Here is a 101,612-nt window from a genome sequence, read left to right on the forward strand (position 1 = left end):
CCTTTCTCGGGCAGCGGCACCACCTTGGCCGTGGCGAAGAAGCTCGATCGGCGTTACTTTGGCTTCGAGCTTTCGCCCGACTACGCCGAAAACGTCCGCACGCGGCTCGCCGCGATCAAGGTCGGCGATCCGCTGGTCGGAGCCGCCGAACCAACCGTGAGTGCGCCGAGCACGGCCAACGGTCGACGGCTGGCCGACGTCACCCAGCCCTACGCCCCAAAGAAGTCTCGCGCCAAGGCCGCCCCACGCCAGCAAAAACTCCCCGGCGTGTGAGCCGAACCAACGCGTCGCGAGCGTACGTGTATGAAATTCGCCATCTGCAACGAGACGTTCCTCGACTGGCCCTTCGAGCGGGCCTTTGCCTTTGCGCGCGAGTGCGGCTACTCGGGCATCGAGATCGCCCCCTTCACGATCGATACCGACGCACGCCGCATCTCGGCGGCCAAGCGCGACGAGGTTCGCCGCCAGGCCGCGGCCGCCGATCTCACGGTCGTCGGCTTGCACTGGCTGCTGGCCAAGACCGAAGGATTTTACCTGACCAGCGCCGATCGTGCCGTACGTCAGCGAACGGCGGACTATCTCAGTGAACTGGCGCGTCTCTGTCGCGATTTGGGGGGCTCGATCCTGGTGCTCGGTTCGCCGCAACAACGCAACGTCGTGCCGGGCATGACCATGGACGAGGCCTTCGCGCACGCCACCGATGTCCTTACCGCGGCGTTACCGGCGTTCGAAGCACAGGAAGTCGTCCTGGCAGTTGAACCGTTAGGGCCGGCCGAAGGCAACTTTCTGAACACCGCCGCCGAAGGAGTGAGGCTGATCGAAATGGTCGGCTCGCCCCACTGTCGCCTGCACCTCGACTGCAAGGCGATGTCGAGCGAATCGATTCCGATTCCCGAGCTGATCCGCGAGCATTCCGCGCGGATGGTTCATTTCCACGCCAACGATCCCAACAAGCTGGGGCCCGGGTTTGGCGAGCTCGATTTTCTGCCGATCTTCGAGGCCCTGGGGCAGGTCGATTACCAGGGCTGGGTTTCGGTCGAGGTGTTCGACTACTCGCCCGGCATCGAGCGGCTGGCGCAAGAGAGCATCGACTATATGCGCGCTTGTCTCGAGCAGCTTGCCGAGCGTTGAATTCGCCCTCGCTCAGGGCTGCGGGGCTCAATGCCCCGTGTCATCCGGCGATACGGCCAGCAATCGCTTCGCCTCTTCCAGCAGGAACTTCGCGTCCTGGAAGGGCTCGTAGCCGATGTCCTGCCAGCGGACGCGACCATCGCCGTCGATCAAGAACGTGCCGTGCAAGGGCAACTGCTCGAAGTCGTCGTACGCGCGGTATTGCTTGAACGTGCTCAACGCCGCATCAGAGAGCAAGAGAAAGGGGAACTTTCCCTCTTCGTTCGACTTGGCGAATCGTTCGTGCGACTGGCGCAAAAGTTCTGGTCCGTCGGTACTGATGCCGATGAGTTCGATCCCAGCCGTGGCGTACTCGGGGGCCAACGGCGCGAAGGCTTCGAGTTGCTCGACGCAGTGTAGGCAGCCGATACCCAGGTAGAAGATCACCACGACCGGCTTGCCCCGATAATCGGCCAGCGATATCTCTCGGCCTGCGGCATCGGCCAGTTTCCAGGCCGACGCGAGTTGCGGCTGCCACGTGAAGGGCCCCAGCGTGTCGAAATCGGGACGCGGTCCGACATCCGCCGGCGGTTCGTACGCCGGGCGCCAATCGGAGCCGAAGCCGAGCGACTCGGCAATCGGCTGCAAACGTCGCATGGGCGGGGTCGTCAACTCGACCTGGGCGCCGATCGCCCGCAAACGTTCGAACGCCTCCTTCGCTTCGGCCGAACAACCGGCGCCGTGCAGGACCTCGACCAGGGTCGCCAGCGCGAGAACGTCTCCCTGGTTGCCCTCGACCGCGGCACGAGCTGTTTCGATGGCCTGGTCGTTTTTGCCCGCCGACAAGTACGCGCGAGCCAATCGTTCCTTCGACAGACCCTCGATCTTTTCCAGCTCTGGCAGCGCTTCTTCCGCGCGGCCTTCGGCCAGCGCGAGCCAGGCTTTAATCTCCTGCGCATAACGCTCGACGGTTTCGCGGAGTTGCTTTTCTTCGCGTTCGCGTCGTTCGCGTTCGCGTTTCTCTTCTTCCTGGCGTTTCTTTTCCTCTTCTTCTTGCTGCTTGGCTTCTTCGGGCGAATCGGCGGGCTTTGCCTCGCTCGTCGCAGGGGGCGCCGCATCGGGCGACGACGGGGCAGGGGGCTCCGCCGGCTGGGCTTCAGTCGGATTCGCCGTTTCAGGGGGCGTGGCAGCCGGCGGAGCGATCGCCTCGAGGCTGGCTAGCGTCTCGCGCGACGCTGGCAAGTCGCCCGTGCCGAGTTGTGCCAGCGCGATCAGGTGCCAGCGTCTGGCCTGGTCGGACTTGTCTTCCGTGGGTTCGAGGTAGGAAGTCGTCGTCAAGGCGAGCGCGTCGTTCCATAATTCGTAGCGTGCGAGCAACTCGAGAAGCCGAGCACGGCCGAAGCCCGCCGCGCTGCGGCCATCGCTCACACGGTTGTGCTTCGGGTGTCGCGGCAACTCGATCAGGTTGCGTGCCAACTGCCGCGCGTCGCTCGCTCGACCGATGTGGCTCAAGCTGCGGACGCACCACTCCTGATTGTGCGCGTAGTTGTGAATCTGGTAGGGCATGACGCGGTCGCGCTGTAGGTAGGCGTGATCGACGCGGGCCGAAGCCTCTTGCTGCCAGGCGGCATCGGAATAGCGCTTTAGCTTGTCGTAGGTATGGCCGGCCATATGCCACATGTGGGCGATGCCGGGGGCCGCCGGGCCGATGCCCGCCGCCGCCCACAGGGCACGCTCCGGCTTTTCTTCATCCCAGAGATGCACCGTGTAATGGTGGACCCCGGCGTGGTCCGGCTGGCGCGCGATCACCTGCTGCAGCAGCGCGTCGGTGGCCTCGTGACTGTTGATGGGGACTCCTTCGCGGGCACCTTGCCAGATGGCCCAGGCGAGAAACGCCTGCGGCTCGACCGCCTGCGGATCGGCATGCACGATCTTTTCGAGATCGCGAATGAACGTGCGCCACGTCTCGTGCTTGGGCTGCTTGTCGGGGGGATTCAGCAGGTGGTCGAGCGCGTCGATCCACAACGCTTCGTTGGCCGAAACTTGCGACTTGCGCTGCACGGCCTCGCGCAGGAACGCCTGGGCTCGGTCCGCGTTCTCGCGATTGGCCAGCGCCAGCCCCCAATAGGCCATTGCGCAGTCGGGGTCATACGCCAGCGCCTGGCGAAAGGCCCGTTCGGCCTCGAAGTACCAGAAGCCATGCAACTGGCCGATCCCCTGCACGAAGAACTGTTGCGCGCGGGGATCGTTCGTCGTGATGGGAAAATCGATGCGTCCCGTCCCGGCCATTTCGTAAGCGGCCTGACGCGGCCCTGCATTGAACGAATCGCCATGCAGCGAGTGCCCGGCGGGAGGCTGCGTGACGTCGGGGCTACCTTCGGCGGACGGCGCTTCGCCCGGGGTGGCGGAAACCTCGGCCGCGGCGGGCGGGGCAGGGGGGACCGCATCGGGCGTTTCCGCCGCGCACAGCGTGGTAACGCTGCCACACACACAATAGAGCCAGGCGCGCCAATTGATCGAGTTCATGGACATCAGAGCTCGTGCGGAATCAGGGTTGGTTTTCGAGATAGTCGCGGAATTGGCGCACGCGATCCAGGTCGAGTTCGGCATCGCCATGCTCGAGCAGCCAATCGATGTCGGCGATGGCGCCGGCGCGATCGCCCGACTGGAATCGCAGCACGGCGCGAACGGAGCGGGCCTCTAGCTCGTGCTCGTCGACGATGAGGATCGCGTCGAGATACCCTCGCGCGCGGTCCAACTCGCCCGCCTGCTGGCTGAGCCCCAATAGATTGCGCAGCAGACGCACGAGAATGGCACGATGCGAGGCGGCTTCGAAATACGCCTCGCGCGCCGCGGCGCCGGTGGCCAACTCGACACGATCTTCCGCCTCTTCGCGTGAGATTCGTACTCCGCGTTCGAAGACGTCGATCAACTGCGGCTCGCCCGAACTGGGCACGTAGCGGACGATAAAGTGCCCTGGCAGCGGCACCCCCTCGATCTTCAAATCGAGCCGCCGGCCCAATTCCATGTACAGCACCGCCAGCGTGAGGGGCAGACCTTCGCGGTCGTCGAGCACTTCGTTGAGATAGCTGTTGGCCCGATTGTCGTACTCGGTGCGACTTCCGTGAAAGCCATTTTCCTCGAACAGGTAGCGGTCGAGCGCGGCCAGCCGGGCGGACTCATCGCTCTCGGCCACCAGCGAGGACTTGATCTCGGCCGCCATATCGGCCACTGCTTGCTCGTACGCGGCCACGTCGATTTCATCGTTGTCGAGCCGGGCAATGAGCAACGCCGTTTTGACGAGGTCGATCTCGGCATCGGCATGGTTGGTCGCCCGTTCGAGTACCTGCAAGGCCTCGGCCCGGCGAACGGCGTCGGCCAACTCCTCCAGATGCCTGGCTGATTCGGCCAGTTCGCGCGCACGTCGTCGCAGCAGCATGGCCCCGGCGTTGGCATCGGGAAGGAGTCGCGTAATCAAATCTTCACCAGCTTCTTGACTGGCGGCCTCTTCGATCAGCGGCAACAAACGCGTCAGCACGTCTTCCGTCGGCGCGAGTCGGGGCAACTCGCGTTCGAGGGCAAAGCCTTTGAACTCCGCCGCCGTGTCGCGGAACTTGGCCAAACCGGCCTTGCCGGGGGGGAGCGCAGCCTCGCGCGATTCGATGACGAGTTGATCGTTCACGTAGCACAGCAGCCGATCGCTCTCGCGCCGCACCTTGAGCAGGTTCCAATCGCCGGGCCGGTAGTGGTCCGATTCCTCCTCGGCGAGAATCGTCCAGCTATTCACATCGGGTCCGTTGAATCGCGTCAACCGCAAGCGCCCCGCGGTTGGGTAGAACCCGTAATGGATATCGCCTCCATCCGCATCGAATGCCAGGCCCGCCGCGCCTGACTCGTCGGCCAGCTTCACCGAAACGGTCAGTTCGTACGGGGCCTCGGGCACGTCGCGCACGGCGAGGCATAACGAACGCCCGCCAAATCCTTCTCCCAAGCCATCGACCACCAGGCGCCCGGCCCGCTGCCGCCAACGAGCGCCGAAGACCGGCTGCCATTGATCCGCGCGGAGTTGGCCGATGGTCAGCCAGCGAGCCATGGGAATCGGGTTGGGCTTCTCGATCAACGGGCGCAATTGTTTCACCGCCACGGCAAACCCAAGATTCGCGGTGACGATCGACTTGATCGTCACGATGCCCAAGACGCGTCCTTCGAGATCGACCACCGGCCCGCCGCTGTTGCCCGACTCGATGGGCATGGCGAGTTGAATCATGGGACGACCATCGATCTCGCGCGTGGCCGAGGCCACTCCCGCGACGACGCTACGTTCGAGGCCGATCGGGTTGCCCAGTGCCATGACCGGCTGCCCGGCGCGGACGGCATCGGAATCGCCCAGTTCGAGTGGCTGCAACCCGGTGGCGTCGACACGGATGATCGCTAGATCGGCCTTGCGATCGAAGGCCTGCACGGCGACGGCCTCGAGCTTGCGGCCATCGGCCAACTCGACGCGAATGGGCCGCGCATCGCCAATCACATGATAGTTCGTGGCGATCAAGCCTTCGGCCGAGAGGATAAAGCCGCTACCGACTCCCAAGGGCCTGCCATCGCGGCCGGTGGTGGTGATGACCACGATGGAATCGCGCACCCGCGCAGCCAGTTCGGCCACGTCGGTGGGAACGGTCGCCGCGTCGCTTGTAGAAGGTGCTTGATCGGGCTCGGCGGCAAACAGCGGTGCGAGCAGGCTCAGCCAGGCTAAAGCCCCCATCCAAACGAAAAAGGGACGCAGCATGGCGAGGCGTGCTCCCGGCACGGGTGAAGGGTCCGCACGAACCGGTGCGGACGGTCCCGCCATGATAGGCTTCGGCCGGCGCGGGGAAAAGCTGCGCGGCACGCTTGCGCAAACAGCTCTCCCTGCCCCGCGTCTCGCCCTGCCGAGCGCCGCGGACTAACAGCCTGGGGAAGCATGCCCTCGTGACATTCTTCCCCCTCGCCAAGTTCGCAGGCCGAGGAATACTTCCCTCAGTCTGCTAACCCGGCGACGGCGTGAAGTCGAGCTTCTGAGCGCAAGTCTTGCTGAGTGCCTGGCCGAGCAGTGCTTCGGCCGTCAAGGTCTTGTACTCGGTCTTGTTGAAGTTGGCGATCAACCAGAAGATGACGTCGAAGGTAGCGCCGTCCTGCTGCACGCGTCCTTGCTCGCCCTCGGCGACCTCGAAACCGGTGATGTGATCAATGCCGCGCGAGACGTAGGTGTCGAAGCCCGTGCCTGGGTCGAGGTAATCGCCGCTGTCGATGGTTTCGACGCCCTGGGCATTGAAATCGGCGAAGAGATAGTCATCGCCCGGCCCACCTATTAGCCGGTCCTTGCCCGCCCCGCCGAAGATCAAGTCGGCCAGGTTGCCGCCGGTGAGGGTGTCGTCTCCCAGCCCGCCATCCATGAAGGAATTGGTCTGGGCCAAGTGGCGAATGTGGTCGTTGCCATCGAAGCCATAGTATTGCACGCACTCGATCGCGGTATCGACCGTCAGCCGAGCGCCGGACGATTCATTGTCGACTTCCATCTGCGTACCACGTCCCAGGACGTCGCGGACGACGAACTTGTCGGCATCGCCGGCGCCACCGCGAATGCGCAAGTCGGGGAAGACCGCGTTGATCGCCACCGACATGTTCTGCGGCGGATCGTTCGGGTTCGCCTTCGGCGGGATCGCGAGCGATGCGTCGGCCGGCAGATTGGCCACGATAAAGTCGTTGCCGTTGCCGCCGTCGACGAGCACCGTGTTGCCGGGCCCGATGTTCCGCATGTTGATCGTGACCGAGTCGTCCTCATCCTCGGTGAAGAGGTGTACGCTCTTGGGCAGCGGCGGCGTCCCCGTCGAGGAAACGGTAATGGTGTCCTTGCCACCGGCCGTCGACATTTTCAGGTAGTCGATGCCGGCGTACTTGATCAGCTTGACGTCCTCGGCCGAATGAACCGGACCGAGCAGTGTCTCGATGCGTTCGTTGTTGATGTTGACCACGTCGGCATGGCCACTGCCGGTCGAGACGACGAGACGATCGTCGGCGCCGGTACCGGCCTTGATGTCGAACAGCGTGGCGTTCGTCGGCAGGCCCATGCGAATCGAGATGCTGTCGTTCCCGGCTTGCGTCTCGAGCGTGATGAACGAGGGGAACGTGCCGACGGCGGGTTGGATGACGCTGACCGAGTCGTCGCCCCCCTTGGTGTCGATGTTGACGCGGTTCAGCCCGGCATAGCTGACCGTCTTGAGCACATTGGTAATCGCGCTTTCGGTCATGACGACCTGATCCGCGCTGTCGTTGTGCGTGAAGAGCCGGAGTTCGTTGACGCCGGCGCCACCCACGACATTGAAGCTGGTCGGGCTGGCGTGACGGCCCAGGTTGAGCGTGACGGTATCGTTGCCGTTCTGCCCGTACACGCCGACCACGCGGGGGAACGACGCGGGGTCCGACGTGTGGGCCGGCGCGAGGCTCTCGTTGATCGTGAAATGGTCGTGCCCGCCATTGGACACGACGTTCAAGCCGCTGACATTGGCGTAGTTGATCGTCTTCGTGCCGGGCACGAGCGCCACGACCTGGGCATGGTCGATCGTGATCGTGCTGTTGGCGGCACTGCGCGTGTAGACCGTGAAGGTGTCCCAGTCGGCGTCGACACCGCCGTCGAACGACATCGTGGTCGCGATGCCGGCGCGACCGAGGAAGATCTCGACATTGTCCTGCCCCGTTTCGCCGAAGATATCGACCGTCGGAAATGCGCCCGCGGCCGGCTCGATGACCTTCAACTGATCGTTGCCCGAACCGGCAAACAGGTCCAGGTCGGTGATCGGAATAGCACCCAGATCGCCACGCACATTGATCGTGTCATCACCATCCAGCGTGCTGACCGTCATCGTGCCGATCGAAGCATAGCCGATCCGCTGTTGAGCCACGCCGTTACGGGTATGGGCAATGTGCGTGCCCGTCAACTCGACGAGGTCCGCCGCGAGGACATTGGCAGGCAACGAACTCGGTCGATAGAGGAGGGAGGTGACGGGCTTCGCGAGGAGACCACCCACGTCGTTGGGCGCGTTGGCGGCGTCGTTATCCGCCATCGAGAGATCTTCAAGAATGAGGCTCAAGATGGCGGGCGAGGCGGAGTCGATCTTGAAGCCCACGCCACCATTGCCATTGCCGACGACGCCGGCGGTGACATCGTTCAACTCGACCGTGGTGCCGGGCGCCAGGAACAGATCGATACCGTTCAGCGAGTTTCCGTTGTATTGTCCCCCCTCGAACTTGACGGCGCCGAGGATGATCGTGGACAGGAAGCCGTGACCGCCGTTGTCGCTGGCGGTGACCGAGGTGACGGTCAGATCGAGGATGTTCTCGAAGTGGGCGCCGTCGCCGCCGTTGTTGGAGAGATTTGCATCGGAGACCGTGACCAGGTTCGTATCAACGCCCTTGATCCTCACACCGTACTGGACGTTCGAAGTGGCGACCGTGTTGTCTAGCCCCGAGTTTCCGATCGAGACGTCGCTGGCGATATCCTCGACGAAGAGGCCCGACTGCTGACGTACGGTCAGCGACGCATTCGTATCGCGGAATTTCGCCCCCAGTACGTTCAGCGCACCGCCGATGGCGTAGGCATTGAAGTTCTTTGTGGCCCGCACGCCGTCGCCGGTGCCGTTGCCGTCGAAGTCGTTGTTGTCGGCCACGGTGCGTGTCAGCGTGACGTTGCCGGCGATATCCTCCAAGAGGATGCCGCCGTCGTCGTTGTTGAGGTAGTTGCCGTCGGTGTCGGAGAAGGACGCGGCGCCGATGACGACCATGCCGCGTTTGTTGCCCGAGACGAGGGTGAAGTTGTCGACCCTGACGTTGCCGTTGGCGTCAATCTCGGCGCCATCTCCAAAATTGTTGACGAACGAACCGCCGTCGATCGACACATCGCCCCCGGCGGTGAGCTTCGCACCGTCGCCCCCTAGGTTGTTGCTGTAGGAACCGGCGGTGATTGTGGCGTTGCCTGAGACCGTGGCCTGCAAGCCGTACCCGGCCGTATTGTCGTCAACCGTCACACTGTCGATGTCGAGGGACGCCGACGAAGCGATCACGATACCATTGACGTTCCCGGAGTAGCTGCCGCCGGAGATCGTGATGTTGCTGGTGGGTGAGCTGCTGATATTGAGGCCATCGCCCAGTGCATCGGCATCGACGTTGTTGTTGTCGGCGGTGGTGTTCGTGAGCTCGATCGTGCCGGCGATCGCGATCAAGACGATGCCGCCGTCGTTGTTGTTCGAGTAGTTGCCGTCTGTGTCGGAGAAGGACCCCGCCCCGTTGACCAACAGGCCCGGGTCGTTGCCCTGGGCGGTGACGGAGTTCAACGTCACGGCGCCGGTAATCGAGAGCAGGTGCAGGCCATCGCCGGTGCCGTTGTCGTCGTCGTCGTTATCGTTGGCCGTGATGTTCGTGCCGGTAAACGATCGGGCACTGTTCACCAGAATGCCGTGGTCGTTGTTGTCGCTCGCCGTAACGCTGGTGATGGTCACATCGCCGGTGGCGGCACTGGCGGTGAGCTGGATGCCGTGATCGCCGTTGTCGTTGGCGGTCGTTCCGCCCGTGATCGAGACATCGCCGCTTGAGACATCCAGACGAAGACCGGAGAAGCCGTTACTGTCGTAAGAGCCGGCGGTAATCGTCGCGTTCCCGGTGACCGTTGCCATGAGGCCATAGCCGTCGCTGTTATTGTCGACCGTCACGCTATCGCTGGTGAGCGACGCAGACGAAGCGATCAAGATACCGTTGCGGTTGTTCGAGTAGCTACCATCGGTGATCGTGATATCGCTGGTGGCGGAACCGTTGACGGTCAGGCCATCGCCCACGAAATCGGCGTCGAAGTTGTTGGCGTCGGCGGTGGTGTTGGTGAGCTCGATCGTGCCGGCGATCGCGATCAAGACGATGCCGCCGTCGTCGTTATTCGAGTAGTTGCCATTCGTGTCGGAGAAGGAACCAGCGCCGTCGACGGTCAAGCCGGTGGCGTTCTCCAGAGCGGTGACGTCATCCAACGTCACAGCGCCGTCGATGGAAAGCAGGCGCAGGCCGTTGCCGGTGCCGTTGTTGTCGTCGTCGTTGTCGTTGGCGGTGATGCTCGTGCCGCTGAAGAGGGCGGCGGAATTGACGAGGATCCCGTGGTCGTCGTTGCCGCTGGCCGTGACGCTGGTGATGGTCACGTCGCCGGTAGCGGCGCTAGCCGTGACCTGGATGCCGTGATCGCCATTGGAACTGGCGGTCGCGCCGCCATTGATCAAGACGTCGCCGGTCGTGACGTTCAGTCGGATACCGTCCGTGCCATTGCCGTTGTAGGAGCCGGCAGTGATCGTGGCATTGCCCGTGACCGCCGCGGACAGACCGATGCCGTCACTGTTATTATCTGCGGTCACGCTGGAGCTGCTGAGCGAGGCCGAGGCGCTGATGACGATGCCGTTGCGATTGGCCGAGTAGCTACCGCCCGAAATCGTGACGTTGCTCGTGGCAGAGGTATTGATGACGAGGCCGTCGCCCACACCATCGGCATCCGTATTGTTATTGTCCGCCGACGTGTTTGTCAGTTCGATGGCGCCGCCGATCGTGGAGAGCTGGATGCCACCGTCGCGGTTATTCGAATAGGTGCCGTCGGTGTCGGTGAAAGAGGCGGCCGATGAGATCACGAGCCCCTGCAGGCTTGCGTTCGACGTCACGTTGGTCGCCGTGACATCCCCCACCGTCCCGAGGCTGATGCCGACCTGAAGGCCATGACTCGACGCGTTGACATCGCTCAGGTCCACGGCGCCGGTGGCGGAAGTCGTCAGCGACAGACCGCCGCCGCCATTCACACCGGCATTAAAGTTCGACACGCCGACCGAATCCGCTCCCGAGACGAGCAGCCCCCAGTCGACGTTCGAGATAGCCTCGGAACTGTCGATCGTGAGCGTGCCGGTCATGGCCGTCAGCGAGAAGCCGTCGCCAAAATTATTGTTCGACTTGACGCCGTTGATGGTCAGGTTGGCCACCGACGCGGCACTGATGCCATCCTTGGCATTCGTGACGCTCAGGTCGATGAGTGTCGCATCGTCCGCGGCGACCACCACGCCATCGGCGGTGCCATCGAAAGTGAACTGGAATCCGTCGAGGGTCACGTTCGCATCGCCGATGGTGACGGCGGCGCCGGCACCTTGCGGCACATAGATCGTGGGGTTGTTCACGGTGTCGCGGGTCGCGAAGCCGGAACCCGCTACGTAGCCCCCCTCGAGCTTGAGATTGTCGAGTTCATCGCTCGCGTTCATGTCGATGGCAAGATCGTACACCGCCGAGTCGTAGGTTCCCTCTTCGACCTTGATGTGATCGTCGCCGTCGTCGGTCGTGGCGGCCGCAACCAACGCTGCCTGGATCGAGCGGAAAGGATTCGCCGCGCTGCCGTCGTTCGTGTCAAATCCCGTTGCTTCCGAGACGTGAAACACCGCCAGCAGGGCCCGTTCTTCGAGCGGTTCGATCGACATCCTCGCTCGCGCCGTCAACGATGTGGAGAGAAGCTTGCCGAAGGGCGTGCGACGTGGGCTGCGGTTCGATCGATTGCGACGCGGGAACCAAGGAGCCATGAGTAGACCTTTTCGCGGAGGTTCGTCGTGATGCTGGTCTGGTTGAGCGTGACCCGAACGCACTCAGGGTCGCTCAATGCGAGAACTGCCCGATCCGGCGTCGCAGCATCCAGGGTGCGCACGATTCGCCGTGATATGGCAGCGGAGACTTGCACGGCGTTCCATCCCGTGCAACCAACCTGTCAGGGGGGCGGCCTGCCCGAACCGCCATAGTAGTTTGGGCAGATTCAAAGCGTCAACAAATCGGCGCAAAAAAAGCCGTACAAAACGATTGTGACGACTGAAGCGACTAAGTGTTGGCCGACAAATGCCTTGAACCTGGGTCGTGGAGCAGCCCTTTTGGTCAGTCCGGGATCACCACACGGAAGGGCTCGGGGGGCGTAATGGCCCCTTCTTTCAGCCGCTCAGCGCTCGTGAATTCGATCGAGTACGTGCGTGCCAGCTTGTCGAGCAACTGGGCACGAGGCACCCCTTCGAAGCGGAAGCGGTGACGCACCGACCGGTTCGAGTCGAAATACTGGTGCTGCACGGCCACAGGGGGGGGATTCATGGTGACCTTGACTGGGTCGCGCCCCGTCCCCGACTGCTTGACCGTGACCACCACCTCCGAAACCTCGTCGACTGGATCGCCCACCGCTCCGACTTTGACGTCGAAAGTCACCTCGGGCAGCCCGGGGATCGAGCGTTTGTCGAGCGACAGCCCCGGCTGGTTGGCAACATCGGCCACGTAGACTTCGTGGTCGGGCAGGGTGCGCGTGTACTTGCACCAGAGGGTGACCTCGGCCTCGGCCGCCTCGGACGGCCAGCGGGGGACTTCGAAGCCAAGTACCGGGACGGGGCGCTGCGGTTCGAAGTACGCGTCGAAGAACGTGTAGGTCGGCGCGGGCTGCGTCGACGACTTGAACACGGGCGTAATCTCGGCCCACACTTCGGCCGGCCTTGGACTGAACTTCGTTTCGTCCTGGTTCTGTACCGAAATGAGGAAACGCCGCTCCTCGCCTACTCGAGCAGGCGGCTGATGCGAGCCCAAGAAGATCTCGCGAGGACCTGCCTGGTCGGGGTTCAGCAGGTTCTCGACGGTTTGTCGAATCTCGTGCCGGTAGCGCTTGTGCTCGAGCTTGCCCACGTCGGTGAGCGTCAACTCGATGGCCTCGCCCCCCTCGAGCTCTACGCCGGTCTCGCTCGTACTCTTGTTCACGCGGACCGTGTAGGGAGTTTTCTTGCGCGGCGGGGGATCGATGGGGAGGGGCTTGCCGAAGTCGCCGGGGCCGATTTCCTTGCCGCTGCCGGGAACGACCACGTAGTTGCTCAAGCCGAGCGACTGTTCGAGGCTGTTGAGCAGTTCTTGCGGATTGCTGGCGCGGTGAAACTCACCCCCCGTTTCGCGGGCGATGCCGCGCAGCACGGGCGCCTCTTCGACATGGAAACCGACGATATCGAGCTTCACCTCCTGCCCGGGATGCTGCTGGCGATATTCCTTGAAACGAGCGCTGAGCGTCGCCGCGTCCATACGATCGGCCGGCGGCAGGTCCCGATCTTGATTCTGCTGATCGTTGCCGTCGGTCAAGACGACGATGCGGCGTTCGGCCGCGGCGCCCCCACCCAGGAAATCTTGTTCGAGCGCCTGCGCGATCGAATAGTACAGGGGCGTGATGCCCCACGGTTTGAAGGAGGCATTGAAGAAGAGCTTGCGGATTTCATTCAGCTCGGTCTGCGTGAAATTGCCGATCGGCAGCAGGCGGTCGACGTCGTTGCCGGGACGAATGCGTGCCAGTTTCTGCCGATACAAATCGTGGTTCACATCCTGTGGATGAAGTTCCAGGATGGCCGGATTGCGGCGCACCTGCGGGGGCCGGGTATCGTTGGGATCTTGGGGCACCCACCCGACTCGGTGACCGTAGATTCGCAGCCCCACGCGATAGAGCCCCGTGCCGGCCAGGCGATCGAGCACGCCTCCCTTCTCGTCAACGCCCAGGAGAACCTTACGGGCGATATCGAAACGTTGACCATCGGCCGTGGGCTCCGACATGCTCCCCGAGCAATCGAAGACGAACATCAATTCGCCCGTCTTGAAGCGCGACCGATTGACGAGCACCGTGGGGGGCACGTACGGGGGTGGTCGAAACTCGACCAGCAGGGGATCGGACAACAGCGGCTCTTCGCTGAGATGTCCGCGCAGGTAGGCGACGGCCCGCACTCGAGCGCCGCGCAACGAATTCTTGCCAGGCTCGGGCTGGCGAATGGAGTAGTTGAGTTCGTAGCTGCCATCGGAAGTTGCCGGATTGGCCGCCGTGGGGACCGCCGGTCGGTAATCGGTCGAGTCAAATCCGTTGGCTTCGGGACGAATGAGTTGAAGTCGGGACGTCTCGACCCCCTCACGTTCCAGATAGACCGCCATCTCGCCCGCCGGAAGCCCGGGTTGCGGCACGACGAGCAACTGGTGCTCGATATCGCCATCGCCTGGGGCGAGCTCCTCGGCCTGCGGAAACCGCGCGATCTCGCCCGCCGCCACGCGCCGCTCTTCGAGCAGGGCGAGCTCGCCCAAATTCGGCGCATCGCTCCCGCAGAAGACTTTCATCGCCTGCGCGGCGGCGGCGAGATACTTCGTCGATGCGCGCAGGAAGTAGTCTTCTTCTGGCGCGGGGGAGCCGTAGAAGTCATCCATGGCGCGGCGCGCCTGCCAGCGGAACAGGAAGCAACGATCGAACGCCTGCAACGGCAGGTGTGGATCCTTGCGTTGCGCGTCGAGGGCCGGCCCCAAGGCCGCCACCGTGCGCAGCATGTGGTCGGCCTGGCCGAACCCGGCACGGGCCGTCGAGTTCTTTTGCAACTCGGCATTCTGGCGGAATTTCGCTATGCCATCGGCCTGCGCCGCCGCGGCGAAGTTGCTCACTCCCTGCAACCCCAGGCCCAACCGCTGACGCAGCAAGGCCCCTTGCCGGGCCAGGTCGGACAGCCGATCCGAACCTGCCGTCTCCCAGACGGCGTCTTTATCCGCCGGCAGGGCAGCACGCAACACGGCGATCGCCGGATGGCTTACGTCATCCCATTTCTTGAGGCGCGTGAGCTGGAGATCTTCGCGCTTCGTTCCCTCGGGCCGCGGCGCCGTGGCGGACTTGTCCTTCTCTTTCCAGGCATGGTTGCGTGTCTCGGAGATCAGCTTGTAGTTGGCGCGCAGGCTGGCCCGATCTTGGGCATCGACGAGCGGCACCGATAACACCGCGGCAATGCGCCGCAGCTTGTCGGTATCGTTCTTGCCGCTGTCGCCGGCGAGCACCTTGAGCTCCTGGCACTCGCTGTTGAAGGCGTCTTGCAGCTTGTTGAAGTGCGCGCGAATCGTGGCGATCTCGTCGCTGAGCAACTGCGTGCGCCGGTCGAGTGCCGTCACATCGGCCAGATCTTCGTCCGGCCGCTCGAGCCCCTCGAGGGAAAAGGATCGATAGCGTTCGAGGAGCGGAAAGAAATCGCTCTTGAGCAGATCGTCGAGCTTCTGGGTATAGGTTTCCAGCTTCGCCTCTTCGAGGGCGGCGGGCATACGGCGGCTAAGCCAGGCGGCGAGATAGGGGCCTTTGGCAGCGATGTCGTCGCGCAACTTGTAGGCCGCCGTCATCACGTTGCCGAGCTTCTGTGCGCGCTTGTACAAATCGTCGGCGCGGAGTACGTCGTTTTGCGGCCCCTTGTCTTGCCCCTTGGCGCCGATGAAGAGCTTGTCCTCGGCCAGCCGCCGCTTGTCGTCGGCCGCGGAGACCGCCGGCGCGATCCACGGCGACACGCGAAGATCGGCCGGCGCCGCCACCTGCTCGGCCAGATCACGCAAACGCACGACATTGGTGACCAGGTCCGGCGTACTCCAGTCGTCTGCTGGAAGGTAACTCGACAATAGCCTCAGAAACTGGACTTCAGCGAAGTCGTGGGCGGCGGGCGAGTCTTGTTCGAGCTGGTCGAGGGTCGCGAGGAGGGCGTTTCGCTCGACGCCCGACTGCTGCTTCTTCCAAGCATTGCGCGCGGGGGCGAGCCCCGCGGACGGTCCGCCCAATAACTCGGCCAGCGGAATCGTGGAGGCGGGATACTCCACTTCGGCCGGCCGCAATTGGGCGATCAGCCGCTTCAATTCGGCGAGGTTGCTATTACGAGCATTGCCGTAGTCGCCATCCTGCCCCGCCTCGGCCAGTTGATCTCCCCAGATCAAGCGACGTTCGAAGAGTTCCCAGCCGATCGGGTCGCGGCTCACCGCACTGGCTTCTTCAAGATCGCGGTGCTCCTGCCAGAGGTCGGCCAATTCATCGCTCGCCGCGTCGGGTAGCGTCGTGGCTTCGGCCGTTGGAGCCGCTGACGTGCTTGCTCCGAACCAGTTCGCGAGCCAGGCGAGTAGTCCCCGACTGGGCGTCTGGGCGACGATCCATTGCCGTGCCTCGGCCGGATTGCCGGCCAACAGCAGGGGCGTTTGACGGTCGACGCGGTTTTCGCTCGCCCAGGCATCGCTCTGGGTGCGGACGAAATCCTCCAGTTCGGCCAGCGTGATGTCGCTATCGGCCGAGCCACCCGGTCCGAAGCCATCGGCCTGACCGTGCAACCCCAGACTGACGAAATGGCCGAAGTTCGAACGGGCCATCTCGGGCGAAGCCCAGGCCACTTGTCCCGGCGCCGCCGCAGTCAGCACGACCAGGTTAGGCACCTGCGCCGCTTGGAAAGCATCTTCGAGCGCCGCACCGAAACCGTTGTAAAGCTGTCCCAGCGACCAGTCCGACTCGAGACGATGCGCGTCGAGGATGAGCAGCTTCTTGCGACGGGCGAATTCCTCTTTCTTCAAGAGGGCAAACAGATCGGCCACCGGCAGCCACTCTTTATTGCTGCCGCCGCTCGGTGGTAGCAGGCAGGCACGCGGTTGGTTGCGCTCGTCGAGATCGACGACGCCGTGCATGCTCAGGTAAATCACCAGCGTCTGCTGCCGGGCCAGTCCCACCGTCTTGCCGAGCAACTTGCTCAGGCGATTGATGCCATCGGGCACATTCCGCCAGCTTTGATTCCAGTCCGTCTCTTCGATGCCGGTTCCATCGACGACGACCAGCGATTCGTCGTGCAGATCCTTGAACTGTTCGACGTCTTCCCGCGCGAACGAGTTCGGCGGGATCGGAAAGTCGTACTTCGTGACGGCGATCGGTACAAAGGGAGACTTGCGCGCCGGATAGAACAGGTAGTAGGCGAAGGCCAGCGTCAGCCCCAGGAACAGGCCGCACAGTAAAAGAACCTTGAGGCGATGCCGCAGATTGCGGCGTTGCACCTCGATGTCCTGTTCTTTGGTCCAGTCGCGCTGCCAGCGATGGCGTGCAATCGTCTGACTGCTCGCCGTATTGCCGCGCCAGCTCTTACGTTCTGGGGGGGACGCATCGCCGGGCGAACCTCGGTCATTCGCTCGCGGGTCACGTGGCGGCATATAGACTCCCCATTCGCGGAGTTCGGCTCAGGGGGGTAAAAGAAGTTGCCCTACGACGCGGGGTAGGCAAACCACCCATCCGGCACCATCTAATCAGATGCGTCCGGAACGATCAAGCAACGTGGCCTGATCCGCCACCCGCGTCCACACGTCGACGTAGGAGTGGCTTAAGCGGGTTCGAGCACCTGCAATTGCGTGCTGGTGACCATCGCTTTCACGCGGCCCCGATAGGCCAGCATGTGCGGCGCCATGAGATGCGCCTCCAAGGCGGCCAGATCGCGCCATTTCTCGACGACGATCACCGCGTTCTCGCGCACCGGCCCCTGGGCGGGCAGCAACGTGGGAATATCGATCGCGGCGCCATATTCCACGCAGCCCTCTTCGGCCTGCACCAGCGGCACCAGCGCCGCAAATTCCTGGAGGAACGCCGAACGGCTTCCCGGCGTCAGTTCGATGGTCGCGATCACGTGAATCATGGGGGAGCGTCCTGGGCGCGAAGGTGTCATCCCTGACCGGAGCACTCGCGTCCGGCAGCACCAGTGTATCGCGGGCGATTAATTCCACCACCAGCGATTGGCCGCGGCGGGGGCTTCTTGCGCCGTGCGAACGGCGTCGAGCGAGTCGTTCGTTTCGCTGCGCTCGGTGATCGCCCAGGGATTGATGTCGACTCCGCCCGAGACGCTGATCACGTAGTTGCGCCCCTTCTTCACGAAGCTGGCGACACTGTCCACCTGGCGCGGCGCGGGATACTTGGCCGCGGCGAGATCCGAGGGATCGAGCAGCAGCGGCATGCTATAGCCGGCCTTGGTCGTCAGGTCCTCGCGCGCGACGAGGGCCGCCACGACGGCCAGATCCATCACGTTCCGCAACTCGGCGAAGATCGGCTCGGCCAGGGCGAGCTCGTCGTACTTCTCGGTCATCGTGTCGGCCCAGCGCTGGGCCACGGGACTTGCATGGCCCGTGGTCTGACGCACGCCCTGCTCGTTGAAGAACGCATCTTCCGTCATGGCCTTGACCGAAGCGCCGCGCAGCTCCCAGGCCAACCCGTCGGCGTCGCGCAGCATCGGCTCGTAGTTGGGGGCCATCCACCAGCGTGGCATCATGTTGCCCCCCGGCTTGGCCATCTGCAGAAAGCTCGGCATCCCGGGCACCGGCGAGGGATCGAAGCCCATGCCCAAACGTTTCATTCGGTAGTCGGCAGCCACCAGCACGCGGGCGAAGTGACTGTCGGCCGGCACGCCCCCGACGGAAATCTGTTGCGGGCCGAGTTGCTCTTCGAGCGCCGCCATCGTGACCTGGGGGTTTGCGCCGATCTCGCGCAGCCCCTTCACGAACGTTTGCAATCGTGCCATGCCGTCGGCGGTCGGGTCGATCGAGCAGGTAATGGCCGACGGCGACTGGCGATTCACCGAGCGCAGGGCGACCACGAGATCGTCGAGTTGCATCACGGGCAAACCCGACGTGGCGCCAACGACCGCCCCATGCGGCTCGACGCGCCAGCCTTCGGCCGGACCGGCGAGCACGATGTCTTGCTGTTCGGGATAGACGAACACGTAGCGAATGCGCTGCAAGCCGGCGAGGTACTGCATCTCTTGCGGCAGGGGCTTACCCGTCTTCAGGTGCTCGGCCAGCGCCGCTTCCAGCCGACGCAACGACACCTTACGCAGCTCCGCCGGTTCGTTCAGATCGCCGGGGATTTGCTCGAGGGTCGACTTGCGCAGTTGCTGCAACTTGCCGAGGGCGTCGGTCTCGGCATTGCCGACGACGCCATTGGCATCGACGAAGACACCACCCACGGGCTGCGTTACGAACCCGACGCCGGTCGTCTGCGCCAGGGTCGAGGCCTCGAAACAAGCGCCTGTGAGAAGGGCCGCAAGCGAAGTGGCGGCGAGCCAGAATTTACGGCGCGCACGAGGTGCCGGCGCGAATGCCATGGGTTCGGTCCCTGTTCGATTAGATGGGCGCGCGGTCGTGGGCGCTCTGTTCCGGATAAAACGACCAACTTCAAGGGTAATCACGTCCCCCGGGAGACGCAAGAAAACAGCGTTCCCCAATCGAACCCCCTGTCGCTCGCTAGTCGCCGGCGCCAGCGAGGGATGCGGCCACCGCGGCCACATCCCGTGGGCCGGTATACTTGGGGAGGCGATAAGGCTAAGGTGGATAGTTGGTGGCGTACTTCCGATTTTGATCCACGTTCGGCCGGCCGTAGGAACGTTCGTTCCCGGAACCGGCTCGGCCGGCGAAGCAGAGCCCCGTGGCGCCAGGGCTTACTACTTGTAAGCACGGCGGCCGCATGTCCTGATGCATGTCTATGCTCGCCTATTTGGTGATTCGCGAAGGCACGAAATGGACCGACGTCTACCGGTTGCTCCCCGGTCAGACGGCGACGATCGGCCGCGCGCCGACGAACCAGATCGTCCTCAAGGACGAGCGTTGCAGTCGCCATCACGCCGAAGTGTTTCTCTCCGAGGGGCGCTGGACCCTCCGCGATCTCGACAGCCGCAACGGCACGGCCATCGGCGAGCTGGCCGTGCGCGGCGACCACCCCCTCTCGCCGGGCGAGGTCATTCGGATCGGCAAGTCGCAACTGGCGTTCGTCCACGATCTGTCGAAGGCCTTTGCCGATTCGAGCACCGTGCTCGACTCTCCGCTGAAGGCCTCGCACGTGCTGCCCGCCGCGAAGGCCACGACCCCGCTGCGCCGCACCGTCGACGATGCCAGCGTGTTGTCGCCGCACGAACCGACGACGATCACGCATCGCCGCGGCGAGACACGTTTTCTCGCCGCCGAGGCGCCGTCGTCCGACGATAGCGGCATCTCGCGCGCCGGCCAGGCCGCGGCGCGACTCTGCCGTCTCGGCTTCGAGCTGGCCAAATCCCCCGACGTCGCGTCGATCGCCAATCTGGCGCTCGACGGTTTATTCGAAGCCACCCAAGTCGACACGGGCGCCTTGCTGCTCTTTCCACGCTCGGACGTCGAGGGGCCGACCGGCGAATCGCTCGAGGTCATCTCGGCGCGCACGACGACGAACGAGCCCTACTACCGCGTGTCGAACTTTCTGGCCGACACCGTGCTGCGCGAGGGAGAAGCGGTACTGGCCCGCAACGTGATGGGAGACAGCACGCTCACCCGTCGCGACAGCAAGGGAGAGATCCACGCCACGAGCGTGATCTGTGCCCCGGTGCGCCGCGGCGAGAAGCTATTCGGCCTGCTGCATCTCTACTCGTCCGACGCCGCGCGCGTGCTCGATCCCGAGGATCTCGAATTCACGCTGGCCGTGGCCGAGAGCGTGGCCGTGGCGCTGCACAACCTGGGACGCCGCCAGGAACTGGCCGAGAACCTGAGCGTCGTGCGGGACGAAAACGCGCAGCTTCGCGAACGCCTGGGGGTCGAGAGCGAGATCGTCGGCCACAGCGAAGCCATCATGCGCGTGAACGAGGAGATCGCCCGCGCGGCGCCCAGCCGCGCTACGGTCCTCATCCGAGGCGAAAGTGGCTGCGGCAAGGAGCTCGTTGCCCGGGCCATGCACTACGCCAGTCCGCGGCGCAAGGGGGTCTTCGTTTGCTTGAACTGCGCCGCGCTGACCGAAAGCCTGCTCGAAAGCGAGCTGTTCGGGCACGAACGGGGCGCGTTCACCGGCGCCACCGAGCGCAAGATCGGCAAGTTCGAGGCGGCCCATCGCGGCACGCTCATGCTCGACGAGATCGGCGAGATGAGTCCCACGATCCAGGCCAAGTTCCTGCGCGTGCTCGAGGGGCATCCCTTCGAGCGCGTCGGCGGCAGCGAGCAGGTGAAGGTCGACGTGCGCGTCATCGCCGCCACGAATCGCGATCTCGAGAAGGATGTCGCGCGGGGAACCTTCCGCCGCGACCTCTATTTCCGGCTGGCCGTGCTCGAGATCATCGTGCCGGCCCTGCGCAAGCGGCCCGACGATATCCCCGATCTCGCGCACCACTTCCTGCACAAGTACACCTCGGAGACGGGGCGGCGCATTCGGGGCTTCACTCAAGCGGCGATGGACCTGTTGATCCGCTACCGCTGGCCGGGCAATGTCCGCGAGTTGAAGAACGTCATCGAGCGGGCGGTCGTGCTGGCGCGCAGCGACGTGATCGATCAAGAAGATCTGCTCCTCTCGAAACTCCCCACGGCGGGCGATACCGTCGACAACCCGCCGCAGGTCGAGTCGACCGCCTATGTGCCCCTCTCGCTTGAAGAGGTCGAGCGGCGGCATATCCTGGCCACGCTGCGCTCGACCGGCTGGAACAAGAGCCAGACGGCCACGATCCTGGGCATCGAACGTTCGACGCTCGATCGCAAGATCCGCCGCTACGAGCTCGCCCGCTCGGGCAGCATGCCCGGTGGCCGGCTGCGCGCCGACGAATGGTCGCAGCCCTCGACTGATACGATCTAAAAGCCTTTCTCCTGCGTACCGCGCGCATCCCGGTTCATGCTCGCGTCTCCTGGCGGGCGTCGTTACACTCATCGTCGTGACGTGAAGCAGCATCGACGTGAGGGGACGAGCCATGCGCAAGAAATATCGCGCCGCGGTCATCGGGCGCACCGGTCGCGGTGATTTTGGGCACGGGATCGACGTCGTCTGGAAGGACGTGCCCGAGGTGGAGCTCGTGGCCGTAGCCGACGACGACAAGGCCGGGCTGCGCAAGGCGGCCGAGCGACTCGGCGTTGAGCAGACGTTCACCGACTACCGCGAGATGCTCGACAAGGTGAAGCCCGACGTCGTGTCGATCTGCCAGCGGTGGGTCGACAAGCATCGCGAGATGGTGGTCGAGACGGCCCAGCGCGGGATTCACATCTACCTCGAGAAGCCGCTTTGCCCGACCTTGTCCGACGCCGACGAGATGGTGGCCGCCTGCGAACGCTCGCACGTCAAACTGGCGCTGGCGCATCAGACGCGCTACAGTCCCAAGATCCCGGTGATCAAAGAGTTGCTCGAGTCGGGCAAGCTGGGGCGGATCGTCGAATTGCGCGGGCGCGGGAAAGAAGATGCCCAGCGCGGTGGTGGTGAAGATACCTGGGTGCTTGGCTCGCACATCATGGATTTGATCCGCACGTTCGGTGGCGAACCCGAGTGGTGTTTGGCCTCGGTAACGCAAGAGGGGCGGGCAATCCAAGCGAGCGATGTCATCGAGGGCAACGAAGGGCTCGGCCCCTTGGCCGGCGATGCCGTCCGCGCCATGTACGGCCTGCCCGGCGGTGTCACCGCTCATTTCAGCAGCTATCGCGGGGCAGGGGGGAACCCCTCGCGGTTCGGGCTCGAAATCTGTGGCACCGCGGGAGTGATTCGCCTGGCGACCGGCTACTTGCCCCAGGCGCGCTGGCTCGAGGATGCCAGTTGGGCCAGCGCCGCGGAGGGTACTCCCTGGAAAGACATCACCTCGGCCGGCGTCGACGTCGACGAGCCGCTGCGCGACGGGGGCGCCCAGGCCGGCAATCTGCTCGCCGTCAAAGATCTGCTGGCCGCCATCGAGGAAGAGCGCCAGCCGCTCAATAGCGTGTATGACGGGCGCGCCGACGTCGAGATGATCGTCGCCACGTTCGAAGCACAACGCCGTGGCGGGCTGGTGAGATTTCCGCTCGAGAACCGCGTGAATCCCCTGACGCGACTCACGGGCTAGGCCATCGATCAATAGGGGATTCACTGGGCCACGGGGCGGTTGACACACTGCGCCCCGCCGGTCACTCTGGTCGAATTCCCACCTGCCGCGAGGGCACGCCGCGGCCCACTTGCCAAACCAGACACTCTCCGGGGCTCGGAGCATCACCATGACCGTTCGGAACATTTCTCTGCTCGCACTACTGATTGGCGCGAGCCTGATTGCCTTGGTCTCCTCGGCGCGGGGGGTCGACGTGGGCTTCGCCTCGGGCGATATCACACCCGACGTCCAAGGCAAGAAACCGGTCTGGATTGCCGGCTACGGTCAGAATCGCCGCGCCACGGGGGTACACGATCCGCTCTTTACCCGGGCGATCGTCCTGCGCGACGGCCAGGACAAGATCGCGCTGGTGGCGAACGACGTGGTGGGCTTGCAGTATCCAACGGTCAAGCAGATCCGCGAGAGCTTGAAAGACTTCACCTACGTGCTGGTCGCCAGCACGCACAATCACGAAGGTCCCGACACGATCGGCATGTGGGGGCCTTCGCCCATCGCGAGCGGCGTGGACAAGGATTGGATCGATACGATGGTCGCCCAGACGGTCGAGACGGTGCGGGCCGCCGAAGCCGCCGCCGTGCCCGCCAAGGCCAGCTATGGCACCGCCCAGGACGACACGCTGCTCCGCGATTCGCGCATTCCCAAGGTATACGACGGCGTCTTGCGCGCCCTGCGTTTCAATGCCGTCGACGACGGTCGACTGCTGGGACTGCTCGTGCAGTGGAATTGCCATCCCGAGTGCATGGGCAGCCAGAACACGCAGATCACGGCCGACTTTCCCTGGGCGACGATCAAGACGCTCGAGGAAAAATACAACGACTGCCCGATCGTCTATTTCAGTGGCGCCGTGGGTGGTCTGATGGCCCCGCCGCGCGAAGGACGCATCAAGGACGCCGACGGAAAGACGCTGGGCGAAGGAGACTTCGAGTTCTGCCGTCTGTATGGCGAAGAGGTCGGCCAGCTAGCCGCCCAGGCGATCGAATCGTCGACGCCGCTCGAGCTGGCGCCGTTCACCTTCGCGGCCAAGCCGATCAGCGTGCCGATGCAGAATCCCGTCTACCAGATGGGGCGCATGCTGGGCATCCTCAAGCGTGACGGCTTCGTCTGGACCGGCAACTCCGACGAGATCGGTCCGGTGATGAAGCGGGGCAAGTCGAAGGAATTGCCCGCCGCGGAAACCGAAGTCTCCTACGTGCGCTTGGGCGACCTGCACATCGCGGGGATCCCCGGCGAGGTCTATCCCGAATCGGTGTACGGCCAGTACCAGGAACCGGTCGAGCCGAACGCCGACTTCGCCGACGCGCCGCTCGAACCGTCGATCGAAAGCCTGATGCCGGGCGACAAGTGGCTGCTGATCGGCCTGGCCAACGACGAGTTGGGCTACATCGTGCCGAAGCGTCAGTGGGACAACGAAGCCCCGTTTGCCTACGGCCGCAGCGAGCGGCAATATGGCGAAGAGAATAGCATCGGCCCCGAGACCGCGCCGCTGTTGATCCGTGCCCTCGAAATGCGAGTGAAAGAGGCCAACGCCAAATGACGACGGAACATCTTGCAGGAAGCACCCGTTCGTTCCGCACGGTCCCCCAGCTTTGCTGGATCCTCGGCATCGCTGTTGTGCTCGCGATGAATCTCGATTCGCGCGCCGACGAGCCGGTCGATCCGCATCGGCCCGCGGCCATCGCGACGACCGGCGTGCCGGTGGTGCCCGAGGCGCTCTTCGACCGGCTGAACCAGTATCAGAACGTGCGCGCGGCGGGATTCTCTGGTTGGGCCCCGACCAAGGATGGCCTGCTGATTCAGACGCGGTTCGGCAATTCGATTCAATTGCACCGCGTCTATGAACCGGCGGGGCGCCGCGAGCAGATCACGTTCTTCGACGAGCCCGTCGGCGGCACGTTCATTCCCGAGGCGCGCGACGGCGCGATCGTGCTCTCGATGTCGTCCGGCGGGGACGAGAATAATCAGCTCTATCTGCTCGATCGCACGAACGGCCGCGCAACGCTCTTGACCGACGGCAAGTCGCGGAACCTGCGGGGGCCGATTCTGGACGATGGCCGGCAGATGATCGTTGCCAGCAACCGGCGCAACGGCCGCGATACGGATCTCTACACGGCCGATCCGCGACGGCCCGACTCGATGAAGATGCTCTTCGAGGTCGATGGCCAGTTCTGGAGCGCGACCGATTGGAGCCGCGACGGATCGCTCGTCGGCATGCTGCGTTTCGTCTCGGGAACCGAATCGTATCCCGGCTACCTGCGCGTGGGGGACAAGAAGCTGACGATGTTCGATATCCCCGGCGGCGATACGGCCAGCTCGGGGGGCGTCGTCTTCACGCCCGACGCGGGCTCCGCCTATCTCACGTCCGATGCGCGCGGCGAATTCCACGAGCTCGCGCGAGTAAAGCTCGACACGCAGAAGCTCGACTGGCTCACCGGCGACATTCCCTGGAACGTGACCGATGTCGAGGTTGATCCGCAAACAGGGCAGGTGGCGTTCGTCGTGAACGATGACGGGGCGAGCCGCCTCTATCTGCTCGAGGGCAACAAGTACGCGCCGGTCGAGTTGCCACTGGGCATCATCGCCGGACTCGAGTTCTCGCCCGACTCGACGCGTCTCGGTTTCACGTTGGCGCGGCCCGAGGCGCCGGCCGACGTCTATTCGCTCTCGCTTGGCGACAAGCAACTGACGCGCTGGACCTATAGCGAGATCGGCGGGCTGAACCCACAGGGTTTTGTCGTGCCGACGCGGATTCGCTATCCGTCGTTCGACGGTCGCGAGATTCCGGCCTACTACTTCCGACCGCCGACGGCCTCGAAAGAAAAGCGTGCCCCGGTCTTGATCAATATTCACGGTGGACCCGAGTCGCAGTATCGCCCCATCTTCTCCGGCATGACGCAGTATCACGTGGGCGAGATGGGCATCGCCGTCATCGCGCCCAACGTGCGCGGGTCGGACGGTTACGGCAAGACCTACCTCAAGCTCGATAACGCGGAGCTGCGAGAAGACAGCGTCAAGGACATCGGCGCCTTGCTGGATTGGATCGCCCAACAGCCGGAGCTCGATCCCGAGCGCGTGGCGGTCGCCGGCGGATCGTACGGCGGCTACATGGTGCTGGCGTCGCTGGTGAACTTTCCCGAGCGCATTCGCGCGGGGATCGATCGCGTGGGCATCGCCAACTTCATCACGTTCCTCGAACGAACGAGTGCCTATCGCCAGGACCTGCGTCGCGCGGAATACGGCGACGAGCGCGATCCGAAGATGCGGGCCTTCTTCGAGAAGATCAGCCCAGCCAACCGCGTCGACCAGATTCAATCGGCCCTGCTCGTGGCGCACGGCATCAACGACCCGCGTGTCCCGTTTGCCGAGGCGCAGCAGATCGCCGAAAAAGTCCGCGCGGCCGGCCGCCCCGTGTGGACCGTGTATGCCGACAATGAAGGTCACGGCTTCGCCAAGAAAGACAACGCCGACTACCTGAACGCGGTCGAGGTGCTGTTCTTGGAAGAAAACCTGGTGAAGTAGGCGCGGTGAAGCCTGGTCGATTGCGGTTCGGAATTGAAGTGGGGAACCACCGGGTGGTTGAGCCTCGAGCATCAGCTACAACATCACGCGGTTGGTTTACCAGGTTCAACCGCGCGCAGCTCGTTGAGCAATTCGATGTCCGATAGGATACGGATGCCATTCGCCTGGCAGATGGCAAGCACCTGCGGGTGCAACAGGTGCCGGTCACGGGTACAGAGCACGTCGACTCGTCCGACGATGGAAGTTTGCACCAAGGCCGCGTCCTTCGGGTCGTCGGGGACATATGGCGGAATTGTGGCCGGAAGCTGGATCTCTTCCGCCGCCTCTCGCACGGCGACGACGAATTCCACTACCTCGTCATTGTCGAGTTGCAAAGACCTTTGCACTCGAGGCCGTCTTAGGACATCCTCAATATAGAGCCGCTGGTTGTCTTCAAGCTGGTGTCCGAGCAATGCCTCCACCAGGCGGCGTTGCGATTCGTCGAGAGTCGTCACGTCGCGGATGATCGATTCCATAGCAGACTTATACCACCTGTCCGCTCGATGGGCGCTCACACCTCGCCGAGCGATCCCAGGCTGGAGAGGAACTCGGCCATTTCGCCGGCGGCGTGATCGTTGCCCTGCACGCGGGCCTGCTCGATGCCGATCCGCAGGACGTCGCGGGCCTCGGCGATGCGGCTGAGCCGGGCGAGTTGCTGGGCCGACATGAAGAAGGCCGGCACGTAGGGGGGCTCGTCGGTCATCAACCCGGCGAACTCGGCCAGGCTGCGGTCGTGTTCGCCCGCCTTGTCCAGTTCCATCGCCAGGCTATAGCGCAGGAAGGCGTCTCGGGGATCCTCGGCCAGCATGGCCTCGATCTTTTCGCGTCGCGAGGTGCTCATGCGGCGTATCGTCGCATAACCACCGCGGCTGGTCGAGCCCCGATCTACGGCACGAATTCGGGGGTGGGCAGGGGAGCATCGGCCGCTGCGGGGACTTCTGCCGCGTTGGCGATCGGCGTTTCGTCGAGCGTGGCGGCCGCGACTTCCAGGGCGGGCAGTTCGACCGTGGCCCCACGGAGCTGGCCGTTCCGTTCGACGACCAGATCGAGCGAACCCTCGAGTGACGAGGCCAGCGCGGCGAAATCCTTGCTTGTGAGGAAAGTACGTCCGCCGAATTCGTGGATGCGATCGTTCACTTGCAGTCCCGCCAGATCGGCCGGCGAGCCCGGCACGACGCGGCTGAGGATCACGCAGCCCGGCTCGGCGTCGTCGACACGCCAGGTCACGCCCAGTCGCAGCGGCGAGCCGGCCAACTCGACGGGCAGCTCGAGGGGCTTTTCTTCTCCCTCGCGTTCGATGACCGCCTGGGTCGGGCTTTTCGAGGCGATCACCAAGGAACGCAAATCAACCCCTTCGACCAACGGTTTGCCGTCGAAACCGACGATGCGATCTCCCACCTTGATGCCGGCCTTGGCGGCGGGCGAACCGGGCACGACGCGCGTCACGCGCACGCCGCTGGCCGACTTGTCGTCCGGATCCCACACGACGCCGAAGCGGCCCACGAGGGGCGGCAACGGTCGATCGAGATTACGCTGCAACGAAACCGTCTCTTGCCGCGACTGCGCGCGGAACGGCGGCAAGGCGTCGGCATCGGCCATGGCGCCCAGCGTGCCGACCATGAGCTTGGAGATTTGTTGAACTCCCTCGGCGTTGATCTTTTCGGCATCGTCGCTGGGGCGGTGATAGTCGTCGTGCAGGCCGGTGTGAAGCATCAAGTAGGGAATGTTGCGCTTGAAGAACGAGTGGTGGTCGCTGTTGTCGGCGTTCTCCCAATTGAAGTCGACCTTCACGCCGGCGCCGGCATTGCCGCGACTGATGAATTGGCGATAGCCCGCTCCGGTGCGGATGCCGGAGACCTCGAGCCCCTTGGCTCGCAGTCGACCGATCATGTCCATGTTGATGGCCGCCTTCACGCGAGCGAGCGCGATCGTCGGATTACCGGCCCAATGCTCGGAGCCGAGCAGCCCCTTTTCCTCTCCGTCCCAAAAGGCAAACAGGATCGAGCGCCGAGGTCGCGGTTCTAACTTGCCAAAGGCATCGATCACCTCGAGCAACCCCGAGGTGCCGCTGGCGTTGTCATCGGCGCCGTTGTGGATGAAGCCCGTCGGGCCGTAGCTGTTCGAAGGAGTGCCATAGCCGACGTGGTCGTAGTGCGCCCCGACCACGATCACTTCATGTTTCAACTCGGGATCGCTCCCTTCGAGCAGGCCGAGCACGTTGCGATAGCCATTGCCGAAGACCTGAAAGTAGCCTCCCTTGGCGGCTCCCCCGGCGATGCCGGCCTTCTCGAACCGCTCGCGCAGATAATTGCCGGCGGCATGTCCGCCACGGCTGCCCGCCTCGCGTCCCTCGAAGGTGTCGTCGGCCAGGCGATCGATGTGCGTGCGAACTTCATCGACGGTGACCGAATCGAGCGCCGCGGCGTAGGCTTTGGCTCGCGCGGCGGTCGTTTCGGCCGACTCGGCGGCCAACGACCAGGACGCGATGCCCGAGACAACAATCGCCAGCGACAGTGACAAGAGGTGACGCATGATGGATCGCGGGGCAGGGGGTGCGGGGGCTGGCTCGAGTGCGTCGTTCCAGGCCGGGAAATCGTTACGCGCGGACCTTGAGCTTCCAAGTATACGCCAGAAACCGAGCCTGACCGCGCCCCCTTTCCTACGCGGTAAATCCGGTATCCTGGGCAGACTTCTCCGGCACCTTCCCCCCTGATCGCTCCCCGCATGTCCACGCACCACCGCGACCATTCTGCATCGGACGCACGGCGCCCGCTGCTGGCGATCGACATTGGTGGCGAAGGCCGTCACGCGCACGCCTGGAACGTGAATACCGCCGGCACGAAGACGATCGGCCGCGAGCGTGGCGAGCCCATTCCGCGGCTCATCGTAGCGCACGCCTCGCGTCTACCCTTCGCCAAGGCAAGCGTCGACGAGGTGTTCCTGGAACGAACGCCCCTCACGCGCGCGGCGCTGTTGGAGATCGCGCGGGTGGTACGAGTCGGCGGACGTGTCGTCCTGCGACACGTACCGTACGACGACCGCGATCGTCATGCGTTGGCGATCCGCCTCATCCCTGGCGCCGTCACGCGCGGCGCGGCCACCCTCGGCAGCCAGACCGTGCTCGAAACGATCATATGTGTGGCCGAGCTCCTCACGTAACACGGGCTTATTCCATTCGTTCGAGCGTCACCGCCATCTCGGCGATACCTCGAATCACGGGCGACCACGAAACGACCCGCTGACGAACTTCGGCCAATGCGATATAAGTGGCAACTTGCCTGCCTCAACCGCCATCCCCCCCGTCGCACGCCATGAATTCCTCGACACGCATCGTGCTCTGCTACCCGATCGAACGACGTCACTTCGACGCCATCCAACGTGCGGCCGGCGAGGCCGAAGTGGTGGATGCCGGCCAGGAGGGGATCGCCACCGAGATTCACGCGGCCGATATCTTTTGTGGACATGCCAAGGTACCGGTTGATTGGGAGGCGGTCGTGCGGCAGGGGCGATTGAAGTGGATCCAGTCGTCGGCCGCGGGGCTCGATCACTGCCTGGTGCCGGCGGTGGTGAGCTCCGACATCATCGTCACGAGCGCCTCGGGCGTGCTGGCCGATCAGGTTACCGAACACACGTTGGGCTTGATCCTAGCGTGGCTCCGCAGCCTGCCGGTTTTTCACCGCGCGCAGGCCAAACGCGAGTTCATCCGCCGACCGACGCGCGATCTGCACCGCAAGACCATCGGCATCGTGGGGTTCGGCGGCGTCGGTCGCCGCCTTGCCCAGGTGCTGAGCTCGTTCAAAGTGCGACTGCTGGCGACAGATGTCTTTCCGGTCGATAAGCCCGACTACGTCGAATCGCTGTGGCCGGCCGATCGACTCGACGATCTCTTGCCGCAGGTCGACATCTTGATTCTTTGCGCGCCCCTGACCTCGACGACGCGGGGCATGATCGGCGCCGCGCGACTGGCAAAGCTGCCACCGCATGCGTTGCTGGTGAACGTGGCGCGCGGACCGCTGGTCGTCGAGGCCGATCTCGTCGCCGCGCTCGAAGCGGGCAAGTTGGCCGGGGCAGTGGTCGACGTGACCGAAATCGAGCCGCTACCCGAGTCGAGCAAGCTGTGGGATCTACCCAACGTGATCATCACGCCTCACGTCGGCGGCCAGAGCGCCCGGCGGGCAGACGACATGACCGAGTTCTTTGTCGAGAATCTTCGCCGCTGGCGGGGGGGGGAGCCGCTGAACAATCTGGTCGACAAGCAGCTTGGGTTTCCCGTGAGATATGCCGCGGCGACCCAACGGCAGCGTCGCTAATCTTCGTCGCATCGTCGCGCGAGCAGGGGCGCCGGCACTCCGGCGTGCTACGTCGATCTCCTTTGAATCGAGTGCCACCCACCACCCTTGACCAAAACCTCAAGGGTTAACGGGGCAGTTTGGAACGGGGTGGCCGAACGTCGATCTGGACTCCGTTCGCCAAAACGGTGTAAATTGCCAGCGTCTTCCTGGCAGGGAATTGCCGGTTCGCAACAAGGCGGATTGCAACATGGTTTCGACGACGTTTCATCAGGAACATCCCACGCTCACGCTCGAGGGACAGCCGGCCGAACGCTGTCCCGATGAGCTGCTCGAGAGCTACTCGGCCATTGTCGACGAACAACGGCTGAGCTGGACGGTTCACCACCGTCTGATTCGTCGCTTGGGGGCCGGCGGACAGGGGGTGGTCTATCTCAGCGAGCGGCGCGGAACGGATCAGTTCACGCTGCCCGTGGCGCTGAAGATCTTTTCACCCCAGCGTTACCCGGACGCGCGCACCTACGAAGAAGCGATGGCCCGCATCGCCGACGTCGCCGCGCGCGTGGCGCTGGTGCAGCAGGATCACCTGCTTGACGTCCACAACTTCGTCGACCGCAATCGCATCCGCATGATGGAGATGGAGTGGGTCGACGGCTACGACCTGAGCCGCCTGCTGACGCCGACGATGCTCGAGCACGTGCGTCACCGCGTGAGCAACCGGCGCTGGGAATACCTGAACAACGTCATCGTGACGGCGGGGCCGGTACAGCCGAGATTGAAGCCCGGCATCGCCATCGCCGTGATTCGCGATTGCCTGGCGGCGCTGGCGGCCCTGCATCGCGAGGGGATCGCGCACGGCGATCTGAAGACGTCGAACATCATGCTCAAGCGCACCGGCAGTGCGAAGATCATCGACATCGGTTCGGCGTTCGACATGGACAACGCGCCGCAGCGACGCACCTGCACGCCGAACTACACGGCGCCGGAGATTCTCGAAGGGGGCGATTACTCGCCCCGCGCCGATCTGGCCAGCCTGGGCTACGTGCTGGTCGAGATGCTGGCCGGCGCGCCGCTGTTCACGCATTGCACGAATTTTCGCGAGCTGCTCGAGGCGAAGCGCCTGCTCGTGCAACGCTTGCCCGAGATTCTGCCGTACGAGGTCGTCTGCAACGAGTTGCTGATGAACTTCTGCCGTTGCCTGATCGCTCCCGATCCGATGCGCCGCTTTCCCAATGCCGAAGCGGCCGACCTGGTGAAGGAAGGCGCGGCGAGCTTCCACCGCCAACTGGTGAAGGGGGATCTCGCCAGCGAATACGACAACGAAATCCGACTCTGGCTCGAAGAGTTGGAGTAAGCACGCCTGGAACGATGCCGAACGGATGCGGCCCGCCTGCAAGGTCACCCCCCTCAGGGAATGCTGCCATGTTGTCGCGTCGCTCGATGGGGTTGTTGGTCTGGTCGTTGCTCGCCCTCGCAGAAGGTCTACTTGCGAGTACGGTGTTCGCGGCCGAACCGACATCGCCGCCGTTCTATCCCGACAAGACCCGTCTGCTGGTTTGGCGCGACGCGCAGGGGAAAGAACATCCGATCTCGTCCGTGGCGGACTGGCAGATTCGCCGCGCGCACATCCGCGCGAACATGGAGCTCGTGATGGGGACGCTGCCCGACGCGTCCCGAGCGGTCCCCCTCGACGTGCGTGTCGTCGAAACGATCGATAAGCCGGGCTATCGCCTGCGGAAGATCACCTTCGCGCCCGAAGCGGACGATCGTGTTCCCGCCTGGCTGCTCCTGCCGAACGATGACGCGTGGGAGCCGGGAGACAAGCCCGCCCGCAAGCCGGCGATTTTGTGCCTGCACCAAACAACTCGCCAAGGCAAGGATGAACCAGCAGGGCAGGGGGGGCTCTCGAACCTGCACTACGCGCAAGAATTGGCCGAACGAGGCTACGTCACGCTGGCCGTCGACTACCCGAACTTCGGCGAATATACGTTCGATCCCTACGCACGCGGTTACGCCAGCGCCACGATGAAAGGGATCTGGAATCATCGCCGCGCGATTGACTTGCTGCAGTCGCTCGACGAAGTCGATCCCGAGCGCCTCGGCGTGATCGGGCATTCGCTCGGGGGCCACAACAGCATGTTCGTGGCCGCGTTCGACGAACGGATCAAGTGCATCGTCTCTTGCTGCGGCTTCTGCAGCTTCCGCCGTTACTACGATGGTGACCTCGCCGGCTGGAGCCACCAGGGGTACATGCCGCGCATCCGCGAGGTGTACCACACCGACCCGGCGCGCATGCCGTTCGACTTCACGGAAATCGTCGGGCTGTTGGCGCCGCGCGCGTTCCTGGCGGTCGCACCGGTGGAGGATGGCAACTTCGCGGTGGCAGGAGTCCGCGAGTGCATCGCGGCGGCCCAACCGGTCTACAAGCTGTATGAGGCCGAGGAGCGGCTCGCCGCCGACTATCCGCCAGGGGGGCACGACTTTCCGCCCGCCGCGCGCGAACGCGCTTACCGGTGGTTCGACAAACACCTGCAAGCGCCGCAATAACAGCACGTAGGTCAGGTACGCCGTACCTGACAACGTTCGACGTAGCCAACTCGAACAATTGTCAGGTACGGGGTAGCTGACAATGCCGGGTGCCACTGGCTCTGCCGAGTCGAGCAGCCGTATTCCAAGTCTGCAACGGCAGCCGCGCGCCAGGCTCGACTCGAACGATCGAAGAACCTCCTCGCTTCAATTCACCAGACACTGGCAGAGCCCGTGGCACCCAGTGCCGAGCTCCGCTCGTCCGAAGAAATGTCAGGTACGCCGTACCTGACAATGCTCGACGTCGCTAACTCGAATGATTGTCAGGTACGGCGTACCTGACCTACGGAAGCTACATTTCGCCCTGCACGTAGGTTCGATCGAAGCGTTCGATGAACGTCTGTCGATAGGCGTTGCCGGGATCGTGGAGCGCGCGGAAGAAGCGTTTCACCCCCGAGCGGAAATCGATATCGAGCGCCCAGGGATCGACCATCAACATGCCCTCGCGTTCGAGGAAGAGCCGATTGCCGAGCTTCTCGAACCCGCCATTCTTGACGTAGATGCCGTGGGCCAATCCGTTGCGGAACGAATCCCAGACCCACTTGGCGTACGATTCGGCGCCGGGGGGGGGCTTCAAAGCGCGCCCGCGCCAGGCGGGATCCATGAACGCGTTGACGAAGGTCAGAAACGCGTGCGCGTTCGTCGAGGACTCCGGCGTGAGGAAATGCCCCAGCGCCTCGGTGGTGCAAAGAAGGGCATTGCCCCAGATCAATAAGACCGAGGCCTCGCGCCGACCGCCATGCCGCGGCGCGTCGAGCTCGTCCATCAACACGGCCAACGGTTCCAGCACGACGAAAGCCAGGCGGCGCTCGAGATACTCGAGCCGGCCGTCGGACGAGAGCATGGCCAGGCGCGGCCGATCATAATCGACGAACAGACTCAACGGCTGCCCTTCGATCACGGCGCGAATGCCATGGTCTTCTGGTTGGTTCGACATGAGTGCCGGCCCGCTTCTCGACTGCCGCAAGGTTCTACCGACGATCTTGTTAACACGCCGGACTCGACAGGGCTAGCGCCAAGGATCGTAATCGGTCTCGTGGCGATCGAGTTGACGGATCAACGCCGCCCACTGGAAGGGATAGCGACCGGGTTGCGTCAGCACGCTGCGCGACTGGCGCGCCACCTCGGGCGGAACGAGCTTGAGCGGCGCTCCGGCGGCCATGGCCCGCAGGTTCACGTGGCACGTGCGCTCCATGTCGATCATGTCGATCAGGGCTTGCTCGACGGTGCCGGCGCAGGTGAGCAGTCCGTGGTTGATAAGGACGAGCGCTCGTTTGTCTCCGAGCGCCTGGGCGATGTCGCTCGCCTGGCCGGGGTCGACCACGACACCGGTGTATTCGTCGTAGAGGGCGTGGTCTTCGAAGAAGGAGCAGCCGGTCTGATCGAGCGGGTCGAGCAGCCGGGCCAGCGAGCTGTAGGCGCTGCCTCCCGGCGGATGCGTGTGTACGGCGCAGTTCACATCGGGGCGGGCATGGTGGATGGCCGAGTGGATGCAGAAGCCGGCAAAGTTGATCATCGCCCCGCCGTCGATGATCTCGCCGGCGCTGTTGACCAGGACCAGGTTGTCGGCCCTGACCTCTTGGAAGTAAAGGCCAAATGGATTGACCCAAAAGTAGTCGGGGGCCCCTGGCACGCGCAGGCTGATATGGCCGGCCAGCCCATCGTCGAGCCCCAGCCGCGCCAGGATGCGATAAGCGGCCGCGAGCTTGACGCGTTCGGAGCGTGCCTGCGGCGTGTTGGCAAGTTCGATCACCCGTTCGCGTTCGGTCGAGGCCGAGGCTTGCTTGTTGTGCAGGATGACGGTGGGGTCGATGGTGGCCATCGGCGAAGCTCCAAGGAGAAGGTGCGTACAGGTATCGCAAATCATGCGAGAGTGGCGGATCGATTCTCTTGCCGCCCCCCCCCACGCCTGCATGGTAAGGCTCCGCGTTGGCGGCGGCCAGTAGGGGCATCGAAGTTGCCCGATGGGGAGCGATTCGGTGGTGAAATTCGCGAGCCGGGGACTGCCTGACGGAGGGGTGCGGAAAGTCAGAAAATGCTTGACACAGTAACACGTTGCGGTAAACTGCGGGGGAGGTTGGAGCAGAGTCTCGTCGCACCATTGGCAGCCCGAACGACTGGCACCTAGAGGAGAGTTCTTCTTCTCGATAGAGGCGGGTGCAAGCGGTTTGCCGTTCCCGAGCAATGTGCGTGGTATTTCGCCAAACGCATTGGCCGTTGGTGTTGGCGGTCGCTGTTTCCGCGAAACGCACGATGGCCGTTGCGGTTTCGGCGTGGGAATCTGATCTCATCGGCTGAATAGCTTCCGGATTTGGAACAGTCCCGGAACTCAATCCAATTCGAGTATTCTATGGGCCATCCGCCCAGCTCTTTTTCTTTTCATCTTTTCCGTTAACGAGGACGGTCCTATGGCACACCGATCGAAGAGGCGCGGCTTTACGCTGGTAGAGCTGCTCGTCGTGATCGCGATCATTGGCATTTTGATCGCGCTCCTGTTGCCCGCCGTCCAGGCGGCACGTCAGGCAGCCTGGAAGGCGCAGTGTACGAACAACATGAAACAGTTGGGCGTGGCGCTGCACAATTACCACTCGCAGTTGAACTCGTTCCCGTCCGGTCTGTCGATCGGCCTGGCCCCGTTGCGCACCATCGCGACTGGTGGTGACGCCAACGCGACGATCAACTTCAATGCCTACGCGAGCCTGCTGCCGTTCATCGAGGCGGGCACAATCACGACGACCTACGACAAGAACCGCAACTGGTGGGATCAGCCGCCGTTGCAGACCAGCCCGACGGTCATTCCGAACCCGACCTACGGAGCGGTCATTCCGTCGATCATCTGCCCGGCGAACGGTAACAAAGACAATCCCGCCTCCGATCCGTTTATCGACCAGGGTTTGAATTCCCTGGGGACGACCTTTGGCGTCACCCTGGCGAACTACCTCGGCCCGCAGCCGTGGCGTTTTGGCGTGGCTGACTACCTGTTTTGCAAGGGTGCTGGCGACGGTTGGTGTGCCACGCCGGGACGTATCGAAGCGGGCAATAGCAACGCTGTTTCTCCACTCTCGCGGGGCATGTTCGACATCTCGCTCCCCCGCAACTTTGGTGTGGCGGGAACCGACTTTGCCTGCAAGATCTCGATGATCACCGACGGTACGAGCAACACGATCGCCATGGGCGAAGGGGCCCAGGGGCCCAACTGGCAGATCTGCCAGAACTCCAGCTCGTGGTTGCGTCCTTGTCCCTCGGGGGGCACCTTCCCGGTGGCCGAGCCCGATCCGTTCGATCCCACGCGCTCGATGCCCATCTACCAGGCCTGGCACATGCCGCCGAGCTTCACGGCCGTGGCAGCCGAAGGCATCTACTTGGGTAGCATCTTCGGCTGCACGCTCGAGAGACTGAACAAGAACCCCGTCACGCAGACGTTGGTCGAACTCGATATTGAGAACCTGAGCCTTGAGACCGTTGAGACGGTGCTGGACTGCTCGGACTCGATCGATCTCGCCGCCGGATTGAGCGACGACGTGACCCCCGAGAGCGGAGACCGCGTCAGCAATTTCCGCAGCGACCACAAGGCGGGAGCGAACTTCCTCTTTGCCGACGGCGCTGTTCACTTCATCAACGATTCGATCGACCGCGAGGTGTACCGCGCGATGTCGACCATTCAGGGGGGCGAAACCTTCAACGCCCCGTTTGAATAGTCGGCCCGGCGGTTCTTGCCTGACAGTAACAACGGCCCGGAGAAACCTCGCTTCTCCGGGCCGTTGCTTTTGGACGGGCGTTAGTGCTCGCGAGGCGTCAAAAGAAGCCAAAAACCATAGACGGCAGTGCTTTCCAGTCGCCCGTGCGTCGGTTATTTTAGGCGGTTTCAGCCTCGCTCGAGGATGCCCGTTCGCGACCTTTCTCAGGCCCCAGTGACTTCGAACCGTGCCCACGCTCGCAGACCGTGGCACTCGATCAAGGATTCCAACATGAAGAGACGATTGGCTCCGCGTTTGCGATTCGTTGCCGTTGCTTTGGCTGGCCTGATGCTGATCGTGGGCTGCGGCCAATCGAAGGCCCCTCTAAACACAACCTTGCCCGTGGCCCAGGACGTGCCGAAGCTGATGCAGATGCTCGAAAGCAAGAAGCGGACCGATCGTGCCGCAGCAGCGAGCTACCTGGCTGCCTTGGCCGAGAAGGGCCAACTGGGGGATCAATCGCAGGCTGCGCTGACGAAGCTGCAGGAGCTGGCGCAGAAAGACAAAGAAGAAACGGTCAAAAGGGCGGCTGCCGACGCGATCGCCAAGTTTCAAGGCTCGGGCGGTTGATCCCGCCGCTGGCGAGCGGTCTTCGCCTGTCAATTGCCAGGGGAGTGCGAACGGGGCGACAACATCCCGTGCCCCTTATCTTGCGCGCCAGGAATTTCTTTGACACCGCTAGCACTCTGGCATTAACATCTACCGATGTGAGTGCAGGTCGTTCCGGTGTGCCGACTTAAGTGTGTCCGACGCCGCCCGAATGACCGCGTGGCGCGCGCCTGCTGCGTTCATCCCACCGACATCAGAACTGCCCTCCCCCCTAGCTAGCGCTCGTTCATCGGTCTGCCAGCGGAACGGCCCTTTGCGCTCCGACCAGGCGATTGTTGAGACGGCCGCGGCCTCTGAGGACTTCGGCTTTATGAAGCAGGTCGCCTCGTACTTCACCCTCTTCGCAATGTTGGCGGTGGCCCTGCCCGTCTTCGGGCAAGCTCCTCCCACGCTGGGTTCCGCTTCGCCCACTGCGATGGCGCCTGGCCAGGGGACGAACGTCACGCTCTCTGGCGGCAACCTGACGGGCGCGACCAAAATTTGGCTCAGCTTTCCCGCGACTGCCGAGCTGGCTGCCGACGTGGCGAACAACGGCCAGGATGCCGGGCAGACCACGTGGCGAATCACGCCGGCCGCCGGCCTAGGGCCGGGGATTGGCGCCGTGCGCGTCGCCGGTCCGGGAGGAATCTCTCCGCCGATGCTCGTCGCTGTCGATGATCTCGCGACCGTCACCGACAACGGCCAGAATAAGACTGTCGAGACCGCGCAAGAGATCACCCTACCGACGGCCATCGACGGCGTCTGCGAGGCCGAGAGCTTCGACTTCTATCGTTTCGAGGGGCATGCAGGTCAGCGTGTCTCGGTCGAGGTTCTCGCGCGACGTCTCGGCACGCCGCTCGACCCGGTCGTTCGCTTGCTCGACGCGAGTGGCCGCGAGCTGGCCTACAGCGACGATGAACCGGGGCTCGGCTCCGATTGCCGCTTTGCCTACGAGCTGACGGCCGACGGAACTTACTACCTCGAGATTCGTGACATTCGCTATCAAGGTGGGGGCGCCCACCGCTACCGCCTGCGCGTGGGCAACTTCCCTCTTACGACAGGCACGTTTCCCGTGGCGGCTCAGAAGGGGACCACCCCGCGCATCGAGTGGGTGGGTCCGGCCGTGGAGGGACTGGCGTCCGCGAGCGTGAACGTGCCGCGCGACACGGCGTCTCCCACCGTTTGGACGGCCGCTGCCTATCCTTCCGGACAGGGATCGGGATGGGCGAGCTTGTCGGTCTCGAGCGGCGTCGAAGCCATCGAGTTCGAACCGAACGATACGGCGGAACAGGCCTCGCCCGTCGAACTGCCGGCGGGCATCAATGGCCGCTTCGCCGCGCCGCGCGATCGCGACTTCTATCAGTTCGCCGCCAAGGGGGGCACTCGCTATACGTTCCGAGGCGAAACGCGCGAGCACGGATCGCCGACCGACCTGTACCTGCGTCTCTACAAGGCCGATGGCAGCGTGCTGGCCGAGGCGGAAGATTCGGCCGGCAACGAAGAAGGGGTGCTCGACGTCACCTTTCCGGAAGATGGCACCTATCGCCTGGAGGTGGAAGATCTCCTGCGCCGTGGCGGATCCGATCACGTCTACCGCATCGACGCACAACCCTATCAGCCCGGCTTCACGCTGGCGATCGAAGCGACCACGCTGAATGCACCGCAGTCGGGGGTCTTCGTGGCCAAGGTGACGAGCGCTCGGCGCGACTACAACGGTCCGATCACGCTGTCGATCGAAGGGGCCGGGGAAGGAATCGCGCTGGCCGACCACGTGATTCCCGAAGGGAAGAACGAAACCACCTTCCGCGCCACGCTGCCGGCTTCGCTCGCCGCGGGGACGCTCGCAAATGCACGCATCGTGGGGCGCGCCAAAGTGGGAGAGGCCGACGTCTCGGCCGTGGCGCATACGCTCCCTACGCTGCGCGGACAATTCAACGGCTTGCCTTATCCGCCCGCCGAACTCGATGGCGTGGTGGGGATCGGTGTCGGACCGGCATTCGCCGATTTCTTCAAGCTGGCCGTCGATGGCGACCTGGTCACTTTTCCGCAATTGATCGGCACGACCTCGTTCGAGGTGAAAACCGAACGTCTGAATGGCTTCGATGAGGCCGTGGCGTTGGCCATCGAGGGGCTGCCCGCGGGCTTCTCGGCCGAGGTCAAGCCGATCGAAAAAGGTCAGGCATCAGCGGCCATCGCGGTGAAGGGGCCGGCGACGATCGCCGAGGGGGATTATCCGCTCGTCATCCGCGGCTCGGGTAATTTCCAGAATCAACCTCGCACGGTGACGCTAGAGAGCGTGACCTTGCGCGTCGGCAAGCCGCTGGGGATTACCGCCGCGGCGGCAGGCCCGCTGGTCACCGGCACGACCCAAAAGCTCAAGCTGACGGCCCACCGCTTCGGCGAGGAAAAAGGGGCCATTCAACTGGCGCTACAGGGCCTCCCCTTGGGGGTCTCGGCGCCGACGGAGATCACCATCGCCGAGGGACAAAACGAAGTCGAGATCGATCTTACGGCGGCGGCTGATGCGATGCTGGGTCAGGCTCAGATCACCGCCATCGGCAGCACCACCGTGCAAGGCCGTGCGATCTCGGTCACTAGCTCTCCCGCGCCGCTCGAGGTGAAGATGCCTTGATCGGCGCCCCGCCGAGGTTCCCGCCCAGAACAGTCGACCTTCCGACGAGGACGAACGACGCGTCCTTAGCCAAGCCACGCGAGGAAGTCATGGAATCGGACAAGCTTTCTGCTCCCGCCCGCACGAACCGCCATCCGTTCTCGATCGGGCAACACGGGGTCATCGCTTTGACCTGTGCAGGTTTGTTGTTCGTGCTCGGCATGCGGGGACTGGCCGCCGAAGAGATGCCCCCCGCGGGGGACGAAACCGCGCTCGAGGCGATCGTCGTCGGAACGCCCGAGCGGATCGAAGTCTTTCCGTCGAGCTTCAAGCTCGATACCGTTCGTCGCCGACTGCACCCGGTCGTCACAGGTTATTACGCCGACGGCAACGTCCAAGACCTGACTCGTGCGGCGGAGTTCGTGGCCGAGGACCCGACGTTTCTCCGCCTCGAAAACGGCGTGGTGGCGCCGCTCGCCGACGGCTCGACGAACCTGATCGTGCGTGTGGGCGGGCACGAAGCGCGCGTGCCGGTCGAGGTCTCGCATCAGCAAGAGGCCGATCCCGTTTCGTTCGAGTATGGCGCACTGGTCGCGCTCTCGAAGCAGGACTGCAACTCGGGGGCCTGCCACGGTTCTCCGAGCGGCAAAGGAGGCTTCCGCCTGTCGCTGAGGGCCTACGATCCCGTGCTCGACACGTTGACCCTGGTGCGCGAATCGGCCAATCGGCGCACGAATGTGGAAGAGCCCGAGGCGAGCCTGCTGCTGCGCAAGCCGTTGATGGAAGTGGCCCACGGCGGCGGGCGGCGGATGACCAAGGATTCGCCCGCCTATGAACTGCTGCGTGATTGGATCAGCGAAGGCTTGCGTCCCGACGCGCCGGAGGCCCCCCGTTGCGAGCGTATTGAAGTCTATCCCCAGCAGCGCATTCTGCATCGGCCGGCGCACACGCAACAATTGTGCGTCTTGGCGCATTTCTCCGACGGCACGGTGCGCGACATTACGGAGATCGCCAGCTTTTCGAGCTCGGACGAGGCGGTGGCCAAGGTCGATGCCCAGGGCTTCGTCGTCGGCGTCGATCGAGGCGAAGCGGCGATCCTGGTGCGTTATCTCGAGTTCATTGAGACGTCGTCGATCACCTTTCTCAAGCAGATCGAAGGGTTCGAGTGGTCCAGCCCCTCCAGCGCGAACGAGATCGATCGGCTCGTGTTCGACAAGCTGCAGCAGATGCAGATCGCTCCCTCGGAGCTGTGTACGGATGAAGAGTTCGTGCGCCGCGTGCATCTCGACGTATTGGGCCGGTTGCCGACGATCGCCGAGTCGAGCGAGTTCCTGGCCGATGCCTCGCCCACGAAGCGCGACGAGTTGATCGAGCGCCTGTTCGACGCCCCCGAGTACGCCGAGTTCTGGGCGCTGAAGTGGGGGGACTTGCTGCGTTTGAACAACAAGAAGGTGACCGCGGCCGGCGTGCCGAAGTTCCATCGCTGGCTCGTCGCCGCGGTGCGCGACAACATGCCGTACGATCAATTCGTGCGGGCCTTGCTGACCTCGACGGGGAGCACGTTCGACAACCCGCCGGCGAACTATTTCCGTTCGGCGGCCGATACGAACGATTGCACCGAGACCACGGCGCAATTGTTTCTGGGCATTCGCATCCAATGCGCGAAGTGCCACAACCATCCGTTCGAGCGTTGGACGCAGGACAACTACTACGGGATTGGCGCGTTCTTCAATCGGGTGCAACGCAAGCCCGGCACGCAGGCCGAAGAGCAGGTCGTGTTTGTCGCCCGCAAGGGCGAAGTGACTCAGCCGCGCACGGGCAAGCAGATGGCGCCCTGGCTGCCGCTCCGCGGCGCGGCCGAAGTGCCGGCCGAGGAAGATCGCCGCGCGAGCCTGATGGCCTGGCTGGTCGAGCCGGACAATCCTTTCTTCCCCCAGGCCGAAGTGAATCGCATCTGGGGGCACCTGCTGGGACGCGGCATCGTCGAGCCGGTGGATGATTTCCGGGCGTCGAATCCGCCCTCGAACAAGCCGCTGCTGGAGTGGCTGGCCAAGGACTTCGTCGAGCACGGCTTCGATCGCGAGCACGTGCTGAAGACGATTCTCAAGAGCCATACCTATCAGCTCAGCTCGCGCAAGAACGACTTCAACAAGGACGACGCGAAGTATTTCTCGCATGCCAAGACGCGGCTGCTCTCGGCCGAGCAATTGCTCGACGCGATTTGCCAGGTGACCGGCGTGCAAGAGAAGTACGCGGGGTTGCCCTCGGGCACGCGTGCGGCCTCGCTCCCCACGCCCGACGTGGCGAACGACTTCCTCAAGGTCTTCGGCCAACCGGCGCGCGAGATGGCCTGCCAGTGCGAGCGTTCGAACGAATCGAACCTGTCGCAGGCGCTGCAGATGATCAATGGCCCGCTCGTTCACGGCAAGCTCACCGCCGAGAACAATCGCCTGCGGCAGCTCGCCGCGGCAGGGCGCACGAACGAGGAGATCGTCGACGAGCTCTACATGTCGGCCCTGGCGCGCAAGCCCAGCGAGCCGGAGATGGCGGCCGCGATCAAGCACATTTCGGCGCAGCCTGACCGTAACGCGGCGCTCGAGGATGTCTGCTGGGCGCTGCTGAACGCCAAGGAGTTCTTGTTCCAGCACTAACAGCCTGGGAACGTGCTTCCGTTGCTCGGCAGCCCCGGCGCGGGGCCTCCCGAGCTCTGATCCAGGCGTTGGCAGCCTGCGCGTGGCGGCGCTACGGAGCAGCCGGCTCCGTGCCGAAGTCGATCAGTTCGAGCGTGCTGCGTCGCACGAGATGTCCCTCGGCATCGAGTTCCTTGGACCAGCGGGCCACCACGCCACCGGGAATCTCGCCGCTGCGCAGCGTGAGCGATCGCTCGATGGCCCCCTTCGACTTGCGTGCCGTCTCTTGCCAGACCGCCACGTGGCGCGTTTCTCCGGCCAGGGTGCGATAGGGCATGTCGAGCGCGATGACTTCGCCGGTCGACTGGCTGGTGGTTTCGCCCCGGTCATCGGTCGTGGTGACTTCGGTACGCAGCACGTGGGGATACTGCGTGGCCGAGTAGTAGATCTTGGCCTGCGTGCGTCCGGCCTTTTCGACGATTTCGGCCTGTTCGATCTGGCAAGGAATCTGCTTGCCTTCGATCGTGACATGGCCGTCACCGAGAGCTTGCAACTTGACCTCGGCGGTCGCCTTCACGCTTTGGCCGCCGAAGAGCTGACGCACCGTTTGCGAGGGGGCGTCGAACGTCTTGCCGGCCACGTCGACCTTGGCATCGACCTTCAATTCCACGCTGCTGTCGCCGATGCTCACGAGCGTCGTCGTCTGCAACGAGGTGCTCATGTCGGAGACGGCGCCATCGGGAGCGATCGTCTCGATGACGATTTTCAGGCGGCTCCACGCCCCGGGCTCGAAGCGTCCCCAGGCCGTGCTCGACGGCGCGAGGACGCTCGACGGCGACTGGGCGCGCGCGTGCGGCGCGAGGGCCAGGCTCAGGCACGCCAGCAGCAAACCAACTAGCTTCCGCACCACATTCTCCCACTGCCGTCGCGAAGACAGCGCGGCTCCGCCGTGTTGACCGGTCCGAACACCGGTCGCGTCGCGCCGGACTCCCGTCCGCACGCCCGCGGCCGGATGAATCACTCTAGCTCACGGGTCCTGCGCCGGTCTCCCCGTGGGCCCCGAGACCGTGACGGTTGTGAGCTCTGTAACAGTTTTGCCCATTTCGGCCGCACGATGACGCTAGCCATACCAATCGAGCACGTGTACCCCATCCAGCCCGCCGTCGAGGTGGGGACGGTACTTCTCGAGGATCGCGACATGATCCGGATGAGGCAGGTACACGTCGCGCGTGGCGGCATCGGCAAACGTCATCACGAAGCCATGCGTGTAGCCTTGCGACAGACCGTCGAGGCTGCAATCAGCTCCCCCGGTGAATCCGCTGATGCCGGGCAGCTTGTCGACCAAGGCGCGCAGATCGGCGAAGAATTCGTCGATCGTGCGCTGCGGCGTGCCGACGGCGAACTTGACGAGTACGCAGTGCTGGATACAAGGCATGGAAAGTCTCGAGACGGAATGGCCCGCGTTAGACGCGCGGAATCTTGATCCGCACGCCCCCCTTCATGGCCGATTGATGCGCGCAGATGCCGGTCATCGTCCAGTTGGCGCTGGTGCGCGCGTCGGGACGAGGGGGACGCTTCTCGACGATCGCGCGAATGAACTCGTGCGCCATGTGCGGATGCGAACCGCCATGCCCCGAACCCTGCGTGAACGACAAATGCTGCGACTCTTCCGAGTCGTAGACCCCTTTCGTCGTGAAGCGGCGAATCGCCTCGGGCAGGCGATAGGCGAAGTCGGGCACGTCGACGCGCTCGGGCGACTCGCCCCGATGCATCACCGGCTGCTCGTGCTCGATCCGCGACCACTCGAAGCTCACCTTGTCGCAATAAACGTCGAAGCTTTCGATGTACTGCCGGGCCGTCTCGAAGAGGCTGCGCGTCACCTCGGCGCACAGATTCGAGTCGGCCAGCTTGATCGTGGCGGTTTCCACGGCGAAGGGAGAACCGTACTTGGCCGTGAGCTCCTCGCTGATCTGACCCGATCCGTGGCAGACGACCGATTCGGCCAGCTTGTCGGGCAGCGCCAGGCAGGGGCTCACGCAGTGCGTGGCGTAGTGCATGGGGGGCAGGCCTTCCCAGTAGCCGGGCCAGCCCGCCATCTCCTGCTGGTGCGAGCCGCGGAGAAACTGAATGCGGCCCAGTTCGCCTTCGTCGTAAAGCTGCTTGATCAGGAGGAACTCGCGACTGTAGACGACCGTCTCCATCATCATGTAATGGCGACGCGCACGGCGTTGGGCTTTGACGATCTCCTTGCATTCTTCGATCGTGGTGGCCATCGGCACCGTGCAGGCCACATGTTTCTTGGCCTCGAGCCCCTTGATGCTCATCCAGGCATGATCGGGAATCGGCGAGTTGATATGCACCGCGTCGACCGCCGGATCTTCTAGCACGTCTTCGTAGCGGGTATAGCGCTTTTCGACCCCGAAGGCATCGCCGATCTGATTCAACTTCTCGGCACTGCGCTGGCAGATGGCATAGATCTCGGCTTCGGGATGGTTTTGATAGATCGGGATGAACTCGGCGCCGAAGCCCAGCCCGATGATCGCTACCCGTACCTTTTTCCTGCGTGACATAGTCGCGGTGCTCCCTCGCGATGGTGAACGGTCGCAGACGTGCCTCACGGCCAGCGCACGAAGCCAGCCAGGCACGACTGGAACGAATCAGGTCTCCCCGAAAGAGCCGTATGGTACCGGCACGGAGGGGACGGGGCAAGAAACGCGCTTCTACGGCCCCACGACCGCCGGCAGCGTCTCGCGCAGCCAGGCGAGAATCGCCTCGGCGGCCAGGGCGTGCGCTCGCTCATTCGGATGCGCATCGAAGGCATTCACGATCAGGCCTTCTTCCACATGGGGATAGAGCGCCGTCCGCAGATCGAGATACGGAATATCTTCGGCCCGACAGAAGGCCTCGAGCTTCGCATAGGCTCGATCGTAGGGCCCCATCTCGCGCGGATCGATAAAGGGAAACATGACGATCGCCAAGGGTGTTTCGCGCTCGCGGCAGACTGCGACCAACTCGCGCAGGCGCGCTTGCTGGCGGTCCCACAACTCACCTTCGTAGGCAGCGGCCAGATCCTGGTAGTGATTCGTCGAATCGGGATCGGTGGCCACGATCCAGCGGCAGTGCCAGATGTCGATCGCGTAGCTGTTTCGCAGCGCGCCGATGCTCGCGGCCCGGGCACTCAACCGCTCGACCTGCCCCGGCAATTGGGGCAGCAGGTCGATGAGATCGTTCGCGCAGTAGATGAGGACGACCGCGTCCGTCCGATAACCGCCGTCGAAGCCGCGGCGGAGCATGTCGATTTGAGGTCCCGTGTCGAGCCCGTTGCGTGCCAGGCAGTGGACCTCGCAATGCGGGGCCAGCTTGCGCCGCAGGATATTGGCAAAGCGGTCTTCGACCCGGCGCATGCCGTGGCCGGCGGTGAACGAGTCGCCGACAAAGCTCAGGCGACGCACCCCGGGAGGCTTTTCCGAATGGTACTCGACATTGTCGCGCAGCCCGGCCTCGTTCATCCGGTAGTAACGATCGAACCAGCGTTGCGATGAAAGGCTCAACGACGATGCGTCCGATTCATCGTAGAAGTAGCGGTAGTAGGTTTCGGCCGCCAGAAAAATCACACCGAGCGAGGCGAGCAACACCGCCAGATTGCCCAATACCAGCCAGAACCAGTGCCGGCGCACGCGATAGCGCAACATCGCCATGCGCAGCACCAACAGACACACGGCCGCGATCGTAAGAGGGATCAGGTAAACGACGAAGGTGGACACCCTCTCAGTATAATCGAAGCGAGAGGAGATGCTTCGAGCGAGGGACGAGGGACGAGGGAGAAATCCTCGTCGAGCGACGGGCGGACGACGGCCACCGTCTGACCTCAGGCCATGATCTCGCGAATCACGCGGCCGTGTACATCGGTCAGACGTTCGTCGCGCCCCTGGTGGAAGTAGTTCAGCCGTTCGTGATCGAGCCCCATCAGCGCGAGCAGCGTGGCGTGAATATCGTGCAAATGCACGGGATTCTCTTCGGCCGCGAAGCCAAATTCGTCGGTGGCGCCGTACGATGTTCCCCCGCGGACGCCACCCCCGGCCACCCACATCGTAAAGCCATAGGGATTGTGATTGCGTCCGGGGGCGCCTTCACCTTCGGCGAAGGGCATGCGGCCGAACTCTCCGCCCCAGAGAATCAGCGTGCTCTCGAGCAAGCCGCGCTCGGCCAGGTCAGTGAGCAGCGCCGCGATCGGCTGATCGGTTTCGCCGGCGTGGCGGCTGTGATTCTTTTCGACACTTTCGTGGGCGTCCCAGGTCTCTTCCAGATGCCCGCCACCGCTGTACAGTTGCACGAAGCGCACGCCGCGCTCGACGAGTCGCCGCGCGATGAGGCAATTGCGGCCGAATTCGTCGGTGGGCGCCTGGCCGACACCGTAGGCGTCGAGCGTGGCCTGGCTCTCGCTGGCCAGGTCGACCGCCTCGGGGGCTTCGGCCTGCATGCGAAAGGCCAACTCGTAACTTTGGATCCGCGCGGCGAGTTCGTCACCTCCGCTGCGCGTGGCAAGGTGCTCGTCGTTCAGTCGCGCGAGCAGGTCGAGCTGAGCGCGCTGCGCATCGCGATCGACATGGGCCGGTCCGCGCAGGTCGAGCACCGGATCGCCCGTCGGTCGAAAGAGAGTGCCCTGGTAGCCGGCGGGCATGTAGCCTGCCGACCAGTTCGGCTGACCGCTGATCGGACCGCCCCGTTTATCGAGGATCACTACATAGCCGGGCAGGTTTTGATTCTCCGTGCCCAGGCCATAAAGGGCCCAACTGCCGAGCGACGGCTTGCCGATGAACGTGCTGCCGGTATTCATCGCCACGAGGGCGGACCCGTGCGCGTGACTATCGGTATGACACGAGCGGATGAGCGCGAGCTTATCGGCGTGCTCGCGGATGCGGGGAAAGTAGTCGGAGATCATCAGGCCGCTCTGACCGCCGGGGCGAAACTCGCGCCAGGCCGGGGTGAGAAAGCCCATCTTCCGTCCGCCGGAATTCGTAAACGACTTGTCCGCCGGCAACGACTGACCCGCGTACTTGGCGAGCGACGGCTTGTAGTCGAAGGTATCGATGTGACTCGGCCCGCCATTCATCATCAAGAAGATGACGCTGCGCACCGGCGACTTGAAATGCGACTTTCGCGGCGCGAGAGGACCTTCCGATGACAACTCGGCGGCCAGACCGTGCCGCGCGAAGAAACCATCGCCGGCCAGCAAGGTCGAGAGGGCCAGTCCGGCGAAACCGGCTCCCATTTCCCAGACGAACTCGCGGCGTGTCTGGCCGCAGGGAAACAGTCCCTTAGGGCGCGCGGCCGAGCTTCGCGGGGCGGAACTCGAAGGGAATGATCGCTGCGACATCGCGTGTGGCTCACTCAGTCGACATAGACGAATTCATTGGCGTTCAGCAACACATGCGTCAACGACGCCAACGCCAGATGCCGCGCGACGGAACCTGCTTCGGCGGCGGCGACGGGAGCGGATGGCGCGGCCGCGTTCGATTTCGTGTAATGCGCTTCTTGCGACGCCAAATGCGCAAAGGCTGCCTCGCGTTCCGTTTCGCTCGGAGCGCGGCCGAAAGCCAGCCACCATGCTCGTTCGACCTGGGCGCCGGGATCGGAACCTACTTCGCGCTCGACGCGGCGGGCCAAGGCCTCGCTCTGCTCATGGACGAACGGATTGTTCAATAACGCCAACGCCTGCGGCGCCACGGTGGTCACGCTGCGCTGGGCGCAGGGCTGAGTCGTGTCCGCCAGATCGAACACCGTCATCAGCGGCAACAGCAGCGAGCGCTTGGTGAACATGTAGATGCTGCGGCGGCGCTGTTCCTCTGGCGGCGACGCCGTCCAGGCGGCTTCTTTCTTCGACAGGCCTTCGAGCGCTTCGACGCTGACCGTGGGCACAAAGCCGGGGCCGCCGGCCTGGAGGTTCAAATCGCCGCTCACGGCCAGCAGGCTGTCGCGCAAGGCCTCGACATCGAGGCGGCGGCGGTTCGCGCGCCACCACCGCTCGTTGGCAAAGTCGCGCTCGGCGTATTCGTCGTGCGCGGGATGGGTCGAGTCCATCTGGTACGTCCGCGACAACAAGATCAGCCGGTGGATGTCCTTCATCTTCCAGCCGCGCTCGATCACTTCGGCCGCGAGCCAATCGAGCAGCTCGGGATGCGTCGGTTCATCGGACATGACGCCAAAATTGTCCGGAGTGCGCACCAGGCCCTGTCCGAAATGGTGCTGCCAGAGCCGATTCACCAGCACGCGTGGCGTGAGGGGGTTCTTCGCATCGGTGATCCACTGGGCCAGTTGCAGGCGGCGGCGCGTCGTCTTCGCCTCGGCCGGGGGTGGTTCGACGGCCCGCGCCAATGCCGGCACCAAGGTCGGGAACCCCGCCGGCACCTCGTCCCCTTCGGCACGCGGATCGCCCGATTTCAAGAGATGGATCACCGGCGCATCGCGACTTGCGTCGGTGTAGCCCAGCACGTCTCCTTCGGCCGATTTGCCCGCGCTAAAGAAGTTGAGAAACGAGTAGTAGTCCGTCTGAGGAATCGGATCGAACTTGTGATCGTGGCAGCGGGCGCACTTGATCGTGAGCGCCAGAAAGGTCGTGCCCGTGACGTGGACCAGGTCGTCGAGCTGCTCGTACTTGTACTGCAGCGGATCGTTGGGTTCATCGTCGAAGGTGCCCACGCGGAGCATGCCAGTGGCGACGAGGGTCTCGGGCGTGGCATCGGGGATCTCATCGCCGGCCAACTGCTCGAGCACGAAGCGATCGTACGGTTTGTCGTCGACCAGCGACTCGATCACCCAGTCGCGGTACTTCCAGGCATGCTCTTTAACGGCGTCCCGTTCGTAGCCGTTGGTCTCGGCAAAGCGAACCAGGTCGAGCCAGTAGCGGGCCCAGCGCTCACCAAAATGCTGGTCGGCCAGCAGACGCTCGACCAGTTGGGGATACGCCTCGGGCGAATCGTCCGCCACGAAGGCAGCCACTTCTTCGGGCGAAGGGGGGAGTCCCCAGAGATCGAAATAGACGCGACGAATCAGTTTCGCGCGCGAAACGTCAGGCGCGGGCTGCATTCCCTCCTGCTCGAGCCGTGCCAGGATGAAGCGATCGATCGGGTTGCGGCACCAGTCGGTGTCTTGCACCGCGGGGGGCTCGGGACGCACGACGGGGGCCACCGACCAGATGGCGGGGGCTTCGTCGCCTGGAGAAGCCTCATCGGCCAAAAGAAAAGGGGAGGTGACGCAGCTCCACACGATGAGCCAACTCAAGCACCGGCCGCCGCGGCGAATGCCAATCCCACGCCACATCGAGCATGCCTCGCACCGCAACTACCTGGCCGTGACGACGGCGAAATGGACCGCACTCTCACGCAGATCAGGGCTTCATCGTAGCCCTGGCCGAATCTGGCGGCAAATTTATTTGGCGTCCGGCCGGAAGCAAAAAGAAGGTCGCGGCGGTACGCCAACGACTCAGGCCGAAGCGGGCCAAAGCTGCCAGACGACGACGGCGATTCCGACCGGGATGCACCAGTAGGCGAACTGGTAGAAACGCCCCTTTTGCAACCAACTGCGGAGCCAAGAGAGGGCGACCACGCCGGTGACGAACGAGATGAATGCTCCCACGCCCAAGTGGAACCAGGGGATCGTGCTAATCTCGTTTTGCGTTGCGTCGTGCAGCACGAGCACGCACGCTCCCGCGACCGCCGGCAGGGCGAGCAGAAAGGAAAACGTGGCGGCCGCCTCCGGCGCCACCCCCAGGAACAACGCCGTGGCGATCGTCGAACCGCTGCGCGAGGCGCCCGGCAGGATTGCGAACGCCTGCGCCGCGCCAATCAGCACCGCCTGGCGATAGGTGAGATTGACGTAATCCGTGTTGCCGGGTGTCGTGCGTCCGCTGGTCCAGAGCAGGATGCCCGTCACGGGCAGCATCAACCCGGCCAGCAGCGTGCTCTCGAGGACCGGCTCGCAGTACCACTTTAAGGGGAGCCCGACGACGACCGCCGGAATGGTGCCAGCCACGACGAGGCCGATCACGCGCCGATCCGAACCCAGCAGTCGCCAGATACGATTCCAGTACACGACCAGAATCGACAAGAGGGTGCCTCCGTGCAGGGCCACGTTGAGCGTGAGGGGATCTTCCAGATGAATGCCGCTGAACTTCTCGAGCAGGGCCTCGGCGATCAGCAAGTGGCCGTCCGAGCTGATCGGCAGAAACTCCGTGATTCCCTGCACCACGCCGACGATGATGACGGTCAACCAATCCATGCCGGCGGCTCAGTCAGAGAACAGGGACAAGAGAGCAATGCTAGCAGTCGAACGGATCGTATCGAACGACGCTGCCCAGCAGGGGACCTGGGCCGAAAAGTATAGCTCACCGTGGCGGAGTGGCCCGGCGGTCTGACCGATTCCCGCGTTTCTAGGTCCGTTCGGCGATAAACGCTTCGGCACCACGGTTGTGGAGTTCGCGCGTTTTGCCATAATGAGGGCACAGCCGCGCCCTCGGTGCAGTTGTCCCACCTGATCGAGCGTCTCGCACGCCATGTCCCGCGGAGTGCCCCATGTTCAAGAATCTGAGTACGCAAGTGCTTGGCACCAGCGCCTCGGAATCAGAGGTCATCGAACTTTCTCTGTCGCACGGGTTTCGTGGGCTCGAGCTCGACCTGGTCGAGTTCGCCGCGCGAGCCAAATCAGGCGGCCTCGACAAGGCCCGCCGCCTGTTCGACAGCGCCAAATTGAAGCTGGCCTACTTTCGGCTCCCGGTCGATCTCGAGGCCGACGAGGCCACGTTTCGCAAGCAATTGACCGAGTTGATCGATCTGACGCCGATCGCGGCGCAGGTCGGTTGCCTGAGGGCCGTGACGACGATCTCTCCTGGCAGCGACGAGCGTCCCTATCACGAGAACTTCGAGACGCACCGCAAGCGGCTCGGCGAGATCGGCAAGCTGCTGGCCCCGCACAATATTCGACTCGGCGTCGAGTTCGTCACCTATGCCGAGCTGCGCCAGGCGAAGTCGTTCGAGTTCATTCACGGGCTCGAACCGCTGCTCATGCTGCTGGGCATGGTCGGCCAACCCAACGTCGGCGTCGCCATCGACCTGTGGCACTTGCACGTCGGCGGGACTCCGCTCGAGACGCTGCGCAAGTTGAAGGGGGAGCAAATCGTCACGGTCGCGCTGGCGGACGTTCCGGCCGACATGCCGCTCGACCAGTGTGGCGAGAACGATCGGCTGTTGCCGGGAGAATCGGGCGTGGTCGATACGACCGCCGCGCTCGTGGCGCTGGCCGAACTGGGCTACGATGGCCCCGTCACGCCCGCCCCGTCGCGCTCGCGCATCAATGGTAACTCGCGCGACGCGATCGTGAAGGCCGCCGGGCAGCACTTGGACAAGGTCTGGAAAGCGGCCGGTCTCTCGCCGACAGGCAAGCTCACCGCCACGGCGCGTTAGCGGCTCGTCGAAAATCGCGTCTCTAGGACAGTGCGTGCGCGGTTAGCTTTCCGAGGCGCTCGTGTTTCACTTCGATGGCCAACTGCGACTGACGAAAGCCGATCTGGCCGTCGATGCTCGCCGCCGTCAGGCGCAGTCGTTCATCTCGCACGCGCACGCCGATCACATGGGACGGCACGAGCTCGCGCTGTGTACGCCCGAGACGGGCAAGCTCTACCACTTTCGGCTCGGGCGACGGCGCATCCTCGAGATGCCCTACCGGCAACCGATCGACTTTGGCGGCCTGCGACTCACGACGTATCCCGCGGGGCACTGTCTCGGTTCGGCCATGTTGCTGGCCGAAGATGGAGACGAGTCGCTCCTTTATACCGGCGATTTCAAGCTCACCGCAGCGGTGACCTGCGAACCTGCCGAGTTGCCCCGGGCGAAGATTCTCGTCATCGAGTCCACCTTCGGCGATCCGTACTACCGCCTGATTCCCCGCGCCGAGGCCATCGGCAAGTTGTGCGAGTTGCTGCAGCAAACGCTCGAAAGGGGAGCCACCCCCGTCATTCACGCCTACACGCTAGGCAAGAGCCAGGAGATTACTCGCCTGCTGTCCGATGCGGGCTTCTCGGTGCTGCAGCATCAACTCGTGTATGAGATCAGCCGCCTGTACGAGGAATGTGGCGTGTCGCTGGGCCGCTACGAGTTGTATCCCGGCTATGCCAAGTTCGGTCACGTGATCGTGGCACCGCCGCGCAGTCAGAAGTCGTGGCGTTTGCCGAAACTGACGAACGTCGTGTCGTTTGCCGTCACGGGCTGGGCCCACGACGAATCGGCCCGCTATCGCCTGGGGGTGGATCACGCGATTCCGATCTCGGACCACGCCGACTACGACGAATTGCTCGAAGCGATCGCGCGGGTCGAGCCCCGCGAGATCTACTGCACCCATGGCCCGGTGAGCTTCGTCGATCGCCTGCGCGACGAAGGGCTGAATGCCTATCGTCTGGGGACCGCTCCGCAGTTGCGTCTGTTCTGACGCAGCGGTTCTTTTCGCCGGTCGACAGCCGTGGGTCCGCACGCGGGATTGCGCTGTCCGATCGTCGCCGCACGCTCGTCCGGAGCCCGAATTCCGCATTTTCTGGACGGATGGTACGGCCGCAATAGTTCATCCACGAGTATGGATTGTAGCGGCGTCCCCCGGTCGGGCTGTACGAGGGGTAACGTGTTTACCGAGGCCGCGTATAGCGGTAGATCGGACCGCAACGTCACGCCTAGTTTTGTTACGGGCAGACTTTCCCCCCGGACGATGGCGGATGCAGAGCTTTTGCACGGAACGGCAAGAGCTGCCGCCGCCACCACGGATTGGGGCCTAGAGCCATGCGGTATCTGTTGCGCGCCTTTTTCACCGGGTCCAGTGCCCTCGGCCTCGCGATGGTCGTGGGCTGCGGCGCTGCATCGGACCAGGCCACCTCGTACGACGCGTCGGGCGAGTTCCATGTGCCTCGGTCGATATCGAGCGCCGAGCCAAGACGCCTGGCCAGCGACGATCAACTGGCGATGGCCATCGCCTACGCCGACGAGTGCTCGCGCGTCTCCGACGCGGAGTTGAACGTCTCGCCGGTTGCCGCGCGTGAGGCGTTGCCCCACTCGGTCTTCGTGGTGCAGCCGGCACAGCCGATCTCCGAATATTCCCAACCGGCCCCCGCGACGCCGGTCGCCAAGCTCATCCTTCCCCCCACCGATCGCGGATTCGCCACGGAGTTGCCCGACGTGGAAGAGGCGCCCGCTCCTCACGACACCGTGGGCATCTGGACTCCTCCCCCCGCCACCGGCCAGCCGGCCGAGCAGGGGACGCCGGTGATGCGTATTCCTCCCGCCCCGCGCGACTGGGCCCTCGAGCAACGCCTCGCCGATGCTCGCGGCCGGTCCGCTCCGCTGGCGCCTCCGACGCCACCGGCGCATCGTGCGCCGGTGACGGCGGCGGCGCCGCTCGTCGTGCCCGCGCCCGAGCAACAGGTCGACGCGCCGCAATCGCTGCTGCCCAGCGAGATCCCGTACGACGCGTTCCCCGATCCGGTTGCCGTGCCGACCGCACCGCCAACGGCAGCCCACACGGTCGAGCAGGAGCATGTCTCGCCGATCGATGCGCCGCTGGCGGAACCCACACTCGATCAGGTCCCTCAACTCTCCGATCCCCCACTGATGCCGGCCAACGTGCCCGACTTCATCGGGCAGGAGAACGTCGAGGAGCCCGTCCTCGTCCCCTCTCGACCGATCGACGAACCGGCACCGGCGGCGGAGGAAACGCCGTTCGATCAAGACGATCTCGCGCCGCGGAATCCGATCCTGCTGACGCCCGAGTCGGATGGCCCCGACTCGCATTGGCCGTCGACGCTGGTCCCGCTGCCGCCGACCGAGGGTATCCCAGAGTTTGCCCCCGAGGCGCCCTTGCCGCAGCAGGCCTCGGCGCCTGTCCCAGCAGCGCCGCACGTACCGGTTGCGCCACTCGCGTCTCCTCCGGAGAGCCCACCGCCGGCGCGTCCGCTCGCGTCGGCGCCGGTGGCGCGCCCGATTCCTGGCGCGGCGCCCCAGCGTACGGCCGAGATGGAAGCAGTCTCGCGACTGGCCTTTGCACGCGTGCAAGGGGGCTTCTCGCTCGCCCAACGTGGTGCGCTCTTCGCGGCGCGGAGCGAATTCATCAGCACGGTGCGCTTGCTGGCCCAGGCCAAAGACACCGAACAGCACACGAACCGGCATAGCCAGGCGCTGGCTGCCGGTCTGCGAGCCCTCGAGGAAGCCGACTCGCTATTCCCCAACGGTTCGCGTGTCGAGGCGGATATCGACGTCGAACATGCCATTGCCGGACACCGCACGCCGGTGTTGCACGGCGTAGATGCGTCGAACATGACCGTCACCGTGGCCTTGCAACAGTATTACACCTACGCTCAAGAGCAGCTCGCGCTGGCGGGGGATGGCGAGCCGGTGGCGTCGATGGCGCTCTACGGCCTGGGCAAGATCCACGCCTCGCTCGCGCGGCAGCCTTCGACGAACGTCAAGGCGCCCGAGCCCAAGGCGATGGTCTTCCATCAGGCCGCCCTACTGATCGACGGGCGCAATTTCCTGGCGGCGAACGATCTTGGCGTGCTGCTCGTGCGCTTGGGACGTTTGCCCGACGCTCGCGAGGCGTTCCAGCACAGCCTGTCGCAACAGTCTCAGGCCCAAACGTGGAAGAACCTCTCGGCGGTGCATCGGCAACTGGGCGAACCTCAGCTTGCCGATCAGGCGCTCCAGCGAGGGGAACTGCTCGCCAGGCAAGGGACCAAATCGAGCGAAGCGGAGCTCGCGGCGACCGAGCCGAACGCCGTGCGATGGGTCGATCCGAGCGAGTTCTCAGGGGGCGCATCGCAAACGGCCAAACGCCCCACGCCCGGGGAAAAGGAACGGCTCAAGCCGATTCCCGAGTCGCGCGAGACCCCGGTGCTCGAACGCATCTTGCCCTGGACCGCGAACAAGAACACCAACGACCGCAAATAGCCGGTACGAGAAACTGCTCTCATGGATGACAGAACCTTGCAATCAGCACAACAAAGGGCGGCACGCCACGGATGGGGGCGGCGCGGCGGATTCCTGCTGCTGGCAGCCGCAGGCTGTGCCGCTTTGAGTTATGGCTTGTTCGCGCCGCGTGTCCCGAGCGCCATCGCCCAGGCACCTGCTTCGGCGGAGCCAGAGTCGACCACGGCGGAAGACGTTGCCTTCACTCGCACCGACTGGCAACTCGTCCCGGTGCAATACCTTTCTCCCGCGCAGCCGCATTGCATCACCGGTATCGATTGTGCCGAGGGGGGCAACTGCGGCGAGTTCGGCTGGAAGGCGACGAGCATCGTGCCGTTCCAGGTCTATGCCCAAGGTGAATATGTCGGCCACGATCGTATTCCGCACGTGCCCGAGTATCGCCTGCGCGTCGACGACCGATTGGAATTCGTCTATCGCGTCACGCGCAATGAGAGCCCCGAACCGTACCGGCTCAACGTGGGGGATATCGTCGACGTTGAATCGTTCACCGACGAAGGACTGAATCGGGAGCTGGTCATTCAGCCCGACGGCACGATCACCCTGCGTTTGCTGGGCCAGGTCAAAGCGGCCCGGCTGACCGTGACGCAGCTCACCGAAGAGCTGAACAAGCTCTACATGAAATACTACAAGGAGCCGGCGATCACGGTCACGCCGCTCAAGGTCAATACGAAGCTCGAAGACCTTCGCGCCGCGGTCGATGCGCGGGCAGGGCAGGGTGGTCAGAATATTCGCGTCCGAGTGACCCCGGAAGGCACGATCCAGCTTCCCGTGCTGGGCTCGGTGCCGGTGCATGGGTTGACGCTCGACGAGGCGCGCCGCGAGTTGAACGAGCGTTACGCGCAGGAGATCGACGGCATGGAGATCACGCCCGTGCTGCAGGAGCGTGCCCCCCGCTACTGCTACGTGCTGGGCGAAGTGAAGGAGCCGGGTCGCTTCACGCTCGAAGCGCCCACCACGGTCATGCAGGCGATTGCCCTGGCGAAGGGCTGGAACGTGGGCGCCAATCTGCGGCAAGTGGTGATCTTCCGCCGCGGCGACGACTGGCGGTTGATGGCCACGATGCTCGATCTGCGCGGGGCGCTCTACGGCAAGAAGCCCTGCCCGGCGGACGAGATCTGGCTCAACGATACCGATCTGGTCGTCGTGCCGAAGAGCCCGGTCCTGGTCTTCGACGACATGATCAACCTCGTCTTCACGCGAGGCGTCTACGGAGTCGTGCCCTTCTCGACCTCGGTCAGCTATACGAACGTCGGCACGGTGTTCTAAGAGCGAGCGTCGAGTGTCTTACTCGACGGCGAAGACGCGCGTGCTTTCTTCCTTGGTGACCGGCGATTGCAAATCGTCGGTCAGCAGTTGTACCTTGATGCGCAGGTCGCCCGGCCGCAGGCTCTGCGTCCGAATGCGATACGTCGTATCGGCCTTGGGAGCGAGTCGCGAGAGGCTGTCGAAGGTGACCGTCTGACCGTCGAACAGGTGACGCGTCGGTCCTTCGGCCCCGACGGCCTTCATCTCCTCGGGCAGGATCGCGCGCACCTGGACGTTGGTCGCTTTGCTCGTGCCCTGATTGACGACGCGGATCTCGTACGTCGTTTCGCCGCCGACTTCGATCGGATCGGCCACGTCGACGACCTCGAACAAGACGGCCGGGATGCCTTCGACCTGAATGTTCTCTTCGCGCTCGGCGGCGAGCCCCCGGTCGCCTCGGCTCTGAATCAGCAGCTTGTGATCGCCGGCCTCGATCGGTACCGCGGTGAACGAAACGCTGCCCGACTCGTTGGCCGGCAGTTCTTCGAGCGACCAGTGTACGGCGCGCGATTGCGGATCGAACTCACCATAGTTGTCGGCCGAGACGAACTTGAAGCCTGCCGGCAAATAAGTCATCAGCTCGATGTTCTTCGCCGGCGCCGTGCCGGGATTCGAGAGGATTACGCTGTAAGTCGCTTCGCGTTCGAGGAAACGGCGCTTCGCTCCGTCGAGCGCCACCTGCAGCGCCGGGGCCACTACTTCGATCTGCCAATCGTCCTCGATGCGCAAATCGCCGTCGGCGCGGGCCAGCATACGGTTGGCCGTCGGTCCGGGGCGCGCGGCGGTCAGCATCAATTGCACCTCGCGCGATTCGCCGGGCGCGAGATCGCCCACTTCGTACTCGATCTGGGCGCCCGAGGGATGTGCGAATTGCTGCGGCAAGGCCTGCTCGACGACGACCCCGGTCGCCGCGCCCGTCCCCTCGTTGGCCACGCGAATCGTCACGACGGCATCCTCTCCCACGAGTACGTCGGGGGCGGACTTCACCTCGAGCACCAACTCGGGCCGCGTGGCCACGGTGCGCACCGACGCATCAGCATGGAAGCGGAGGGTCGCCAGCGAGCCGATCTCTCCCTCGGCGCGAGGAATGATCTGCATCTCGACCGACGTTTCGTCACCCGGGCGCATCGCGCCGAGTCCCCACACCAACTCGCCGGCGGCGCCGACCTGAGCCGGCGGAGTCGTACTCACCAGTTCCGCGCCTTGCGGAACTTCGTCGTGTAGCTCGACACCATGCACGGGCACGTCGCCCACGTTGCGCACCACGACTTTGAACGTCGTCGCACGCCCGACTTGAACCTCGGCCGGAGCGATCTTTTCGATCGATAGCGCCGGGGCCTGGCTCCCTTCGCGTTCCTGGGGACCGGGACGCCCCGAGCCCTGCGCGCCGCTACTGCCGGTGACGGGGGGAAGTTGCTGATCGCGTTCGAACCCCGTGAGGCGCGAGCCAGATTGCGACGAGGCCTCCGCCGGCAGGGCCGCCGCGGGTTGCAGATCATCAAAGGCATCGAAGCCGCGCGGCCGAGTGGTGGCAGAAGGAGCCGCGCGCGGTGTGGCGGGATCGATGGGAGACCCCTCGACCGGCGGCGCAACGGCCGCCGATTCCGCGACGGGAACATCGGCGTCGGCCGGCCCGGCAACCGCTGGCTCCGCGTAGCGGGGTTGAACATCGGCATAGCGAGGCTGTGACGTCCGCGCGGCAGCCGGCTGTGGCTCGCGCAAGCTGTTCGGTCTTGGTTCGGCGTAGGGATCTTCGGGCTGCGACTCGGCCGCGTAGGGATCGGCCGGAGGTGCCGTGGCAGACGTGGCGAACGGCTCGCCGGGCAACTCCGCGGGGGGCTGCGTTTCGTCCGCATACTCCTCGTCGCTCAGAGGCACTTCGGCTTGCGCCGGAATCACGGCGGTCGGCGCTGGGCCAAAGGGATCGGAAACGCCCGCGGCATCGGGAACTTCCTGGTAGCCGACCTGCACCACGCGTCTCGGCGGGACGATGCCCAGAGCATCGTGCGCGGCGGGAATTTCATCGTCCTCGACTGGTTCTGCGTAGCGTGCCGTCGAACGCGAAGCCGGACGCGCCACGTTGCTCTCGAGCGACGAAGCGTCCAGGGCTTGGATCGGTTCGAGGGCCTCGTCGCCCAATTCGGCGGCGTCGGCCGAGGCATCGGCGTCGGCAATCTCTTGCGGATCGGCAGGCGCTTGCAGACTGCGTTGAGCCTGCGCAATCGCCAAGACTCCCAAGACGACCACCGCCGTCAACGCGGATACCCGTAGCACGATCCGTTTCATCGGCCTCTCCCCGAACGGGATGTGTCGCATCGGTCGCCTTGGTTCGCCGCGTGAAGGCGCGGCGACGGACCGATGGATCGCCCTTGCAATCGAAGAAGTGAATCCGCGCCCTCACAACCGGCGAACGCCTGGAAGCGCGCGGGCGTGACGTGTACCAAAACGGCGGGAGGCGGCAAAGGTCAGTTGCGCGAAGAGCGAGCCGGGGTGGCCGCCGCGACGGCAAATCGCCAGATCTAGGTGACCTGGTCGATGGTTGGCGCCGGCAAAAGACTGCTAGCGCAGCACGTGCCGGCAAGCGTTGCTAGTTCGGCTCCCGTACGTCCTCGGGGCCGTAGCGGCCGCGGAACTCTTCGACGGGATACTTGCGGCGATTCTTCACCATCTTCTCCGACATGGCGCGGGCTACGTCGATGCCCAACTCGTTGGCCAGGGCCAGAGCGTAACAAAGGACGTCGGCCAGTTCCTCGGCCACGGCCGAGAGTTTCTCCGGCTGGGCGGCCACGGCGCGCGACTCGGCCGGTTCGAGCCATTGAAAGTGTTCCATGAGCTCCGCCGCCTCGATGGCCAGCGCCATCGAGATATTCTTCGGCGTGTGGAACTGTCGCCAGTTGCGCTGGTCGACGAACTCGCGCACCAGGGCACGCAGTTCGGCCACGCGCGTGTCGTCGTCGTTCATGACTGTTGCACTCAGAAAAGACGGGCTCGATATCCGCACGAGCGCGTGTCAGCGCTAAGCAGCGAAACCTGGCAACCAGCGTTGTTCGGCCGGTACGTCTAGCTGTTCATACCGGGCGCGATAGCCCTCGGCAAGATGCACCATGACCTCGAGCACCAGGAGATCGGCACGATTCATCACGTGGCGCGAGCTGCGGCTGCCGAGCCCCGCCAAGACCTCTTCGAGCGCCAGCACGTGCAGTTCGAGGCATTGCGGAGCCGTAAGACCCGCCGAGGCGAGCAGATCTGCCAGCGACGTCATTTCGGCAGCCAGACTGCCCGAGCCCATGATGATCGAGGCGCGCAACAGCTCGCGGTAGTGGACGATCAGACTCGTCGGCAAGATCGGTGCGGCATCGCCCGAGCGTGTGTTGTTCGGTCGTCGCGGCGTCTGGGTTTCGGCGGCCAGATGCTCGAGCTCGTCGACGAGTGCCCGCTGGTCGGCCAACAGGCGTTCCGCCTCGTTGTGCTCTTGTCGCAGACGCTGCAGCTCGGCCTGCTTGAGCCGGTGATTCTCTTGCACGAGCCGATGCCGCTCGGTCGCCCGCGCCACGAGCCAGATCAACGTGCGGGTCATGGTCGTGTTGACGCACACATAAGCGTCCGCGCCGACCTCGAAGCAGAGGGCCGCCATTTCCTGCTCGCTCTGCGCGCCGAGCACGATCACGGGCTCATCGGCGCCGCCGCCGCGCAACCCCTCGATCAGTTCCAAGGCATCGAGCTGCCCCGGTTCGTGGCTGATGAGCACGGCGTCGAACGCCTCTTCGCGCAGGCGCGTCACGCCCGCAGTCGCGCCGGCGGCCTCCTCGAGGAGCACTTCCGAGGCGCTGTCCGAGGCGAAGGCCTCGGCCAACCAGGAGCCGGTGCGCTGCGCACCGCTGATATAGAGGACGCGCATCCGAGCGGGCAGGGTGCCCGACGGAGCAGGCGGTGGCGTCGCTTTGGCCTTGTTCTTGCGTGTCGGGGTGATGGCCATCCACGCGAACCTGCGCGAGGGTTACTTGGCGCGCACGTTCTCTTGCCGTGCGACGGGGGTGGCACTGTAGCGAGGCTGCGAAACAGGGTCAATCTCGCCGGGCGCGAGGCTCATTCTTGGAGAGGAGCCGCGCGTCGGCCCGCCTTGCCCCAGCCGCCGCGGCGCTGGTAGCTTGTCGGCGTCGGGGGGTCGCGCGCCAGCGCGATGCTAGCGGTACTGGCAGATTCTTACACAACCGGCGGAACCATGTCTCGAATTGCGTATCTCGATTGCCTCAGCGGTATCAGCGGCGACATGACCCTGGGAGCTTTGGTTGACGCTGGGGTCGAACTGGCCGCGATCGCCGACGGCATCGATTCGCTGGGGCTGCCCAGTTGCCGGCTGGTGGCCAACGAAGTCAAACGCCACGGCTTTCGAGCCACGCACATCACCGTCGAGCACGAGCCGGAACACGCGCACCGCCACTTGCACCACATCACCGACATGATCGATCGCAGCCGGCTCTCGGCGCGACAGCAAGATCTGGCCAAACGCATCTTTACCCGGTTGGGGGAGGCTGAGGCAAAAGTCCACGGCACGACGATTCGTAAAGTTCACTTTCACGAAGTGGGCGCCGTCGATTCGATCGCCGATATCGTGGGGGCCGCGATCGGTTGGGATCTCCTCGGTGTGGATCGCATCGTCTGTTCGCCCGTGCCGACGGGGCGTGGCACGATCGAGATTGCACACGGTCGTTGCAGTGTGCCGGCCCCCGCGACGGCGGAACTGCTCAGCGGCATTCCCCTGGCGGCCTGCGATATCGAGTGCGAGCTGACCACACCGACGGGAGCGGCCATCGTGGCCACGCTCGTCGACGAGTTTGGCCCACTGCCGGCCATGAAGATCGAGCGGATCGGCTATGGCGCCGGAACGAAGGATCTCAAGGAACAGGGCAACCTGTTGCGGCTCTTCGTCGGCGAGAGCGTTACAGCCCCCGCCGCCGACGAAATCTGGATCCTGGAGACGAATCTCGACGACGTGCCGGGTGAGGTGATCGGACACACGGTCGGCGCGCTGTTCGAGAAGGGCGCGCTCGACGTCTATACCTCGGCCATTCAGATGAAGAAGAATCGGCCCGGCGTCAAGCTGACGATCCTCTGCCAGCAGGCACAGATCGCGAAGCTCGAGTCGATCGTCTTTCGCGAAACCTGCACGCTCGGCATTCGCCGCTGGCTCGCCAGCCGTCATAAGCTGGACCGTCGACCGCACCAGGTCGAGACCCCCTGGGGCATGGTCGCAGGGAAGTTGGCCAGCCTGCCCGGCGAATCGCCTCGCTTCACGCCCGAGTACGAGGCCTGCCGCCGTATCGCGGAAGAACGCGGCATCGCCCTGGCCGAGGTCGATCAAGCGGCGCGGCGGGCCTTCAACCCGGAGAGCGTGTAAGCCGCGCGAACGGAGTCGTACCGTGCCGAACTGGGAACAACTCGCTCAGCCATCGCTGTTGATGACGGCGGGCATGGCCCTGCTCGTCACCGTGTTTTTACGATTGGCCTGGCGACGCATGGCACGGTCCCGGCCTGCCAACGAGGCTCCAGCACGTTCGGAGCTGTCGTCGTTCGCACCGGCAAATCATGGGGCGAAATCGAGTTCGGCCGAAGCGTACGAAGCGCAGCTCCACGAGACGGCGCGCGCACTGTGCGCCCAAGTCGACAGTAAGGTCATCCTGCTCGAGCAGTGGATCCGCCTCGCCCGGCTCGAGGCCGAGCGGCTCGAGCGGGCGGTTGCCGCGGCCAGGGCGCAGGGCTTGCTCGACGAGGCAACGACCGATCGGGCGATTCCTTCTGCCGAGCACCTGCGATGAGCAAGAGCCGCGGTTCGACGCCATGGACGAATCTTTTACCCTGCCGGCCGATGCGACGGCCTGCTACGGCGGCGTCCGCACGTTGGATCTTTTGCGCGACTGGTACGATGCGGCCGAAAAGAAAAACTCGACCGGCCGACAGTCCCGGAATACGCCCGAATCGACGGTCGCCGTGCTAGATTTGATCGATGTGATTTATCGTTCGAGTGCCGCCGGCCGGCGGCTCGAATGTCGTATCGAACCAGGCTGATTGCAGAGACCGAGATTTCCGGATGGCGCATGTTGCCTGGTTGACTGATATCCACCTCGACCTGCTCAAGCCGATCGAGCGGAATGGCTTCTACTACGATGCCGTCGAGAGTGATCCCGAAGCGGTACTCCTCGGGGGGGACATCTCCGAATCGCGTTCGCTTCTCGAACGTCTTACCGAGATGAACCGCGTCTGGGCCTGTCCGATCTACTTCGTGCTGGGGAATCATGATTATTTTTATGGCTCGATCCGTGAAGTGCGTGCCGAAGTCGACGCGCTGGTGGCCAAACACCCGCAACTCGTCTACCTGACGCACAGCGAAGCGATCGAGCTGAATCCACGGACGGCCCTCATCGGGCACGATGGCTGGGCCGACGGCCGTTTGGGCGATTTTGTCCGCTCGCTCGTGTCGATGCTCGACTATTCGTTGATCGCCGAGTTCGCCGGTCTGAACAAAGAGCGTCGCTGGAAACTGATGCAGGCGTTGGCAGACGATGCCGCCGACGAAACTCGCCCCAAACTCGAAGCCGCGCTGCATCGCTACGAGCACATCTACCTGCTCACGCACATCCCCCCTTTTCGCGAGGCGTGCTGGCACGAAGGCCGGATCTCGGGGGACGAGTGGCTGCCCCACTTCACGTCGAAGGCGATGGGCGAGATGCTGCGCATCGTGATGCAGGAGCATCGCGACCGCCGGCTGACCGTGCTCTGCGGACATACGCACGGCGCGGGCGAGGCACAGATTCTCGACAATCTGCGCGTGGTCACCGGGGGGGCAACGTATGGCTTCCCTAGCGTTCAGCAGTTGATCGAGATCTGATTGGTGAGGTGGTGCTGTTTCGTTGCCGAGGGGCGTGCCCCCCGCTACGATTAGCTCCGACGGTCGAGTGAGACCGTCGCGACGCACGAAACAAATCCTCTTGTTGCTGCGCAACACCGACCATCTTGCGACTCGCACGGCGAGCTAGTGGCACGCCCATTCCGCAAGATGATCGGTGCTACCCGGTTATTTGAATTTTAGTTTCTCAGGACTCTCGCCCGATGCTCATCTTCGACGCTCATTTGGATCTCAGCATGAATGTGCTGGAGTGGAACCGCGACCTCACGCAAACGGTCGCGGCGATTCGCGAGCGCGAGCAGGGGCGCCGCGACAAGGTGGACCGTGGCGCTGGCACCGTGGCGCTGCCCGATATGCGTCGTGGCAAGATCGGCCTGTGCGTAGCGACCCTCATCGCGCGCTACGTGAAGCCGTCGAATCCGTTACCGGGCTGGCATTCGCAGGCCGCGGCCTGGGCGCAAACGCAGGGGCAGCTTGCCTGGTATCGCGCCATGGAAGAAGCGGGCGAAATGGTGCGGATCACCGACGTCGCCGGCCTGCGACGCAGCGTCGCCGCCTGGCAGAACGGCGCCACCGACAAGACGCCGATCGGTTACGTGCTGAGCCTCGAAGGGGCCGACTCGATTCTCACCCCCGGCCATCTGGGGCGCGCCTGGGAACAGGGACTGCGTGCCATCGGACCGGCGCACTACGGGCCGGGCATGTACGCCTTCGGCACGCATTCCACGGGGGGCATCGGCCAGCATGGCCGCGAACTACTCGCCGAGATGGACCGGCTCGGCTTCATTCTCGACGCGACGCACCTGTGCGACGAAAGCTTCTGGGAGGCGATGAAGCACTTCGAAGGACCCGTCTGGGCCAGCCACTCGAATTGCCGCACGCTGGTGCCGCACGAACGGCAATTCGACGACGATCAATTGCGAACGTTGATCGAACGTGGCGCCGTGATTGGCGGCGTGCTCGACGCCTGGATGGTGGTGCCTGATTGGGTTCGCGGCAAGACGTTGCCCGCAGAGGCCGGCGTCAAGCTGGCCCACGTCGTCGAGCACATCGACTATATCTGCCAGATGGCGGGCAATGCGAATCACTGCGGCATCGGCAGCGATCTGGACGGCGGTTTCGGCCGCGAGCAGTCGCCCGCCGATCTGGACACGATCGCCGATCTGCAAAAGATCGGCGGGCTGCTCCGCGAGCGCGGTTACTCCGAGGCGGACGTGGCCCGCATCATGCACGGCAACTGGATCAACTTCCTCGAGCGTGCCTGGAGCTAGGCACGCTGGCGAGACATGCACAGGCCGGCGGCCTAGGCCACTTCGCCTCGATGAAAATCGAAACGGCTACCCCGGGCGGCGTCGTTGCTGCTGTTGTTGCGGCTTGCCTGGCGGACGTACTGGCGCCGGCGGCTTCTTGTTGGACGGCTTCGCGCTGGCCGGCGGCTTGGCCGCGACGGGCTTCTGCGGTGGAATCGGAGCCGGGCCCGCCTTCGGCCGCGTCGCGGTGGCCGAGCGCGAGGGGAGCAACTCTTCGGTGAAGCGCATCACGTAGTGCAACACGCTCGCCTCGCCGGCAAAGCCGTGGACCTTCTTGTCGAGATCCATCTGCTGGCCTACCACGCGCCCCGACACCATGTCGAAACGCACCTTGCCGTTCGATTCGCGCTGTACCAATTGTGCTTCGATGCCGGGATCGTTGATCGGCGTGAGGATCTGCGTCTCGACGCTGATCGTGGCGATATCTCCGGTAACGTCGTCGAGCTTGAATCGCTGACGCGTCTTCACCTGGACGACGCGGCCATTCTTGTCGGCCAAAGGCAACTCGTACGGCGAAGTCCAGGTATCGCCCACGCGGACGGGCTCTTTGGCGAGCGGAACCGTGATCTGCCCTTCATTCGGATTGGCCTGCGCTTGCTTGTTCTCGCGCGAGACGACCTCGCCCGTGGGATCGAGCGTGATGACCGACAACACGACGCCGACATTCTTGGCCGCGTCTTCGAACCCGTGGGGCGGTTCTTTATCGGTAAGGCTGTTGTAGCGTACCTCTTCGCGGCCGGTGAGTTGCTGGCGCATCTCGACACTTTCGACGGAATGCTCGAAGCGGGCCGCGCCCGTCTTGGGATCGACGGAAACGACGCGCCACAACTTCACCGACTCGCTATCGGTTTCGGCGGTTTGCGAGGTGCCGGAAACGGTCGTCGCCACCTTCGCCTTGTGGATGACCTTCCAGCGTACGGTTTCGCCCGGTTGGAACTTGTAGCGCAGTGTGTAGGTCGGTCCTTCAGCGGCCACACCCTGGGCCGAGAAACAAAACAGGAGGCCGCCACAGAGCGCGGCCATCGATCGAGAAGGTCTCATCGTCGCACTCGCATCCTTTCGAGTCGAACGAGGTTTTCAGTTTGGGAAATCGTGGCTGCGGCCGAAACGGGGCCGGCAATCCTACGACTTGGCGTTCAGGCGACCGCTCCACCCCAGCTTCTCGCGCAGGGTGCGGTAGTAGGTGTGTCCTTCGACCTGGACCAGTTGGAACCGGGGCTTGGCACGCACGACGCGGACGCGATCGTCCGGCGCCAACTCGTGCAGCACGCGGCCATCGACCACGGCACAGGTCCGCTCGTTCGGTCGCGTCACGACCAGCTCGTAACTCCGCTCGGCCGAATCGACCACCGGCCGATTGGTCAACGTGTGGGGACTGACCGGAGAGATCACAAAGGCCTGCAAGTCCTTGCGCAGGATCGGTCCCCCCGCGGCCAGGCTATGCGCCGTCGAACCGACGGGCGTCGCGACGATCAGGCCGTCGCAACTATAGGTAGTCGCCAATTCTGCGTCAACGTAGAGATCGACGTCGATCATCGTGAACGGAAAGCCCGCGTGCAGCGCGACTTCGTTCAGGCCGAGCTGCTCGGCAAGAACCTCTCCGCCGCGCAACACGCGACACTCGAACATGAGATGGTCGACGACGCGGAACTCGCCGCGGCAGACGTCGGGCAAACGCGAGGCTAACTCTCCCGGCGAGAGATCGGCCAGGAATCCCAGTTTCCCCAAATTCACTCCGAGAATGGGGATCTGGCGGTAGCCCATCTGGTGCGCCGCCCGCAGGATCGAGCCATCGCCTCCCAAGACGATGGCCAGATCGGCCTCGAGCGGGGCAAGATCCTCTTCGAACTTGTCGTCCCAGACGACGACCTCGACCAGCTTCTCGATCGTGGGACGCAGCCGAGCGGCCTGGGCCTCGATGTTCGGGCGATCTCCTGCCGCCAGCACCATGACGCGTGGTCGCATCCCGGCCCGGCAGCGGCTGGCGGCATCGACGGCGGTTGGTTCATTAGCCATGCCGCGCATGATAGGCGGCGGTCCTAAGTGCCAGCAAGAGGAGTGCCAGCGGTCTATTTGCCCCGGGACCAGGTACTTTTGGCAAGCTGCGGTGGAAAACTAGCGAAACTTTTCCGCGTGCGTTGATTTTAATGAAAGTTCCGATTGTAGGGCTTCCGATAGAGACGCCAGCCCGAGAGTGCAATGCGCACCGCTCCGGCTCCTGCATCCCTAGAGGACTATCCGAGGTGAGCCCGATGAGATCGGCCATTCAACTGCGGACGCTTGGACGCACCTGCTGCCTGACACTCCTGGTCGTACTGGCGGCGGCCGGTTCGGCCCGTGCTCAGACGCGAAGCTATCGCCCGGTGTCTCCGGCCGAGAGCCGACAAAGCGAGGCGGAGGAATCGGGAACGGTTTCGCGCCCGCCGGTGATGAACACCTCGGCGCGGACGTACAAGTCTCCGCAATACACGGCTCCGAGCCAGGTGTCGTCGGGGAAGACGATTCCCCTCGAGCAGGTTCGGCAGCAACAGCAGCGTTCGAACCGCCCGGCCCGCGCGCCGGAACCGCGGCCCATGTCGCCACGAACGGCCTCGCGCGAGGCCGCGCCGGCTCGCGAGATGACTCCGGTCGAGCAGGTACGCGCGGCCGAACGTCGCCTGGCGGCGCAGCGTTCGACCGAGCTGGTCTATCACGACGAAGACGTCCGCCCGGCCAATTATCGCAGCCGGCAATCGTCGGCCTATCGAGACACCAACGTCCGCCGCGCCCAGTTCGAAGAAGGCCCCATGATGGCGGATGACTTCGCGTATCAAGAGGGCTTCGAGAATGGTCCGCGGGGGGACTTCCAGGGCATGCGTGGCCCGGCCGATGGCTGGCACCGCTACCCGACCGGCCCGTGCGAACCGTACGGAGTGTGCGAGAGTGGCTGCGGTTCTTGCAATTCGTGCTGGGGCCTGTTCGACGACTTCTCGGTCTTCGCCGGCACGCACGGCTACAAGTCGCCCCTCGACTTTGGCAACGGCAACTTCGGTTTTCAGGAAGGTTTCAACTGGGGCGGGCCCTTGTGGCAGTCGTTCGGTCTGGGCTACCAGTTCGGCTTCCAGGCGTTGCAGAGCAACCTGTCGGGTGACAACACCACCGGCCAGAACAACGGCAACGATCGCAATCAGTATTTCATGACGTTCGGTCTCGTGCGTCGGGTGCGCGACTGCCGCCCCCATGAGCTTGGGTTCCAGTGGGGCGTGGTCGCCGACTGGCGTCACGACGAATACTACACCACGGCCGATCTGTTCCAGTTGCGTGCCCAGTTGAGCGTCTTCTTCACGCCCTGTGACGAATTCGGCTTCGAACTGGCCGCCAACTCGGATCGCGAGGAAGTCTTCGTGCCGATCGGCAGCACGACGAGCAATTTGATCTGGGACGTGACCGACCAGTACCGCTTCTTCTATCGCCGGCAGTTCGATTGCCGCGGCGAAGCACGCATCTGGGGTGGTTTCACCGAGAACAGCGACGGCATCGTGGGTGCCGACTTCCGCGTCGCCTTGGCGTCGAAGTGGGCCCTCGAGGGTGGTTGGAACTACATCATTCCGAAGCAAGGCGCCTCGACGGGCGGCAACGAGCAAGAGTCGTGGAACCTGGCGATGAATGTCGTCTGGTACCCGGCCAAGACGGCCCTCCGCTCGAGCACGAGCAAGTGGCGTCCGCTCTTCCCGGTGGCCGACAACGGCAGCTTCGTGGTCGAGTTCAAGTAGTCCCAGCAGGCTAGGTGGCCATGGCGCGCGTCGTCACGTTCGGCGAGATCATGCTGAGGCTGGCTACGCCGGGGCATCAGCGGTTCAGCCAGGCGAATTCGTTCGAGGTGACGTACGCGGGGGGCGAGGCGAACGTCGCCGTGTCCCTGGCTGCCTTCGGGCACGAGGCCGCCTACGTCTCGGTGCTGCCGCGGCACGCCGTGGCCGATGCCGCACTCGCCTCGCTTCGCTTCCACGGCGTCGATACGTCGACCGTGCTGCGGAGCGACGAAGGACGCCTGGGCGTCTACTTTCTCGAAACCGGCGCCGCACAGCGTGCCTCGCAGGTGCTCTACGATCGCGCCGGTTCGGCCATCGCGATGGCCCCGGCTTCGAGCTACGACTGGCCGCTGTTGCTCGCCGACCGCGATGCCTTTCATACGACGGGCATCACTCCGGCACTCGGCGAGCAACCGGCACTCGCCACGCGGACAGCGCTCGAAACCGCCAAGCAATTCGGCCTGACGACCAGCTTCGATCTCAACTACCGCGCGAAGCTGTGGAGCCACGAACAAGCGCGGACAACGGTCGAGCCGTTGCTGGCCAACGTCGATCTGTTGGTCGGCAACGAAGAGGATGCCGCCAACGTGCTCGGCATCAAAGCCGAGCGCACGAACGTCGCCCAGGGGAAACTCGACGCCAAAGCCTACGAGGGGGTCGCCCGCGCGATTCGCCGTCGCTACGGCGTCGACCGGGTCGCGATCACCCTCCGCGAGTCGGAGAGCGCCTCGGTCAATCACTGGTCGGCCTGCTTCCTCGACGGCAACGAATTCCATCTCAGCCGGCGGTACACGATTCAAGTGGTCGATCGCGTCGGCGCGGGGGATGCCTTCTGCGGCGGACTGCTGGCCGCGCTGCTTGGCGGCATGAGCGCGGCCGATTCCCTGGAGTTCGCCGTGGCCGCCTCTTGCCTCAAGCACTCGATTCCCGGCGATTTCAACCGCGTCAGCAAAGAGGAAGTGCTGCGACTCGTCGGCGGCGACGCCTCGGGCCGCGTGCAACGCTAGTGCCAATCAATACTCGTGGCTTTGCTTCTTCGCACCAGTGACCTCGGCCGCCAGGGGCTGAATCGTCTGGCGAATCTTGCGCGAGTCGCGCTCCTCGACCAGCCGGGCGATGGCATCGTCGAGTGGCATGGCGCCTTGATCGCCGTCGATGCGATCGCGGACCGAGACGGTGCCCGACTCCGCGTCGCGCTCGCCCACGACCAGCATGTAGGGAATGAGCTTGAGCTGCGCGTCGCGAATCTTGGCCCCCAGCTTGTCGGGGCGATAGTCGCCCGTCACGCGCAGTCCGACGGTGCGCAACTTCTCTTCCACCTTGCGAGCGTAATCTTCCGACTTCTGGCTCACACAGAGGACGCGCACCTGCTCGGGAGCGAGCCACAGCGGGAACGCCCCCGCGAAGTGCTCGATCAGCACGCCGATGAAGCGTTCCATCGAACCGAGCGGCGCGCGATGGATCATCACCGGCCGATGGGGCTGGTTGTCGGCGCCGATGTACTCGAGCCCAAAGCGCTCGGCGCTCGGCAGATTGTAGTCGAGTTGCACGGTGCCGAGCTGCCACTCGCGGCCCAGGCAATCGGCGACGACGAAATCGGCCTTCGGCCCGTAGAACGCCGCTTCGCCGCGTTCCACTTCGAGATGGGGCAGGTCCAGCGAGCGGCAGACTTCCTCGAGTGCCTTCTCGGCGCGATTCCAACTCTCGGCGCTGCCGACGTACTTATCGCTCTTGGGATCGCGGAAACCGAGCCGCACGCGGTAATTGTCGAGTCCCAGGGTGCGCAGCACGTGCCGGGTCATCTCGATGCAGCCGCGGAACTCGTCGGCCACCTGCTCTTCGGTGCAGAACAGGTGCGCGTCGTCCTGGGTGAAACCGCGCACGCGGGTCATGCCGTTCAACTCGCCCGACTGCTCGTAGCGATAGACGGTGCCGAACTCGGCCAGCCGCAGCGGCAGGTCGCGATAGCTGCGCGGCTTCGACTTGTAGATCATGATGTGGTGGGGGCAGTTCATCGGCTTGAGCAGATAGCGTTCCTGCTCATCCATCACGATCGGCTTGAACTGGCTGTCGGAGTAGTAGGGGAAGTGCCCCGAGGTCTCGTACAACTCGACGCGGCCGATGTTGGGGGTGTAGACCGGCTCGTAACCGCGGCGGATCAACTCTTCGCGGACGAACAACTCGAGTTGCCCGCGGACCACGGCCCCCTTGGGTAGCCAGAGGATCAACCCCGAACCCACCATGGGGCTGATGTGAAACAATTCGAGATGCTTGCCCAGCACGCGGTGATCGCGGCGCTGTGCCTCGGCCAGGCGATCGAGATGGGCCTGCAGCTCGGCCTTGTCGAAGAAGGCGGTCGCGTAGAGCCGCTGCAACTGCTCGCGCGAGGCGTCCCCCTTCCAGTAAGCGCCGGCGACCGACAACAACTTGACGGCGCCAATGGCGCCGGCACTGGGCACGTGCGGTCCGCGGCAGAGATCGACGAACTCTCCCTGACGATAGAAGCTCACCGTGGAGTGTTCGGCCAGCCCGGTCTCGATGTGCTCGACCTTGAGGGGCTGGTGCAGATCGCGACAGAGCGTGGCGGCCTTGGTCCGGGGCTCCTCGAAGCGTTCGAAGGGCTCATTCGCCTTGATGATCTTGGCCATCTCGGCCTCGATCGCCGGGAAGTCGGCCTCGCTCAACGAGTGTTCGAGCCCCATGTCGTAGTAGAAGCCGTTCTCGATCGTGGGACCGAACGCCAGGTTCACCCCCGGATAGAGCCGCATCACGGCGCGCGCCATGACGTGCGCGGCGGAATGGCGCATCACGTCGAGGGCCTCGGGATCCTTTTTCGTGATCAGTCGCAGCTTGACGTCCCCCGCGACCGGCAGTGGCACGTTGGCCGAGACGATTTTGCCCTCGACTTCCGCGGCCAGCGTGGCCTTGGCCAGGCCGGGGCCGATATCGGCGGCAACTTGCAGGGGGCTAACAGCGGAAGAGTATTCGCGAACGCTACCGTCGGGCAGATGAATTTTGAGCATGGTTCTCGCGCGTGTTGAGGGCCGGCAGAGGGGCGTCGATACAAAGGACACCGGTCGGAACTAGGAGTTCGCCGACCGCCAAGCGTGCAAGTATAGGCGGAAGCGTCCGAAGCGCAAAGCGCGGACCGATGAACAAGAGAAGCTGGTGGCACCAGGCTGTCAGCCTGTGCGTGACGAGCAAAGTGCCAGAGTTCTAGCAGTTCTGAGCCTGCCTCAGCACAGGCTAGCAGCCTGTGCCACTTTCCAGACGGTTCTGACAACCTAATCTATCACTCGTCGAGTTCCAGATCCCCTTCGGTCAGCATGGTAAAGCCCTTGGCGGCCAGGGTCTCCATGCCCATCTCGAGATTGTCGACCAGCAGCGCGACGGCCGTTTTGCCGTGCGGGTGGCTGAACAGGGCGTAGGTCTGCAGGATGTTCACTTCGGCCTGCAACAGGGCCGTGCAGACGCGCAACAGGGGTTGCTGGCCATCGGGGAGTTCGACAGCGATCAGGTCCGATTCGATCATCGCCAGTCCGGCGCGTTCGAGGATCTCGCGTCCCTGCTCGGGATGGCTCAACACAAAGCGAACCAGCGCGCACTCGGCGGCATCGACGATCGACAGCGCCACAATGCGCACGCGGCTTCCTTCGAAGCGGCGCACGACCTCGAGCAATTGGCCGACGCGATTCTCGAGAAAGACGGTGAACTGGCGGATCGTGGGATAGTTCCGCCCGCGCATCGTTTCGAAGTCCGTTCCTGTTCCCTCACCAGTGCTCATGCGCGATCTCTTGGGTACGTGCGTGGAACGCCGCGCCGCGAGCGCTGCCCTGCAACAGGTGCGGCGGGGCGAAATCGGGGCCAAAACGATGCGAAATCCCGACCGAATCAATCTACGGAATGCCCCGGCGACGGTCAACGCAAGGGATGCTCGCTGCCGTACGTAGACGATCCGCCTTGGTCGCGGGTCTCGCAATTCGTAAGATACGGATGCCGTGCCGGTTAGGATAACCACGCAGAAACGGAAACTTTCCCTCGCGGACGCTTCGGGTTGGGATGCAGGCCAATCCCAACCCGAAGCGTCCGCGAGGAAGAGCAAGGGCAAGCGTGCTCTCCTGGCGGCACGGTAGATCCCCAGCAAGACACCGTCTGAGCCGAGCCGACCTTGCCCATGCTTCTGCACACGCACGAAATCGAGTTCCGCGTGCGTTACAAAGAGACCGACGCCATGGGCGTGGTCCACCACGCGAACTATTTGACCTATTTCGAAATGGGACGCGTCGAACTGTTGCGCGCCAATGGCGGCGATTATCGCAAGATGGAAGAGGAGGGGCTCTTCCTGGTCGTGGCGCGCATGAATTGCAGCTTCCATCGCCCGGCCCGTTATGACGATGTCGTGCGACTACGGACCACGACGACCCGCGTGACCGGCGCCAAGATCGAGCACGAGTACCAACTGTTCCGCGGAAACGAGCTGCTCTGCAAGGCCAACAGCGTGCTCGCCTGCATCGATCGCTCGGGCGAGGTGCAGCGAATTCCCGAATGGCTGCGCACGGACGACGATGGGCTGGCTCGACCGCGCGATTAAGAACACTCCTCACACGACTCCGCGCTAGCGCTACCTCAGACCGGCCTCGCGCATCAATCGATCGGTTTCGCGATAGGCCTCTTCGACCCACTCGACGATTCTCTCCGGCTCGGGCGAATACTCGAGCTCGATCGAAATGGCGCCGTCGATGTCAAGCGCCTTGATCTCGCGCAGGTAGGGCTCGAACGGGACGACGCCGCGCCCGGGGGGCAAGTCGCCATGCCGGCGGCCGTCGCAGTCGGAAAGATGCACGTGCGCCGTGCGTCCTTTGAGGCGGCGAAGTTCCTCGGGCGCCACCCGCGACAGCACGAGATGCGACACGTCGATGTTCGCCTTGACCGCATCGAGGCCGACATCGTCGAGAAAACGCACCATCGTGTCGACGTTGTTCACGAGCGACAACGGAAACGGCTCCAATTCCAGAGCGATTTCGAGACCGAGTTCCGCGGCATAGCGTCCCAGCTCGCGCACGCTATCGACGCCGAGTTGCCACTGCTCGGCCGGCGGAATCACCTCCTGGTTCCAGATGTATTCGCCCAGCACCAGCAACACGTTCCGCGCGGCATACTCGTAGGCTAGATCGAGATAAGCTCGCATCCGCTGGAGGTGGAACTTGCGCACGCTGGGATTGAAATCGATCAGCCCCACCGCGACGCAAGGAAGCGAGACGATCGGCAGCCCCAGCCGGTCGCACTCGTCCTTGATCAGCCGCCGCTCGCGCACGTCGATCTCCAGCGGATCGGTGAAGATATCGATCGTGTCGAAGCCGATCTCCTTGGTCTTCCGCAGGCCAAAGACCGTGGGTTGCTGCGCCTGCACCCAGGCCGAGCTGATCAGACCAAGCTGCATGAAATCGACCTTTCGTCCTTGCGTACTTTCGCGAATCTGACCCGCGCCTCTCGACGGTGGCAACTCGTCCCACGACGGCGTCACCACTGGTGCGTGGGTCGTCACCGCGCCGGGCAAGCATCGACCGGCAACTTCGTTGCGTTTTTTTTGAAATCGCCCACGGCGGCGGGTGCGCATCGCGTCACTCGGCGTTGCGACTATCGCGCTTGCCTTGCGCTCGACGACCTCGTGCGCTCACGTGTCCGCGCACGCGACTCGTCAGGCCACTCTTGGCCACGCGTCGCTGCTTGGCTGCAACGGTCGCGGCTTGCTGATGAATCTGGCCGTCGGCCAGTTTCTTTTGAATTCCGGAAAGCGCCGGCTGGGGAGCACGACGCTGCCGCGGGGCAGGGGTCTTCTGAGCGGGCACGGAAACGGCCTGCTCCGCGCCGCGTGCCGCTGACTTTGACTTCCGCGGCGCGGCCGTCCCTTTTGTCTTGGCGGCCGGGGCCGGCTTGGCTTTCGCAGCCGGCTTGATCTTGGCAGGCTGCTTGCTCTTCTTGGTCGCTTTGAGCACCAGCTCCTTCTCCGCCAATTCGGCGCGCACTTCGGCCCGTGAGGCACGATGTCCTTGCGCGCGGGCCTTCTTGCTGGGCGCGCGAGAGGCCTTCGGCTGGCTCCCCTTGCCCGTTTCGGTGAGCTGTGCCAGTCGCGTCTCGAGGCTGGCCAGGGCATCCTGGAAGATCTGCACCTTGTCGTGGGTGCGGGTTTTGGTATCCGGCGAGCCCACCTTCCGAGCTTGGGTGCGGGATTGCGTGCGCTCCTGGTCGCGCCACTTTTCGAAGAGCTTGCGGGCACGCTGCGTGAAACTCTTCGCCTGCGCCAGGGTCAACTGGCCGAGGCGCGGACGGCGACTGGCCTGCACGACCGCCAACTCCGATTCCGAGCAGAGCGTTTGGACGCGAGACATGGGGATGGCCATGGTATTTTTCTACTCCGCCTGAGGATTTTTGGCTCGATTGCGGCGCAAGGCACACAGCGCTCGAGGCACTGAATGTGGTGCCGACGCTCAAGTCTAGCATTTCAACTCCACCGCGCCGAACGAACGGTGGTCCGATGTTCGCATCGCCAGCAGTCGTCAACGCTGTCCACGTCCTGCTTTACGACTTCCGTGTTGTAAAGAGGTGACTCCACGACGCTCAAAAAACGAAGGCTCGTCGACGAATCTCACAACAGGCTCCAGAGAAGGTAGCTGCATGCTGGGACACATCCAGCCTCCGCGATTGTGGCCAACAAATCGCATCCGGGTGGGGCCAGCGGTATAGTCTTTACTATGCGCCGCGCTTTTTTTGCCGTCATTGCCTTGCTTGTCGTTTCGTGGGTGCTCCTGCAACTGGGGGTGCTGCCGGCTCCGCTTGCGCGCGTGCTTTGGCCGGTGGTGAACACCGCCTGGGGGTTGGCCTGCCCCCTTTTTTTCCTCTCGCTCTGGATCGCGCCAGGCATCTACCAGGAGACACTCGGCGACTATCGGCAGTTCTGGGAGCGGCTGCGGGTGCGGCGGCACGAGGTGGGCGATCTCGAGCGCAAGGTCGCCACGCTCGACAAGCCTCACCACATGGTCCAACTGGGCAGCTTGTACCTGCGGCAGGGGCGCATCTCGCGCGCCATTCCGCTGCTCGAGAAGGCCCTGGCGCGAGAACCCGACACGATCGAGGCCCAATACCGGCTGGCGCTCGCCTATCTCGACCGGCATCGCTACGCCGAGGCTGCCGACTTGCTCGAAAAGGTGCATGCCGCGACCCCCGCCTACGACTACGGCACGGCCTATTTGCGCCTGGCCGAGGCGCAAACCCGGCTCGGCAACACGGCGCGTGCCCGTGACATTTACGAGGCGATGCTCAAGTTTTATCCCGGCCAGCCCGAATGTTGCTATCAATTGGGCTTACTGCTGGCCGAGGCAGGCGAACGCGAGCAGGCCGCCAAGCTGATGCGCGAGGTGATTTTTACGTTGCGCCACAGTCCCCCTTTCCAGCGCCGGCGCAACGGACATTGGGGTTTGAAGGCACGCTGGTGGTTGTGGAGACATGGATAAGCGGCGCCTCTGGCAATTGGTCGGCGGGACGATCCTTGACACTCCGGGTATCAATCCCTAGATTGCCCGGGAAGCAAACCTAATCTATTGCGCTTGTTGCGACGATTCTCGCCGGTGTCGCAGGCACTGGTGTGCAACACGATGGCCATCCAGCCCAGCATTGATCTTGTCTCGATAGCGCAAGCCTTGCGCCTCAGCCTGCCGCAGGTACAAGCGGTTATTGCGCTGTTGGAAGCCGGAAATACCGTTCCCTTCATCACGCGCTACCGCAAAGACCAGACGGGCGGACTCGACGAAGAACAGATTCGTGACGTCCAGGAGCGCTATACGCAACTCAAGCTGCTCGCCGAGCGCAAGCAAACGATCCTGCGTTCGATTGAAGGGCAGGGGAAGCTGACCCCCGAGTTGGCCACGGCCATCGCCGAGGCGACCTCGACCAAACGGCTCGAGGATCTTTACCTGCCCTATAAGCCCAAGAAGCAGACCCTGGCCACCGCGGCCCGCGAGCGCGGACTGGAGTTGCTGGCCAACGAGATTCTCGCCGCCGATGCCGCCGCGGCCGATCTCGACCGTCGGGCGCAGGATTTCATCGATCCCGATAAAGGGATGCCCACGGCCGCCGATGCCCTGCTCGGGGCGGGGCACATCCTGGCCGAGCAGTTCAGCGAGCGGGCCGCCCTGCGGCAAAAGCTGCGCGAGATTCTGCACCGCACGGGCCAACTCGTCAGCACGCGCGTCGAGAGCGAGCCGGCTCCCCCCCCCTCGCCCGAGCAACCGCAGGACGAGAAGGCCAAGGCCAAGCAGAAGGAACGCGAGAAGCTCGAACAGCTTTTCCGCGACTATTACGACTTTCGCGAGTCGTTGTCGCGCGTGCCCCCCCATCGCGTGCTGGCGATCAATCGCGGCGAGCGGGCCCGCGTGCTACGCGTACGCATCGAGTCGGACAACGCGGCCCTCGAACAGGCGACCGACGAATTGCTCGTGCCGGCCGACCATCCGCATGTCGACTTCCTGCGCGGCTGCGGTCGCGACGCGCTCACGCGTCTGGTGCTGCCGAGTCTCGAGCGTGAAATCCGCCGCGAGATGACCGACCGCGCCGATCAGCACGCGGTCGAGGTCTTTGCCCGCAACCTGCGGCACCTGCTGCTGCAGCCTCCCGTGCGTGGCCGGCGCCTGCTGGCGGTCGATCCCGGTTTCCGTAGCGGCTGCAAGCTGGCGGCGCTCGATGAGTTCGGCAATTTGCTCGATCACGGCGTGGTGCATATCGTCGGCAAGGCCGAGCGCCGGGCCGAAGCGCGGACGAAGATCGCCGAGCTCGTGCGGACGCACCACCTCTCGGTTGTGGTCATCGGCAACGGCACCGCCTGCCGGCAGACCGAAGAAGTCATCGCGTCGATGCTGAGCGAAGAGCTGGCCGATCTCGGCACGGCCTATGTCATCGTCAACGAAGCGGGGGCGAGCGTCTACTCGACGAGCCGGCTCGGCCGCGAGGAGTTCCCCAAGTACGACGCCACGCTCCGCGGCACGATCTCGATCGGACGCCGCCTGCAAGACCCGCTCAGCGAGCTGGTGAAGATCGATCCTGGCAGCATTGGCGTGGGGCTCTATCAACACGACGTGAAGGCGAAGCACCTCCGCGAATCGCTCGAAGCCGTGGTCGAGTCGTGCGTGAACTACGTCGGCGTCGATCTGAACACCGCCAGCCCGGCTTTGTTGCAAGCGGTGTCGGGCTTGAATCAACTCACGGCGCGCCGCTTGTACGATTACCGCGTCGAGCATGGCCCCTTCCGCAATCGCGAACAGTTGAAGGAAGTGCCGGGCTTTGGCGAGGCGACCTTCACGCAGGCGGCCGGATTCCTCAAGATCACCGGCGGCGACAATCCACTCGATGCCACCTGGATTCACCCGGAAAGCTATCCCGCCGCGACGCGCGTGCTCGAACGCCTGGGGGAGTCGACCGCAACGCTAGCCGATCGCGCGGCGGTCGAGAGTCTGTCGTCCAAGGCCAGCGAGGTAGACGCCACCGGTTTGGCGCAAGAGCTGGGCGTCGGCGATCTGACGCTCCGCGACATCCTGGCCGGCTTGGTGCGTCCCGGACGCGACCCCCGCGAAGACCTGCCCCCGCCGATCTTCAAACGGGGCGTGCTCAAGCTCGAAGACTTGACCGTCGGCATGGAGCTGTCGGGCACGGTGTTGAACGTGGTCGACTTCGGCGCCTTCGTCGACATCGGGCTGAGCGACAGCGGACTCGTCCACATCAGCCAGTTGGCCAACAAATTCGTGCCCAACCCGCACGAGGTGGTGGCCGTCGGCGATATCGTCAAGGTGTGGGTCCTGTCGGTCGATAAGGAACGGCGGCGTGTCTCGCTGACGATGATTCCTCCGGGGAGCGAGCGACCCAAGCCCGTGGCGCAGGCCCCGGCCCAGGCGAGTGGTGGCGAACGGCGCGAGCGACCGCCGAAGGCGGGACGCCGGCCGGATCGCAAGTCGCAGCACAAACGCCGCGATCAGGGGCATGCCGCCGCGCAGCCCCCCGCCACCGGCACAGCGCCGGCCACCAAGCCCCCGGCACGCCCAAAGCGCGAAGGCCGCCAGGCCCCCGTCGTGCTGACCAAGGCCAAGCGCGAAGGCCGCGAGCCGTTGCAGACTTTCGGTGAACTGAAAAAACTGTTCGAGCTGCGCGATGAGGGAGACGCGCCGAAATCGAGCTAGGCGGTCCAAGGCAGAAGACTCATCGCAGGCATGGATTTCGAACAGCGATTGCAGAAGGCGATTCAGCGCGGCCAAAGCGCCAGCGATGCCGAGGCGCGCGCGCGTGCCGAACGCGCCATGGGCGAAGAAGAGCTCAAGCGGCTGCACTCGCAGTACCGGCTCGAGCTGTCGGACTACATCGAGAAGTGTCTGCGCAAGCTGCCGCAGTATCTGCCGGGCTTTCAGTTCGAAACGGTCGTGAGCGATCGGGGCTGGGGGGGCAAGGTGAGCCGCGACGATTTCGCCCGCCATGCCGGCTCGCGCGATAGCGTCTTCAGCCGGTTAGAACTCGTGGTGCGCCCGTTCAGCTCTGCCCACGTGCTCGAGTTGCAGGCCAAGGGGACCGTGCGCAACAAGGAGATTTTCAACCGCTCGCAGTACCATCCGCTGCACGAGACGGATATCAATACCTTCGAGCATACGGTCGATGTCTGGGTGCTCGAGTTCGCCGAATTGTATGCCGCCCGGAGCTAGTCGCGTGCCCTCTCAGGATGACGCTCACAGCGTGCCGGCGGTTCATCATCAGCGATTCTTGCTCGGTCTGCCCGTCGCCCTGGTCGTGGCGGCGATCCTGGTGACCGGCTGCTACCTGTGGGTCGATCGTCCGGTGGCGTGGTACGTCCACGATCACGGCTTCGCCCAATGGGATCGCGAGCACGGCAACGTGCTCAAACGCATCACGAACGTGCCCGACTGGGCCGAAGAGGCGGCCCCGGCGGTGATCGTCGTTGGCGTGTTGCTCATGCTGGCCCGCCCCGACTGGCATTGTCCGCGGGCGGTCGGCACGACGGCGATCGTGTTCTTGATCTCCGATCAAATCAAGGAGCAGTTGAAATTCGTCTTCGGCCGGACCTGGCCCGACACGTGGATCGACAACAATCCGTCGCTGATTCAAAACGGCGCGTACGGTTTCCATCCCTTTACGGGGGGCATCGCCTATTCATCGTCGCCGTCGGGGCATACGACGGTCACCGTGGCGGCGATGAGCGTGCTCTGGGTGGCGTACCCCAAGCTGCGCGTGGTGTGGGTGGCGCTCGCGGTCGCCGAAGGCGCAGCCCTCGTGAGCCTGAACTATCACTTCGTCGGCGACGTGGTCGGCGGCGCCTTTCTGGGCGCGATGATCGGTCTCAGCGCAGCGCGCCTTGCCAGGCTTTAGGCGGCGATGCCACAGATCCGATGCGGGCCACAAGACCGCCGGCCTGTGCATTGAGCTTCACTTGATCCATGCTGAGCTCGAGTTCCCCAAAAACACCGGCTGGCAGCCGGCGCCACCTTGCCTGCTCCACGAACCCCACTTACCCTGCCGGCGCCAGCACCAACTCGCGCAGAGCCGCCAGGCTGGCCAGCACGTCGTCGGGCGAGACTTCCGCCCAGCCGGCCGTCTTGTGCCGCAGAATTGCCAGCTTGAACGATTCGAGCGCGTCGGCCAGATCGTCGGGCAACTCGGCGAGCGATTCGAAGGGGCGCACGGTGGCGGTCGCCGGCTCGCCCTGCTCCCTCGCCTCGGGATCGAACGAATCGTCGAATGGTGCCTCGGTGGTGCCCGATTCGTACTCGGCCCGGCTGCTGCGTTCAACCGCTTCGCGTGCCTCGTCGTTGCCATCGTCGTTCGAGAGGGTCTCGGTCGTGGGATAAATCGCGGTTTCTGCGGCGCTCGGCGCGGCGGCGTAATCTTCGTCGACCTCCGAGCTGACGATATCTTCTTCGCGCGGCTTCATCTCGGCCGGCGCGCCGATCGCCTCCCAGCGTTGACGGCGCATCTGCGAAACCGACCAATCGTTCTGCACGGCGCCTTCGAGCCACATTTCGGCGTCGTTCCAGTCGAGCGCCGCCTGGAAATGGCTCCAGTAGAGCCCCTGAAAATCGTCGCGCACGGCGGCAAAGCGTTCGGCCACGCGGCGCAGGCGGCCGACGTGTTGCGGCGAGACGGCCCCCACCTGCTGGCTCCAGGTTTCGTCCGAGTAATCGCTGGCCGACGCGCCCGCGTCGATCAAGGCGGCGCGCCACTCGAGAATGATGCGTCCCTTCTCCCAGTTCGTGGTGCTGATCAGCCGGTTCCAGCGACCCAGGTATTCTTCGGAGGTCGCGTCCCAGGCAATCGTCTCGCCGCTCGTGCGTTCGTCCATCGCGCCAACTTCCTTTCCTCGGGCCGCGAGCCGGTCGCTGACGGATTTCGAGAATCCGGTCGACGACGCGCGCAACCGTAACCATTTTTCCTGTGCGTGGCTGCCACACTTCCGTGTGAGGCGAGCGAGAGTGCTCGTCCAAGCGAACCTGACCCGAATCGCCGTCAAAGAGGCGGGAACAGCCGTGATCCCTGGCGAGGTCGGGGAAGGGATTTTACCGCGACGATGGTCCTGCTGCCAGACGCTCGACACGACATTCGCGGGTCGGTAGGGCGTGCGACCCACTGCTTGACAGGCGCCGTTCGCCTTCTGAGAATTGTCGACTCACGTCGCACAATCGACAAGTTTTGCACAGGTTACGCACCTCGCACGAAGAGTAGCGCGGATGACGGCATCGACCGCAGAAAAGGGGCGTGTCGCGCATATCGTGCGTCAGTTGGCACGCGATTATCCCGACGCTACCTGCTCGCTCAATTTCAAGAATCCATTGCAGTTGCTGATCGCGACGATTCTCTCGGCACAATGCACCGACGAGCGGGTGAACCTGGTCACGCCGGCCTTGTTCAAGAAGTACCCCACGGCGGCGGCGCTGGCCAAGGCGCCGATCGCCGACCTGGAAAAAGCGATCCAAAGCACCGGTTTCTTTCGCAACAAGGCGAAGAGCATTCAGGGATGCTGCCAGCAACTCGTCGCCAATCATCGGGGGCAGGTACCGCAGGATCTCGACGCGCTGGTCAAGCTGCCCGGCGTGGGGCGCAAGACGGCGAATGTCGTGCTGGGCACCGCCTTCGACATCCCCTCGGGCGTGGTGGTCGATACCCACGTGGGGCGCATCACCCAGCGGCTGGGCATGACCACCGCCACCGATGCGGTGAAGATCGAGCAAGCCCTGATCGCGCAACTGCCGAAAAAGGAGTGGATCGCCTTCTCGCACCGACTGATCCAGCACGGTCGCAAGGTCTGCATCGCCCGCAAGCCCAAGTGCGAGGCCTGCCACCTGCTCAAGTGGTGTCCTCGCGTGGGGGTGAAAGAGCCGCCACCTCGTTGACGGCGGGGCGGGCGTGCGGGATGATCGTTTCGGCGGCGCTGGTCCTTTCGTCCGGCGATCCAGGACAGAATTCCTTCCTCGAACAGGATGTTGCCGCGATGATTCTCTCCGGGCACGAAATCCGCCGGCAACTCGGCTCGAATATCATCATCGATCCGTTCGACGAAGCGAATCTCAATCCGAACAGCTACAATCTCACGCTGCACAACGAGTTGATGACCTACGAAGAGGTCGTCCTCGACATGCGGAAGCCGAATCGGGTGCGGCGTCTCGAGATTCCGCCCGAGGGGCTCGTGCTCAGCCCGAACCAACTCTACCTGGGGCGGACGGTCGAGCGCACCGAAACCCACACGCATGTGCCGATGATCGAGGGGCGCTCGTCGGTGGGCCGCCTGGGCCTGTTCGTCCACGTCACGGCCGGCTTCGGCGACGTCGGCTTCTGCGGCTACTGGACGCTCGAGATGTTCGCCGTGCAGCCGATCCGCATCTATTCCGGCGTGCCGATCTGCCAGATCTTCTACCACGGCATCAGTGGCAGCTTCACGGGCTACTCGAGCGACAAATACCAGCACAATCGCGACATCCAACCGAGCCTGCTCTTCAAAGAGCTCAATCCCTCGAGCGAGCAGGACCGGCAAATGAAGCTCGAGTTCGGCATCGAGCTGTCGCACAAATGAGGCACGGCTTCCTCCCCTTGCTTGCCGAGAAGCAGCTCAAGGTCTCGGGCGACCATTCGCCGAGGTCGATGCGGAAATCCGCGCCACGCATAAGTTAGGCCGCAATGGCTGAGCTGCGCGTGGTCGTTATGCCACAGGCACAACGTCAGATCGGCCCGATTGATCCTGTAGCTCACAGGTTTCGCAGCAGTTGCGGCACGTGCGGAAAGCCGATCACCTGCTCGCACCATGCGGCGGCGGCAAGCAGATTCGCCTCTTGAAAGGCGCGCCCGGTGAGCTGGACCCCCAGCGGCAGTCCTCGATCATCGAGCTCGGTCGGCAGCGACACGGTCGGCAGGCCGGCAAAACTCCAGGGGGCGTTGAAGCGAGGGTCGCCCGTGGTGTCGATCCCCGGCGCCGTCGTGACTGTGGCGGGCGTGAGCAGCACGTCAACTTCAGCCAGCAGCGGCTTGAGTTGCGATTGGAACAAATGCCGATGGCGCAGCGCGGCGGTGTAGTCGCCGGCGCTCGTGGCCAGCCCCTCTTCGATGAGCGCCGCGATGTGCGGCCCGAATTGCCCGCGATGCGCGGGGTAGAGCTTGTGGTGCGTCTCCGCGGCCTCGACGGCCATGATCCGGCGGTGCATGAGGATGACTTCTACAAAGCTCTCCGGCAGGCTCAGCCGCTGTACCTGTGCCCCCGCCGCTCGGAAACGCTCGAACGCATCGAGCGTTCCCTCGTGGATCGCCCGACCGCAGACGTCGAGAAAGAAGCCTTCGAGCAGACCGATGCGGGGTGCCCGCGGATGGGCGAGGCCCGCGAGGTAGTCGTCCGTCGGCAATTCGCTGCAAAGCGGGTCGAGCGGATCGGGGCCGGCAATCACTTGCAGCACGAGCGCCAAATCGGCCACGTGCCGCGCGATCGGGCCGGGATGGTCCAGATGGAAACTAAGGGGCACGATGCCATGCACGCTGACGCGGCCGATCGTCGGCTTGAGCCCCGCCACGCCGCAAAACGAAGCGGGCCGTGTGATGGAGCCCCCCGTCTGCGAACCGATCGCGGCGGCACAGGCCTCGACCGCCACGGCGGCCGCCGAACCGCTGCTCGAGCCCCCTGGCGTGTGCTCGAGGTTCCAGGGATTTCGCGTCGGCGGCGGGTCGAAGCTGGCGAACTCGGTCGTGACGGTCTTGCCCAGGATGATCGCCCCCGCGCTCCGCAGGCGGTCAACGATCGTGGCATCGTGCGCGGCCAGATGGCTGGCTCGTAGCGGCGAGCCAGCCTGGGTGGGCCAGCCAGCCACGTCGACGATATCCTTGATGCCCAGCGGAATGCCATGCAACGGGCCACGCCATGCGCCGCGCAGAGACTCTTGACCGAGGGCCAGGGCGGCAGCCCGGGCGCCGATCGTATCGACGGAGACCCACGCCTGAAGCCGATCTTCGAGTGCCGCGATCCGCTCGAGCGATTGCTCGACCAATTCCAGGGGACTGGTTCGCCCGGCGCGCAGGGCTCGAGCCGCACTCAGCAGGTCGCTTTTTCCGGCAACCACGGGAAGGGATGCCTCATTCGCCGCTGAACTCACCAAGCTCCTCCCGATGCACTGCCGCAAAAGTTTGCGGCAGGACCTGGTCGCCTGCTACTCGAAGGGACTGATAAATGGCTTGCCGTCTCGCTTGGTAAGATAGGCTCGAATGAGCGCGCCGGCTACCTCGGCCAGCTCTCGACGGCTCTCGAGCACGACCTGCACGCCTGCCAGGCACATCTCATCGGTGCTCTTTTGACCGTACTTTACGATCTCGGGGGGAGAGTGCGGGTTGACAGGGTTATCGGCCGAGTTGTCGTAGATCGCTTCGACTTCGAGCGACGTCCCTTTCGGCAGTGGAATGCCTTCGCGCAGTTGGTACTTGTCCTGCCAGTTGAAATCCCAATCGTCGATCGCAATCAACGGCACGACGTTCCCGTCGGGAGCAATCGCGGTCACACGCATCTTCTTGCCCAGGTAGTGCATGTGTGGATTCAGACCGATCACGGTGCCATCGACCGGCAAGACGAACGACGCATGCACCGCGTAGGCGGCGTCGCCGGCGGGGATCTCAAACGAGTTGTTCATCACCGGCAGCGTCGTGACCGGATGAATCGCCGTACCCCGTTCGGCCAGATGGAGTCCGATGCGCGAACGATCGCGCTCCGTCTTGCCGGTGGGAGAATAGTGCATCTGCAGCGCCACCACCGCCTGCCGCGGCAGCCAGATGCCGGACTGTTCGGGCAGGAATCGGGCCGAGTAACCGGGTGACCAGCTTCCCAGGAAGCCCGCTGGCAGAAAGCCTGGCCCACCAAAGCTCTCATAGCCGGGCTGGGGATCGCGTGCATCGAGTCGCGTGGCCGCTCCTGTAACGTCGAAGAAGATCAAACTATGGTGTACGATCTGCGGATTTCCCGGCTGGAACTCGACGGCCGAGACCATGCGGTCGTCGGGCAGGTTCACCGGAATCGCAAACCAGCGAAAAAGGTTCTCGCCATCGGGTGGAATCTCGAACTCCTCGGGCATTTCGAGCACGAGATCGGGCTCGCCGAGTTGCCAGCCATCGTGGAAACTCGGCAGTGGGGGAAGATCTGCGGGCGAACCCTCCGGAGTATCGGCTTTCGCCCATCGCTCGAGAAGATCGAGCTCCGCTTTGCTGAGACGCCGCTCGCCCAAGAAATGGCGGATCGACGGATCGACCTTCCAGGGAGGCATGCGACGCGATTGGGTCACGTCGACCAGGTGCGCGGCGCGTTTGGCCGCGTCTTGGTAGGTGGTGAGGGAAAAGGGAGCGACCTGGCCAGGGCGATGACATTCGACGCAATGCGTCCACAGGATCGGTGCGATGTCGCGACAGAACGTCACTTCATCCGTCGAGGCAGGGGTGGAAAGTGCCAGCAGCAACCATCCGAACAGACACGCCAACAGCCTTGCGGAACGCATCGCGTTTCTCCTGGGAACCCTCGGAGATTCATTCCCCCCCTGACCACGCGCTGACCTATGCCGACCGATTCTATTTCGGCCATCGTTCGTTTGCCAAACTTTCTCCGCCGGGCAGAGAGCCGCACGCTGCAAAGCCGGCCTGAATCGATGGGCGCCACTCGCCCGCGACGTTGGGCCGAGTAGAATGGGAACCTCGTCACCCCCAGGTGAGAGCCGCGCAACATCCGTCCTCCGCTTTGCCAGGGAGGGGCCCTTGAAAATTCGCCAGGAGCCGAAGGCCCATGCCCATTCCAGCCCTGACCTTGTTAAGTATCGCGCTCTTTGCCGCGGCGCCCGTGGATGAAATCGCGCCAGGCACCGTGCTCGCGTATCGTGGGCAGGTGCGACAGCGGTCGACGGAAGGCGAAACGCCCCCCGAGAAGCAGTTCGATTTGACGCTGCTCGTCGCCGAGAAAAACGACCAGTCGCACGACGTCTATTGGTTGATCGACGAAGCGGGGCGCGGGGGCTGGCCCTGGATCGAGCGCTGTGGCCGCGTCACGGCGGATGCATACGGTCGCGAGGCCGACGACCGCGCTCCGTCGTTGCTCTACGAACTCGACGAGGACGTGGCGGTGATTCCCCTGATCGTGCCCCTCTTGCGTCCACCGGTGGCCGCGATGGCCGATGCGAACTGGACGGCCGACAAGCTCACTTACACCTTTGTTGAGGAAGCGGAACTGGACGGGCGCGCCATCTGGAACGTGCAGGTCAACAACGCCTACGGCACCAAACGTCGATTGGCCTTGTCGAAGAGTAGCCCGCTTGTCACCGCGATCGCCGAACGCGTTTTTATGGGCATGGGAACCGAGTACGAATTGTCGTTCAAGCTGGTCAACGTCGAGCAACTGCCGGTCGAACGTTTTGACGCCGAGCGCCGTGCGTTCGACGCGTTGCTCGAACTTCGTCAGGCACTCAATCGACCCGCACGGACACAGACGGCCGCGTGGAGCGAGTCCGATCGCAAAATCCTCGCCGAGCGTTTGCCCGGCGTGCAAATGGCCGCGGCGACCACGCGCCTGCAAAGACTCGCCGAGGGAGCCGGTCGCGACGTCGCCCGACAGGACGAACGGGCCGTCAGCGTCGAGCAGCTCGTCGAGAAATTCGAAGGCCAGCCGGTCGAGGATTTCCAGGTCGGTGGGCTCGATCGCACACGTGCCTACTCGCAGGACATGCGGGGCAAGCTCACCCTGTTGCACTTCTGGGAGTACCGAGATGCGCCCCTCAAAGAGCCATACGGACAGGTGGGCTACCTCGAGTTCCTGCAGGAACGCCACAAGTCGAACGGACTGGCGGTGTATGGCGTGGCGGTCGACAGCCGCCTCGACGATCCGCAGTACCGAGGGGAGGCAATTCGCGGCGTGCGCAAATTGAAGCAGTTCATGAACCTGAGCTATCCGATCCTGCTCGACGGCGGCGCGTTGATTCGCCAATTCGGAGATCCCCGCACCGCCGGCGCCGAATTGCCGTTGTTCGTGCTGATCGACAGCGAGGGCAAAATCCTCGAGTACCACGTCGGGCATTACGAGGTGGATCGCGAGGCGGGCCTGAAGGAACTAGATGCCGAGGTGCAGCGGGCCGTAAAGCGCAACAACTAGACCGCAGTGCCTCGTGCCGGTTTGGTCCGCGACGAGAAGCCCCCGCGAAGTTCCCTCCGACCGTGGCCGAGCGATTGGCTATCAGGCTGCTGAAAAAGTCAGCAGCCTGCTAGGATCGCCTGGATGCGATCACAAAATAGCGACGGAAGTCGTTCTTTTGCGAGCGGTGCGGAGTTCAACTCCGCACTTCGCGAGGTTGAAAAAGGCCACGACGGACCTTTTTCAGCAGCCTGCTAGAATACAGGCATAGGGTTCCAGACCATCTCCGATCGATTCCTGGGAACAAGGCTCAAGCAGCAATTCACCATGCCCATCTACGAATACACCTGCGAGAAGTGCCGAGTCGATTTCGAGACGCTCGTGCGAGGCAGCGAGAAGCCCGTTTGCCCTGATTGCGGCAGCGTGAAGCTGACCAAGCGTTTCAGCGTACCCGCCGCGCACACGTCGAGCTCGTCGAGCCTGCCGGTGTGCGAACCGCTGCCGCGCGGCGGCAACTGCGGGCTGCCGCAATGCGGCATGGGGGGCTGCCAGTTCGACGGTTGAGCCGTCAACGCTCGGGCTTGAGTGGCATAGGCAACCGGCCTAGGCACTCCACCATTCGAGTTGATGACATTTCAACTCAAAAGGCACAGGCAAGACTGCCTGTGCCTTTTTGAATTTGTCGAGTTCTTTGACCGTGCCCGATTCTTACGGAATCAGGAACACGCCGCCAACCCAGGCACCCGCTTCGAGGACGGCGCCTCGCAGGCTGATGGGAATGGGATAGATCATGTAGGGCGCACAACTGCCGGGGCGGTAGTAGCCCAGGTCGTAGATGCACTCACACGGCGGCTCCACGCCCATCAGGTAAGGCAGGATGGGGAGCGTCACGAAGAAGTGCGCACCGGAGACGAAGGGCTGCGTGAGGGGGCCCGTCGAGTGACCGTAACGCTCGAGCGCCATTTCTTCAAAGTACAGTGGCTTGTGACACAGGGCCGACGCCTTCCAGGTGAAGGTCGTCAGCGGCCAGGCACGCGGCTCGAAGATCGAGTCGCCCAGGCCGCACTCGCGCGGGAACTCGCCCGCCTCGGGCGTGATGTTGTTGGTGATATCGCCGATCCGCTTGAGCTCGTCCGGTTTGGGGCAAGGCTCGTCATATTCCTTGCGGCGGTCGGCCAATTCGCGCTCGATCGGCGGCGGCGTTTGCATCACGTCGTCGGTCGGCAGCAGATCGGTCGGAACATCATCGATCGAGGGAATGGCCGGTTGAGCCCGAGCGGCCGGCCTCGGCTCGTCTTCGGCATCGGTGGGCTGCTCGAGAAACAGCTCGACGGCATTCGCCGTGAAATCGGCCTGTTGCACCGCGGAATCGCGGAAGGGATCGGCCCCGGGCTTGGTCTTGTTGGCTTTGCGTGGGGCCTCGAAGGCAGCCGGCTGAACGGCCGAGTCTTGGATGGGGGGCTGCGCGGCATTCTCCGTCGCGGTGGTCTCGACCTCGGCAGCCGCGCGGCTGGGACGCCACTTGAGCTTCGACTGCTGCGCCCGCGGAGCGGATTCTTTCGCGGCGACGCTCGTGAGGGGCTTGGCCGATTCGGTCAGTTGTCGATCGATTTCGCGTGCCAACTCGTCGTTGCTGGCCGAGCGATCGGTGACCGTCTGCCTGGGCACAGGGCGCGTGAAGCGCCGGCCACCGGTGGCGGTGTCGCGGACATCGGCCAGCGACGGCGCTGCCATCGAGAGGAGCAACAGGGCGGTCGGAAGCCCGCGTCCCGCCGCACGCCACAACCACGTGGCGGTGGGCTTGCTCGTCCCGCGCGTGGGCGCGAGCGCGCACGCGGCGTTATGCGCCCTCTCCGGACACATACTGCGTGCTGTAGTTTGGTGCTTCCTGCGTAATGGCGATGTCATGGGGATGACTCTCCCGGACACTGGCAGCCGAGACTTGTATGAATTGCGATTCCGTTCGCAGTTCTTCGATCGAGTGAGCGCCGCAGTAGCCCATCCCGGCCCGCAAACCACCTACCAACTGGTAGACGAACGGTCCGAGTTGACCCTTGAACGGCACACGTCCTTCAACCCCCTCGGGCACGAGCTTTTCGGATCCGCGTTCGGCGTTCCCCTGGCGATAACGTTCGCTGGAGCCCTGCACCATGGCGCCCAAAGAGCCCATGCCGCGGTACACCTTGAACGTGCGACCCTGGTACAGGATCATCTCGCCCGGACTCTCGGCCAGACCGGCGAACAAGCCGCCAATCATGATCGAGTGCGCACCCGCGGCGATCGCCTTGGTGATGTCTCCCGAGTAGCGGATGCCGCCGTCGGCGATGATCGGCGTGCCACTGTCGGCGGCCGCTTTGGCCGCGTTCCAGATGGCCGTGATTTGGGGCACACCCACGCCGGAAATAATCCGCGTGGTGCAGATCGAGCCGGGCCCGATCCCCACCTTCACCGCGTCGGCTCCTGCTCGAATGAGGTCGCTTGCACCCTCCCGCGTGGCGACGTTGCCCGCCACCACGTCGATGTCCCAACGTTGCTTGATCTCGCGAACGGTTTCCAGGACGTTCTTCGAGTGGCCGTGGGCACTATCGACCACCACCACATCGACATCCTTGGCGATCAGGCTTTCCACTCTCTCGTATTCGTGGACACCTACCGCAGCCCCGACACGCAACCTCCCTTGCCTGTCTTGACAGGCATTCGGGAAGCGTCGCATCTTGTCGATGTCCTTAATCGTAATAAGCCCGGTCAGTCTGTAGTTTTCGTCCACCAATAGAAGTTTCTCGACCTTATTTGCCATCAAAATCTTTTCAGCTTCCTCAAGTGTCACGGTCCCCGTAGCCGTCACGAGGCTGTCGCGGGTCATGACCTGGGAGACTTTGAGGCTGTTGTCTTCGAGAAACCGCAGATCGCGGCGGGTGAGAATGCCCACCAGGCGTCCCTGCTCGGTGATGGGGACGCCCGAGACGTTCTTCCGCTCCATCAGCTCGCGGGCCTGGGCGATCGTCGTATCGGGGGGGAGCGTGACGGGATCGAAGATGATGCCGTTGGCGCTCCGTTTGACCTTATCGACTTCCTCGGTCTGGCGTTCGATCGACATGTTCTTGTGGATCACGCCCAGACCGCCCGCCTGAGCCAAGGCGATGGCCATCTCGTGCTCGGTGACCGTGTCCATGGGTGAGCTGAGCAGCGGCACATTGAGACGGATGCGTTTGGTCAGCATGGTGCTGACATTGACATCAGCCGGCACGACATCGCTGGCACGAGGGGCCAGCAACACGTCGTCGAAAGTGACCCCTTGGTAGGCAATCTTGTCAACCATCGCACAGCCCTCTCTGGCGGCCAATTGGGAATCCCGGATTATGGCGCGCTGGGAAGAGATTGGCAAACGGGGGCAACCGGCAGGGTGGAGCGGGGGATTTCGGTCTGTAATCGGTCTATTCGAGGGGTACGCGTTCATTGATAATGTCCCCGTGCTAGGACTCGGCAAGACAACTTCCAGGGAGGGACGGTCCGTGCTGACGACTCAAATCGATCCAGAAGCAAAACGACTGGTCATCGCCATCGGAGTCCATGTTGAACATTGGGTCATGAACCATGCTCGATTGGCGGCTGAGCGACGACCCCGGACTGACGGTTCACCGACCGTTTTGCCCGACGATATTCGCGAAGCGTTGAACGCATTTCTCCGCGACGGTGCCAGCGATCTCAATACGGCAATCGATTACGAACAAGGCGCGACGAGCGCGTCCTAATTGCGAGAGGGACAGCGTACTGGATGGGGCAACAATCGAAGAACCCACTCGGGCCAGACGATATTCCGTCGATCATTCTGCTGCGTAGTGAACTGGATGGGGCTTTCCTGGCAGTCGCGAGACGCTACCAACTTGCGGGGCTAAGCGAGGACGAGGCTCGCGACTATGCCTCCACCTTCATTCTCGCCGCGCTCAAACGACTCACGTTCGAGACCGAGCCGCCTCGCGAAGATGCTTCGGTAGCAGAACTGTGGTTCTACATGAAGCAACAGAAACCGCGTGTCTGGTGGGTTCTACTCTCGTCTTTCGCAGCAGCGATGCTTGGTGCGTTCTCATTGGGCGCATTGCTTGGCTGACAAACCCAGGATCCGACCAGCGCCTCGCGGATCCGAGTGCGATAGAAGCGCTGGCAATCGACGGAAGTATCTAATCCAACGCTGTGCCCGAACAAAGACCGTTGAGGTACTCTTCAAGGTTCGTATAGCCGTCGCGGTCGCGATCGGCCGCGCCGTCGGCGGCTGCCTCGGGATCGAGATGGTGTGCCTTTTCCCAGGCGTCAGGCATTCCGTCGCCATCGGTATCTGGTGGTGGAGGCAGGCTGGCGAGCGGTGGCCAGCCGCCGACCTCTCGTTGCGAGTCGATCATGCGATGCGTGCCGGCTCGCACTCCCTCGACGAGCCGCCGATCGACGCTATCGCGAGGATGATCGGCGCCCGCGTTCCGCAGCACGCGCTCGTAGGCGATTTCCGCGGAATCGGTCGCGGGGCGCGCCTCGCCGACGTCGAACTCGTGCTCCGCGCGGATTTCTGCCAAGGATGTTTTCAGATAGTTTCCTTTCGACCAGCGGCTTCTTCAGTTCGATCGTACCTGACAGATCGAACACGATCGTGCGAGGCCCCTGCGCGCTTTCGATGCCGTGGCGTAACGAGCCGAGTCCGGCGTCGGCCAGCGTCGTCACGTGATAGACATCGCCGCCACGACCGCCGCGAGCAAAGCGACCGAAACCTTCGGCACCGGGAAACGCCAACTGATCGCCAATCGCCGTCGTGCTCAGCACGACGGCGATTCCAAGGGCAACGAAGCTGGAAAATGCGCTCGTGTGTATTCTGAAGCGAATCAAATGGTTCTCCTTTGGTTGGCCATTTCTACCTCTGCCGCACCGTCGCGTGTGAAACGCCAAGTTGAATTGAATTTCTCGGATGCGAACGTGGCGGCAAAGTTGGAGCGGAGTCTTGCCGGTTTTTACACCGCTCGCCAGCGTGGATGTACCGACGTCACCGCGCGCACGTGCATCGACGGGTGCAGCATGGTCGAGCAGCCATAGAGAACGCCTCGATATTCGCACGTCGCCCCAGTCCGAGGATCTTGCATTCCGGCCACGAGGCGTCCTGCTTCGCAGACTCACGGCTTCGTGGCCGTTGGCTCGGGCTGCACGCGGTTCGAGAGCAGGAAGCTCAGCAAGTCGTAAAACTCCGCCTCGGTGACCAGGTCGGGGACGTTGGCCGGCATGGGCGAAAGCTTCGACACCTCGCGCTCGTCGATCTCGTCGAGCGGCACGCGGACCTCCTTGCCTTGGTTGTCTGCCAGCACCAGCACGCTGCCTTCCTCGCGCAGCACGAGTCCGGACAAGACTTGCCCACCCGTCGTCGCGATCTGCGTGCTGCGGAAGGCCTGATCGACGTTGCGACTGGGATCGAGCACGTCTTCGAGCAAACGCTCCACGCCGCGCTGACCGATGCCGTCGAGCTCGGGCCCGATCTTGGCGCCCGCTCCGCCGATGCGGTGGCAGCCGGCGCAGATCTTGGTGAAGACCGCGCGGCCACGTTCAATATCTCCCGGAGCGGTCTCGTAGCCTTGTCGGCGTGCCGCGATGAGTTGCACGATGCGTTCATCGTCGGCAGGAAGGTCGGCAGTCAACTCGGCGAGCCGCGCGGCGAGGTTCTCGATCTTCGAGGCGTGCAGTCGCGCGTCGACGTCCCGTTCGCGGAGCACGCGGGGCGAGGCCTTGCCCGCCGCCACCGCCGCCAGCAATTCTTCGGCGCCGAGAGCGCTCCCCGCCAGGCCAGCGGCGATTCGCGCGGCGAGCCGTTCCGGCGCGGTTGCGAGCGCCGCGACCAATAGGGCACGGGTCTCCTCGCTGTTCAGATTGGCCAGGACCTCGGCGGCACGCTGGCGCATTTCCATGGCATCGGCTGGATCGCCCACCATGCCCGCCAGCACGGCGACCGATCCGGGTGCGTCGATCGCCACCAGGGCCTCCATGGCGGCGGGGCGCAGGTCGGCAAAGGTCGAATTCGCGGCCAGCACGGCCAGCACGGCCTCGCGCGACGAAGTGAGTCGCATCTCGCGCGCCAAGTCGAGACAATCGCGCACGCGATCGTGCTCGCCGGTCGTGTAGAGCTCGCCCGCCAGTTGCACGCCCCACTCGCTGACGTTCGCTGGCAGCATCAGCGCGCGTTCTTGCGTGGCCCGCTGAACCGCGCGCACGATCTCGAACTGTTCGGCCGGACTGCGCTCCCGGAAGCGCTCGGCCAATTGGAACGCCTCGGCCAGCCGGTCGTCGTCGGCAAACCGGAGCACGTGATGGAGGTAAAGCTCGACTTGCGCCGTGGTGGGATTGGTGCGCGCCAGGTGGTCAGTCAAAAACGCCGCGGACTGAGCGTTGTGTACGCCCAGGCTCACGTCGGCCAGCTTCGTGTCGTTGTCGGGGGTGGCCGCGGCGAGCTTCTCGGCCTCGGCATACATACCCTCTTGCAGCAGATGGTCGCGCAGCGCCATGCGCACGACGTGTACGAGATGCGTGTCGTCGCCCGGCGTCGCGCGCCACAGTTCGAGCAAGGGAGCCAACTGATCGGCACGGGGATGGCGATCCAAGGCATCGGCCGCGACGCGTCGCGCAAAGGGATCATCGTCTTGCAACCTGGCCACGACCAAGGCGCGAATATCGAGCGGCGCCGACGACCATTCCGGTCGCTCGGCCAAGGCCCGCAGCAAATGCACGCGCACCAGCCGATCTTCATCCCCGGCCAGTCGCTCGACCAGGGCATCGTCGAGCAGTCCCTGTCGTTCGAGCAGCCAGAGGGCGTGGGCACGCTGGGGTGCGTTCTTGCTTTCGACGACGGTCTTGAGCACGAGGTCGGCAGGCGCCAACTCCGTCCAGCGATCGGCCAGTTCGTTCGTGGCCAGCGTACGGACCGTGAGATTCTCATCGGCCAGCAGGGCGACGAGCGGCTCCGCCGCGGCGATTTGCTTCAAGTTGGGCATGGCTCGCGGCGCAGGCACATTCCCTTGTTCTCCCTTGTAGACCACGCGCCAGATGCGACCTCGCTCGCGATCGCGTCCCGGGTGCGTGATGGGCACCTCGTAGTGGCCAATGATGCGGTTGTAGAAATCGGCGATGTAGAGCGCTCCGTCGGGCCCCATTTGCAGATCGACCGGACGGAACCAGGGGTCATCGCACGAGATGAAGTCGGGCAACTCGACGGCCTTGTAGGTCGAACCGTGCTGTTCGAGCCGGTCGTGGTTGATGCGTCCGGTCACCGGATTGCCGATCAGGATCGTATCGCGGAACTCGGGCGGAAAATGATCGGCCGTGTAATAGACGACCCCCGCGATTCCCGTCGAGTTGTGCAGATGTCCGATCATCTCCGGACCAAAGCCCAGCCCATCGTGTGGTTTGCCAAAGCTGGGGTACCACGCGCCGCGTAGCAGCATGTAGACAGGCAGCGTGTGGCAATCGGACGAGTACATATTGCCCAGTGGATCGAACGCCAGCCCGAACGGATTCACCTGTCCGTGCGTGAAGTACTCGATGTGCGAGCCATCTTCGCGCAAGCGGTAGGTGTTGCCCGAGTGCATGACGACCGGCTGGCCATCGGCGCCGGCGATCTCGGAGTTGTTCGCGAAGCCGTGACAGCCATAGATCCAACCATCGATCCAGCGACGGAAGGAACTGCCCATGCCGTGCGTATCGACGAAGCCGAAGGTCCCGTAGTAGGGTCGGCGCTCGTCCGCACGGTCATCGCCGTTGGCATCGGGAAAGAACGAAATGTTGGGAATGCTGTAGGCGAGCACGCCTCCCTTCACGGGCAGCACGCCAATCGGAATGTTGAGTTCTTCGGCAAACGTGGTCACCGAGCCGGCTCGGCCGTCGGGTCCCAGGCGATCGAAGATCTTGATCACGTCGCGGTGTGGGGCGCCATCCTTGGCCGGAAAGGGGTATTCGACCGATTCGGTGGCGTAGAGCCGCCCCTGGGCATCGAAGTTCAAGTTGATCGGCTTGCGAATCTCGGGCTCGGCGGCCACGAGCTGAATCTCGAAACCCGGGGGCAGGTGAAATTTTGCCTGTTGCTGCTGTGCTGTCAGCGGATCGGTCGAGGCGACGAGCTCGACCTCGGCCTGGGCAATCGACGCCGCAGCTAGCAACCAGACGACGCCTGAAATCAAGGCAGCAGCGCACGCGGCGCGCGGTTTCCACGCAGACAAAGGGGGCAATCGAAACATGCGGGCGAATCCTGGCGGGAATAGGGCAGGGGGGTGGGTTCCAGTCTAGAAGGGGCCTCCACGAGCTTCAAGGATTCGTCAAGTTCACTCCCTTCCCTGGCCGACCTTGACCCCCTGAGAAGGCACGGCTATTCTCCCGCCTCGCATTTCCAGGCCCCGATGCCGAGGGCCGATACCGCGCGCATCAAGGAGGGTGCAGGCGGCCGATGTCGTATGTCGAAATGGTGGCTACCGCACTGGCGGCCTGGGCCGTGGTCCAGACGCTGCTCGTGCTCTGGCAGATTCACGAAAACCTGCGCTTCGTGCGCAGCCGTCTCCGCTTGCCCCCTGCGCACGACGCGGGGCGCCGCGTGGCACTCATTGCGCCCTGCAAGGGTCTCGAATTCGAGCTCGAACGCAATCTCGCGCCCCTCTTCACGCAAGACTACTCGAACTACGAACTGCTGCTCGTCGTCGAGAGCGAAGCCGATTCGGCCGTGGCTGCGATTCGTCGCCTGATCGCCAGGCATCCGCGCCGCGCCGCGCGACTGGTCGTCGCAGGCCTGGCCACCGACAGCGGGCAGAAAGTCCATAACCTGCGCGTCGCCACCGAGCATCTTCCGGCCGAGGTCGAAGTTCTTGCCTTCGTCGATTCCGATGCCCGACCGGCAAGCGGTTGGCTGCGGCAACTGGTCGAGCGTCTCGATCGCCCCGAGGTGGGAGCGTCGTCCGGTTACCGCTGGTTCATTCCGGCTCAGGATAGTTGGGCCGAGCATGCCCTGACGGCGGCCAATGGCGCGGTGGCTGCCATGCTCGGCGGCAAGCGAATTAACATGGTTTGGGGCGGATCGTGGGCGATTCGCCGCGAGACGTTTGAGGAAATCAAGCTGCGCGATGCCTGGCAGGGAACGTTGAGCGACGATCTCGTCGCCAGCGAGATCCTGTACCGCGCGGGCAAGCAGGTGAATTTCGAGCCGCGCTGCATGGTGGCGTCTCCCTTGGAGACGACGCCCGCCAGCGCCAGCGAATTCGCCAGGCGTCAGTACACCATCGGCCGTTTCTATGCGCCATCGCGGTGGGCGATTTCGACCGTTGGTATCAGCCTGGCCAAGCTTGTCGGAGCGAGCGGAATTGTGGCAATGGTCCTTTATCTGGTCGGACATCGCAGCCTGTGGTGCTCTGGCCAGATCGCGGCGCTCGTGGCCCTGTGCGTGTTGGGTTTCGTCCGCGCGGCCTATCGGCAGCGACTGGCCGTCCTGTGCCTGTCGGCGCAGACCGATCGGTTGGCCTCGTCGCGTCGTAGCGACTTTCTGGCCTGGCCACTCTTTTCGCTGGCGAACTGGGGCTGCCTGCTCGGTTCGCTGTGGAACGACACCGTGACGTGGCGCGGCAATCGATACCAGATTCGGCGCGGCGGTCAGATTCGCCTGGTCGAGCGCGAGACGGCCGACGCGACGCATGTCGAGCGGCAGGCTCCGCGGCCTCCCCATTTCCCACGTGGCGCCGGAGAGCGCAAGAACCAGCGGAGTCGTTCGGCCCGCCGGCGCTAGTTCGCCTTGTGCGGGGGGCGAACGTCTCGCCAGCCAAATCACATTCCAGCAAGCGCGAAGGAGTCCACGATGCACGTCGTTCTCTGGGACACACGCAAACTCGACGTCTCGAAGGATTTTGCCGGCGGCTTTGGCGTGGGGCAGTACCCCGGCGGCGGCGGCATGCGCGGACGCGTCATTCGCTGGGGTTACAAACGCGACTATCGCCCGGTCGCATTGAACTTTGCCTATCTCGGCGCGATCCTGAAGAACCTGGGCCACACGGTCGAGTACGCGCTCGATGAGATCCCCTCGGGGGCGGACCTGTACGTCTTCAATCCCTCGCTCATCACGCTGGCGCTCGAACGGGCCACGATGGCCGAGGTGATCTCGCGCAACCCGCACGCACGGGTATTCGTGATCGGGCTCGTGGGCTATACGCTGCCCGAGGCCTTCGCCGGGATGAAGAACGTCACCGTCATCCGGGGCGAGGCGGAACAACTGCAGTGGAAGCTCGACGAGGTGCTGGCCTCGGATCAGCCGACCGTCGACGTGGGCAGCGTGCGCGACCTCGACACGCTGCCGTTCCCGGACTGGTCGCTGTTCGATTACCGCAAGTTCCGCATCGCGTACGATTTCTGGAAGTATCCGACCGGGCTCGTGCAGCAGAGCCGCGGCTGCACGTTCAAGTGCAACTATTGCCCCTATATCATCGTCGAGAACACGACGCGTTTCCGCAGCCCGGCTTTGATCGCGGAAGAGATGCGCGTCGGCATCGAAAAATATGGCTTCCGCTCGTTCAAGTTCCGCGATCCGTTGTTCGGATTGGATCGCAAGCGGGCCCTGGAGCTGGCCGAGCACATTGGCCGGCTGCCGCGCAAGATTCAGTTCTCGATCGAAAGCCGGATCGATCTATTGCGTCCTGAGACGCTCAAGATGCTGCGCAGCGTGGGGCTGGTGAGCATCACAGTCGGCATCGAGACGCCGAACGAGACCACGTTGAAGCAGTACAAGCGTGCCCCGATCAAGGACGACAAGCAGCGCGAGTTCGTCGAGTTGTGCCGGGGGCTGGGCATTCGCACGGTGGCCGGCTTCATGATCGGGTTTCCCGAGGACACGCCCAGCTCGATTCGCGCCGTGCTGCGCTATGCGAAGGCGGTCTGCCCGACCTATGCCAACTTCAACGTCGTGACGCCGTACCCTGGCACGGAATTTTTCGAGCAGGTGAAGCACGAGATCGCCGACTTCGACTTTACGAAGTACTCGGTCTACACGCCGGTGATGAAGTATCAGCAGCTCACGCCGCAGCAAGTCTCGGAATTGCACGCCAAGTGCTTCACGAGCTACTACTTCCGCTGGCCGTATCTGTTCCAGAACGCGCACCTGATCTGGCCGCTGCTGCAACGATTCGGCATCGGCCTGAAGGCCGTCGCGACCGACGCGGAAGGGCCGCACAACTCGCCGCCGAAGCCGCACGCCGGCGCGTCGAAGCCGACGGCCAGCCTACCGGTTGTCAACACGAACGAGCATGCCTGCAATCACGAGCATTAGTGGTCAGTGGTCAGTGGTCAGGGGTTTGTGGGCAGGGGGCTGGTGGTTAGGGTTTGTCGTCATGCGCAACAGGCATACTGGCTCATCTCTTGGCTCGTGGCTGTCCGTGGGCCGAATTCGCGGGATTTTGCGTTGGTTTGCGCACCACGCGCACCCGTCGGTGATGCTGCGCGGGTGGACTCCGTCGTATGTTCTGCGGTGCTTGGCGGTTGCGCTGTGGCAGCAGGATGGGTGCGTGGGGTCTTGATGACGCTACGGATGGTGATTTTCTGGTGCGCGGTTCGCGCACCGCTTGGCTGTCTCGCCGGGGTTTTTTAACGCGAAGGCGCCAAGGACGCGAAGAGTTGCGACCAGTCGTGGAAGCTTCTGTTCTACTTTACTGGCTTGCGGGGTGGGGGGCGAGGTTCGTTTTCGGCCGCGGTGCTTGCCTGCGGATTTCCGCGAGTCGCCACCCCCAGATCGAATAGCGCAACTTCAAAAAGTGTCCGTGAGGATGTGCCTGGACCGCTCGATTCCCACCTGAAACGTGAGCGACTAATCGATTCGAACGGTATTACCCTGGAGTGAGGCGTGCCGATTCCGGGTCATACCGGAAGTCACCGATCGTGCCATCCTTGATTTTTTGAATCGCCTCGTCGATCACGGGGAGCGGCACGAGAAACCACTCTTTCGGCTCGACTTGCGAGCCGAAGCGGTCCTTCAACTCCAGGTCCAGTCGAGCGCTGCCGAAGAACCTTTGCAGCAGCGCTTCGAGCGCTTTCCGGTTGACGTTCGCCAGCTTGAACGTCGCCACGACCTCCACATCGGCCAAGAGAAATGTCGGATCCTTTTTCGCGTTGGCGACGCGGCCCTTCACACTGCCGCCGGTGACGCCGATTTTGTGCAAAACCGTCCTGTGCTCGGCGACAAAGGGATGCTCCGATTTGCTCCTCAGCACATAGATGTGCCCCGTCGCCAGGTCATCCTCGTCCTCGAGATCCGAGAAGAGCGGTTCCGCGCGTGGCTCGGTGATGCGGCGGCTCGCTTTGTCCTTGTACAGCGCGCGCTGGAGCGATCGCAGCAGCAGATCGCTCTCCGTGCCGTTGTCATAGACGACACGAAGCCTGCGGTCCGGGCGACCGTAGTCACTGACGAATTCGTCGCCCAACTCGGCCACCAGCACCTTCTGACCATCCAGGATGAACAAGTCCCCCTTTGTAAAGTCGGCGTACTCTTTGTATTTCAAGGTTTTCCGCTGGCCTGTCTTTAGATCGCGCTGCACCTGGTCGAAGATTGGCGCGAACTGGTCGAAGTCTTCGCATGCGGTGCGCTTCGCGATTTCCTCCGCAACGCGGATATCCTCGCGCGAGCGCACATGCACCAGCTTTGTCACGTCGTTTTCTGGCGAGTCTTCCGCTCCCAGTGCAGCCAGCAATTCCTCGTCCGTGGATTCCGCTTCGCCCGTGGTGGAACCGCGGTGCGCGGTGGTGTCCAGCAGTCCGCGCGTATCGATGTCCTTCAACACTTCGCGGCACTCGGCCGATTCCCGAATTCGATCCAGCCTTACCGCGTAGAGCCGCTCGAAGATATCGCGGTTCTCGCCATGCTGTGGGGCACGTCCGTGTTCCTCGACGAACCTCAGAATGTCCTCGAACCCCGCAATGATGCGCTGCTCTCGCGCAGTACGACCGCCCTTGGCGACGGGCGCGGTGTCCACGCCCAGCTCTCCCAGCAGGTCTAGATCTTCGTCCGTGACGCGTTCAGCCATGGCGCTCGTCCCTCGCTGCTCGCTGCAAGAAGGCGATCCCCTCCGCCATGCGCTTCTCCCACGCGTCCACGGCAGTCAGCGATGGCAGTCTTCCTCGCTCCGACTTGAATCGCAAGGCGCGCTTTGCCAGCTCGCGAGCCTCGTCCAGCGTCATGCTGGCGCGCTTGGCCGCGATCACCGCCGCCACCTGCTTGAGGCGTTCTTCCCCCATCGACTTGGCCAGAATGGCGTACGCTTCGCTGAAGGGATTGATCCGGTCGATCAGGTCGATGTCGAGTTCGCGCACCGATAAGGCAAACTTGCGCACGCCATCGATGAACGACGTGTTCTTTACTTCTTCTCCGTTGGCCGCGTCGAGCAGTTTCTTGGCCTGCTGCATCAGGTTCAGCGCGGCGACGGCGTGCTGCCGAACCGCTTCCTGGTCCTCGTCGTCGAGGTTGGGGAATTTTTCCTTGACGATCTTGCCCATGCGCACCTGCGTCAATTCCTCGGGGGCCAGCTCGTCGTCGAACATTCCTCGCTCGATCGTTTGCCGATCCTGCACGAAGGCCGTGACCAACTCGGTCAAATCCTCGCGGCAGATGCGTTCCGCCTCCGGACCCTTCGGCGCGGCCAGCCCCTTGATCTCCAACTGAATCAACCCGGTCTGGCGATCGACACCCACATTGCACCGGTCCGGGTCATATCCGCCGTCGCCGTAGTCCAGGCCAGGCGTGGCGGCGTT

The 101,612-nt window shown here is 64.0% G+C and carries 73 protein-coding genes and 1 pseudogene (1 of these 74 cut by a window edge); 38 read left to right on the plus strand and 36 right to left on the minus strand.

The features are described 5' to 3' along the window. Together KF708_07325 and KF708_07330 are read left to right on the plus strand one after the other, a co-directional pair. Positions 1-273 carry the 3' end of a site-specific DNA-methyltransferase gene (locus tag KF708_07325; GenBank protein ID MBX3412481.1) on the plus strand. It extends 672 nt beyond the left edge of the window, so 273 of the gene's 945 nt are visible here — the last part of the coding sequence; the start codon falls outside the window, past its left edge; it ends in the stop codon at positions 271-273. 30 nt (positions 274-303) lie between these two features. Continuing rightward, on the plus strand, positions 304-1,131 hold the full coding sequence (locus KF708_07330) for a sugar phosphate isomerase/epimerase (protein MBX3412482.1): 828 nt from the start codon (positions 304-306) through the stop codon (positions 1,129-1,131). 27 nt (positions 1,132-1,158) lie between these two features. Here the strand turns inward: KF708_07330 and KF708_07335 are convergent, their stop codons facing one another. From KF708_07335 to KF708_07360, 6 genes are all read right to left on the minus strand, one after another. After that, entirely contained in the window at positions 1,159-3,636 is a 2,478-nt protein-coding gene (locus KF708_07335) for a redoxin domain-containing protein (protein ID MBX3412483.1), read from the minus strand. A gap of 22 nt (positions 3,637-3,658) precedes the next feature. Next, positions 3,659-5,893: a trypsin-like peptidase domain-containing protein gene (locus KF708_07340; GenBank protein MBX3412484.1), complete on the minus strand. Its 2,235-nt coding sequence runs from the start codon at positions 5,891-5,893 to the stop codon at positions 3,659-3,661. Positions 5,894-6,131: 238 nt separating this feature from the next. Beyond that, positions 6,132-11,624 carry a hypothetical protein gene (locus KF708_07345; protein ID MBX3412485.1) on the minus strand — a complete coding sequence of 1,831 codons (5,493 nt, stop codon included), beginning with the start codon at positions 11,622-11,624 and terminating at the stop codon, positions 6,132-6,134. A gap of 442 nt (positions 11,625-12,066) precedes the next feature. Then, positions 12,067-17,157, minus strand: a complete 5,091-nt coding sequence (locus tag KF708_07350; GenBank protein MBX3412486.1) for a hypothetical protein — start codon at positions 17,155-17,157, stop codon at positions 12,067-12,069. A 167-nt stretch (positions 17,158-17,324) separates the two neighbouring features. Continuing rightward, positions 17,325-17,633 (minus strand): antibiotic biosynthesis monooxygenase, encoded by a 309-nt coding sequence (locus KF708_07355; protein ID MBX3412487.1) that lies wholly within the window; start codon positions 17,631-17,633, stop codon positions 17,325-17,327. Positions 17,634-17,711: 78 nt separating this feature from the next. Further along, positions 17,712-19,091 carry a DUF1598 domain-containing protein gene (locus tag KF708_07360; protein ID MBX3412488.1) on the minus strand — a complete coding sequence of 460 codons (1,380 nt, stop codon included), beginning with the start codon at positions 19,089-19,091 and terminating at the stop codon, positions 17,712-17,714. A gap of 377 nt (positions 19,092-19,468) precedes the next feature. On the opposite strand from KF708_07360, the gene KF708_07365 reads away from it, so the two are divergent. The 4 genes from KF708_07365 (at position 19,469) to KF708_07380 (ending at position 26,348) form a co-directional block, all read left to right on the plus strand. Further along, complete coding sequence (locus KF708_07365) at positions 19,469-21,568, plus strand: sigma 54-interacting transcriptional regulator (GenBank protein ID MBX3412489.1); 2,100 nt, start codon at positions 19,469-19,471, stop codon at positions 21,566-21,568. A 112-nt stretch (positions 21,569-21,680) separates the two neighbouring features. Then, positions 21,681-22,793: a Gfo/Idh/MocA family oxidoreductase gene (locus KF708_07370; GenBank protein ID MBX3412490.1), complete on the plus strand. Its 1,113-nt coding sequence runs from the start codon at positions 21,681-21,683 to the stop codon at positions 22,791-22,793. A 148-nt stretch (positions 22,794-22,941) separates the two neighbouring features. Beyond that, entirely contained in the window at positions 22,942-24,366 is a 1,425-nt protein-coding gene (locus tag KF708_07375; protein ID MBX3412491.1) for a neutral/alkaline non-lysosomal ceramidase N-terminal domain-containing protein, read from the plus strand. Further along, positions 24,363-26,348: a S9 family peptidase gene (locus KF708_07380; protein MBX3412492.1), complete on the plus strand. Its 1,986-nt coding sequence runs from the start codon at positions 24,363-24,365 to the stop codon at positions 26,346-26,348. Before KF708_07375 ends, KF708_07380 begins: the two co-directional genes overlap by 4 nt. 83 nt (positions 26,349-26,431) lie before the next feature. On the opposite strand, the gene KF708_07385 is transcribed toward KF708_07380, so the two are convergent. Genes KF708_07385 through KF708_07395 form a run of 3 tightly spaced genes read right to left on the minus strand, consistent with a single transcriptional unit; the run spans position 26,432 to position 28,919 of the window. Then, positions 26,432-26,863, minus strand: a complete 432-nt coding sequence (locus tag KF708_07385) for a hypothetical protein (protein MBX3412493.1) — start codon at positions 26,861-26,863, stop codon at positions 26,432-26,434. Positions 26,864-26,898: 35 nt separating this feature from the next. Beyond that, positions 26,899-27,228, minus strand: coding sequence for a hypothetical protein (locus KF708_07390; protein MBX3412494.1), 330 nt, complete (start codon positions 27,226-27,228; stop codon positions 26,899-26,901). Between the two features lie 44 nt (positions 27,229-27,272). Then, positions 27,273-28,919 carry a M20/M25/M40 family metallo-hydrolase gene (locus tag KF708_07395; protein MBX3412495.1) on the minus strand — a complete coding sequence of 549 codons (1,647 nt, stop codon included), beginning with the start codon at positions 28,917-28,919 and terminating at the stop codon, positions 27,273-27,275. A gap of 192 nt (positions 28,920-29,111) precedes the next feature. On the opposite strand from KF708_07395, the gene KF708_07400 reads away from it, so the two are divergent. The 4 genes from KF708_07400 (at position 29,112) to KF708_07415 (ending at position 33,223) form a co-directional block, all read left to right on the plus strand. Further along, entirely contained in the window at positions 29,112-29,546 is a 435-nt protein-coding gene (locus KF708_07400) for a methyltransferase domain-containing protein (protein ID MBX3412496.1), read from the plus strand. Positions 29,547-29,698: 152 nt separating this feature from the next. Further along, entirely contained in the window at positions 29,699-30,697 is a 999-nt protein-coding gene (locus tag KF708_07405) for a D-2-hydroxyacid dehydrogenase (protein ID MBX3412497.1), read from the plus strand. A gap of 229 nt (positions 30,698-30,926) precedes the next feature. Beyond that, positions 30,927-32,030, plus strand: coding sequence for a serine/threonine protein kinase (locus KF708_07410; GenBank protein ID MBX3412498.1), 1,104 nt, complete (start codon positions 30,927-30,929; stop codon positions 32,028-32,030). 68 nt (positions 32,031-32,098) lie between these two features. Then, positions 32,099-33,223, plus strand: a complete 1,125-nt coding sequence (locus tag KF708_07415) for an alpha/beta fold hydrolase (GenBank protein MBX3412499.1) — start codon at positions 32,099-32,101, stop codon at positions 33,221-33,223. A 331-nt stretch (positions 33,224-33,554) separates the two neighbouring features. Here KF708_07415 and KF708_07420 read toward each other — a convergent pair whose 3' ends face one another. Both KF708_07420 and KF708_07425 read right to left on the minus strand, forming a co-directional pair. Next, entirely contained in the window at positions 33,555-34,199 is a 645-nt protein-coding gene (locus tag KF708_07420) for a hypothetical protein (GenBank protein ID MBX3412500.1), read from the minus strand. Positions 34,200-34,271: 72 nt separating this feature from the next. Beyond that, positions 34,272-35,084 (minus strand): class II aldolase/adducin family protein, encoded by an 813-nt coding sequence (locus KF708_07425; protein MBX3412501.1) that lies wholly within the window; start codon positions 35,082-35,084, stop codon positions 34,272-34,274. A 586-nt stretch (positions 35,085-35,670) separates the two neighbouring features. Between KF708_07425 and KF708_07430 the strand changes: the two genes are divergently transcribed. The 4 genes from KF708_07430 to KF708_07445 all read left to right on the plus strand — a co-directional run bounded on the left by KF708_07430 (position 35,671) and on the right by KF708_07445 (position 42,849). Continuing rightward, a complete protein-coding gene (locus tag KF708_07430) occupies positions 35,671-36,960 on the plus strand; it encodes a DUF1559 domain-containing protein (GenBank protein ID MBX3412502.1) in 1,290 nt (429 codons plus the stop codon). Between the two features lie 270 nt (positions 36,961-37,230). Further along, positions 37,231-37,569 (plus strand): HEAT repeat domain-containing protein, encoded by a 339-nt coding sequence (locus KF708_07435; protein ID MBX3412503.1) that lies wholly within the window; start codon positions 37,231-37,233, stop codon positions 37,567-37,569. 349 nt (positions 37,570-37,918) lie between these two features. Further along, positions 37,919-40,219 carry a PPC domain-containing protein gene (locus KF708_07440; protein ID MBX3412504.1) on the plus strand — a complete coding sequence of 767 codons (2,301 nt, stop codon included), beginning with the start codon at positions 37,919-37,921 and terminating at the stop codon, positions 40,217-40,219. An 89-nt stretch (positions 40,220-40,308) separates the two neighbouring features. Beyond that, complete coding sequence (locus tag KF708_07445) at positions 40,309-42,849, plus strand: DUF1553 domain-containing protein (GenBank protein ID MBX3412505.1); 2,541 nt, start codon at positions 40,309-40,311, stop codon at positions 42,847-42,849. A 91-nt stretch (positions 42,850-42,940) separates the two neighbouring features. Here KF708_07445 and KF708_07450 read toward each other — a convergent pair whose 3' ends face one another. The 7 genes from KF708_07450 to KF708_07480 form a co-directional block, all read right to left on the minus strand. Next, on the minus strand, positions 42,941-43,735 hold the full coding sequence (locus KF708_07450) for a hypothetical protein (GenBank protein ID MBX3412506.1): 795 nt from the start codon (positions 43,733-43,735) through the stop codon (positions 42,941-42,943). Between the two features lie 213 nt (positions 43,736-43,948). Further along, entirely contained in the window at positions 43,949-44,263 is a 315-nt protein-coding gene (locus KF708_07455; GenBank protein ID MBX3412507.1) for a Dabb family protein, read from the minus strand. 28 nt (positions 44,264-44,291) lie between these two features. Further along, complete coding sequence (locus KF708_07460) at positions 44,292-45,398, minus strand: Gfo/Idh/MocA family oxidoreductase (protein ID MBX3412508.1); 1,107 nt, start codon at positions 45,396-45,398, stop codon at positions 44,292-44,294. Positions 45,399-45,548: 150 nt separating this feature from the next. Beyond that, positions 45,549-46,592 (minus strand): SGNH/GDSL hydrolase family protein, encoded by a 1,044-nt coding sequence (locus tag KF708_07465; GenBank protein ID MBX3412509.1) that lies wholly within the window; start codon positions 46,590-46,592, stop codon positions 45,549-45,551. Between the two features lie 104 nt (positions 46,593-46,696). Next, positions 46,697-48,205 (minus strand): DUF1501 domain-containing protein, encoded by a 1,509-nt coding sequence (locus KF708_07470; protein MBX3412510.1) that lies wholly within the window; start codon positions 48,203-48,205, stop codon positions 46,697-46,699. Between the two features lie 14 nt (positions 48,206-48,219). Beyond that, a complete protein-coding gene (locus KF708_07475) occupies positions 48,220-50,148 on the minus strand; it encodes a DUF1553 domain-containing protein (protein MBX3412511.1) in 1,929 nt (642 codons plus the stop codon). 162 nt (positions 50,149-50,310) lie between these two features. Further along, entirely contained in the window at positions 50,311-51,105 is a 795-nt protein-coding gene (locus KF708_07480; protein ID MBX3412512.1) for an undecaprenyl-diphosphate phosphatase, read from the minus strand. A gap of 293 nt (positions 51,106-51,398) precedes the next feature. On the opposite strand from KF708_07480, the gene KF708_07485 reads away from it, so the two are divergent. From KF708_07485 to KF708_07500, 4 genes are all read left to right on the plus strand, one after another. Further along, a complete protein-coding gene (locus tag KF708_07485) occupies positions 51,399-52,286 on the plus strand; it encodes a sugar phosphate isomerase/epimerase (GenBank protein MBX3412513.1) in 888 nt (295 codons plus the stop codon). 61 nt (positions 52,287-52,347) lie between these two features. Further along, a complete protein-coding gene (locus tag KF708_07490) occupies positions 52,348-53,307 on the plus strand; it encodes a hypothetical protein (protein MBX3412514.1) in 960 nt (319 codons plus the stop codon). 341 nt (positions 53,308-53,648) lie between these two features. Further along, on the plus strand, positions 53,649-55,805 hold the full coding sequence (locus KF708_07495; GenBank protein MBX3412515.1) for a hypothetical protein: 2,157 nt from the start codon (positions 53,649-53,651) through the stop codon (positions 55,803-55,805). A gap of 21 nt (positions 55,806-55,826) precedes the next feature. Then, a complete protein-coding gene (locus tag KF708_07500; GenBank protein MBX3412516.1) occupies positions 55,827-57,110 on the plus strand; it encodes a polysaccharide biosynthesis/export family protein in 1,284 nt (427 codons plus the stop codon). An 18-nt stretch (positions 57,111-57,128) separates the two neighbouring features. On the opposite strand, the gene KF708_07505 is transcribed toward KF708_07500, so the two are convergent. The 3 genes from KF708_07505 to KF708_07515 all read right to left on the minus strand — a co-directional run bounded on the left by KF708_07505 (position 57,129) and on the right by KF708_07515 (position 61,125). Next, entirely contained in the window at positions 57,129-59,435 is a 2,307-nt protein-coding gene (locus KF708_07505; protein ID MBX3412517.1) for a DUF11 domain-containing protein, read from the minus strand. Between the two features lie 301 nt (positions 59,436-59,736). Next, the gene (locus tag KF708_07510) at positions 59,737-60,111 is read right to left on the minus strand and encodes a nucleotide pyrophosphohydrolase (GenBank protein MBX3412518.1); all 375 of its coding nucleotides are present in this window, start codon (positions 60,109-60,111) and stop codon (positions 59,737-59,739) included. A gap of 54 nt (positions 60,112-60,165) precedes the next feature. Then, complete coding sequence (locus tag KF708_07515) at positions 60,166-61,125, minus strand: response regulator (protein MBX3412519.1); 960 nt, start codon at positions 61,123-61,125, stop codon at positions 60,166-60,168. 246 nt (positions 61,126-61,371) lie between these two features. On the opposite strand from KF708_07515, the gene larC reads away from it, so the two are divergent. From larC to KF708_07540, 5 genes are all read left to right on the plus strand, one after another. Continuing rightward, positions 61,372-62,547: a nickel pincer cofactor biosynthesis protein LarC gene (larC, locus tag KF708_07520; GenBank protein ID MBX3412520.1), complete on the plus strand. Its 1,176-nt coding sequence runs from the start codon at positions 61,372-61,374 to the stop codon at positions 62,545-62,547. A 22-nt stretch (positions 62,548-62,569) separates the two neighbouring features. Then, positions 62,570-62,965, plus strand: a complete 396-nt coding sequence (locus KF708_07525) for a hypothetical protein (GenBank protein MBX3412521.1) — start codon at positions 62,570-62,572, stop codon at positions 62,963-62,965. Positions 62,966-62,987: 22 nt separating this feature from the next. Further along, complete coding sequence (locus KF708_07530; GenBank protein MBX3412522.1) at positions 62,988-63,215, plus strand: hypothetical protein; 228 nt, start codon at positions 62,988-62,990, stop codon at positions 63,213-63,215. 22 nt (positions 63,216-63,237) lie between these two features. Beyond that, positions 63,238-64,035, plus strand: coding sequence for a metallophosphoesterase family protein (locus tag KF708_07535; GenBank protein MBX3412523.1), 798 nt, complete (start codon positions 63,238-63,240; stop codon positions 64,033-64,035). Positions 64,036-64,256: 221 nt separating this feature from the next. After that, a complete protein-coding gene (locus tag KF708_07540) occupies positions 64,257-65,324 on the plus strand; it encodes a membrane dipeptidase (protein ID MBX3412524.1) in 1,068 nt (355 codons plus the stop codon). 66 nt (positions 65,325-65,390) lie between these two features. Here KF708_07540 and KF708_07545 read toward each other — a convergent pair whose 3' ends face one another. Both KF708_07545 and KF708_07550 read right to left on the minus strand, forming a co-directional pair. After that, positions 65,391-66,404 (minus strand): hypothetical protein, encoded by a 1,014-nt coding sequence (locus tag KF708_07545; GenBank protein MBX3412525.1) that lies wholly within the window; start codon positions 66,402-66,404, stop codon positions 65,391-65,393. Positions 66,405-66,485: 81 nt separating this feature from the next. Further along, positions 66,486-67,379: an NAD(+)/NADH kinase gene (locus KF708_07550; GenBank protein ID MBX3412526.1), complete on the minus strand. Its 894-nt coding sequence runs from the start codon at positions 67,377-67,379 to the stop codon at positions 66,486-66,488. A gap of 236 nt (positions 67,380-67,615) precedes the next feature. Between KF708_07550 and KF708_07555 the strand changes: the two genes are divergently transcribed. Continuing rightward, positions 67,616-69,115: a hypothetical protein gene (locus tag KF708_07555; GenBank protein MBX3412527.1), complete on the plus strand. Its 1,500-nt coding sequence runs from the start codon at positions 67,616-67,618 to the stop codon at positions 69,113-69,115. Positions 69,116-69,135: 20 nt separating this feature from the next. Continuing rightward, entirely contained in the window at positions 69,136-70,161 is a 1,026-nt protein-coding gene (locus KF708_07560; protein ID MBX3412528.1) for a sugar kinase, read from the plus strand. 6 nt (positions 70,162-70,167) lie between these two features. On the opposite strand, the gene thrS is transcribed toward KF708_07560, so the two are convergent. Further along, positions 70,168-72,177 carry a threonine--tRNA ligase gene (gene thrS / locus KF708_07565; protein MBX3412529.1) on the minus strand — a complete coding sequence of 670 codons (2,010 nt, stop codon included), beginning with the start codon at positions 72,175-72,177 and terminating at the stop codon, positions 70,168-70,170. Between the two features lie 269 nt (positions 72,178-72,446). Further along, a complete protein-coding gene (locus tag KF708_07570) occupies positions 72,447-72,938 on the minus strand; it encodes an acetolactate synthase (protein ID MBX3412530.1) in 492 nt (163 codons plus the stop codon). A 390-nt stretch (positions 72,939-73,328) separates the two neighbouring features. On the opposite strand from KF708_07570, the gene KF708_07575 reads away from it, so the two are divergent. Further along, a complete protein-coding gene (locus KF708_07575) occupies positions 73,329-73,745 on the plus strand; it encodes an acyl-CoA thioesterase (protein ID MBX3412531.1) in 417 nt (138 codons plus the stop codon). Between the two features lie 30 nt (positions 73,746-73,775). Here KF708_07575 and KF708_07580 read toward each other — a convergent pair whose 3' ends face one another. After that, complete coding sequence (locus tag KF708_07580) at positions 73,776-74,594, minus strand: sugar phosphate isomerase/epimerase (protein MBX3412532.1); 819 nt, start codon at positions 74,592-74,594, stop codon at positions 73,776-73,778. Between the two features lie 181 nt (positions 74,595-74,775). Then, positions 74,776-75,543 carry a hypothetical protein gene (locus tag KF708_07585; GenBank protein MBX3412533.1) on the minus strand — a complete coding sequence of 256 codons (768 nt, stop codon included), beginning with the start codon at positions 75,541-75,543 and terminating at the stop codon, positions 74,776-74,778. 363 nt (positions 75,544-75,906) lie between these two features. Here KF708_07585 and KF708_07590 point away from each other — a divergent pair, with 363 nt between their 5' ends. From KF708_07590 to KF708_07605, 4 genes are all read left to right on the plus strand, one after another. Beyond that, on the plus strand, positions 75,907-76,665 hold the full coding sequence (locus KF708_07590; GenBank protein ID MBX3412534.1) for a tetratricopeptide repeat protein: 759 nt from the start codon (positions 75,907-75,909) through the stop codon (positions 76,663-76,665). Between the two features lie 141 nt (positions 76,666-76,806). Further along, the gene (locus KF708_07595; GenBank protein ID MBX3412535.1) at positions 76,807-79,377 is read left to right on the plus strand and encodes a helix-hairpin-helix domain-containing protein; all 2,571 of its coding nucleotides are present in this window, start codon (positions 76,807-76,809) and stop codon (positions 79,375-79,377) included. A gap of 30 nt (positions 79,378-79,407) precedes the next feature. Then, positions 79,408-79,890, plus strand: a complete 483-nt coding sequence (locus KF708_07600) for a hypothetical protein (GenBank protein MBX3412536.1) — start codon at positions 79,408-79,410, stop codon at positions 79,888-79,890. Between the two features lie 4 nt (positions 79,891-79,894). Beyond that, positions 79,895-80,572, plus strand: coding sequence for a phosphatase PAP2 family protein (locus tag KF708_07605; GenBank protein MBX3412537.1), 678 nt, complete (start codon positions 79,895-79,897; stop codon positions 80,570-80,572). A gap of 139 nt (positions 80,573-80,711) precedes the next feature. On the opposite strand, the gene KF708_07610 is transcribed toward KF708_07605, so the two are convergent. Then, the gene (locus tag KF708_07610) at positions 80,712-81,542 is read right to left on the minus strand and encodes a hypothetical protein (protein MBX3412538.1); all 831 of its coding nucleotides are present in this window, start codon (positions 81,540-81,542) and stop codon (positions 80,712-80,714) included. Between the two features lie 385 nt (positions 81,543-81,927). Here KF708_07610 and nth point away from each other — a divergent pair, with 385 nt between their 5' ends. Then, positions 81,928-82,590 carry an endonuclease III gene (nth, locus tag KF708_07615; protein ID MBX3412539.1) on the plus strand — a complete coding sequence of 221 codons (663 nt, stop codon included), beginning with the start codon at positions 81,928-81,930 and terminating at the stop codon, positions 82,588-82,590. A 98-nt stretch (positions 82,591-82,688) separates the two neighbouring features. Next, on the plus strand, positions 82,689-83,267 hold the full coding sequence (locus KF708_07620; GenBank protein MBX3412540.1) for a dCTP deaminase: 579 nt from the start codon (positions 82,689-82,691) through the stop codon (positions 83,265-83,267). 172 nt (positions 83,268-83,439) lie between these two features. Here KF708_07620 and KF708_07625 read toward each other — a convergent pair whose 3' ends face one another. Continuing rightward, a complete protein-coding gene (locus KF708_07625) occupies positions 83,440-84,795 on the minus strand; it encodes an amidase (protein ID MBX3412541.1) in 1,356 nt (451 codons plus the stop codon). Between the two features lie 87 nt (positions 84,796-84,882). After that, on the minus strand, positions 84,883-86,211 hold the full coding sequence (locus tag KF708_07630) for a hypothetical protein (GenBank protein ID MBX3412542.1): 1,329 nt from the start codon (positions 86,209-86,211) through the stop codon (positions 84,883-84,885). A gap of 281 nt (positions 86,212-86,492) precedes the next feature. Between KF708_07630 and KF708_07635 the strand changes: the two genes are divergently transcribed. Further along, a complete protein-coding gene (locus KF708_07635) occupies positions 86,493-87,848 on the plus strand; it encodes a TlpA family protein disulfide reductase (protein MBX3412543.1) in 1,356 nt (451 codons plus the stop codon). 306 nt (positions 87,849-88,154) lie between these two features. Further along, complete coding sequence (locus KF708_07640) at positions 88,155-88,391, plus strand: zinc ribbon domain-containing protein (protein ID MBX3412544.1); 237 nt, start codon at positions 88,155-88,157, stop codon at positions 88,389-88,391. A gap of 144 nt (positions 88,392-88,535) precedes the next feature. Here KF708_07640 and KF708_07645 read toward each other — a convergent pair whose 3' ends face one another. Together KF708_07645 and guaB are read right to left on the minus strand one after the other, a co-directional pair. Beyond that, positions 88,536-89,690, minus strand: coding sequence for a hypothetical protein (locus KF708_07645; GenBank protein ID MBX3412545.1), 1,155 nt, complete (start codon positions 89,688-89,690; stop codon positions 88,536-88,538). After that, the gene (gene guaB, locus KF708_07650) at positions 89,668-91,146 is read right to left on the minus strand and encodes an IMP dehydrogenase (GenBank protein ID MBX3412546.1); all 1,479 of its coding nucleotides are present in this window, start codon (positions 91,144-91,146) and stop codon (positions 89,668-89,670) included. The genes KF708_07645 and guaB overlap by 23 nt, the downstream gene beginning before the upstream one ends. Before the next feature lie 193 nt (positions 91,147-91,339). Between guaB and KF708_07655 the strand changes: the two genes are divergently transcribed. Together KF708_07655 and KF708_07660 are read left to right on the plus strand one after the other, a co-directional pair. Next, positions 91,340-91,579, plus strand: a complete 240-nt coding sequence (locus KF708_07655) for a hypothetical protein (protein ID MBX3412547.1) — start codon at positions 91,340-91,342, stop codon at positions 91,577-91,579. Positions 91,580-91,602: 23 nt separating this feature from the next. Further along, positions 91,603-91,935 (plus strand): hypothetical protein, encoded by a 333-nt coding sequence (locus tag KF708_07660; GenBank protein MBX3412548.1) that lies wholly within the window; start codon positions 91,603-91,605, stop codon positions 91,933-91,935. Positions 91,936-92,005: 70 nt separating this feature from the next. Here KF708_07660 and KF708_07665 read toward each other — a convergent pair. Together KF708_07665 and KF708_07670 are read right to left on the minus strand one after the other, a co-directional pair. Then, positions 92,006-92,684 (minus strand): annotated as a pseudogene (locus KF708_07665) (hypothetical protein). Positions 92,685-92,980: 296 nt separating this feature from the next. Beyond that, positions 92,981-96,082: a HEAT repeat domain-containing protein gene (locus KF708_07670; GenBank protein MBX3412549.1), complete on the minus strand. Its 3,102-nt coding sequence runs from the start codon at positions 96,080-96,082 to the stop codon at positions 92,981-92,983. 206 nt (positions 96,083-96,288) lie between these two features. On the opposite strand from KF708_07670, the gene KF708_07675 reads away from it, so the two are divergent. Next, the gene (locus tag KF708_07675) at positions 96,289-97,611 is read left to right on the plus strand and encodes a glycosyltransferase (protein MBX3412550.1); all 1,323 of its coding nucleotides are present in this window, start codon (positions 96,289-96,291) and stop codon (positions 97,609-97,611) included. A gap of 69 nt (positions 97,612-97,680) precedes the next feature. Further along, the gene (locus KF708_07680) at positions 97,681-99,141 is read left to right on the plus strand and encodes a radical SAM protein (protein MBX3412551.1); all 1,461 of its coding nucleotides are present in this window, start codon (positions 97,681-97,683) and stop codon (positions 99,139-99,141) included. Between the two features lie 553 nt (positions 99,142-99,694). Here the strand turns inward: KF708_07680 and KF708_07685 are convergent. Together KF708_07685 and KF708_07690 are read right to left on the minus strand one after the other, a co-directional pair. Further along, complete coding sequence (locus KF708_07685; GenBank protein ID MBX3412552.1) at positions 99,695-100,888, minus strand: GIY-YIG nuclease family protein; 1,194 nt, start codon at positions 100,886-100,888, stop codon at positions 99,695-99,697. Beyond that, the coding region (locus KF708_07690) for a hypothetical protein (GenBank protein ID MBX3412553.1) at positions 100,881-101,612 on the minus strand (732 nt) is incomplete at its 5' end. The genes KF708_07685 and KF708_07690, both read right to left, overlap by 8 nt.

Source organism: Pirellulales bacterium (assembly GCA_019636335.1).
Taxonomy (GTDB): domain Bacteria; phylum Planctomycetota; class Planctomycetia; order Pirellulales; family JAEUIK01; genus JAHBXR01.

Excerpts from the sequence above, each read along its gene's own strand:
- KF708_07500 (MBX3412516.1), top strand. The coding sequence starts at position 55,827 with ATGGATGACAGAACCTTGCAATCAGCACAACAAAGGGCGGCACGCCAC.
- KF708_07360 (MBX3412488.1), bottom strand. The coding sequence starts at position 19,091 with ATGGCATTCGCGCCGGCACCTCGTGCGCGCCGTAAATTCTGGCTCGCC.
- KF708_07515 (MBX3412519.1), bottom strand. The coding sequence starts at position 61,125 with ATGGCCATCACCCCGACACGCAAGAACAAGGCCAAAGCGACGCCACCG.
- KF708_07340 (MBX3412484.1), bottom strand. The coding sequence starts at position 5,893 with ATGCTGCGTCCCTTTTTCGTTTGGATGGGGGCTTTAGCCTGGCTGAGC.
- KF708_07440 (MBX3412504.1), top strand. The coding sequence starts at position 37,919 with ATGAAGCAGGTCGCCTCGTACTTCACCCTCTTCGCAATGTTGGCGGTG.
- KF708_07585 (MBX3412533.1), bottom strand. The coding sequence starts at position 75,543 with ATGTCTCGCGTCCAAACGCTCTGCTCGGAATCGGAGTTGGCGGTCGTG.
- KF708_07435 (MBX3412503.1), top strand. The coding sequence starts at position 37,231 with ATGAAGAGACGATTGGCTCCGCGTTTGCGATTCGTTGCCGTTGCTTTG.
- KF708_07620 (MBX3412540.1), top strand. The coding sequence starts at position 82,689 with ATGATTCTCTCCGGGCACGAAATCCGCCGGCAACTCGGCTCGAATATC.
- KF708_07405 (MBX3412497.1), top strand. The coding sequence starts at position 29,699 with ATGAATTCCTCGACACGCATCGTGCTCTGCTACCCGATCGAACGACGT.
- nth (MBX3412539.1), top strand. The coding sequence starts at position 81,928 with ATGACGGCATCGACCGCAGAAAAGGGGCGTGTCGCGCATATCGTGCGT.
- KF708_07570 (MBX3412530.1), bottom strand. The coding sequence starts at position 72,938 with ATGAGCACTGGTGAGGGAACAGGAACGGACTTCGAAACGATGCGCGGG.
- KF708_07395 (MBX3412495.1), bottom strand. The coding sequence starts at position 28,919 with ATGCGTCACCTCTTGTCACTGTCGCTGGCGATTGTTGTCTCGGGCATC.
- KF708_07350 (MBX3412486.1), bottom strand. The coding sequence starts at position 17,157 with ATGCCGCCACGTGACCCGCGAGCGAATGACCGAGGTTCGCCCGGCGAT.
- KF708_07455 (MBX3412507.1), bottom strand. The coding sequence starts at position 44,263 with ATGCCTTGTATCCAGCACTGCGTACTCGTCAAGTTCGCCGTCGGCACG.
- KF708_07560 (MBX3412528.1), top strand. The coding sequence starts at position 69,136 with ATGGCGCGCGTCGTCACGTTCGGCGAGATCATGCTGAGGCTGGCTACG.
- KF708_07400 (MBX3412496.1), top strand. The coding sequence starts at position 29,112 with ATGTCCACGCACCACCGCGACCATTCTGCATCGGACGCACGGCGCCCG.
- KF708_07670 (MBX3412549.1), bottom strand. The coding sequence starts at position 96,082 with ATGTTTCGATTGCCCCCTTTGTCTGCGTGGAAACCGCGCGCCGCGTGC.
- KF708_07640 (MBX3412544.1), top strand. The coding sequence starts at position 88,155 with ATGCCCATCTACGAATACACCTGCGAGAAGTGCCGAGTCGATTTCGAG.
- KF708_07480 (MBX3412512.1), bottom strand. The coding sequence starts at position 51,105 with ATGGATTGGTTGACCGTCATCATCGTCGGCGTGGTGCAGGGAATCACG.
- KF708_07680 (MBX3412551.1), top strand. The coding sequence starts at position 97,681 with ATGCACGTCGTTCTCTGGGACACACGCAAACTCGACGTCTCGAAGGAT.
- KF708_07675 (MBX3412550.1), top strand. The coding sequence starts at position 96,289 with ATGTCGTATGTCGAAATGGTGGCTACCGCACTGGCGGCCTGGGCCGTG.
- KF708_07425 (MBX3412501.1), bottom strand. The coding sequence starts at position 35,084 with ATGGCCACCATCGACCCCACCGTCATCCTGCACAACAAGCAAGCCTCG.
- KF708_07380 (MBX3412492.1), top strand. The coding sequence starts at position 24,363 with ATGACGACGGAACATCTTGCAGGAAGCACCCGTTCGTTCCGCACGGTC.
- KF708_07575 (MBX3412531.1), top strand. The coding sequence starts at position 73,329 with ATGCTTCTGCACACGCACGAAATCGAGTTCCGCGTGCGTTACAAAGAG.
- KF708_07535 (MBX3412523.1), top strand. The coding sequence starts at position 63,238 with ATGGCGCATGTTGCCTGGTTGACTGATATCCACCTCGACCTGCTCAAG.
- KF708_07475 (MBX3412511.1), bottom strand. The coding sequence starts at position 50,148 with ATGTGGCGTGGGATTGGCATTCGCCGCGGCGGCCGGTGCTTGAGTTGG.
- KF708_07470 (MBX3412510.1), bottom strand. The coding sequence starts at position 48,205 with ATGTCGCAGCGATCATTCCCTTCGAGTTCCGCCCCGCGAAGCTCGGCC.
- KF708_07495 (MBX3412515.1), top strand. The coding sequence starts at position 53,649 with ATGCGGTATCTGTTGCGCGCCTTTTTCACCGGGTCCAGTGCCCTCGGC.
- KF708_07600 (MBX3412536.1), top strand. The coding sequence starts at position 79,408 with ATGGATTTCGAACAGCGATTGCAGAAGGCGATTCAGCGCGGCCAAAGC.
- KF708_07485 (MBX3412513.1), top strand. The coding sequence starts at position 51,399 with ATGTTCAAGAATCTGAGTACGCAAGTGCTTGGCACCAGCGCCTCGGAA.
- KF708_07580 (MBX3412532.1), bottom strand. The coding sequence starts at position 74,594 with ATGCAGCTTGGTCTGATCAGCTCGGCCTGGGTGCAGGCGCAGCAACCC.
- KF708_07335 (MBX3412483.1), bottom strand. The coding sequence starts at position 3,636 with ATGAACTCGATCAATTGGCGCGCCTGGCTCTATTGTGTGTGTGGCAGC.
- KF708_07385 (MBX3412493.1), bottom strand. The coding sequence starts at position 26,863 with ATGGAATCGATCATCCGCGACGTGACGACTCTCGACGAATCGCAACGC.
- KF708_07365 (MBX3412489.1), top strand. The coding sequence starts at position 19,469 with ATGCTCGCCTATTTGGTGATTCGCGAAGGCACGAAATGGACCGACGTC.
- KF708_07630 (MBX3412542.1), bottom strand. The coding sequence starts at position 86,211 with ATGCGTTCCGCAAGGCTGTTGGCGTGTCTGTTCGGATGGTTGCTGCTG.
- KF708_07545 (MBX3412525.1), bottom strand. The coding sequence starts at position 66,404 with ATGAGACCTTCTCGATCGATGGCCGCGCTCTGTGGCGGCCTCCTGTTT.
- KF708_07345 (MBX3412485.1), bottom strand. The coding sequence starts at position 11,624 with ATGTCGATCGAACCGCTCGAAGAACGGGCCCTGCTGGCGGTGTTTCAC.
- KF708_07460 (MBX3412508.1), bottom strand. The coding sequence starts at position 45,398 with ATGTCACGCAGGAAAAAGGTACGGGTAGCGATCATCGGGCTGGGCTTC.
- KF708_07375 (MBX3412491.1), top strand. The coding sequence starts at position 22,942 with ATGACCGTTCGGAACATTTCTCTGCTCGCACTACTGATTGGCGCGAGC.
- KF708_07635 (MBX3412543.1), top strand. The coding sequence starts at position 86,493 with ATGCCCATTCCAGCCCTGACCTTGTTAAGTATCGCGCTCTTTGCCGCG.
- KF708_07590 (MBX3412534.1), top strand. The coding sequence starts at position 75,907 with ATGCGCCGCGCTTTTTTTGCCGTCATTGCCTTGCTTGTCGTTTCGTGG.
- KF708_07505 (MBX3412517.1), bottom strand. The coding sequence starts at position 59,435 with ATGAAACGGATCGTGCTACGGGTATCCGCGTTGACGGCGGTGGTCGTC.
- thrS (MBX3412529.1), bottom strand. The coding sequence starts at position 72,177 with ATGCTCAAAATTCATCTGCCCGACGGTAGCGTTCGCGAATACTCTTCC.
- KF708_07540 (MBX3412524.1), top strand. The coding sequence starts at position 64,257 with ATGCTCATCTTCGACGCTCATTTGGATCTCAGCATGAATGTGCTGGAG.
- KF708_07390 (MBX3412494.1), bottom strand. The coding sequence starts at position 27,228 with ATGAGCACCTCGCGACGCGAAAAGATCGAGGCCATGCTGGCCGAGGAT.
- KF708_07510 (MBX3412518.1), bottom strand. The coding sequence starts at position 60,111 with ATGAACGACGACGACACGCGCGTGGCCGAACTGCGTGCCCTGGTGCGC.
- KF708_07595 (MBX3412535.1), top strand. The coding sequence starts at position 76,807 with ATGGCCATCCAGCCCAGCATTGATCTTGTCTCGATAGCGCAAGCCTTG.
- KF708_07555 (MBX3412527.1), top strand. The coding sequence starts at position 67,616 with ATGAGATCGGCCATTCAACTGCGGACGCTTGGACGCACCTGCTGCCTG.
- KF708_07550 (MBX3412526.1), bottom strand. The coding sequence starts at position 67,379 with ATGGCTAATGAACCAACCGCCGTCGATGCCGCCAGCCGCTGCCGGGCC.
- KF708_07355 (MBX3412487.1), bottom strand. The coding sequence starts at position 17,633 with ATGATTCACGTGATCGCGACCATCGAACTGACGCCGGGAAGCCGTTCG.
- larC (MBX3412520.1), top strand. The coding sequence starts at position 61,372 with ATGTCTCGAATTGCGTATCTCGATTGCCTCAGCGGTATCAGCGGCGAC.
- KF708_07430 (MBX3412502.1), top strand. The coding sequence starts at position 35,671 with ATGGCACACCGATCGAAGAGGCGCGGCTTTACGCTGGTAGAGCTGCTC.
- KF708_07445 (MBX3412505.1), top strand. The coding sequence starts at position 40,309 with ATGGAATCGGACAAGCTTTCTGCTCCCGCCCGCACGAACCGCCATCCG.
- KF708_07645 (MBX3412545.1), bottom strand. The coding sequence starts at position 89,690 with ATGTGTCCGGAGAGGGCGCATAACGCCGCGTGCGCGCTCGCGCCCACG.
- KF708_07410 (MBX3412498.1), top strand. The coding sequence starts at position 30,927 with ATGGTTTCGACGACGTTTCATCAGGAACATCCCACGCTCACGCTCGAG.
- KF708_07685 (MBX3412552.1), bottom strand. The coding sequence starts at position 100,888 with ATGGCTGAACGCGTCACGGACGAAGATCTAGACCTGCTGGGAGAGCTG.
- KF708_07330 (MBX3412482.1), top strand. The coding sequence starts at position 304 with ATGAAATTCGCCATCTGCAACGAGACGTTCCTCGACTGGCCCTTCGAG.
- KF708_07420 (MBX3412500.1), bottom strand. The coding sequence starts at position 34,199 with ATGTCGAACCAACCAGAAGACCATGGCATTCGCGCCGTGATCGAAGGG.
- KF708_07370 (MBX3412490.1), top strand. The coding sequence starts at position 21,681 with ATGCGCAAGAAATATCGCGCCGCGGTCATCGGGCGCACCGGTCGCGGT.
- KF708_07660 (MBX3412548.1), top strand. The coding sequence starts at position 91,603 with ATGGGGCAACAATCGAAGAACCCACTCGGGCCAGACGATATTCCGTCG.
- KF708_07415 (MBX3412499.1), top strand. The coding sequence starts at position 32,099 with ATGTTGTCGCGTCGCTCGATGGGGTTGTTGGTCTGGTCGTTGCTCGCC.
- KF708_07610 (MBX3412538.1), bottom strand. The coding sequence starts at position 81,542 with ATGGACGAACGCACGAGCGGCGAGACGATTGCCTGGGACGCGACCTCC.
- KF708_07530 (MBX3412522.1), top strand. The coding sequence starts at position 62,988 with ATGGACGAATCTTTTACCCTGCCGGCCGATGCGACGGCCTGCTACGGC.
- guaB (MBX3412546.1), bottom strand. The coding sequence starts at position 91,146 with ATGGTTGACAAGATTGCCTACCAAGGGGTCACTTTCGACGACGTGTTG.